At 71.4% G+C, this 111,651-nt stretch carries 110 protein-coding genes and 1 pseudogene (1 of these 111 only partly in view); 69 read left to right on the top strand and 42 right to left on the bottom strand.

The features are described 5' to 3' along the window. The 5 genes from KBX34_RS03860 to KBX34_RS03840 all read left to right on the top strand — a co-directional run. Positions 1-800, top strand: partial view of an urease subunit alpha gene (locus tag KBX34_RS03860; protein WP_210923279.1) — the 3' portion only. 904 nt of this gene lie to the left of the window's left edge; 800 of the gene's 1,704 nt are visible here — the last part of the coding sequence; its start codon lies off the left edge, out of view; its stop codon occupies positions 798-800. Continuing rightward, positions 800-1,516 (top strand): urease accessory protein UreF, encoded by a 717-nt coding sequence (locus tag KBX34_RS03855; protein WP_210923277.1) that lies wholly within the window; start codon positions 800-802, stop codon positions 1,514-1,516. Before KBX34_RS03860 ends, KBX34_RS03855 begins: the two co-directional genes overlap by 1 nt. Next, on the top strand, positions 1,506-2,288 hold the full coding sequence (gene ureG, locus KBX34_RS03850; RefSeq protein WP_374223651.1) for an urease accessory protein UreG: 783 nt from the start codon (positions 1,506-1,508) through the stop codon (positions 2,286-2,288). Before KBX34_RS03855 ends, ureG begins: the two co-directional genes overlap by 11 nt. Beyond that, a complete protein-coding gene (locus tag KBX34_RS03845; RefSeq protein ID WP_210790003.1) occupies positions 2,288-3,004 on the top strand; it encodes an urease accessory protein UreD in 717 nt (238 codons plus the stop codon). Before ureG ends, KBX34_RS03845 begins: the two co-directional genes overlap by 1 nt. Positions 3,005-3,146: 142 nt before the next feature. Further along, positions 3,147-3,521 carry a cupin domain-containing protein gene (locus tag KBX34_RS03840; RefSeq protein WP_210790000.1) on the top strand — a complete coding sequence of 125 codons (375 nt, stop codon included), beginning with the start codon at positions 3,147-3,149 and terminating at the stop codon, positions 3,519-3,521. Positions 3,522-3,527: 6 nt separating this feature from the next. On the opposite strand, the gene KBX34_RS03835 is transcribed toward KBX34_RS03840, so the two are convergent. Continuing rightward, positions 3,528-3,986 (bottom strand): MarR family winged helix-turn-helix transcriptional regulator, encoded by a 459-nt coding sequence (locus KBX34_RS03835; protein ID WP_210789997.1) that lies wholly within the window; start codon positions 3,984-3,986, stop codon positions 3,528-3,530. 95 nt (positions 3,987-4,081) lie between these two features. Here KBX34_RS03835 and KBX34_RS03830 point away from each other — a divergent pair, with 95 nt between their 5' ends. The 6 genes from KBX34_RS03830 (at position 4,082) to urtE (ending at position 10,446) form a co-directional block, all read left to right on the top strand. Continuing rightward, on the top strand, positions 4,082-5,164 hold the full coding sequence (locus KBX34_RS03830) for a substrate-binding domain-containing protein (RefSeq protein WP_088948574.1): 1,083 nt from the start codon (positions 4,082-4,084) through the stop codon (positions 5,162-5,164). Positions 5,165-5,586: 422 nt separating this feature from the next. Next, on the top strand, positions 5,587-6,831 hold the full coding sequence (urtA, locus tag KBX34_RS03825) for an urea ABC transporter substrate-binding protein (protein WP_088948573.1): 1,245 nt from the start codon (positions 5,587-5,589) through the stop codon (positions 6,829-6,831). 75 nt (positions 6,832-6,906) lie between these two features. Next, positions 6,907-7,794, top strand: a complete 888-nt coding sequence (gene urtB, locus KBX34_RS03820) for an urea ABC transporter permease subunit UrtB (RefSeq protein WP_088948572.1) — start codon at positions 6,907-6,909, stop codon at positions 7,792-7,794. Next, entirely contained in the window at positions 7,791-8,981 is a 1,191-nt protein-coding gene (gene urtC / locus KBX34_RS03815; RefSeq protein WP_210923276.1) for an urea ABC transporter permease subunit UrtC, read from the top strand. Before urtB ends, urtC begins: the two co-directional genes overlap by 4 nt. Beyond that, entirely contained in the window at positions 8,978-9,754 is a 777-nt protein-coding gene (gene urtD, locus KBX34_RS03810) for an urea ABC transporter ATP-binding protein UrtD (protein WP_210923274.1), read from the top strand. The genes urtC and urtD overlap by 4 nt, the downstream gene beginning before the upstream one ends. Beyond that, complete coding sequence (gene urtE, locus KBX34_RS03805) at positions 9,754-10,446, top strand: urea ABC transporter ATP-binding subunit UrtE (RefSeq protein ID WP_210923272.1); 693 nt, start codon at positions 9,754-9,756, stop codon at positions 10,444-10,446. The genes urtD and urtE overlap by 1 nt, the downstream gene beginning before the upstream one ends. 40 nt (positions 10,447-10,486) lie before the next feature. On the opposite strand, the gene KBX34_RS03800 is transcribed toward urtE, so the two are convergent. Beyond that, positions 10,487-11,545: a LacI family DNA-binding transcriptional regulator gene (locus tag KBX34_RS03800; protein WP_247671419.1), complete on the bottom strand. Its 1,059-nt coding sequence runs from the start codon at positions 11,543-11,545 to the stop codon at positions 10,487-10,489. 109 nt (positions 11,546-11,654) lie between these two features. Between KBX34_RS03800 and KBX34_RS03795 the strand changes: the two genes are divergently transcribed. The 4 genes from KBX34_RS03795 to KBX34_RS03780 all read left to right on the top strand — a co-directional run bounded on the left by KBX34_RS03795 (position 11,655) and on the right by KBX34_RS03780 (position 16,035). Further along, positions 11,655-12,602 carry a LamG-like jellyroll fold domain-containing protein gene (locus KBX34_RS03795; RefSeq protein WP_210923270.1) on the top strand — a complete coding sequence of 316 codons (948 nt, stop codon included), beginning with the start codon at positions 11,655-11,657 and terminating at the stop codon, positions 12,600-12,602. Between the two features lie 37 nt (positions 12,603-12,639). Continuing rightward, positions 12,640-14,742, top strand: a complete 2,103-nt coding sequence (locus KBX34_RS03790) for a PQQ-dependent sugar dehydrogenase (protein ID WP_307871321.1) — start codon at positions 12,640-12,642, stop codon at positions 14,740-14,742. A gap of 101 nt (positions 14,743-14,843) precedes the next feature. Beyond that, positions 14,844-15,314, top strand: coding sequence for a molybdenum cofactor biosysynthesis protein (locus KBX34_RS03785; RefSeq protein ID WP_210789989.1), 471 nt, complete (start codon positions 14,844-14,846; stop codon positions 15,312-15,314). A 193-nt stretch (positions 15,315-15,507) separates the two neighbouring features. Next, positions 15,508-16,035, top strand: a complete 528-nt coding sequence (locus tag KBX34_RS03780) for an SUKH-4 family immunity protein (RefSeq protein ID WP_099854262.1) — start codon at positions 15,508-15,510, stop codon at positions 16,033-16,035. Between the two features lies 1 nt (position 16,036). Here the strand turns inward: KBX34_RS03780 and KBX34_RS03775 are convergent, their stop codons facing one another. The 3 genes from KBX34_RS03775 to KBX34_RS03765 all read right to left on the bottom strand — a co-directional run bounded on the left by KBX34_RS03775 (position 16,037) and on the right by KBX34_RS03765 (position 17,527). Next, on the bottom strand, positions 16,037-16,414 hold the full coding sequence (locus KBX34_RS03775; protein WP_088948564.1) for a nuclear transport factor 2 family protein: 378 nt from the start codon (positions 16,412-16,414) through the stop codon (positions 16,037-16,039). A gap of 104 nt (positions 16,415-16,518) precedes the next feature. Further along, complete coding sequence (locus tag KBX34_RS03770) at positions 16,519-16,938, bottom strand: ATP-binding protein (RefSeq protein ID WP_088948563.1); 420 nt, start codon at positions 16,936-16,938, stop codon at positions 16,519-16,521. Positions 16,939-17,194: 256 nt separating this feature from the next. Next, complete coding sequence (locus tag KBX34_RS03765) at positions 17,195-17,527, bottom strand: nuclear transport factor 2 family protein (protein ID WP_141909737.1); 333 nt, start codon at positions 17,525-17,527, stop codon at positions 17,195-17,197. Between the two features lie 179 nt (positions 17,528-17,706). Between KBX34_RS03765 and KBX34_RS03760 the strand changes: the two genes are divergently transcribed. After that, the gene (locus tag KBX34_RS03760; RefSeq protein ID WP_210923268.1) at positions 17,707-18,093 is read left to right on the top strand and encodes a DUF2267 domain-containing protein; all 387 of its coding nucleotides are present in this window, start codon (positions 17,707-17,709) and stop codon (positions 18,091-18,093) included. 114 nt (positions 18,094-18,207) lie between these two features. Here the strand turns inward: KBX34_RS03760 and KBX34_RS03755 are convergent, their stop codons facing one another. Further along, the gene (locus KBX34_RS03755; RefSeq protein ID WP_210923266.1) at positions 18,208-20,613 is read right to left on the bottom strand and encodes a ricin-type beta-trefoil lectin domain protein; all 2,406 of its coding nucleotides are present in this window, start codon (positions 20,611-20,613) and stop codon (positions 18,208-18,210) included. Between the two features lie 245 nt (positions 20,614-20,858). After that, the gene (locus KBX34_RS03750) at positions 20,859-21,701 is read right to left on the bottom strand and encodes a copper resistance protein CopC (RefSeq protein ID WP_210923265.1); all 843 of its coding nucleotides are present in this window, start codon (positions 21,699-21,701) and stop codon (positions 20,859-20,861) included. Between the two features lie 123 nt (positions 21,702-21,824). Here KBX34_RS03750 and KBX34_RS33970 point away from each other — a divergent pair, with 123 nt between their 5' ends. Genes KBX34_RS33970 through KBX34_RS03735 form a run of 3 tightly spaced genes read left to right on the top strand, consistent with a single transcriptional unit; the run spans position 21,825 to position 24,445 of the window. After that, positions 21,825-22,295 carry a hypothetical protein gene (locus tag KBX34_RS33970; RefSeq protein ID WP_210923264.1) on the top strand — a complete coding sequence of 157 codons (471 nt, stop codon included), beginning with the start codon at positions 21,825-21,827 and terminating at the stop codon, positions 22,293-22,295. A gap of 5 nt (positions 22,296-22,300) precedes the next feature. Next, on the top strand, positions 22,301-23,641 hold the full coding sequence (locus tag KBX34_RS03740; protein WP_210923262.1) for a hypothetical protein: 1,341 nt from the start codon (positions 22,301-22,303) through the stop codon (positions 23,639-23,641). 36 nt (positions 23,642-23,677) lie between these two features. Further along, positions 23,678-24,445 (top strand): nucleotidyltransferase domain-containing protein, encoded by a 768-nt coding sequence (locus tag KBX34_RS03735; RefSeq protein ID WP_210923261.1) that lies wholly within the window; start codon positions 23,678-23,680, stop codon positions 24,443-24,445. Positions 24,446-24,472: 27 nt separating this feature from the next. Here the strand turns inward: KBX34_RS03735 and KBX34_RS03730 are convergent, their stop codons facing one another. The 3 genes from KBX34_RS03730 to KBX34_RS03720 form a co-directional block, all read right to left on the bottom strand. After that, entirely contained in the window at positions 24,473-25,867 is a 1,395-nt protein-coding gene (locus KBX34_RS03730; RefSeq protein ID WP_210923260.1) for an NAD(P)/FAD-dependent oxidoreductase, read from the bottom strand. A gap of 183 nt (positions 25,868-26,050) precedes the next feature. After that, the gene (locus KBX34_RS03725; protein ID WP_210923259.1) at positions 26,051-27,634 is read right to left on the bottom strand and encodes a DivIVA domain-containing protein; all 1,584 of its coding nucleotides are present in this window, start codon (positions 27,632-27,634) and stop codon (positions 26,051-26,053) included. 280 nt (positions 27,635-27,914) lie between these two features. After that, on the bottom strand, positions 27,915-29,495 hold the full coding sequence (locus KBX34_RS03720; protein WP_374223652.1) for an FAD-dependent oxidoreductase: 1,581 nt from the start codon (positions 29,493-29,495) through the stop codon (positions 27,915-27,917). Positions 29,496-29,565: 70 nt separating this feature from the next. Between KBX34_RS03720 and KBX34_RS03715 the strand changes: the two genes are divergently transcribed. Further along, entirely contained in the window at positions 29,566-30,150 is a 585-nt protein-coding gene (locus KBX34_RS03715; protein WP_088948553.1) for a helix-turn-helix domain-containing protein, read from the top strand. Between the two features lie 72 nt (positions 30,151-30,222). On the opposite strand, the gene KBX34_RS03710 is transcribed toward KBX34_RS03715, so the two are convergent. Then, entirely contained in the window at positions 30,223-30,885 is a 663-nt protein-coding gene (locus tag KBX34_RS03710; protein ID WP_210923257.1) for a response regulator transcription factor, read from the bottom strand. Then, on the bottom strand, positions 30,882-32,012 hold the full coding sequence (locus tag KBX34_RS03705; protein WP_210923255.1) for a sensor histidine kinase: 1,131 nt from the start codon (positions 32,010-32,012) through the stop codon (positions 30,882-30,884). The genes KBX34_RS03710 and KBX34_RS03705 overlap by 4 nt, the downstream gene beginning before the upstream one ends. Before the next feature lie 143 nt (positions 32,013-32,155). Between KBX34_RS03705 and KBX34_RS03700 the strand changes: the two genes are divergently transcribed. From KBX34_RS03700 to KBX34_RS03690, 3 genes are read left to right on the top strand one after another with little or no spacing between them, the layout of a single operon-like run. Further along, a complete protein-coding gene (locus tag KBX34_RS03700; protein WP_210923253.1) occupies positions 32,156-33,145 on the top strand; it encodes a carboxymuconolactone decarboxylase family protein in 990 nt (329 codons plus the stop codon). A 9-nt stretch (positions 33,146-33,154) separates the two neighbouring features. Then, on the top strand, positions 33,155-33,607 hold the full coding sequence (locus KBX34_RS03695) for a DUF6220 domain-containing protein (RefSeq protein WP_210923252.1): 453 nt from the start codon (positions 33,155-33,157) through the stop codon (positions 33,605-33,607). Next, a complete protein-coding gene (locus tag KBX34_RS03690) occupies positions 33,604-35,343 on the top strand; it encodes a multicopper oxidase family protein (RefSeq protein WP_210789947.1) in 1,740 nt (579 codons plus the stop codon). Before KBX34_RS03695 ends, KBX34_RS03690 begins: the two co-directional genes overlap by 4 nt. Positions 35,344-35,390: 47 nt before the next feature. Here the strand turns inward: KBX34_RS03690 and KBX34_RS03685 are convergent, their stop codons facing one another. From KBX34_RS03685 to KBX34_RS03660, 6 genes are all read right to left on the bottom strand, one after another. Beyond that, positions 35,391-37,358 carry a discoidin domain-containing protein gene (locus KBX34_RS03685; protein ID WP_210923249.1) on the bottom strand — a complete coding sequence of 656 codons (1,968 nt, stop codon included), beginning with the start codon at positions 37,356-37,358 and terminating at the stop codon, positions 35,391-35,393. Between the two features lie 153 nt (positions 37,359-37,511). Further along, entirely contained in the window at positions 37,512-37,691 is a 180-nt protein-coding gene (locus KBX34_RS03680) for a hypothetical protein (protein ID WP_099854229.1), read from the bottom strand. A 19-nt stretch (positions 37,692-37,710) separates the two neighbouring features. Beyond that, positions 37,711-38,589: a carbohydrate ABC transporter permease gene (locus KBX34_RS03675; protein ID WP_088948546.1), complete on the bottom strand. Its 879-nt coding sequence runs from the start codon at positions 38,587-38,589 to the stop codon at positions 37,711-37,713. An 11-nt stretch (positions 38,590-38,600) separates the two neighbouring features. Continuing rightward, entirely contained in the window at positions 38,601-39,575 is a 975-nt protein-coding gene (locus tag KBX34_RS03670; protein WP_307871320.1) for a sugar ABC transporter permease, read from the bottom strand. 70 nt (positions 39,576-39,645) lie between these two features. Next, positions 39,646-40,968: a carbohydrate ABC transporter substrate-binding protein gene (locus KBX34_RS03665; protein WP_088948545.1), complete on the bottom strand. Its 1,323-nt coding sequence runs from the start codon at positions 40,966-40,968 to the stop codon at positions 39,646-39,648. 153 nt (positions 40,969-41,121) lie between these two features. Continuing rightward, the gene (locus KBX34_RS03660; protein WP_231927417.1) at positions 41,122-42,099 is read right to left on the bottom strand and encodes a LacI family DNA-binding transcriptional regulator; all 978 of its coding nucleotides are present in this window, start codon (positions 42,097-42,099) and stop codon (positions 41,122-41,124) included. Positions 42,100-42,217: 118 nt separating this feature from the next. On the opposite strand from KBX34_RS03660, the gene KBX34_RS03655 reads away from it, so the two are divergent. Next, the gene (locus KBX34_RS03655; protein ID WP_210923247.1) at positions 42,218-44,041 is read left to right on the top strand and encodes a beta-galactosidase; all 1,824 of its coding nucleotides are present in this window, start codon (positions 42,218-42,220) and stop codon (positions 44,039-44,041) included. A gap of 61 nt (positions 44,042-44,102) precedes the next feature. On the opposite strand, the gene KBX34_RS03650 is transcribed toward KBX34_RS03655, so the two are convergent. Beyond that, the gene (locus KBX34_RS03650) at positions 44,103-45,410 is read right to left on the bottom strand and encodes a hypothetical protein (protein WP_210923245.1); all 1,308 of its coding nucleotides are present in this window, start codon (positions 45,408-45,410) and stop codon (positions 44,103-44,105) included. Positions 45,411-45,940: 530 nt separating this feature from the next. Then, positions 45,941-46,540, bottom strand: a complete 600-nt coding sequence (locus KBX34_RS03645) for a TetR/AcrR family transcriptional regulator (protein ID WP_210789937.1) — start codon at positions 46,538-46,540, stop codon at positions 45,941-45,943. A 91-nt stretch (positions 46,541-46,631) separates the two neighbouring features. Here KBX34_RS03645 and KBX34_RS03640 point away from each other — a divergent pair, with 91 nt between their 5' ends. From KBX34_RS03640 to KBX34_RS03585, 12 genes are all read left to right on the top strand, one after another. Next, on the top strand, positions 46,632-47,600 hold the full coding sequence (locus KBX34_RS03640) for an NADP-dependent oxidoreductase (RefSeq protein WP_210789934.1): 969 nt from the start codon (positions 46,632-46,634) through the stop codon (positions 47,598-47,600). A 234-nt stretch (positions 47,601-47,834) separates the two neighbouring features. Next, positions 47,835-48,815 carry a DUF2804 domain-containing protein gene (locus tag KBX34_RS03635; RefSeq protein WP_210923243.1) on the top strand — a complete coding sequence of 327 codons (981 nt, stop codon included), beginning with the start codon at positions 47,835-47,837 and terminating at the stop codon, positions 48,813-48,815. A 137-nt stretch (positions 48,816-48,952) separates the two neighbouring features. Further along, entirely contained in the window at positions 48,953-49,936 is a 984-nt protein-coding gene (locus tag KBX34_RS03630) for a zinc-binding alcohol dehydrogenase (protein WP_210923242.1), read from the top strand. Between the two features lie 2 nt (positions 49,937-49,938). Next, the gene (locus KBX34_RS03625) at positions 49,939-50,337 is read left to right on the top strand and encodes a 6-carboxytetrahydropterin synthase (protein WP_088948537.1); all 399 of its coding nucleotides are present in this window, start codon (positions 49,939-49,941) and stop codon (positions 50,335-50,337) included. Next, positions 50,337-51,416, top strand: a complete 1,080-nt coding sequence (locus KBX34_RS03620; RefSeq protein ID WP_307871324.1) for a glycosyltransferase family 4 protein — start codon at positions 50,337-50,339, stop codon at positions 51,414-51,416. The genes KBX34_RS03625 and KBX34_RS03620 overlap by 1 nt, the downstream gene beginning before the upstream one ends. Beyond that, positions 51,413-52,231, top strand: a complete 819-nt coding sequence (locus tag KBX34_RS03615; protein WP_210789929.1) for a class I SAM-dependent methyltransferase — start codon at positions 51,413-51,415, stop codon at positions 52,229-52,231. The genes KBX34_RS03620 and KBX34_RS03615 overlap by 4 nt, the downstream gene beginning before the upstream one ends. A 66-nt stretch (positions 52,232-52,297) precedes the next feature. After that, a complete protein-coding gene (locus KBX34_RS03610; protein ID WP_141909709.1) occupies positions 52,298-53,236 on the top strand; it encodes a lysylphosphatidylglycerol synthase transmembrane domain-containing protein in 939 nt (312 codons plus the stop codon). Between the two features lie 57 nt (positions 53,237-53,293). Further along, positions 53,294-53,977: a GTP cyclohydrolase II gene (gene ribA / locus KBX34_RS03605; protein ID WP_088948534.1), complete on the top strand. Its 684-nt coding sequence runs from the start codon at positions 53,294-53,296 to the stop codon at positions 53,975-53,977. After that, positions 53,974-54,684 (top strand): dihydrofolate reductase family protein, encoded by a 711-nt coding sequence (locus KBX34_RS03600; protein WP_210923241.1) that lies wholly within the window; start codon positions 53,974-53,976, stop codon positions 54,682-54,684. The genes ribA and KBX34_RS03600 overlap by 4 nt, the downstream gene beginning before the upstream one ends. Before the next feature lie 146 nt (positions 54,685-54,830). Further along, entirely contained in the window at positions 54,831-55,382 is a 552-nt protein-coding gene (locus KBX34_RS03595) for a DinB family protein (protein ID WP_210923239.1), read from the top strand. A 10-nt stretch (positions 55,383-55,392) separates the two neighbouring features. Further along, the gene (locus tag KBX34_RS03590; RefSeq protein WP_210789922.1) at positions 55,393-55,851 is read left to right on the top strand and encodes a GNAT family N-acetyltransferase; all 459 of its coding nucleotides are present in this window, start codon (positions 55,393-55,395) and stop codon (positions 55,849-55,851) included. 104 nt (positions 55,852-55,955) lie between these two features. Next, positions 55,956-58,685, top strand: a complete 2,730-nt coding sequence (locus tag KBX34_RS03585) for an Hsp70 family protein (RefSeq protein ID WP_210923237.1) — start codon at positions 55,956-55,958, stop codon at positions 58,683-58,685. A gap of 7 nt (positions 58,686-58,692) precedes the next feature. Here the strand turns inward: KBX34_RS03585 and KBX34_RS03580 are convergent, their stop codons facing one another. Beyond that, positions 58,693-59,127, bottom strand: a complete 435-nt coding sequence (locus KBX34_RS03580; RefSeq protein WP_307871319.1) for a Rieske (2Fe-2S) protein — start codon at positions 59,125-59,127, stop codon at positions 58,693-58,695. A gap of 151 nt (positions 59,128-59,278) precedes the next feature. Between KBX34_RS03580 and KBX34_RS03575 the strand changes: the two genes are divergently transcribed. Beyond that, positions 59,279-59,851 carry a nucleosidase gene (locus tag KBX34_RS03575; RefSeq protein WP_210923235.1) on the top strand — a complete coding sequence of 191 codons (573 nt, stop codon included), beginning with the start codon at positions 59,279-59,281 and terminating at the stop codon, positions 59,849-59,851. Positions 59,852-59,862: 11 nt separating this feature from the next. Here KBX34_RS03575 and KBX34_RS03570 read toward each other — a convergent pair whose 3' ends face one another. Continuing rightward, a complete protein-coding gene (locus KBX34_RS03570) occupies positions 59,863-61,047 on the bottom strand; it encodes a low temperature requirement protein A (protein ID WP_210923234.1) in 1,185 nt (394 codons plus the stop codon). 169 nt (positions 61,048-61,216) lie between these two features. Between KBX34_RS03570 and KBX34_RS03565 the strand changes: the two genes are divergently transcribed. The 3 genes from KBX34_RS03565 (at position 61,217) to KBX34_RS03555 (ending at position 63,872) form a co-directional block, all read left to right on the top strand. Then, positions 61,217-62,080, top strand: a complete 864-nt coding sequence (locus KBX34_RS03565) for a S1 family peptidase (protein ID WP_210923232.1) — start codon at positions 61,217-61,219, stop codon at positions 62,078-62,080. A gap of 109 nt (positions 62,081-62,189) precedes the next feature. Continuing rightward, a complete protein-coding gene (locus KBX34_RS03560; protein ID WP_307871318.1) occupies positions 62,190-63,191 on the top strand; it encodes a sugar kinase in 1,002 nt (333 codons plus the stop codon). 63 nt (positions 63,192-63,254) lie between these two features. Then, on the top strand, positions 63,255-63,872 hold the full coding sequence (locus KBX34_RS03555; protein WP_210923228.1) for a bifunctional 4-hydroxy-2-oxoglutarate aldolase/2-dehydro-3-deoxy-phosphogluconate aldolase: 618 nt from the start codon (positions 63,255-63,257) through the stop codon (positions 63,870-63,872). A 33-nt stretch (positions 63,873-63,905) separates the two neighbouring features. Here KBX34_RS03555 and KBX34_RS03550 read toward each other — a convergent pair whose 3' ends face one another. The 4 genes from KBX34_RS03550 to KBX34_RS03535 all read right to left on the bottom strand — a co-directional run bounded on the left by KBX34_RS03550 (position 63,906) and on the right by KBX34_RS03535 (position 69,007). Further along, positions 63,906-66,101, bottom strand: coding sequence for a penicillin acylase family protein (locus KBX34_RS03550; protein ID WP_210923225.1), 2,196 nt, complete (start codon positions 66,099-66,101; stop codon positions 63,906-63,908). Next, entirely contained in the window at positions 66,098-66,922 is an 825-nt protein-coding gene (locus KBX34_RS03545) for an ABC transporter ATP-binding protein (RefSeq protein ID WP_141909701.1), read from the bottom strand. The genes KBX34_RS03550 and KBX34_RS03545 overlap by 4 nt, the downstream gene beginning before the upstream one ends. Before the next feature lie 29 nt (positions 66,923-66,951). Then, positions 66,952-67,980: an iron chelate uptake ABC transporter family permease subunit gene (locus tag KBX34_RS03540; protein WP_099854189.1), complete on the bottom strand. Its 1,029-nt coding sequence runs from the start codon at positions 67,978-67,980 to the stop codon at positions 66,952-66,954. A 76-nt stretch (positions 67,981-68,056) separates the two neighbouring features. Continuing rightward, positions 68,057-69,007, bottom strand: coding sequence for an iron chelate uptake ABC transporter family permease subunit (locus KBX34_RS03535; protein ID WP_141912721.1), 951 nt, complete (start codon positions 69,005-69,007; stop codon positions 68,057-68,059). 236 nt (positions 69,008-69,243) lie between these two features. Between KBX34_RS03535 and KBX34_RS03530 the strand changes: the two genes are divergently transcribed. From KBX34_RS03530 to KBX34_RS03505, 6 genes are all read left to right on the top strand, one after another. Next, on the top strand, positions 69,244-70,275 hold the full coding sequence (locus KBX34_RS03530) for an ABC transporter substrate-binding protein (RefSeq protein ID WP_099854187.1): 1,032 nt from the start codon (positions 69,244-69,246) through the stop codon (positions 70,273-70,275). Between the two features lie 4 nt (positions 70,276-70,279). Beyond that, positions 70,280-70,432 carry a hypothetical protein gene (locus tag KBX34_RS03525; RefSeq protein WP_210923223.1) on the top strand — a complete coding sequence of 51 codons (153 nt, stop codon included), beginning with the start codon at positions 70,280-70,282 and terminating at the stop codon, positions 70,430-70,432. Between the two features lie 174 nt (positions 70,433-70,606). Next, positions 70,607-72,145 carry an aspartate aminotransferase family protein gene (locus tag KBX34_RS03520; protein ID WP_210923222.1) on the top strand — a complete coding sequence of 513 codons (1,539 nt, stop codon included), beginning with the start codon at positions 70,607-70,609 and terminating at the stop codon, positions 72,143-72,145. Between the two features lie 62 nt (positions 72,146-72,207). After that, complete coding sequence (locus KBX34_RS03515; protein ID WP_210923376.1) at positions 72,208-73,485, top strand: lysine N(6)-hydroxylase/L-ornithine N(5)-oxygenase family protein; 1,278 nt, start codon at positions 72,208-72,210, stop codon at positions 73,483-73,485. Further along, a complete protein-coding gene (locus KBX34_RS03510; RefSeq protein ID WP_210923220.1) occupies positions 73,482-74,072 on the top strand; it encodes a GNAT family N-acetyltransferase in 591 nt (196 codons plus the stop codon). The genes KBX34_RS03515 and KBX34_RS03510 overlap by 4 nt, the downstream gene beginning before the upstream one ends. Continuing rightward, a complete protein-coding gene (locus KBX34_RS03505; RefSeq protein ID WP_210923218.1) occupies positions 74,069-75,913 on the top strand; it encodes an IucA/IucC family siderophore biosynthesis protein in 1,845 nt (614 codons plus the stop codon). Before KBX34_RS03510 ends, KBX34_RS03505 begins: the two co-directional genes overlap by 4 nt. 10 nt (positions 75,914-75,923) lie before the next feature. Here KBX34_RS03505 and KBX34_RS03500 read toward each other — a convergent pair whose 3' ends face one another. Then, a complete protein-coding gene (locus tag KBX34_RS03500) occupies positions 75,924-76,397 on the bottom strand; it encodes a MarR family winged helix-turn-helix transcriptional regulator (RefSeq protein WP_088948518.1) in 474 nt (157 codons plus the stop codon). A 138-nt stretch (positions 76,398-76,535) separates the two neighbouring features. On the opposite strand from KBX34_RS03500, the gene KBX34_RS03495 reads away from it, so the two are divergent. Both KBX34_RS03495 and KBX34_RS03490 read left to right on the top strand, forming a co-directional pair. Continuing rightward, positions 76,536-77,096 (top strand): NADPH-dependent FMN reductase, encoded by a 561-nt coding sequence (locus tag KBX34_RS03495; protein ID WP_210923216.1) that lies wholly within the window; start codon positions 76,536-76,538, stop codon positions 77,094-77,096. Positions 77,097-77,201: 105 nt separating this feature from the next. Further along, a complete protein-coding gene (locus KBX34_RS03490; protein ID WP_210923214.1) occupies positions 77,202-78,506 on the top strand; it encodes an MFS transporter in 1,305 nt (434 codons plus the stop codon). Between the two features lie 263 nt (positions 78,507-78,769). Here KBX34_RS03490 and KBX34_RS03485 read toward each other — a convergent pair whose 3' ends face one another. Further along, complete coding sequence (locus tag KBX34_RS03485) at positions 78,770-79,255, bottom strand: GNAT family N-acetyltransferase (protein WP_210923212.1); 486 nt, start codon at positions 79,253-79,255, stop codon at positions 78,770-78,772. Positions 79,256-79,387: 132 nt separating this feature from the next. Between KBX34_RS03485 and KBX34_RS03480 the strand changes: the two genes are divergently transcribed. Beyond that, entirely contained in the window at positions 79,388-80,050 is a 663-nt protein-coding gene (locus tag KBX34_RS03480) for a fasciclin domain-containing protein (protein WP_099854172.1), read from the top strand. Between the two features lie 51 nt (positions 80,051-80,101). On the opposite strand, the gene KBX34_RS03475 is transcribed toward KBX34_RS03480, so the two are convergent. Further along, positions 80,102-81,115 (bottom strand): phosphotransferase family protein, encoded by a 1,014-nt coding sequence (locus KBX34_RS03475; RefSeq protein WP_210923210.1) that lies wholly within the window; start codon positions 81,113-81,115, stop codon positions 80,102-80,104. Further along, a complete protein-coding gene (locus KBX34_RS03470) occupies positions 81,112-82,185 on the bottom strand; it encodes a LacI family DNA-binding transcriptional regulator (protein WP_210923209.1) in 1,074 nt (357 codons plus the stop codon). Before KBX34_RS03470 ends, KBX34_RS03475 begins: the two co-directional genes overlap by 4 nt. Before the next feature lie 124 nt (positions 82,186-82,309). Between KBX34_RS03470 and KBX34_RS03465 the strand changes: the two genes are divergently transcribed. The 8 genes from KBX34_RS03465 to KBX34_RS03430 all read left to right on the top strand — a co-directional run bounded on the left by KBX34_RS03465 (position 82,310) and on the right by KBX34_RS03430 (position 90,362). Then, entirely contained in the window at positions 82,310-83,026 is a 717-nt protein-coding gene (locus KBX34_RS03465; RefSeq protein WP_210923207.1) for a cupin domain-containing protein, read from the top strand. A 165-nt stretch (positions 83,027-83,191) separates the two neighbouring features. Continuing rightward, entirely contained in the window at positions 83,192-84,163 is a 972-nt protein-coding gene (locus KBX34_RS03460; RefSeq protein ID WP_210923205.1) for an ABC transporter permease, read from the top strand. Between the two features lie 23 nt (positions 84,164-84,186). Then, complete coding sequence (locus KBX34_RS03455; RefSeq protein ID WP_088948509.1) at positions 84,187-85,191, top strand: ABC transporter substrate-binding protein; 1,005 nt, start codon at positions 84,187-84,189, stop codon at positions 85,189-85,191. A 43-nt stretch (positions 85,192-85,234) separates the two neighbouring features. Beyond that, positions 85,235-85,990, top strand: coding sequence for an ABC transporter ATP-binding protein (locus KBX34_RS03450; RefSeq protein ID WP_247666864.1), 756 nt, complete (start codon positions 85,235-85,237; stop codon positions 85,988-85,990). A gap of 38 nt (positions 85,991-86,028) precedes the next feature. Beyond that, entirely contained in the window at positions 86,029-87,180 is a 1,152-nt protein-coding gene (locus tag KBX34_RS03445; protein WP_210923203.1) for a Gfo/Idh/MocA family protein, read from the top strand. Beyond that, positions 87,177-88,328 (top strand): dihydrodipicolinate synthase family protein, encoded by a 1,152-nt coding sequence (locus KBX34_RS03440; RefSeq protein WP_210923202.1) that lies wholly within the window; start codon positions 87,177-87,179, stop codon positions 88,326-88,328. The genes KBX34_RS03445 and KBX34_RS03440 overlap by 4 nt, the downstream gene beginning before the upstream one ends. 20 nt (positions 88,329-88,348) lie before the next feature. Continuing rightward, on the top strand, positions 88,349-89,185 hold the full coding sequence (locus tag KBX34_RS03435; RefSeq protein WP_088951792.1) for a sugar phosphate isomerase/epimerase: 837 nt from the start codon (positions 88,349-88,351) through the stop codon (positions 89,183-89,185). Beyond that, positions 89,178-90,362 (top strand): hypothetical protein, encoded by a 1,185-nt coding sequence (locus tag KBX34_RS03430; RefSeq protein ID WP_210923200.1) that lies wholly within the window; start codon positions 89,178-89,180, stop codon positions 90,360-90,362. The genes KBX34_RS03435 and KBX34_RS03430 overlap by 8 nt, the downstream gene beginning before the upstream one ends. Here KBX34_RS03430 and KBX34_RS03425 read toward each other — a convergent pair. After that, positions 90,359-90,880 (bottom strand): hypothetical protein, encoded by a 522-nt coding sequence (locus KBX34_RS03425; RefSeq protein ID WP_210923197.1) that lies wholly within the window; start codon positions 90,878-90,880, stop codon positions 90,359-90,361. The two genes, KBX34_RS03430 and KBX34_RS03425, sit on opposite strands and share 4 nt — an antisense overlap. Continuing rightward, positions 90,867-91,304 carry a MarR family winged helix-turn-helix transcriptional regulator gene (locus tag KBX34_RS03420; RefSeq protein WP_210923195.1) on the bottom strand — a complete coding sequence of 146 codons (438 nt, stop codon included), beginning with the start codon at positions 91,302-91,304 and terminating at the stop codon, positions 90,867-90,869. The genes KBX34_RS03425 and KBX34_RS03420 overlap by 14 nt, the downstream gene beginning before the upstream one ends. 99 nt (positions 91,305-91,403) lie before the next feature. Between KBX34_RS03420 and KBX34_RS03415 the strand changes: the two are divergent. Further along, positions 91,404-91,556 (top strand): annotated as a pseudogene (locus tag KBX34_RS03415) (GNAT family N-acetyltransferase); the annotation flags it as partial. Between the two features lie 121 nt (positions 91,557-91,677). On the opposite strand, the gene KBX34_RS03410 reads toward KBX34_RS03415, so the two are convergent. The 4 genes from KBX34_RS03410 to KBX34_RS03395 form a co-directional block, all read right to left on the bottom strand. Further along, positions 91,678-92,022, bottom strand: a complete 345-nt coding sequence (locus tag KBX34_RS03410; RefSeq protein WP_099854149.1) for a cupin domain-containing protein — start codon at positions 92,020-92,022, stop codon at positions 91,678-91,680. Positions 92,023-92,089: 67 nt separating this feature from the next. Further along, positions 92,090-92,596 carry a GNAT family N-acetyltransferase gene (locus KBX34_RS03405; protein ID WP_210923193.1) on the bottom strand — a complete coding sequence of 169 codons (507 nt, stop codon included), beginning with the start codon at positions 92,594-92,596 and terminating at the stop codon, positions 92,090-92,092. A gap of 97 nt (positions 92,597-92,693) precedes the next feature. Beyond that, on the bottom strand, positions 92,694-93,371 hold the full coding sequence (locus KBX34_RS33355; protein WP_247671416.1) for a HEAT repeat domain-containing protein: 678 nt from the start codon (positions 93,369-93,371) through the stop codon (positions 92,694-92,696). A 69-nt stretch (positions 93,372-93,440) separates the two neighbouring features. Then, on the bottom strand, positions 93,441-96,905 hold the full coding sequence (locus KBX34_RS03395; RefSeq protein WP_210923191.1) for a ThuA domain-containing protein: 3,465 nt from the start codon (positions 96,903-96,905) through the stop codon (positions 93,441-93,443). Positions 96,906-97,142: 237 nt separating this feature from the next. On the opposite strand from KBX34_RS03395, the gene KBX34_RS03390 reads away from it, so the two are divergent. Then, positions 97,143-97,988: an SAM-dependent methyltransferase gene (locus KBX34_RS03390; protein WP_307871317.1), complete on the top strand. Its 846-nt coding sequence runs from the start codon at positions 97,143-97,145 to the stop codon at positions 97,986-97,988. A gap of 76 nt (positions 97,989-98,064) precedes the next feature. Beyond that, the gene (locus KBX34_RS03385; protein ID WP_247671415.1) at positions 98,065-99,579 is read left to right on the top strand and encodes a hypothetical protein; all 1,515 of its coding nucleotides are present in this window, start codon (positions 98,065-98,067) and stop codon (positions 99,577-99,579) included. 5 nt (positions 99,580-99,584) lie between these two features. Here the strand turns inward: KBX34_RS03385 and KBX34_RS03380 are convergent, their stop codons facing one another. Continuing rightward, a complete protein-coding gene (locus KBX34_RS03380; protein ID WP_247666781.1) occupies positions 99,585-99,968 on the bottom strand; it encodes a hypothetical protein in 384 nt (127 codons plus the stop codon). A gap of 122 nt (positions 99,969-100,090) precedes the next feature. Here KBX34_RS03380 and KBX34_RS03375 point away from each other — a divergent pair, with 122 nt between their 5' ends. From KBX34_RS03375 to KBX34_RS03365, 4 genes are all read left to right on the top strand, one after another. Continuing rightward, complete coding sequence (locus KBX34_RS03375) at positions 100,091-100,699, top strand: hypothetical protein (RefSeq protein WP_210923189.1); 609 nt, start codon at positions 100,091-100,093, stop codon at positions 100,697-100,699. Positions 100,700-100,786: 87 nt separating this feature from the next. Continuing rightward, on the top strand, positions 100,787-102,625 hold the full coding sequence (locus KBX34_RS03370; RefSeq protein WP_210923187.1) for a HEAT repeat domain-containing protein: 1,839 nt from the start codon (positions 100,787-100,789) through the stop codon (positions 102,623-102,625). A gap of 114 nt (positions 102,626-102,739) precedes the next feature. Beyond that, complete coding sequence (locus KBX34_RS33350; RefSeq protein ID WP_307871316.1) at positions 102,740-102,964, top strand: TetR/AcrR family transcriptional regulator C-terminal domain-containing protein; 225 nt, start codon at positions 102,740-102,742, stop codon at positions 102,962-102,964. Between the two features lie 97 nt (positions 102,965-103,061). Then, a complete protein-coding gene (locus KBX34_RS03365; protein WP_210923185.1) occupies positions 103,062-103,877 on the top strand; it encodes a hypothetical protein in 816 nt (271 codons plus the stop codon). A 28-nt stretch (positions 103,878-103,905) separates the two neighbouring features. On the opposite strand, the gene KBX34_RS03360 is transcribed toward KBX34_RS03365, so the two are convergent. Together KBX34_RS03360 and KBX34_RS03355 are read right to left on the bottom strand one after the other, a co-directional pair. Further along, positions 103,906-104,274, bottom strand: a complete 369-nt coding sequence (locus KBX34_RS03360) for a pantetheine-phosphate adenylyltransferase (RefSeq protein WP_374223650.1) — start codon at positions 104,272-104,274, stop codon at positions 103,906-103,908. Between the two features lie 83 nt (positions 104,275-104,357). Next, on the bottom strand, positions 104,358-104,891 hold the full coding sequence (locus KBX34_RS03355; protein ID WP_210789837.1) for a DUF6817 domain-containing protein: 534 nt from the start codon (positions 104,889-104,891) through the stop codon (positions 104,358-104,360). Between the two features lie 131 nt (positions 104,892-105,022). Here KBX34_RS03355 and KBX34_RS03350 point away from each other — a divergent pair, with 131 nt between their 5' ends. Beyond that, on the top strand, positions 105,023-105,520 hold the full coding sequence (locus tag KBX34_RS03350) for a YcxB family protein (protein WP_210923181.1): 498 nt from the start codon (positions 105,023-105,025) through the stop codon (positions 105,518-105,520). Between the two features lie 49 nt (positions 105,521-105,569). Here KBX34_RS03350 and KBX34_RS03345 read toward each other — a convergent pair whose 3' ends face one another. After that, positions 105,570-107,129, bottom strand: coding sequence for an NAD(P)/FAD-dependent oxidoreductase (locus KBX34_RS03345; RefSeq protein WP_210923179.1), 1,560 nt, complete (start codon positions 107,127-107,129; stop codon positions 105,570-105,572). Positions 107,130-107,224: 95 nt separating this feature from the next. On the opposite strand from KBX34_RS03345, the gene KBX34_RS03340 reads away from it, so the two are divergent. The 4 genes from KBX34_RS03340 (at position 107,225) to KBX34_RS03325 (ending at position 110,115) form a co-directional block, all read left to right on the top strand. Then, a complete protein-coding gene (locus KBX34_RS03340; RefSeq protein ID WP_307871315.1) occupies positions 107,225-108,535 on the top strand; it encodes a hypothetical protein in 1,311 nt (436 codons plus the stop codon). A 33-nt stretch (positions 108,536-108,568) separates the two neighbouring features. Beyond that, positions 108,569-109,009, top strand: coding sequence for a hypothetical protein (locus KBX34_RS03335; protein ID WP_210923177.1), 441 nt, complete (start codon positions 108,569-108,571; stop codon positions 109,007-109,009). Between the two features lie 80 nt (positions 109,010-109,089). After that, complete coding sequence (locus tag KBX34_RS03330) at positions 109,090-109,662, top strand: GNAT family N-acetyltransferase (RefSeq protein WP_210923169.1); 573 nt, start codon at positions 109,090-109,092, stop codon at positions 109,660-109,662. Positions 109,663-109,701: 39 nt separating this feature from the next. Then, positions 109,702-110,115, top strand: a complete 414-nt coding sequence (locus tag KBX34_RS03325; protein ID WP_099854129.1) for a type II toxin-antitoxin system Phd/YefM family antitoxin — start codon at positions 109,702-109,704, stop codon at positions 110,113-110,115. Positions 110,116-110,183: 68 nt separating this feature from the next. Here the strand turns inward: KBX34_RS03325 and KBX34_RS03320 are convergent, their stop codons facing one another. Together KBX34_RS03320 and KBX34_RS03315 are read right to left on the bottom strand one after the other, a co-directional pair. Beyond that, entirely contained in the window at positions 110,184-110,858 is a 675-nt protein-coding gene (locus tag KBX34_RS03320; RefSeq protein ID WP_210923168.1) for a cytidylate kinase family protein, read from the bottom strand. 77 nt (positions 110,859-110,935) lie between these two features. Continuing rightward, the gene (locus tag KBX34_RS03315; RefSeq protein WP_088948490.1) at positions 110,936-111,514 is read right to left on the bottom strand and encodes a dihydrofolate reductase family protein; all 579 of its coding nucleotides are present in this window, start codon (positions 111,512-111,514) and stop codon (positions 110,936-110,938) included. Positions 111,515-111,651: the final 137 nt, after the last annotated feature.

Here is a 111,651-nt window from a genome sequence, read left to right as displayed (position 1 = left end):
ACCCGACCCGCCCGTACACCGCCAACACCCTCGCCGAACACCTGGACATGTTGATGGTCTGCCACCACCTCAACCCGTCCGTGCCGGAGGACCTGGCCTTCGCCGAAAGCCGGATCCGACCGTCCACGATGGCCGCCGAGGACCTGCTGCACGACCTCGGCGCGATCTCCATCATCGGCTCCGACGCGCAGGCGATGGGCCGGGTCGGCGAGGTGATCCTGCGGACCTGGCAGAGCGCGCACGTGATGAAGGAGCGGGTCGGCGCGCTGCCGGGCGACGGGGCCGCCGACAACCACCGAGCCCGACGGTACGTCGCGAAGTACACCATCTGCGCGGCGATGGCCAACGGGCTGGAGCACGAGGTCGGCTCGGTCGAACCCGGCAAGCTCGCCGACCTGGTGCTCTGGGACCCGGCGTTCTTCGGCGTACGACCGCACCTGGTGCTCAAGGGCGGCATGATCGCGTACGCCCAGATGGGTGACGCGAACGCCTCGATCCCGACGCCGCAGCCGATGCTGCCGCGGCCGATGTTCGGGGCGTACGGTGCCGCGGCGGCCGCCACCAGTCTGGCGTTCGTGGCCCCGGCGGCACTGGACGCCGGACTTCGGCTGGACGTGCGACGCCGGGTGGTGCCGGTGAGCGACGTGCGGTCGCGGGGCAAGGCCGACCTGCCGGAGAACAACGCGATGCCGCGCATCGAGGTGGACCCGGACACCTTCACGGTGCGGATCGACGGTGTGGTGGTCGAGCCGGACCCGGTGCCCCGGCTGCCGATGGCCCAGCGCTACTTCCTGTTCTGATGGCCACGCCGAGCCTGCTGTTGCTGTTGGCCGACGGACGCTTTCCGGCCGGGGCGCACGCGCACTCCGGCGGTCTGGAGGCGGCCGTCGCCGCCGGCCGGGTCACCGACCTGGCCTCGTTGGCGGCGTTCCTGGCCGGACGGTTGGCGACCGCCGGGCTGGTCGGTGCGGCGTTCGCGGCGGCCGCACACCGGGCCGCGGTGCCCGGGACCGTCGGCGCGGGCGAATCCGCCGGGACCGCCACGCTGGCAACCACGCTGGCCCAGCTCGACGCGGAGCTGGACGCGCGTACCGCGGCGCCGACGTTGCGAACCGTCTCCCGCCGCCAGGGCCGAGCGCTGCTGCGCGCCGGGCGGGCCATCTGGCCGGACGCTCCGTTCGGCGATCTGCCCACGACGCCCGCCGGCGCACACCAGCCGCTGGTGCTCGGGCTGCTCTGCGCCGCGGCGGGGTTGTCCCGTCTCGACACCGCCACTGTCGCCGCCTACGGGACGGTGACCGGGGCGGCCAGTGCCGGCGTACGCCTGCTCGGCCTCGACCCGTACCAGGTCCAGGCCCTGCTGGTCGGCCTGGCCGACGCCTGCGACGGCACGGCTGCCGACGCGGCCCGCGCCGCCGACGACCCACCGGAGCGGCTGCCGGCCGCCGCCGCTCCACTCGCCGACATCCATGCCGAAATCCATGCCACCTGGGAGGTGCGTCTCTTTGCGTCCTGAGACTGTTGTGCCGAGCGCTGCGCCCGTCGACCCGACCACGCCACCACCGACCGCCCCGTTGCACGACGAGACCGTCCCGCACACCCATCCCGAGCCGGGGGTCGACCCGCACCCTCCACTGGCCCGCGCCGGTCGTGCTCTGCGGGTCGGCATCGGCGGCCCGGTCGGTTCCGGCAAGACGGCCCTGGTGGCCGCGCTCTGCCGGGCCTTCGCCGACGAGTTGCGGCTCGGCGTGGTGACCAACGACATCTACACCACCGAGGACGCCGACTTCCTGCGGCGGGCCGGGGTGCTGGACCCGGCCCGGATCCGCGCGGTGGAGACCGGCTGCTGCCCGCACACCGCGATCCGCGACGACATCGGCGCCAATCTGGACGCCGTCGACGAACTGGCCGAGGCGGTCGGCCCGTTGGACCTGGTCCTCGTGGAGAGCGGAGGAGACAACCTGACCGCGACCTTCAGCCGGGGCCTGGTCGACCGGCAGATCTTCGTGGTCGACGTGGCGGGCGGGGACAAGGTGCCCCGCAAGGGCGGCCCGGGGGTCACCGCCGCCGACCTCCTCGTGATCAACAAGACCGACCTGGCTCCGATGGTGGGCGCGGACCTCGCCGTGATGGACCGTGACGCGCGGGCTCGACGCGGCGACCTTCCGACCCTCTTCCTGTCCATCGTGGGAGACCCGACGGCGAGCCGGGTCGCCGACTGGATCCGGCACGAGCTGGCCCACCACGCGGCCCTGCACCCGCTCGCCGTACCGGCCGGGCCGGTCTGATGCGGGCGCTCGCCCGGCTGGTCGCCCGGGCCGACGGCCGGGGTGGCACGGTCCTGGTCGAGCTGCACGGCGAGACGCCGCTCCTGCTGCGCCAGACCCCGGCCGACGGTGGTGTCGCCACTGTGCACCTCGTCGGCGGGGCGGCCGGCCCGCTGGCCGGCGACGACCTGCGGTTGGAGATCGAAGTGGGACCGGGCGCCGCGGTGCGGGTGCACACAGTGGCGGCGTCGATCGCCCTGCCGGGACGGCCAGGCGCGGTGTCCCGGATGGCGGTGTCCGCGGTGGTGCACGCCGGTGCCACGCTGCACTGGCTCCCCGAACAACTGGTCGCGGCGGCCGGCTGCGCGCACCTCGCCGAGTCCCGCGTCGCGGTGGCCGCCGGGGCGAGCCTGCGCTGGCGCGACGAGCTGATCTGTGGCCGGTACGGCGAGGCGCCGGGCGGTGCCGTCGTGCACACGCAGGTCGACTACGCGGGCCGGCCGCTGCTGCGCCAGTCCCTGGCGGTGGGGCCGCGCGCACCCGGCTGGGCCGGCCCCGCGGTGCTCGGCGGCGCACCGGCCACCGGCTCGCTGCTGGTGGTCGACCCGTCGCGGCCCGCCGAACCGGCCGCGGTCGACGGGACTGTCGCCCGACTGCCGTTGGCCGGGGGCCCGGCGACACTGTGGACCGCCACCGCTCCCGACGCGCACACCCTGCGCGCCCGCCTCACCGTGTGACGCGAGCGCCCACTCGACCCCGGCACGTCGTCGGCTTTCGTGTTCGCCCATCCCGGCCCGGGACGGGTCTGCGGCCCATATCCTCGGAAGGCCATGCCAACCGGGGCGACTGCCGTTCCGCGACGGCTCACAGGAGGCCGTGATGAGTGGGAAAGATCGGCCCGAGGGCATCAGTCCGACGGCGGTGGAGGCGGCGCCGGGGCTGTGGCGTGTCGATCTCCAGAAGCACGACCTCAGCATCCCGGGACGTGAGGTCGTCCAGAGTCGGGTGGAGTTCACACCGGACTCGCCGCCGTTCAAGCACTTCCACCCGGGCGAAGAAATCATCTGCGTACTCCAGGGGTCTCTGGAGTACACGCTCGAAGGTCAGCCGCCGATGGTGTGCAACGTCGGTGACGCGCTGACCGTGCCGTACGGCGTCCACCACCAGGCCCGCAACGTCGGCGACGGCGTCGCCGTCGAACTGGCCACGTACGTCGTGGAGAAGGGCAAGCCGCTTCTCACCAGGGTCGACTGAGCCTCGTCAGCGGTGTGGGCCGACCGCGTCGACGCGGCGGCGGGCCGGGTCGAGACGACCGATCAGGTCGGCGAGCTGAACGGTCAGATCGTCGACCTGTGGCATGCCCAGCTCGGCGAGGTTGGCCCGCACCCGCTCATCGAGGCGATCGTGCTCGCGACGGCCGCGGGCCGTGAGGTAGGCGCGGATCCGCCGACGGTCCATCGGGTCTATCCGGCGGAAGACGAGGTTACGGTCGACGAGCTGGTCGACCAGTTTGGTGAGGGTGCCGGGAGGCAGCGACGCCTCGGCGGACACCTCGCTCATCGGGTGGCCCTGGCCGTCGGCGAGCAGGCAGAGCACCCGCCATGCCTCGATGCTCAGCGCGTCCTCGGCCAGGACAGCGCCCAGCCGGCGAGAGAGCAGCCGTTCGGCGCGGGTGAGCGAGCGCAGCAGGTCGGCTGGCGCCCCGGGCACGTCTGACATGGAACTCCCTGGTCCGGTGGCCCTGTCATGGTAGCGAGTGTCCCGGTCCGTGGTGAGTCCTGGCCTTCGGTCGTGGGCCGGGCAATCATGTGCTCATGTCCGCGCCGGCACCGCCGTGGCTGACCGTCGACCGTGCCGTGGTCAGCATCGCGTTGGTCTACCCGATGCGCGGGCCGGCCGGCATGTTCGGCCCCACCTGCGAGCTGTGCGCGCAGCTCGCGGTCGAGGAGATCAACCGATGCGGTGGTGTGCTGGGCCGGGAGGTGCGGCTGGTGCCGGTCGACGGCGGCGCACCGCCGGCCGAGGTGGCCGCCGAGGTCGAGGCGTTGGTGTCGGTGGGGGCGGTGCAGGGGGTGACGGGGTGGCACATCTCGTCGGTGCGCCAGGCGCTGGCGCCACGCGTCGCGCACCGGGTGCCGTACGTCTACACCGCACTCTACGAGGGCGGTGAACGCACCGAGGGGGTCTTCCTGACCAGCGAGACGCCGGATGCCCAACTGTGGCCCGCGATGCGGCTGCTCGCGGAAGAGCAGGGGGTGCGTCGCTGGTTCGTGGTCGGCAACGACTACGTGTGGCCACGTCGTACCGCGCGGGCGGCCCAGCGGTACGCGTTGCGCGGCGGTGGGCAGGTGGTGGGCCTGCACTTCCTGCCGTTGGACGCGCACGACTTCACCGAGGTGCTGCGCCGCATCGAGCACAGTGACGCCGACGGGGTGCTGATGCTGCTTGTCGGTGCGGACGCGGTGCGGTTCAACCGGGCGTTCGCCCGATCCGGCCTCGATCAGCGGTGCCTGCGGCTGAGCACGCTGATGGACGAGAACATGCTGCTCGCCAGCGGTGCCGGTGCGACCCGGCGGCTGTACAGCACGGCGGGCTTCTTCGCCGGGCTGGTCACCCAGGAGAACCTCGACTTCCACGGCGAGTTCGTCCGTCGCTTCGGGGTGGAGGCGCCGCCGTTGGGCAGCCTCGGGGAGTCCTGCTACGAGGGCGTGATGCTGCTCGCCGCGCTGATCGGCCAGGCCCGCACCCTCGACGTGCGGGCCATCGAGACGGCCGCTGACACGGTGGCCTACCAGGGGCCACGCGGGCGGTTGCTGCTACGCCAGCGGCACGTCCGTCAGCGCATCTACCTGGCCGAGGCCGACGGGCTCGACTTCACAGTGCTCGCCCAGCTCTGAGACCAGGGGCCGCCAGCCGGCCCGCCCGGACCCTTGACAGCGCCACCCGATCCCGTCCTAAGATGCTTCCTGCGTGAAGTATCTGGCCTCGGGTCAGATGTCACCACTGTGTCCCCACCATCGACGGAATTGCCGTCGACCATTGTGGTGACACCAAATCTGCGTCTTTCCGAACGGCCGGCACCGTTTCCTCCCCAACGGTGCCGGCCGTTTTTTCGTGCGCGTCGGATCGACCGCGCGGAAACAGCCAATTAAGGGCCGGGAAACATGAGCGCAATCATGTCGGTCGACGCTTTCGTTGCCCATATCCGAACCGGTGCCCTGAGCGGCGTCCACCCGTCGACCTCGGCATCGCCCACGTCAGCTCCACCGGACCGCACCGACCGTCCTTTCGCCACTTGAGTGCACCGCAGGGAGAGTAGATGTCACTATTCCGGGGCCGCCGCATCCTGGCGGGCGCCATGACCCTGGTCGCCGCGGCCGCGATGACCGCGTGCGGCAGCAAGACCACCGACGAGGGTGGCGCGACAGGCGTCACCGCCGACATCTCCGGCGACACCGTCAAGGTGGGGCTGCTCAACTCGCTCTCCGGCACCATGGCGATCAGCGAGGTCACCGTCCGCGACTCCATCATGCTCGCCGTCGAGGAGATCAACGCGGCCGGCGGCGTCCTCGGCAAGAAGATCCAGCCGGTCGGCGAGGACGGCGCCTCGGACTGGCCGACCTTCGCGGAGAAGGCCGAGAAGCTCATCTCCGAGGATCGGGTCGCCGCGGTCTTCGGCTGTTGGACGTCGGCCAGTCGCAAAGCGGTCAAGCCGGTGTTCGAGAAGAACAAGGCGTTGCTGTTCTACCCGGTGCAGTACGAAGGCCTCGAACAGTCGCCCTACATCTTCTACACGGGTGCGACCACCAACCAGCAGATCGTTCCCGGGCTCGACTACCTCAAGGCGCAGGGGGCGAAGTCGGTCTATCTGGTCGGCAGCGACTACGTCTTTCCCCGCACCGCCAACAAAATCATCAAGGCGTACGCGACCGCGAACGGGATGACCGTGCTCGGTGAGGATTACGCCCCACTCGGATCCACCGAGTTCGGCACCATCGTCAACAAGGTCAAGTCGTCCGGCGCCGATGCCGTCTTCAACACACTCAACGGCGACAGCAACGTGGCCTTCTTCAAGGAATACAAGTCGGCCGGTCTGACCGCTGCCGCGATGCCGGTGGTGTCCGTCTCGATCGCCGAGGAGGAGGTCAAGGGCATCGGCACCCAGTACCTGGAGGGTCAGCTGACCGCCTGGAACTACTACCAGACCACCCCTGGGGCGGCGAACTCGAAGTTCGTCGCCGCGTACAAGGCGAAGTTCGGTGCGGACAAGCCCACCAGCGACCCGATGGAGGCCGCGTACGTCGGCGTGTACCTCTGGAAGGCCATGGTCGAGAAGGCCGGCGCCTTCGACGTGGAGAAGGTCCGCGCCGCCTCGGACGGGATCACCTTCGACGCGCCGGAGGGCCTGGTCACGGTGGACGGGAAGACCCAGCACATCGCCAAGACCGCCCGGATCGGCAAGATCGGCGCGGACGGTCTGATCACCGAGGTGTGGAACTCCGGCAAGCCGGTGCAGCCGGACCCGTACCTCAAGACCTATCCGTGGGCGAGCGGCCTGAGCTGACGACGCCGGCCCGGGCGGGCTGCGCGACGACGCGCCCCGCCCGGGCCACCCGACCAGCAGTTCGGAGTACCCACCGTGACAGTCCTCTTCGGTCAACTCTTCACCGGCATCAGCATCGGCGCGGTGCTGCTGCTCATCGCGCTCGGCCTCGCGCTGACCTTCGGCCAGATGAACGTGATCAACATGGCGCACGGTGAGTTCATCATGGCCGGGGCGTACACCACCTACGTCCTGCAGCAGAGCATCACCGGGGCCGGCTGGTCGCTGGTCGTCGCGCTGCCGGTCGCGTTCGTGGTCGCCGGCACGATGGGCGCGCTGCTGGAGATGCTGCTCATCCGCCGGCTGTACGCCCGACCACTGGACACCCTGCTGGTCACCTGGGGTGTGTCGCTGATGCTGCAACAACTGGCCCGCGACGTCTTCGGCAGCCCGAACGTGCAGACCCGCGCGCCGGAGCTGCTGACCGGCAACGTGGCGCTCCCCGGCGGATTGACCATCGCCAACAACCGGCTGTTCATCCTGGCCCTGGCGCTGGCCGCCGTCGCGGCGCTCACCCTGGCGCTGCGCCTCACCCCACTCGGGCGTCGCATCCGCGCGGTCGTGCAGAACCGCGACCTCGCGGCGGTGTCCGGCATCGCCACCTCCCGGGTCGACCGGACCACCTTCTTCGTCGGCTCCGGCCTGGCCGGGCTCGCCGGGGTGGCGCTCACCCTGCTCGGCCCGATCGGCCCGACCATGGGCACCAACCTGATCATCGACGCCTTCCTGGTCGTCGTGGTCGGCGGGATCGGCCAGCTCAAGGGCAGCGTGATCGTCGCCTTCGCCCTCGGCGTGCTCCAGGCCACCGGGGAATACCTCACCACCCTCAGCGTCGCCAAGGTGATCGTGTTCGTGGCGATCGTCGCGTTCCTCCAGTGGCGGCCACAGGGTCTGTTCACGCTGCGGACCAGGAGCCTCGCATGACAGCCGTCACCCCCGCGCCGCCCGACACCGCCCTCGACCCGGCACCCGTCAGCGCCGTACCGCCGAGCCGGCCCGCGGGCCGCTCGCGACTGCGGACGGCGGCCGGCTTCGCACTCGGCGCGGCGCTGCTGTTCGCCGTCGCGCCGCTGGTCTTGTCGGACTTCCGGCTGTCCCTGCTCGCCAAGTACCTCTGCGTCGCCATGGTCGCGGTCGGCATCGGGATCGCCTGGGGCCGGGGCGGCATGCTCACCCTCGGCCAGGGCGTCTTCTTCGGCCTCGGCGGCTACGCGATGGCCATGCACCTCAAGCTCGCCGACGCGGGCCCGGCCGGGATGCCGGACTTCATGCAGCTGTACGGGCAGCTCGACGAACTGCCGCTGTGGTGGAGGCCCTTCGCCAGCCCGTGGTTCGCGCTGCCCGCGACGGTGCTGCTGCCGATGGCAGTCGCCTTCGGGCTCGGCTCGCTGGTGTTCCGCCGCCGTGTGCGCGGCGCGTACTTCGCCATCCTCAGCCAGGCCCTCGCCGCCGCGATGGTGATCCTGCTGATCGGCCAGCAGGGCACCACGGGAGGCACCAACGGGCTCACCGACATCAAGGGCTTCTTCGGCTACGACCTGGACGACCCGGTCAACCAGCGGATGGTCTACTTCATCATCGCCGGCACACTGCTGGCCCTGCTCGCGCTGACCCGTCAACTCATCCACAGCCGCTACGGCGAGCTGCTGGTGGCGGTCCGCGACGGCGAGGAACGCGTCCGGTTCCTCGGCTACGATCCGGCCTCGGTCAAGCTGGTCGCGTACGTGGTCGCGGCCGGGATGGCCGGCCTGGCCGGGGCGCTGTTCGTGCCCGCGGTGGGCATCATCTCGCCCGCGCTGATCGGCATCGTCCCGTCGATCGAGTTTGTCATCGGCGTCGCGGTGGGTGGTCGGGCCACAGTGCTCGGGCCGGTGCTCGGCGCGGTGGCGGTGGCCTGGGCGCGTACCGCCCTCTCGGAGCGGTTCCCGGGCACCTGGACGTACCTCCAGGGGTTGCTCTTCGTGGTCGTGGTGGCGTTCCTTCCCGGCGGCCTGGCGTCGCTGTGGGCGCTGGCCCGCCGCCGCGACGGAAGCACGGCACCGGCCCGGCGCGGGTGGTTGTCACTGGCCCGACGACGCGCCACGCGGGGGACGGAGGTGCCGGCGGCATGAGCGGCAACCGACTGGACGGGTTGTCCGTCCGTGACGTGCGGGTCAGCTTCGACGGTTTCACCGCCGTCGACGGCGTCTCGCTGGAGGTGCCCGCCGGTGACATCCGGTTCCTGATCGGGCCCAACGGCGCCGGCAAGACCACACTTGTCGACGCGATCACCGGCCTGGTGCGGGCCACCGGCTCGGTCCGGTTCGGTGACGAGGAACTGCTCGGTCGGCCGGTGCACCGGATCAGTCGGTTGGGCGTCGGGCGTACGTTCCAGACGTCCTCGGTCTTCGAGGAGCTGTCGGTGCTGCAGAACCTCGACATCGCGGCCGGCGCCCGGCGTGGCTGGGCGACCCTGGCCCGCCGCCGTCGCGGCGTTCCCGACGAGGTGGCCGCGGCGCTGGAGACCATTGGTCTGGCCGAACGGGCCGAGCACCTCGCCGGGACGCTCGCGCACGGGCAGAAGCAGTGGCTGGAGATCGGGATGCTGCTGGTGCAGGACGCGCGGTTGCTGCTTCTCGACGAGCCGGTCGCCGGCATGAGCCACGAGGAACGCGACGCCACCGGGGTCCTGCTGGAGACGGTGAGCCGTGATCGCACAGTCGTCGTGATCGAGCACGACATGGACTTCCTGCGCCGGTTCGCGCGCAGCGTCACAGTGCTGCACGCCGGCCGGGTGCTCAGCGAGGGCACGGTGGCGCAGGTCCAGGCGGACCCGCGTGTGCAGGAGGTCTACCTTGGCCACCCGGTCGACGCCGGGTCGGCCCGCACCGGTCTGGAGGCATGATGCTGACGCTGCGCGGGGTGCACGCCGGGTACGGGCGCAGCCGCGTGCTGCACGGGGTCGACCTCACGGTCCCGCCCGACGGGGTCGCCGCGGTCCTCGGGCACAACGGCGCTGGCAAGAGCACAGTGCTGCGCGTCGCGGCCGGTCTGCTGCGCCCGAGCGCCGGCACCGTCGAGCTGGACGGCGAGAACGTCACCCGCCTCGGGCCGCACGAGCGGGTGGCGCGGGGGATGGCGTACGTCCCGCAGGGTCAACAGTGCTTCCCGCACCTGACCGCCGCGGAGAACCTGCGGCTGGTCGCCGACGGTCGGCGCGACGGCTCGGTGGCGACCGCGGAGGTGCTGGACCTCTTTCCGGCGTTGCGCCCGCTGCTGCGACGCCGGGCCGGGCTCCTCTCCGGCGGTCAGCGCCAGCAACTGGCCATCGCCCGTGCGCTGATCACCCGGCCGAGGTTGCTGATGCTCGACGAGCCGACCGAGGGCATCCAGCCGTCGGTGGTCGCGGAGATCCAGGAACGGATCGTCGAGCTGACCCGGCAGTCCGGGTTCAGCGTGCTGCTCGTCGAGCAGCATCTGGGCTTCGCGCTGCGGGTGGCGAGCCGCTACCAGGTGCTGGAATCCGGCCGGGTCACCTCGCAGGGGGACGGTGGTGTCACTGCGGAACGGGACGTCCGGGCGGCCTTGGCAGTCTGACCCGCCGAGCCGTCTGACCCTCGGGCAGCGTGGTCGCCGGTCAGGTCGTCGGCGCGGGCCCGGTCGAGTCGCGGACGACCAGCAGGTGCCCGGTGGGACGGCGGCGGGGGCGGGTCGAGCGGGGCTTGAGGGCGAGGGTGAGCGCCGTGCGGCCCATCTCGGTCATCGGCAGGCGGATGGTGGTGAGGCTGGGCGCGAGGTCGGCCGCCACGGAGACATCGTCGAAGCCGACGACGGACATCCGCGCGGGCACCGGCACCCGGCGGGAGCGCAACGTCGACAGCACACCCATGGCCATCGCGTCGTTGAGCGCGATGATCGCCGTCGTTGCCGGGTGCTCGTTGAGGATCTGCTCGGCTGCGGCCCGCCCGCCACCGCGGGTGAAGTCGCTGTGCACGACGACGAGGTCGGCCGGGGACCGCCCGCGCTGCCGCAGGGCCGACGACACGCCGGCCAGTCGGTCCGCGACAGTGGTGAGCCCGGCGCTGCCCGCGGCGACCGCGATCCGTTGATGGCCGAGGTCCATCAGGTGTTGGGCGAGCGCGTGACCGCCGGCCTCGTTGTCCGGCAGGACGGCGTCGATGCCGAGCGCGTGCCGTCCGATGGCGGCGGCCCGTCCGCCGTGGTCCTGGAACGCGGCCAGCTCGGCGCGGGCCGCGGCCTCCATGCGGGGGTCGTCGTAGCCGGAACCGCTGATCAGGACGATGCCGACCCGCTGGGCGATCAGGTGCCGCAGCTGTTGCAGCTCGTAGCCGGGGTCGCGGCCGGACTGGCACATCTGCACCAGCAGCCCCTGCTCGGCGGCGAGCTGGATGACTCCGGCGGCGATCTCGGCGAAGTACGGGTCGTCGACCTGGTGGACGATCAGCCCCACGGTTGAGCTGGCCCCGCCGGCAAGGGTGCGGGCGTACGGGTTGGCGACGTAGCCCAGCTCACGGGCGATCTGCCGGATCCGGTCGGCCACCTCGGTGCTGACCCCCTCACGGCCGGCGAGGGCGCGGGAGGCGGTCGCCAGCGAGACGGCGGCGTGTTCGGCGACGTCCACGAGGCGCGGCCGCTGGTTGGCCCTGGGCATCCGCAACCCTCCGGAAACATCCATGTCACCCGATCTATTGCGAGCGCCATTCATCTGAGCCTAGGGTACGTAAGCGCTTACGTAAGCGCTTACGTGACCGGCATCAGTCATGCCGCGAAACGAGGTGACAGCCATGTCCAGGGCCCGCCAAGCGGCCGTTTCCCTCCTGGCGATCGGCGCACTGACCGGCGCCGCCGCGCCGCCCGCGCAGGCGGATCGGAGCATCTCGCACGACGTCCACCCCGCCCTGCGCGCACACCTGGTCGCCGCGTACGACTTCGACCACCCGGTGCCCGGCGATCCGGCGCTGGAACGCGACCAGGGCCGCTCCGGCACCGAGATCGAGCTGATCAACGGCGGTGCCGCGATGCGGGTGCCGGACCGCGCCTACCGGGGCAGCCGCAACGCGGTGCAGACCCGGCAGGTCGACCCGGCGGTTGCTGGCAACGACGACTGGAAGGCCGGCACCTGGTCGGCCAGCGGGGTGCGGACGCTGCGCGCCTTCAGCGCCACCGCGGGCACCACAGTGATGGGCTGGTTCAAGCTCAACATGGACAGCCCGCTGCCCAACTCCACCACCGCCGACCCCGCCGACCGCTACAACGCGATCGGGCTGGCCGGGGTGCTGACCGGCGACTCCGACGGCCACGGCGTGCGGGCCCTGCTGGAGCTGATCGACGTCGACGGGGAGCTGCGCCTGGTCGCGCTCGGGCGGCGACTCGACGGCGGCAACTCGCAGACCTTCGCCGCCAACCAGGACTGGCGCGAGCTGTTGCCCGTGGGGGAGTGGGTGCACCTCGCCGCCACCTTCGACTTCGACACCGGCGCCCTCGCCCTCTACCGCAACGGCGAGCCGGTCGATGGCTTCTACACCCGCACCGACGACCCGTGGCTGGTGTCCGGGCCGGGCCCACACGTCACCACCGCCTCCGACCCGCGCGGCATCAAGATCGGCGGGAGCTTCCCCCAGGGCACCCTGGAGCGCAACCCGTGCGACTGCCGCATCGACGGCCTGATGTTCCTCGACAACGTGGTCTCCGCGAGCGACGTGCGGAGGCAGTACCACCACCTGGCCCGCTGACCACCCTCGGCACCGTCCCACCGAGAAGGAGACACGCGTGCTCGTCCTCCACCGCCGCGCCCGAGGTGTCCGCCGACCCGCGCTGACGGCCGGCCTCACCGCCCTCGTGCTGGTCCTGTCCACAGTGCTCGCGTCGCCCGCCCGGGCCGCCGACGCCGTCGACGACCCGATCCCCGAGATGCCGGTCCAGTCCCGGATCGGGCTGGTCCTCAGTGAGTACGCCAGCTTCCCGCAGTCGTACCCCACGCCCGCCCCGACCGATGCGCGGCTCATGCGGACCGCGCGGATCAACACGGTGATGGAGTTGCCCGACGGCTCCGGCCGGCGGGCGGTGCCCGACCTCAACGGCAACCTCTACCTGGTCGAGGGCGGCGTGCCGCACGTCTACCTGGACGTGGCGGCGACGTTCGCGCCGCAGTTCTTCTCCGGTCGTGGGCTGGGCCAGGGCTTCGGCTACGTCGCCTTCCACCCGGAGTTCGGCGTCAACGGACGGTTCTACACCATCCACACCGAGCTGGCCTCCACGACGACCGCCACACCCGACCACGCCCAGCCCAACACGCTCTTCCACGGGGTCATCACCGAGTGGACGGCGACCGATCCGACCGCCGCCACCTTCGCCGGTACGCACCGCGAGGTGCTGCGCATCGGCTTCGGCGGCCAGGTGCACGGCATCCAGGAGATCAACTTCAACCCCACGGCCAAGCGTCACGACAGCGACTACGGCCTGCTGTACCTCGCCGTCGGCGACGGCGGCCAGGGCGCCCGCAACACCGACCCGCAGAACCTGGGGCTGCCGCACGGCAAGCTGTTGCGGATCGACCCCCGGGGCACCAACTCCGCCAACGGGCGCTACGGCATCCCACAGCGGAACCCGTTCGTCGGCCAGACCGGCGCGCTCGGCGAGATCTACGCCGTGGGTTTCCGTGATCCGCACCGGTTCAGCTGGGACCGGGCGACCGGCCGGATGTACCTCGGACACATCGGTGAGCACGCCGTCGAGGCGATCTACGAGGTCCGCGCCGGCGACAACTTCGGCTGGAGTGAGCGCGAGGGCTCCTTCGTCTTCGACAAGGCCGCCACCAGCCCCTGCGACCGGCTGCTCCCGCTGCCCGCCGACGACGACCGGTACGGCTACACCTACCCCGTCGCCGCGTACGACCATGACCCCGCGCCGGGCTGGAACTGCACCGACGACGTCGGTGTCGCGGTGGCCGGCGGGTTCGTCTACCGGGGGCGCACGCTGCCCGCGCTGCGCGGCAAGTACGTCTTCGGTGACCTGGTCGACGGCCGGGTGCTCTACACCGAGGCGAACGAGATGCGCCGCGGCCACGGCCTGGCACCGATCCACCAACTCGCGCTCTTCGACGCGGCGGGCGGTCCGGTCCGGATGCGGGACCTCTCCGGACCCGGAGCGCCCGGCGACCCCAACCGGGTGGACCTGCGCTTCGGCACCGACGCCGCCGGTGAGCTCTACCTCGTCGCGAAGGCCAACGGGAAGATCTGGAAGGTGACCGGCACGAGGGAGTTCGCCAGCGGCGACGTCGGCGACACCACAGTGCGCCGCACCGCCGGGGCGTCGAACTGGGCGCCGGTGACCCCGGCGAAGTGGCAGTTCACCCGCGACCAGGTCATCCTCGCCGAGGCCGGGGAGAGCCGGCCGGGCCCGCGCCGGCCGTTCGAGTACGCCGTGCTGACCGCCGGCCCGGCGTGGTCGTCGGTGCAGGTCGACGCCCGGGTACGCCTCGACACGCCGGTGGACGTCAGCAACCGCGACGTGATCATCGTCTTCGGCTGGCGCTCGGACACCGAGTTCTACTACGCCCACCTCTCCACCGACAACACCATCTACCCGCACAACGGCATCTTCAAGGTCGACAACGCCGACCGGGAGCGCATCGACCACCAGTGGAACGGCCGCTCCCGGGGTGCCAACCCGGCGATCACCGATGCCGACTGGCACCGCGTCCGGGTGGTGCACCTGCCATCCACGGGTGAGATCGCCGTCTACGTCGACGGAAACCGGGACCCGCTGATGACCGCGAAGGACACCACGTTCGGCTCGGGGCGGGTGGGCTTCGGCTCGTTCGACAACGTCGGCCGGGTACGGAACCTGACAGTGACCGGCACGCCGGCCTGAGCCGTGTCGCGGTGGGGACGGCGGCGAACGTGCCGCCGTCCCCACCGGGTCATCCGTCGACCTGCCCCGGACGACCCGGTCCGCTTCGTAGACTTCCAGCCATGCCGGAGATCGTCGAGTTGCTGGCCTCGCCCGTGCACCGCTTCCTGGGCCGGCCCGCCGACGGCCCGGCCCCGGCTCCGCCCGGTGAGCTGGTCGACGTGGTCCGGATCCGGGCCGGCCTCGGCATCGTCGGCGACCGGTACTTCGGCCAGCAGGCACACCGCGACGCCAGCGTCACGGTCATCGCCCAGGAGTCGCTGCCGGTCGGCATCGGCCTGGCGGAGGTCCGGCGCAACATCCTCACCACCGGGATCGCCGTGGACGAGCTGATCGGCAGGGTGCTGGTGCTGGACTCCGGCAACGGCCCGGTCAGCCTGCGGGTCAACCGGGCGGCCCGGCCCTGCGCGTGGATGGACGTCACCGTCGGCCCGGGAGCATGGAAGGCGCTGCGCACCACCGGTGGCATCCGCTGCACGCCCCTCAACGACGGCACCCTGCGCGTCGGCCCGGTCGACGCGGTCGTCAGCTGAGGCTCGACGCCGGCGGCCCGGACGCCCTCACCACCAGATCTTGGACAGATGGTGTCGGCCAGGTTGGCGGATTCGGCGAGGTGACGCCCCGGCGAGCTGCCGCGTGGTAGAACCAATCCGCACATCGGCTCGCAGGCCTCCGGGCAGCCGGGAGCTTTGCCGGACAGGACCTCATCCGAACAGAGGTGGTGCAGTGAACCCCGAGCTGCGGCAGCTCATCGAGGAGCTGCGAGCCGACCTGGCTGACCAGCCGGCGAGCCTGGCGTACGCCGAGTTCGGCGAGGGCGCCGCCATCGATGTCGTGCCGGCGAGCCTCCCGGCCGACCTGCGCGATCTCCTGCTGGTGGCCGACGGCCTGCGGGCGGGTCGGCTTGAGCTGGCGTCCACGTCGACCCTCGCCGGAATCCAGTACCACCTCGACTACGTGCCGGACTTCTCCACCATCCCCGAGGACCGGGCGGGCTGGCTGGTGGTGGGCACCCGCAGCGACGAGCCGATCTTCATGGACCGTGGCACGGGAGCGATCTGGTACTTCCCGCCCAACGGCACCGAGTGGTTCATGTCCGACGCGTTCGAGGAGCTGGCCCCCGACCTCGGATCCTTCGTGGACTACTACCTGCTCGGCCCGGGCTACGCCGACCTGACTCCGGCGGACGACAGGTGGTTCGCGTTCCTCGACGAGCAGGGCCTGCTCGACGACGAGGACGAGGACCTGAGCTGAGTCAGACCGGGCTGATGTGCGCGGCGAGGACCCGCCAGCCGTGCGGGTCGTCGTGGACCCAGGTCCGGGTGTAACGCAGGCGAGCGGCGAACGGTGCCCCCTCGAACACACCGGACACCCGGCCCAGGAAGAACGTCACACCGGTCTTCCCCACGACGAGCAGGTCCAGCTCCTCCTCGACCAGCTCCTGCACCACCGAACGGCGGTCCCGGTGCGCGGCCAGGTCGTCCTGCTTGGTGTGCGGACGGCCGTCCGGGCCGATGGCGATCAGCTGGTCGACCAGCAGCTGATCGAGAGCGTCGACGTCGCCGGCCCTCTGGGCGGCCTGCAGGGTGCGCTCGGCATCGAGCAGCTCTGCCTCGCGTGCGCTGTCCGGCATCGTGCCGTCCTCCCGGTCGGGTCCGGCCCGGGGTCACCGTCGGCCCGGGCTGTCCGCATTGTGGCAGGCAACGCGACCCGAGCGGGCGTGGATCGCCGCCCGGCTCACAGGCTCAGGCGAATCCGTACGACGGTCTCCCCGGGTCCGGTGAGCACGGCGACCTCGTCGCAGACCTGCTCCACGATCGCCAGCCCCCGGCCGCGGATCGAGTCGGCGGACGGCATTCCCTGGCCGAACTCCCGCGCCGGCCCCCGGTCGACGACGTCGCAGAACAACTGGCCGGACTCGGCCCAGAGCAGGACCCGGCCGCCGCCGGTGGTGTGCTGCAGGGTGTTGGTGGCCAGCTCGCTGACCGCCAGTGTCAGCAGCTCCACCCGATGCGGTGGCAGGCCCCGGGCCAGTGCCCCGGCGCTGACGAACGCGCGCAGCGCTCGCACGTCGGTCGCCACCTGGTACGCCATGGTGTCCGTGACATGGGCGGGGACGCTCTGCTCGACCACGGTGTCGCGCCGCTCGGCCGGCATCAGCCCTCCGGCCGCGGGTCGCCGGTCAGCGTCACCACGATCCGCCCGGGTGCCGTGGACGTGTTCGCCTCGACGTGCGCCATCGGACACCAGCAACCCTTTTCCGTAGCCACAGCCGTTGTCGCAACATCATGTCATCCGCCGACCCATGGGCCGTCTCGTCCGTTCGGCGGTTGATCACGTCGCGCGTCGGACCGGCCAGGCATCCGGCGCCGGGCGGTCAGAGGGCCGCGTCGGCGCCGAGCAGCGACCGCTGCTACGGGCGGATGTCCAGGGCGCCGATCAGGTTGTCGCGCAGCGTGAACCGATACCGCAGCTCGACCGGGCTGCCGGGGAAGTCGCCGGAGACCCGGGTGAGAGCCAGGTACGAGTCGCCCGCCTGTGGTGTGACACGTACCGGCTCGGCCGTGTAGGAGTGGGCATCCATCGTCTTCTGCCGCCACGCGCGGATGGAGGCCCGTCCGTCGTACAGCCGGTCCTCGTCGGCGACGCTCGCGGTGTCCGCGAAGCAGGCGACGAAGGCGTCCAGGTCCCGGTCGTTGACGGCCCGGAAGTACCGGTCGATCACGTCGGGTAGGTCGACGGCCATCTGCTCCTCCTGCGGCACGGGCCGCCGTCGGGCAGCCGTCGGGTTCCCGGTCCGACCTCACCGTACGAGACTCCGACTGCGCCGCGCGGAGCAACCATCAGACCCGTCCGGCTGCGCCCGCCGGGTTTGCCGTCGACGGGCCCGGGTAGCCACGCATCTCCGAGACGAAGGGCGGGGGAATGGCCGAGCTGGGGTTCGTCGACAAGGTCGCGGCACGGGCGGGCGTCCCGCCGGAGCAGGCGCGCCCACTGACCGAGGCCGTTCTGCGGACCCTCACCGAGCGGCTCAGCGGCGGTGAGGCGGGCGCGTTGGCCCCTCACCTGGCCGCCGAGTTGAGCCCGTTGCTGGTCAAGGCCGCCGAGCCGCCGGAGGCGTTCGGCTACGACGAGTTCCTCCGCCGGGTCGCCGACCGCGCCGGAATCGACCGTCCAACCGCAGAGCGGGGCACTCGGGCGGTTCTTCAGACGATGCACCGGGTGGTCGGGCACCGGGAGTTCGAGGACGCCCTGGCCCAGCTTCCCTCGGATCTCCGCGCGCTGGCGCAGCCGCTGCCGCACGGTCCCTGACCGACGGCAGCCTCACCGCCGCGCTGGCGCCGTACGGCCGGCGCGCCGGTGACCCTGCGCCACACGGTTCGGGCGCGGCCCGACCGGAGGTCGGACCACGCCCCTCGCCCGACGTCAGCCGGTTACCCCGGCACTGACCACCCACTTCTGGTGGGCGCCGCCCGCGTACGTGCCGAGCTGGATCTGGGTGCGGTCGGCGCTGCTACCGCCGGCGGCCTCCAGGACCTTGCCGGACTGCGGGTTGCGGATCGACCCGTCGGACTGCGGCTGCCAGACCTGCGCGGCGGTGCCGTTGCAGGTCCAGAGCTGCACCTTCGTGCCGTTGGCGGTGCCGCCGTTGTCCACGTCCAGGCACTTGCCCAGCACCCGGTACGTGTCGCCGACCTTCGTCCACGACTGCGCGGTGGTGCCGTTGCAGGTCCAGAGCTGGATCTTCGTGCCGTCGGCGGTGCCCGCGTTGTCGACGTCCAGGCACTTGCCACCGACGCCGGTGATGGTCCCACCGGTCGGCGGCGGGGGACTGCCGGGGATCGAGTTGAGCGTGTACCACGCCTCGGTGCTCCACAGTGACTGCCCGCTGGTGGAGGTGAACGGGCGCGGTGACCGCAGGTGCACCACCCTGCCGGCCTTGCGTCCGGGCACCGTGAGGCTGACCTTCTTGCCGTCCGACGAGAGGGTGGCCGAGGTGACGGTCAGCGTCTCCTCGTCGATCTTCGGACCGCCGTAGTTCGAGGTCGCCACGTACCTCCACTGCTTGAGCTTGTACCGCGCGGCCAGGTCGGTGGCGGTCGCCGTCGACACGGGCTGGGTGTACTCGACCTCGAAGCCGGTCGTGGTGGCGCGCATGGCGAGCATCTCGAACGTGGTGGCGGTGTTCGGGGTGAGCTTCTGCAGGCCGTACGACAGCTTCCCGGTCTGGCCCCAGTTGCCGCCCGCGCCGAGCCCGCCGACGTAGATCGCGCCGTCCGGGCCGACGTTCACCTCGGAGACGCCCGCCTCCAGGCCCTGGGTGAGCCGGAAGAGGGCGCCCTGGTATTCGCCGTTGACCTTCTCCACATTCGCCCGTTGCAGGCCGCCGTACGTCACGTCGCCGATGACGAACTGGCCGGCGTAGCGGCCGGTGGTCAGGTACAGCGGGGTGCTGGGCGAGTTGGCGATCTCGTTCTGTGGCATCCAGAGCACCGGCGGGGTGACCGGGTTGGTGTCGAACGGGCCAGCCGGGTTCGTGTAGTGGTTGAAGAACCGCCCCTGCTTGACGTGCACCAGCTTCGACGAGGGCAGCCAGCCGCCCTGGTTGTCGGTGACGAAGATGCCGCCCTCCGGGCCCCAGCCGATGCCGTGCGGGGTACGCAGGCCGCCGGCGACGTAGCTGACCGCGCCGGTGTCCTTGTTGATTTTGAGGGTGCTGCCCCGGTTGGCGGCGGGCTGCGGGTTGGTGGTGGCGCCGCCGGAGTTGATCGACACCGACAGGTTCAGGTAGAAGAACCCGTCCTGGTAGAGCAGGCCGAACGCGAACTCGTGGAAGTTGCCCCCGTACGGCCAGGTGGCGACGGTCTCCAGGCGCTCGGCCACCTCGTCGCCGCCGGTGTTGACCAGCCGGGTCAGCCGCTGCTTCTCCGAGACGTAGACCACCCCGTCGACGATCTTCAGCCCCATCGGCTCCTTCAGCCCGCCGGCGATCTTCTTGGTGGTCACGGCGCCCGGAGTGGTCGCGCCGCCGGTGTTGCCGAGGATCCAGACCTCACCGTCCTGGGACGTGCCGGACTGGTCGCTGCCGCCCCAGGTGGAGACGACCAGCCGCCCGTCGGCCAACCAGTCCATCCCGGTGACCTTCGGCTGGAAGCCGCTGGGCCGCAGGTTGGTTAGCGTGTAGCCCGGGTGCACCCCGGTCAGCGGCAGGCCGTCGCCGGGAGTGTCGGCGATGCCCTCGCACTCCTTGCGGCCCGGTGCGGTCACCCGGACGACGCCGGCGTCGGTGCTCAGCGCCGAGTTCGGTACGACCACGAAGGACGACGAGCCGGGCGTCTTCCACTCCAGGGTGATCTGCTGCCCGCCGTCACGCTCGAAGTGGTCGATGCGCAGCGGGTGCAGCCCGGCGGTGAGGGTGACGGTGCCCTCCTTGGGTGGGGTCGCTCCGTGCAACCCGTCGTGGTCGATCACCACGGTGTTGTCGATCGCCAGTTTGGACCCGTCGTCGCTGCTGAGCCGGAACGTGTAGCTGCCGGCCTGGGTGGTGGTGATGTTGCCGAGCACCTGCGAGACGAAGTTGTCCTCGAAGCCGAAGTCGGCCGCCGAGGTCCAGTTGATTGTGGACATCAGCTTGTCCACGTTCGGGGTCTGCGCGGGCTTGAGTGTGCAGAGCGTGGAGAGCGGCACCTGCACGTCGAAGACGCGCAGCGTGACACCCGGTTCCTGCGCGGGGGCGGCGGTGGCCGGAGCGGCCCAGAGGCCGGCGGTGAGGACGAGTGCCAGCGCACCCAGTGCGGGTTTGTGGAGTCGGCGTAGCAGGCGTGTGCCCATCGTTCCTCCAGGAGGCGGTGGAGTGTCCGACGGCCGGCGCAAAGCAGCGGTGAGGATGGCCGTCGGCCCGGGTCCGTAACGTCCTCGACGCCGACGAGTGACGTTGCGGAAACACCGGGTGGATGGATCGAGACATTAAGGCGTTTCGATTGGAGTGTCCATGGCTTCGCCTCGATACATCAAAAGTTCCTCGTGTCCGTGCGAAAGTTCGCGGTGGTACGCGCAGGTATGCGGGTTTTGGCGGCCTATCGCCGTCCGCCTCGGGCCCGGCCACCAGCCCGGTTGCCGGGCTTGCGAGGCGTGTTCGCCGCCTTCCCCGCGTTGGCCGTCTTGCCCGCCCTGCCAACCGGTCGGCGGGTCGCGGTGGCGCCTCCCCGTGCGGCGGGTCGACGGCGGGCCGCCACCAGCACGATCGCGGACACCACGACGACGATCAGGGCCGGGACCAACCAGGGCGGGAACCCGCCGTCCCGCCGCTCTTCCGTGGCGCCAGCCGGATCGCTCGCCGGGACGCCGGTGGCGTCCGACGGGCCGCCGGTCGCCCCCGGGCTCGCCGACCCCTCGCCCTCGGCCTGGGCAAGCAGTGTCGCGTCCGGCCCCGCCGTGGGCACCACCCAACCGGCCGGCGCCGGCGTACTCGGCCCCTGGTAGTCGAAGGTGACGTTGCCCCGCACCGCCTCACCGTCCGAGGCGACGGAGAGATAGCTGGCGGTGTAGCGACCCTTCGCCGGCCAGTGGGCGACGGTCACCATGGCCGGGAAGCCGGTGTGGTAGAGCCGCGGCTCGAACACACCGTTGACCATGAAGTACTCCTGGACCGGCTTGTCCAGGCGCTTCGGCTCGCCGAACGACCAACCATTGTCCACTCGCGACCCGTCCGGCCCGGTGACGGTGAAGTGGGCGTTCGAGGCCGGTTTCTCGGTGAAGTACAACCCCAACTGTGTCAGCGGCTCGCGCACGACGGTGCCGGTCAGCGGGGTGCTGGTCGCCAACTGGCCGTGCGCGGACGCCGGTGCGACCGGCAGCAACAGCGACACCACCACCGTCGCGGCCAGGGCCGCCAGGGTGCGGCTCAGGATGTGACGCATAGTGACGAGCCTCGATCGCATTGGTTCATCATGGTCATATCCCCGCCGCCGAACAAGACGTACAGTTCTCATCCCCGACGATCAACCCGACACCCGTCCCCTCGCGTCGTTCGGAGCCCGCCCGTGTCCGTCCGTACCCCCGCCGGCCGCACTACCGCCGCCCTCGCCGCCGCCCTCACCGCCCTGCTCCTCGTCGGGTGCGGCCAGGACGACGATCCCTCCGTCGCCACCCCCTCGGCGGCACCGACGTCCGCCGCGCCGCCGAGCGCCACCACCGCGCCGACCCCGACGGCCAGCGCCACCCCGAGCGCCGCCGCCAGCACCCCGGCCGTGGACCGGGAGATCACCGTGACGATCGCGAAGCGGCGGGTCGATCCGCCCACCGGACGAATCACCGTGGGTAAGGGCGAGCTGGTTCGGATCACTGTCACCTCCGACGCGTCCGACGAACTGCACGTGCACGGCTACGACCTGGGCGCTCGACTGCCGGCCGGCACCCCCGGGTTGGTGGAGTTCCGGGCCGACAAGACCGGGCTGTTCGAGGTGGAGACGCACGAGACCGAGCTGGTGCTGTTCCAGCTCGTCGTCCGCTGAGCGACATGACCGCCGCTCCCACGCTGCTGGCACACGGCGTCGGGGGTCGCCAGGACCTGCCGATCACGCTGCCGCAGCTCGTCGTCGCCGCCGCGCTGACCCTCGTCGTCACGTTCCTCGCCCTGGGCCTGCTCTGGCGTGAGCCGCGACTCGACCGGGACGCGACCGGGGGCCGACCGGTGCCGGGATGGCTCGCCCGACTCGTCGACGCGCCCACCTTCCGGTGGGTGCTGCGGGTGCTCGGCCTGCTCGCAGCCGCCTGGTTCTGCCTGGGTCTGCTGGGCGGGCCGGACACGGCGGACAACCCGACGGCCGGCGCGCTCTACGTGCTGCTCTGGGTCGGGCTGGCGCCGCTGTCGCTGCTGCTCGGCCCAGTCTGGCGAACGGTCAACCCGCTGCGCACCGTTCACCTGCTGGCGGCGCTGGCCGTGCGGCGCGACCCGCGCCGAGGGCTCCGTCAGCTGCCGGCCGGCGTGGGATGGTGGCCGGCAGCCGCCACCCTGTTCGGCTTCGTCTGGCTGGAACTGGTCGCACCCGACCGCGCCACCCTGCCGGTCATCACCGCCTGGCTCGCCGCGTACGCGGTGGTCATGCTGGCCGGCGCTGCGGTGTTCGGCGCCGGCTGGTTCGACCACGCCGACCCGTTCGAGACGTACAGCGCCCTGATCGGTCAGCTCGCCCCGGTCGGCCGGGCAGCCGACGGCGTGCTGGTGTGGCGCAACCCGCTCGACGGGATCGCCGGGCTGCGGCCCCGCCCCGGCCTCGTCGCCGTGGTGATCGTGCTGCTCGGCTCCACCATGTACGACAGTCTCTCCAACGCGCCCGGCTGGCTGCGGTTCAGCCAGGAGAACGGCCTGCACCCGGCGGTCACCGGCAGCGCCGGGCTGACCCTGGTCGTCGCCGCCGTGGCGGTGGCGTACCTCGCCGCCACCGGAGCCGCCGCGCGCATCGGCCGCTCCGACCCGGCCGCCGCCCGGGGCGTGCCGGGCGAGATCGCTCACTCGATCGTGCCGATCGCGGTGGGCTACGTGGTGGCGCACTACTACTCGCTGCTGATCCTGGAGGGCCAGCGCACCGTCGCGCTGCTCTCCGACCCGTTGGGCACCGGCGCCAACTGGCTCGGCACCGCCGGCTGGGAGCCGCACACCGGGCTGGTCACGCCGTCCGGGGTGGCCACCCTCCAGATCACCGTGATCATCCTCGGGCACCTGCTCGGCACGCTGCTCGCCCACGACCGCGCCCTGTACCTGTTCCCCCGGGCCCGGGCGGTGGCCGGTCAGCTGCCGCTGCTGGCGCTCATGGTCGCGTACACCGTCGCCGGTCTGCTGCTGCTCTACGCGGGGTAGCCCCGCCTGGTTGCGACCCGTGCGTCATGATGGCCCGTGGACTCCGATCTTCAGCGCTACCTCGATGACCTGGTCGCCGCCGCCCGCGACGTCCTCGGGGCCGACCTGGTCGGCGCGTACGCGGCCGGCTCGGTGGGGCTCGGCGCGTACCAGGCCGGCCGCAGTGACGTGGACGTGGCGCTGGTCAGCGCCGGTCCGCTCACCGACACCGCCAAACGGGCGCTGGTGGCGCGGCTGCGGCACGAGGCGCTGCCCTGCCCGGCGCGAGGGCTTGAGCTGGTCGCCTACGACCGGGCAGTGGCCGCCTCGGGCACCCCGGAACCCGGTTTCGAGCTCGAAATCAACACCGGGGCCGGCATGCCGTTCCGGTGCACCCTCGACCCGGCCGACCGGCCCGCCGCCGACGGCCGCTTCTGGTACGGGCTGGACCGCAGCATTCTGCACCAGAGTGGGCTGCCGCTGCTCGGGCCGCCAGCGGGGGAGGTCTTCGCCGACCTCACCCCGGCCGACCTGCGTCGACTGCTCATCGAGGCGCTGTCCTGGTGGCTGGCCCTGCCGACACCACCGGGGGACCAACCCGCGCCCGGCACGGAGGATGCGGTGCTCGGCGCGTGCCGCTCGCTGGTGCGGCACCGCGACGGAGTCTGGCTCGCGAAGGTGGCGGCCGGCCAACGACTGGTCGACGCCGGTGACCGGGCCGAGGTGATCGGCCAGGCGATCGCCGCGCGGCACGGCGGGCCGCCGCCCACCGGGGCGCGGGCCCGAGCCTTCCAACAACGGGTACGCGACGAGATCGCCGCGTAGCCGGCCCGGCCGCCACCGTGAAGACGGTCAGCGGACCGGGCTGGGCTGCAACGATGCGAAGAGCAGGTTGAGACCCTCGGTCATGGTCGGGTGCGTGATGACCGCGTCGCGCAGGGCGGTCCACGGCATCCCGGCGAGCATGGCCAACTGCACCGAGGTGATCACCTCACCGGCCTCGGCGCCGAGCAGTGCCGCGCCGAGGATCCGGTCGGTGCTGGCGTCGATGACCGCCTTCCACATGCCCTTGGTCTGGCGCAGGGTGCGCGCCCGGGGGATCGCGGCGACCGGCAGGTGGACAACCTGGACGTCGTACCCGGCGCGGCGCGCCTCGGTCTCGGTGAGCCCGACCCGGGCCAGCTCCGGGGTGGTGAAGACGGTGTACGGGATCAACCGGTCGGCGGTGCTGCGCTGTCCACCAGCGAGGTTCGCGCGGATGATCCGGTAGTCGTCCAGCGAGACGTGGGTGAACTGCGGGCTGCCGGCGACGTCTCCGGCCGCCCAGGTCCGCTCTGCGCTGGTGCGCAGGTGCTCGTCGACCTCCACGAACCCCCGTTCGCTGAGGCGTACGCCGGCGGCGTCCAGGCCGAGCCCGTCGGTGACCGGTGCCCGGCCGGCCGCCACCAGCACGTCGTCCCCGGTCACCAGGCTGCCGTCGTCCAGCGTCACCCGGACCGTGCCGTCGACGTCGCGGTCGACCCGGGCGACCGCGACGCCCACCCGTACGTCGATGCCGTCGTCGACGAAGACGCGCATCACCGCGTCACTCACGTCGGGGTCCTCGCGGGTGAGCAGTCGCGGGCCGCCCTCGATCAGCGTCACCGCGCTGCCGAACGAGGCGAACATCTGCGCGAACTCCACCCCGACGGTGCCGCCGCCGAGCACCACCAGCCGGCCCGGCAGCCGGTCCAGGTGCAGCAGGCTGTCGCTGGTCAGCACCCCGGCCTCGGCCATCCCGGGCACCGAGGGCAGATGCGGACGCGTACCCGTGTTGATCACCACGTCGTCGCCGCGCAACAGCCGCTCACCGCCGTCGGCGAGCGACACCCGTACGGTCCGGGGGCCGACGAACCGGGCCTCACCGATCACCAGGTGCAGACCGGAGTCGAGGAACTGCTGCCGGTTGGCGGCGACCATCCCCTCGACGACGTCCTGCTTGTGCGCGCGCAACAGGTCCACGTCGACCCGGCCGCCGTCCACCACCAGGCCGAGCGCGGACGCGTCACGCAGCAGGCGCGCCGCCCGTGCGCTGGTCACCAGCGCCTTCGTCGGGATGCACGCGACGTTGATGCAGCTGCCGCCGATCATGCCGCGTTCGACCATGGCGACCCGCTGCCCGGACCGGGCGACGTCCATGCTCAACGTCTTCCCGGCCTTGCCGCCGCCCACGACGAGCAGGTCGAACTCCTCCGGTCGGTCGGTCACCGGGCGCTCCTCTCGGTCGCCGGCGGGCCGGCGGCCACCGCTGGTGCGCGGCGGTCAGCCCAGCCTGCCAGCTGCACGGAAGACGCCGGCCCGGTTCGGCCCAGAATCCCCCCGGGTCGACCGCAGGCGAGACCGTCCCGGGCCGTGCGGGATCGCAGGGGCCCGGGACAACCGTCACCGTCATCAGTGCCGGGCGGCGCCGTTCTCGCTGACCGGCTGCCCGAAGGCCAGGAACGGCACGGGGGTCGGGGCGTCGGGCCGAGTGAAGATCCGCTCGGCCTCGTCCGTGGGCGCGTCCGCCGGCCGGTCGGTGGGCGTGTTCACCGACTCGTCGAGGTTGGTCGGCCGGTGCGAGCGCTCGGCATCGGACTGCTCACTCCCGGACTGGTCGGCGGCGGACTCGTCGTCACCAGGCCGGTCACTCTCGTTGCGCACCTCAGCGACCCGATCGGCGGGGGAGCGGTCGGCGCTGGGGCGATCGAAACCGGAACGGGAACCCACCATCGGGTACTCGGCGGTCTCCGTACCCCCGGCGGCCGCGGCCATCACCGCGGCGGCGGCGAGGTCGGCCACCCGCTTCGCCTCCCGCTGCACCCGGGCGCGGACCTCCTTGGCGTGCCGCTCGGCGGAGTCGCCGGCCCGTCGGGCCTCCTCCAGCCGGGCGCTCTCGGCGGTGAGGTCCCGGCGGACCTCACTGAGCCGCTGCTGCATCCTCGACAGCTCGTTCTCCAGCGTCTCGCCCTCCTCGCGGATCTCGGCGAGCTGCTGACTGCCGGTCTCCAGCTCGGTGTGCAGCGCGGCGGCCTCCTGCTGACGCTCCTCGATCTCCTGCTGGAGGGCGGTGAGCTGCTGCTGGTGGCTGGCGGCCTGCTCGTCGGCGCGGTTGCGCAGCTCGGTCACGTGCTGCTGCGCTTCGGCCAGCAGCGCGGCGATCTGCTGCTCGGTCGCGTTGCTCTGCTCAGCGAGCTCCTGCTCAGCGGCGGCCTGCTGCTCGGCGATGTCCCGCTCCGCGGCGGTCCGACGCTCGTTGACCTCGCGCTCCACGTTGGCCTGCCACTGGGCCATCTCCTGCTGGTTCTTCGCGCGGGCCGACTGGAGTTCCTGCTGGATCTGGGTGCGCGCCGACTTCATCAACGCGTCGGCGGCGACCCGCGTCTGGTTGAGCTGCTGCGCGCTCTGTTCGGTGATCCGCTTCGCCTCGTGCTGGGCGCGCTCGTGGGCGGCCTCACCGTCGGCGCGCAGCTGCTCCGCGTGCTCGCGGATCGCGGTCAGCTCGGCCTCGGCCAGGGTGCGCCGCTCCTCGTGCGCCTGCTCCTGCTCGGTACGCCGGGTCGCCAACTCCTCGGCCAGGTCCTGGCGTGCCTGCGCGGCCCGCTCACGGGTGTCGGCGAGGATGCGCTCCGACTCGCTGCGCAGCTCGTTCGCCCGGTCGGTCGCCGACTCGATGATCATGGCGGCCTGCTTGTCGGCGAGCGTCATGATCTCGGCGACCATCGGCCCCAGATCGTGGATCGTCGCGCGGTCCACCTGCACCGGTTGCTCCTGAAGGTCGGCCAGTTCGGTACGCAGTCGCTGCACCTCGGCGGTCAGTTCACGGACCCGAACGGCGGAACGCCCATGCTCCCCACTGAGCATCGCGATCTGACCGTCGAGCTGCTCCAGGTGTCGGTCCACCTGGCGTTTGTCGTAGCCGCGCAGGGTGAGCTCGAAGTGTGGCCGCGAGGCCGCATCGTCGCGTCCTGCGCGCGGCTCAGCGCCAATGGACATGCACCATCCTCCGTACGATCGGGGGGCGTGAGGGTCGGCGGTCGCCTGCCCCGCGGGCCGTCAGTGTGGCGCAACGCTACCGCCGAGCCGACCTCATGCGAAGTCCCGCCCCACCCCCTCTCACGTCTCAGTGCCCGCCGGCCCCCCGCCCGCGCCCCGCCCACCTCCCGCCTGCGTCGATCATGGAGTTGTGGTGGGTGACAAAGGTCGTGGACCATCACCATTCCGGCACCACAACTCCATGATCGACGGAGTGGGCTTCGCGCGCGTCGACGGCGGTCTAGCGGCGGCGCGCCACGAGCACCGCGTCGTGGATTGTTATCTGCTGGCCGTTCTCGTCGGTGGCTGCGCGGGGGCGGGCCTCGGCCGTCAGCACCTCCCAGTCAGACGGGTCCAGGGTGGCGGCCACGTCCTCGGCGGTGAACATCATGTCCGGCATGTGCATCCGGCGTGCCGTCGTCCACAGATCCGACGGGTGGTGCCCGACGATCAGCAGAACTCCGCCCGGCGCCACCGCCGCGGCCAACCGGGCGAACAGCTCCTGTCGCTGCACCGGCGGCAGGTGCATGAACTGCGCCGACACCAGGTCGTACGCCTCCTCGGCGGGGGGCTTGTCGCGCAGGTCTGCGTGCGTGAAGTCGATCCGAGCACCGACGCCGGCGGTGTCGGCGTGCGCGGCGGCCCGGTCCAGTGCGGTGGTGGAGATGTCCACCGCCGTGACCTGCCAGCCGCGCTCGGCCAGCCACACCGCGTCGGCGCCCTCCCCGCTGCCCACGTCCAGCGCGCGCCCCGGGGGCAGGTCCGCGACCTCGGCGACCAACTGCGGGTTCGGCCGACCACTCCAGACCGACGGCCGGGACTGGTAGCGCTCCTCCCACGCCGGTTCCTCGAACGCGGTGGCCACCACCTGGCGGTACGCGGTGACCGCAGCCCGGGTCTCCTCGGCGATCAGGTCGGCGTTGATCGCCGCGCCGGCGGTGAGGCCGGCCGCGGCGGACGTGATCACCTGGCCACGGATGTCGGCCACGTTGCCCGCCACCCAGACGCCCGGGACGCTCGTCGCGCCGGTGGGATCGGCCGGAATCTGGGCGCCGATGACGTGCTCGCCCATCGTCACCTCCTCCGGGGCCAGGCCCAGCCCTACCAGCAGGCCGGAGCGGGGGGTCAGCCGCGTCGCGACCACCACCGCGTCGAGCGCCACCACCCGCCCGTCGGCCAGCCGTACGCCGGTCAGCGCGTCCCCGGTCACCTCGATCTCGGCGATCGGGCCCGGGACAACCGCGATGCCCCGGGCGGCGAGCCGCTCGGCGGCCTCCGCGTCCGGTGCGGGGGCGTCGTGCAGCAGGAGCAGCACGTCGGCACTCCACTGTCGCCACATCTCGGCCTGGTGCACGGCGAACGGTCCGGTCGCCAGGATGCCGATCCGCCGGTCGCGAACCTCCCAGCCGTGGCAGTACGGGCAGTGCAGCACGTCGCGTCCCCACCGCTGGGCCAGACCGGGCACGTCGGGCAGTTCGTCGGTCAGCCCGGTGGTCACCAACAGCCGACGGGCGCGCACCGAACCCCCGCCGTCGAGGCCGAGCCGGAACCCGTCGTCGTCGCGGGTCACCTCCTTCACCCGCCCGGTGTGGAACTGCCCGCCGTACCCGGCGACCTCGGCCCGCCCGACCTCGAGCAACTCGCCCGGCGGCGTCCCCTCCCGGCCCAGGTAGTTGTGCACCCGGTCGGCCGGCGCGTTGCGCGGCTCACCGGAGTCGATCACCAGCACCGACCGGCGGGCCCGGCTCAGCGCCAGGGCTCCGCTGAGCCCAGCGGCGCCGCCGCCCACCACCACCACGTCGTATGTCTCTTCCACCGGTATCTCCCTCTGACTCTGTCGGCTGAGCCCACCATGCGTCGCCCCCGGCCAGGTGGCAACTATCCTTGCCGTTATGGCAAATGAGGACTCCGCCGCGCTGGCGGCCGTCGGCCCCCGGCTGCGTGCCCTGCGCAATCAACGCGCGATCACGCTGACCCAGCTCGCCGACCTCACCGGCATCTCGGTGAGCACCCTGTCCCGGCTGGAATCCGGCAGCCGCCGACCCACCCTGGAGCTGCTGCTCCCGCTGGCCCGCGCCTACCAGGTGGCGCTGGACGAGCTGGTCGACGCCCCGGCCACCGGCGACCCTCGCGTACGCCCCAAACCGATCGTCATCCACGGCATCACGTTCCTGCCGTTGACCCGCCGACCGGGCGGCCTGCAGGCGTTCAAACAGATCTTCCCGCCGGATCCGTCCGCCGGGGAGCGAACCCCGCAGACCCACGAGGGGTACGAGTGGCTGTACGTGCTGTCCGGCCGACTGCGCCTGCTGCTCGGCGACCGTGACCTGATGCTGACCCCGGGCGAGGTGGCCGAGTTCGACACCCGGGTCCCGCACCTCGTCCTCAACCCCGGCCCCGGCACGGCGGAGGCCCTCAGTCTCTTCGGCCCGCAGGGGGAGCGGTTGCACGTTCGCGCCCGACCCGCCGCGGGCTGAGGCGCTGGCCCCGCTGGTGGCAGGCCGGGCGGGAGGGACTTCCGACCATGGTCTGCGCCACCGGACCGGTGATCACCGGCGACGCGGTGTGATCAGCCCCGACTCGTACGCCCACACGACCAGTTGGGCGCGGTCGCGGCAGTGCAGCTTCGCCATCGCACGGTTGACGTGCGTCTTCGCGGTCAACGGACTGATCACCATTCGCAGGGCGATCTCGTCGTTACCCAGCCCTCGGGCGACGAGTTCGACGATCTCCTGTTCGCGCGCGGTCAGCACCTCGCGTCCGGCCGCTGACTCGGCCGGCGGTGGGCTGGCCACGAACTCGCTGATGAGCGTGCGTGTGACGGCCGGGGCGAGTAGCGCGTCGCCGCGAGCCACGACGGCAACGGCCTGCAGCAGGTCGGCGGGGTCGGCGTCCTTCAGGAGGAAACCGCTGGCGCCGGCGCGGAGTGCGGCGAACACGTAGGAGTCGAGCCCGTAGTTGGTGAGGATGAGGACGCGGACCGCGGCGAGGTCGGGATCAGCGGCGATGCGCCGGGTGGCCTCGATACCGTCGAGCCCCGGCATCTGCACGTCCATGAGCACGACGTCCGGTCGTAGGCGTCGCGACAGCTGGACGGCCGATCTGCCGTCGGTGGCCTCGCCGACCACCTCCAGGTCGTCCTCGGCGTCGAGTAGCGCCCGGAATCCGGCCCGCATCAGAGCCTGGTCATCGACGAGCAGGACCCGAATCATGGTGTGCCGTCCAGGGGGAACGTCGCCCGTACCGTGAATCCGTGGTCGTCGCGGGCGGCGGCCCGCAGGGTGCCGCCCAGCCCGGTCACCCGTTCCCGCATGCCGCGCAGGCCCACGCCGGGTGTCGTCGTCCGGTCCGGCGACGCTTGGCCGTCGTCGGCGACCGAGACGGTCAGCTGCGCCGGGGCGTACTCGACGTGGATCTGCGCGGTGGCGGGACCGGCGTGGCGGGCCACGTTGGTCAGGGCCTCCTGGACGACGCGGTACCCGGCCTGGTCGACCTCGGCGGGTAAGTCCCGGGGCCGACCGGTGACGGTCACCTGCACCGGTACGCCGGCCGCCCGGGTCCGCTCGGCAAGCTCGTCCACCCGGGCCAGTCCGACGGGGTCTCCGTCGGTGGGGGAGCGGAGAACGTCGAGCGTCGTGCGCAGTTCCCGCATCGCGGCGCCGCTGGCCTCCTGGATCGCCAGCAACGTGGCCGAAGGTTCCTCGCCGTGCTTGCGGGCCAGGTGCACGGCGATCCCGGCCTGGACCTTGATCACGGAGATGCTGTGGGTCAGCGAGTCGTGCAGATCCCGGGCGATGCGCAGGCGCTCCTCCCCGGCACGACGCAACGCCATCTCCTCGCGGGTGCGTTCAGCCTCGATCGCCCGTTGTTCGACCTGTTCCAGGTACGCCCGACGCTGCCGGGCGACGAGCCCGGCGACGTTGGCCGCCACAAACCAGCCCAGCAGGAGGGCGGTCCAGTCGACGATCAGCTGGCCGGGCCGGTCGGCGGGCGCGGCCGAGATGTCGCGGGCCAGGAAGCCGCCGAGGAAGACCAGACTGGCCGAAACGGTGGCCGATCGGTGCCCCCGCCAGGCGGCGACGTACGCCGCGCCGAGGACGGGGAACGCCACGGACAATCCGGGGTGCACCCGGACGTGCAGGGCCAGCATGGCGGCGGTCACCACGCCCAACGCCACCACCGGGTAACGCCGGCATACCGCCATGGCCGCCGCCATGGCCAGGACCAGGAAGACGTCGACCACCCGCACCGGAGCGGCGTCCGGCGCGAGCGCGGCGTTGCCGAGCAGGAGGCCACCGAGTGCGAGGCCGCTGAGGGCGTACGGCAGGTCGCGACGCATGGTCGCACTGTAGAACGGGCCGCCACCCGCGAGCATCCACCGCCTGCGGTAGGTGGGCGTACTGCGGACGCGGTATCGGCGGCCAGCCAAGTGCCTGCGGTGGCACGACGCTTTTCCGACCCCTCAGGTCAAGCATCGAACCCATGACATACCGCTTCTTCACCCCGGCTCCAGCGAGTGCGGCAACCGGTCTGACCGGCGAGGTCTACCGGCAGCTGAGAGACGAGTTCCTCGGCCCGGCACCCACCTTCCAGGCGCTCGCGGCCGTGCCGGAGGTGCTGGCCGCGACCTGGTCGCTGATGCGTGAGGCCCTGCTCGCCGGGGACGTGTCCCGGGTCGACCGCGAGATCGTCGCGTCGGCGGTGTCCCGGGCCAACCGCTGCCGGTTCTGCGTCGACGCCCACGTGATGCTGCTGCACGCGCTGGGCGAGCACGAGGTGGCCGAGGTCATCGCCCGTGGCGGGACGCCGTCCGAGCCGAGGCACGCCGAGCTGGCCGCCTGGGCGGAGGCGAGCCGCAGCCCGATGGCCGCCGGCTGGACCAGTCGGTACGGCCCCGAGGTCACCGGCACCCTGCTCGTCTTCCACTTCATCAACCGGGTCGTCTCGGCGCTGCTCGACCCCGATCTGCTGCCCGGTGGCCTGCAACGCTCCTCAGTGGTGCGGTCGGTCGGGGGCCGGCTCTACGCCAGGACGGCCCGGGAACCGAGGCAACCCGGCCGCAGCCTCCCGCTGCTCGACGTCGGTACGACGGAACCACCGGCCTGGGCGGGGGAGAGCCCGGTCGGCGTCGCGTACGCGGCCCTGAGGAACGCCGCCATGCAGGCCGGGGACCTGCTGGGCGACGTGGCGCGCCAGACCGTCACGGCAGCCGTGCGCTGGGAGGACGGCCGCTACCCCGCCCGGCCCTCGGACTGGGCCGTCGACCTGGTCCGGGACGTACCCGGAACGGACCGCGTCGGGACCCGGATCGCGTTGCTGGCGGCGTTCGCACCCAGCGCGATCAGCGTGGGCGACGTGGCCCTCTGGCGGCTCTCCCATCCCGCCGACGCCGACCTCGTGCGGCTCGTCGCGTACGGGGCGATCACGGCCACCGATCACGTCGCCCGGGCCCTGACCTCGGCACACCTCTAGGAGCTCACCATGCGCAAGGCATTCGTCATCGTCAGCATCCTGTTGCTCGTCTCGTTCGCCCTGCAGTTCGTCTTCGCCGCCGTGGGCGGGTTCACGAAGCCCGCCGGCGACGGCGCGTACGCCCTGCACAGCGTCAACGGCATGGCGGTCATCCCCGTTCTCACAATGCTCACCGCCCTGTTCGCCGCGCTGGCGAAGGCGCCGGGCCGGATCATCGGACTGGCGGTCCTGCCTGTCGGGCTCGTCGTCGTGCAGGCGCTCATCGCCATGCTCGCGAACGCGTCCACCGACGACGCCGGCGCCAGCACGCCGCTCGGCCTGACCATCGCCGGGCTGCACGCGGTCAACGGAATCATCGCTGTGCACGTCGTGGTCGGCGTGTTGAGGGCAGCGCGACAGCTGGACCGACCGGAACCTGTCGACGCCGCACCCGTGACGGTTCTCGAGGGGGAGCCGGCATGACCACCGGCTCGCTGCTCGCGGCCGACCTCGTGATCGCGGTCCTGGCGGCCGGCGGATGGCTGGGCGGTGGTGCGGCGTCCGCCGCTCGGCGTCGCCCGCTCGCGCTGGGGCTGGCGGCCTTCGCGCTGCTCGCCACGCTCGCCCGCGCGGTCACGATCACCGCGCTCGCCCGCACCGGCTGGTGGTTCGCGGCCGAGAAGGTCCTCATCGCCGCCCCACTGTCGCTCGCGGCGGTCGCCGTCGCCGGGCCGCGGCTGCTGCGGGCCGCGGGTGACATCCGGTCCGTCGCGGTCCCGCTCCTCTTCGCCGGGTACGCGCAGAGCAGCGCCCTGCTCGTGACGCTGCTGCACGGCTATCCGGCGTCGGCGGGTGTGGGACTGCTGGCGGTCGCCGGGGTGCTGGCGGCAACGGCGGTCTCGTGGCTCGCCCTCGGCGCGCGCCCGTCCCGGACGGTGTCCCGGGCGGCCCTCGGGGTGGCGATCGCGGCGCTGGTCACCGGAACCGGGCTGGTCGTCGCCCCGACCGCAGCGCCCGGCGTACCCCACGATCATGAATACGGGGATGCGCGGACCGTCGGCGAACCGACCAGGCGGTTCACCCTGACGGCCGCGACCGCCACGGTGCGGGCGGGCGGCCGGGACGTCGCGGCGTGGGCGTTCAACGCGCAGGTCCCCGGGCCGGAGCTGACGGCCACCGTCGGCGACGTCATCGAGGTGACCTTGCGCAACCGGGACATCGCCAAGGGCGTCACCCTGCACTGGCACGGGTACGACGTGCCGAACAGCCAGGACGGGGTGCCCGGAGTGACCCAGGCGGCGGTCCGGCCCGGGCAGGAGTTCGTCTACCGGTTCCGTGCCGACCAGGTCGGCACGTACTGGTACCACACGCATTCGGTCTCCGACGTCGGCGTGCGGATGGGCCTCTACGGTGTCCTGGTGGTGCGCCCGACGGCGGTGACCGGCGTCGACGTCACAGTGCCGGTGCACACCCTGGCCGGTGTCGCGCTGCCCGAGCCGAGAACCGAGCCGGTGGAGGCGGGGGTGCCCGTGCGGCTGAGGCTGATCAACACCGACAGCACGACGCACCGGTACGCGTTGGCCGGCACCCCGTTCCGGGTCGCCGCGATCGACGGATCCGACCTGCACGGCCCGACCCCGCTCGTGGACACCGCCGTGTCGATCCCGGCCGGGGGACGCTACGACCTGGTGTTCACCGCGCCCGCCACGCCGGTCGCCCTGTTCGTCGATGGCCGGGCCGTCTACTCGACCGGACCGGTCTCGGCGGCCACCACCGCCTGGCCGGTGTTGGATCCGCTCACCTACGGCGGCGCTTCCGCGGTGCCGTGGTCCCGGTTCGACAGGGAGTTCACCCTCGTTCTCGACCGCGGCCTGGACCTGCGGGGACTGCTCCCGCGATACGCCCACACCGTCAACGGCGCGGCCGACCCGGACATCCCACCGCAGGTCGTACGCCTCGGTGACGCCGTGAAGTTCACGATCGTCAACCGGTCCCAGATCGTGCACCCGTGGCATCTGCACGGCCATCACGTCCTGGTGCTGTCCCGCAACGACCGGCGGGCGACGGGCAGCCCGTTGTGGTTGGACTCCTTCGACGTACGCCCCGGCGACGTGTGGGAGGTGGCGTTCCGGGCCGACAACCCCGGCACGTGGGCCAACCACTGCCACAACCTGGCGCACGCCGAAGCCGGGATGACGCTGCACCTGATGTACTCGTGAGGGAGCCTCCGGCGCGATGCCGGAGGCTCCCTGGTGTTTGTGCCCGGTCAGTTGAGGGCGTAGATCTCCGCGGCGGTGGTCCACGGGTTGCCGTTGACCTCGCTCAGGGCGCGCAGCCGCAGGTACTGCCCGGTCTTGGCGGTGAACCGGACCTCCTTCTGGCTGGCGTTGTTGGCGAAGGTGCCGGTGGCCACGGCCGTTCCCCAGTTGACGCCGTCAGTGCTGACGTAGACCTCGTACTGGCCGATGCGCCCGTTGGCGGCGCCGCCACCGCTGTCCTGCCGGGGCAGGTAGCGGATTCCGGAGACGGAGTAGCTCGCACCGAGATTGATCTGGATCTCGTGGGGCATCGGGGCGTTGCCGCCGGTGTACCTGGTGTGCCAGATCGTGCTGAGGTTGCCGTCGAAGGCGTTGGTGGCCGCCCCGTTCTCGGCGGCGGTCTCCTGGCTGTCCGTGTACTTCAGCGACCAGCCGGTGCGGGGGATGACGCCGGCGCTGGGCACGCAGACCGTGCTCAGCTGGTGCGCGCCCCGGTCGGGACGGCATCCCTGGGTGACGGCGCCACCGAAGTAGTCGCGGCTGCCCGGGGCGGTCATGACCTGGCCACTCGCCAGTGCCGGTGAGCCCGTGCGCAGCCGGTAGCCACCGGCGTCACTGATCGAGGTGGCGGTGCCCGGCGCGACGAACAGCGGATCCGCGGTGATCTTGTTCGAGTCGGCGGGCTCGCCGGCCGGGTGCTGGCCGTAGAACACGTTGGAGTCGAACAGCAGAGCGCCGGCGTTGTAGCTGGCCTGGGTCGTGGTCACGTAGAAGATGTTGTTGTAGAACTCGACATTGGCGCCGCCCGAGCCGTTGCCGTTGTTGATGATCTGGGCGGCCTCGCCCACGTAGAAGACGTTGTTGTAGATCTTCGTGTTGGTGAGCTTGCCGCAGACCAGGTCGAAGATCTGGCCGCGGTCGTTCTGGCTGATGTTGTAGCGCACGATGTTGTCCTTGGTGGTGGAACCCCCGCCGTTGCACAGCAGGATGAAGCCGCCCTCGTTGTCGTGGCTGTAGTTGTACTGGTAGATGGTGCGGATGTTGCCCTCGTCCAGGTCGAGGCCCTGGCCGTCACAGGTGCTCCGGCCACCGCTGACCTCGTTGAACTGGAACAGGGCGTCGTTGATGTTCCAGCCCCAGATGCCGGCGGCGCACTGCGCTGGCTCGCGGACCCGGAAGCCGTCCACCCGGTTGTTCTCGACCAGGGCGCTCTGGGTGTGGTGCACGTCGATGGCGTCGCCGCCGATGTCGGTGACCGTGTTGCCGCGTACGACGACCCGGGTCTGCGGAAGCCAGTTTCCGCAGGTGGAGCCGCAGTTCGGGTTGGCCAGCTCGGGTCGGACCATCCAGCGGGTCCAGAAGTGGATGCCGTAGCGGTCGACGGTGGCGATCGTGTTGTTGTTGATCAACACGTCGTCGAACTTCGTCTGCGTTGTGTAACCGAGGACCTCGAAGAAGATGCCGGCGCTGGCGTCGTCGTCCTTCTTGGTCTGGTTGCCGTTGACGTCGTGGACGCTGAGCCCGGTCACCCGGTAGTAGGTGCCGGTGCCGGAGTTCTCGCGGATGATGTGCACGCCACGGCGGGTGGCGATCGCCGACCCCTTGTTGGAGATGTCCAGGTTGCGGATCTCCCAGTACTGCTGGTTGTAGAGCTTGACCACGTCGATGACGGCGCCGTTGCCGGCCAGCACCGGCTTGGCGCCGCTGCCGTACGCGTCAATGATGATCGGTGCGCCGGCCGCGCCGGAACCCTTGGGGAAGAGTTGCTGGTTGGCGCAGGTCGTGCCTCGCCGGATCAGGATCTGATCTCCGGCGGCGAACGTCCTGGCGTTCACCGGCGTGAAGCTGTTCCAGGGACTGGCCTGGGTGCCGCTGCCCGAAGTGCTCGCGGAGCAGTCGACGTAGTAGTTCGTTGCGGCTGCCGCGGCGGGGGGCGCGGCGACGAGTATCGCGGTGGCTAGCGTGGTCAAAGCCACCAACGAGGACCTGAACAAACGCATCGGAAGTCCTAACCATGGGGGTGGTGGGGAGCAGTTCACTTCCTTGGAGCTGTCCTGCGCGTACGACCGGGGGTGAGGCCAGCGACGGGCCCGGGGGACCGCGGGCTCGTCGGCCGGCGCCGGTCCGGGTCACCGGAACTTTCGGTTGTAGTCCGCGAGAAGACCGATCAGCACGGCGAGCGCCACGAGCATGATCGCGAGGTTGCCCCATCCGACCGTGGGTCGAACGACCACCACGGTGACGACGCAGACGAGCGCGATCAGCAGCCGGGCGACGATGAGCAGAGTGGCACGCGTGGATTCCTTCATGACATCCCTTTCTCGGGCCTCAGCCCTTGACGCCGCCGGCAGCCATGCCCTGGATCAGGCGACGCTGGATCAGCGCGTACAGAAGCAGCACCGGCACGATGACGATGACCATGCCGGCGTAGAGCCGCCCGGGGTCCGCGGCCGCCTTCTGCGCGGCCATCAGGTTGAGCAGGCCGACCTGCAACGTCTTGCCCTCGCCGGGCAGCAGGGTCAGCGCGATGACGAAGTCGTTCCAGTACGCCAGGAAGTTGAACAGGATCACCGTGGTGACCGCCGGCCGGGCCATCGGCAGCATCACCCGCGTCATGATCCGGAACCGGGACGCGCCGTCCAACAGCGCCGCCTCCTCGAACTCCGCTGGAATCGAGCGAAAGTACGCGGTCAGCAGATAGATCGTGAACGGGATCGAGGTCGCCGCGTAGACCAGCGAGAGCATCGCCGGGTTGTCGAGGAAGAACCCGTCCGGAAACACGTCGACCAGCGCGCGGTCCCAGTCGACCAGCATCAGGAAGATCGGCACGACGATGTAGTTGACGTTGACGAACAGCCCAGCCAGCAGTGCCACCTCGACGATGCCCTTGCCGCGGAACTCGTACCGGGCGACGACGTACGCCGCCGGCACCGAGACAGCCAGCACGAAGACCAGGCCGAGGAGCGTGACCAGGACCGACGTGGCGAAGTAGCGGCCCATCTGCGCACCGCCGAACGCGTCGACGTAGTTCTGCAGGTGCAGGCCCTCGGGCAGGGTCCAGGGGCTGCCGAAGAACTCGCTCTTGCGTTTGAGTGAGGCCACCAGCACCCAGGCGACCGGGATCACGATGAGCAGCGTGATCCCGCCGACGAGCAGGTGGGTGAGGCCACGGCCGGGCCGTGGACCGGATTTGTTGATCGTGGTCATGGGACTGTCCTCTAGAACTGGAGGGGCTCACGCCGGGTCGCGCGGCTCACCAGGAGCGACACGAGGAACGAGAAAGCGAAGATCACCACGCCGATGGCCATGCCGTAGCCGTAGGCCGAGTTCGTGTACGCCTGCTTGTACATGTAGCTGAGCAGCACCTCGGAGGCGCCGTCCGGGCCGCCGCCGGTCATCGCGCGAACCAGCACGAAGCTGAGGTTGACCGCGCTGAGGATGAAGAAGGTCAACGTCGTGCGCAGGTTCTGCCAGATCAGCGGCAGCGTGACGGCGAAGAACTGCCGGCTGGCCGAGGCGCCGTCGAGCGCGGAGGCCTCGTACAACTCCTCCGGGATGCTCGCCATGCTCGACATGTAGATGACCATGTAGTAGCCCAGCGACTGCCACAGCATCGCGGTCGCGACCGAATAGAGCACCACCTTCTGGTCGCCCAGCCAGACCTGTTGCAGTCCGTCCAGCGAGAGCAGCCGGAGTGTGCCGTTGAGCAGGCCGTTCTCCTGGTCGTATACGGCCGAGAAGATGGCCGCGATGACCACGACCGAGAGCACGTTCGGGATGTAGAGCACGAACCGGTAGAAGGTGTGGCCGCGCAGCTTCTGCCGGGTCATGACGGCCGCGAGGAACAGGCCCATCCCCATCGTCACCACGGTCACGACCACGAGCAGCGCGACAGTGTTCTGGAACGCGCGCAGGAACTGCTCGTCGTCGACGAGCTTGGCGAAGTTGTCCAGGCCGACGAACCGCATCTGCGCCGAGAAGCCGCTCCAGCTGTAGAGCGACATCCGGAACACGCTGACGGTCGGCCAGATCATGAACAGCGCGAACAGTGCCAGCGCCGGCAGCAGGCAGGCGGCGACGAACCGACCGTCGCCGCGCCGGCCGCGTGCGGCGGAGCCACGCGCTGACGCCGGGGACCTGCTGGGCGTACGCCTGCTGGTGCCCGTGGGTGGTGGAGTGAGGGTCGTCGTCACCGTGACCAGTCCTTGGTTCTCGCGGGGGAGGGGATCGGCGGCAGCCCGGTCCCGGGCTGCCGCCGGGGCGTCACTTGCCCGCTTGCCGCAGCTTCTCGCTGGCGTCGTTCAGCGCGGTCTGCCACTGGTCGACGGTCTTGTCGCCGCTGATGATGCTGTTCGCGGTGTCGAAGAGCGTGCCCTTGATGTTCACGCCCTCGACCGGCGCGGTGCTGGCGAAGCCACCAACCAGAGCGGTGACGGTCGGGTCCTCGTAGAGCTGGTAGAACGGGGCGATCTCGGCGGGCAGCGTCGAGGCGATGCCCTTGACCGGCTGGATCGCGTTGGACTTGGCGAAGATGCCGGCGGCCTCGTCGGAGTAGAGGTACGCGACGAAGTCCTTCGCGGCGTCCTTGTTCTGGGCTCCGCTCGGAACCCAGGCCGACTCGACGATCGTGGTCAGATAGCGCTTGCCACCTGCGGTGACCGCCGGCAGCGGAGCCATCGCCCACTCGAACCCGTTGGCGCGCGGCGCGTCCTTCATCTCACCGACGACCCACGTGCCGTTCGGCATGAACAGCGTCTTGTTGTCGAGGAGCGACTGCTGGTTCTTGGTGAAGTCCTGCTCGTTCGCGTACCCCACAGTGGTCTTCGCCGCGTAGCTCAGCAGCTTGGCGGTGATGTCCAGGGCCTGGCGGGCCTGGGCGGTCTTCCAGACGCCGTCGGAGTAGGTCATTGCGTCCTTGTAGAACTGGTCACCGCCCACGTCGGCGAGCAGCGCGAAGAAGAACGAGTCGAGGTAGCCCGCGGTCGGGTAGGTGAACAGCGCGATGCCCTCGGCCTTGGCGGTGTCGCCGAGCTTGAACATGTCGTCCCAGCTGGTGGGGACCTGCCACCCCTTCTGCGCGAAGAGACCCTTGTTGTAGACCAGGCCGGTCGGCGCGTAGTACATCGGCATCAGGTAGGTCTTGTCGTCGTTGTACGGGTTCGTGCTGAGGTTGCCGACGATCCCGTCGGCGAGCTTGGCCCGCACCGTGGTCTGCTCGCCCGGCACGGTCATGTCCAGGACGCCGGTGAGGTCCTCCAGCGCCTTGTCCTTGACCAGCGTCTCGGCGAGCGCGGCCTTGCGGCCCTGGGGCAGCACCACGACGTCCGGGAACTTGCCGGCCTTCATGTTCGGGCTGATCTCGTCCTCAAGCGTCTTCGAGAGCTGCAGCTGCACGTCCACATCGGGGTGCTTGGCCTTGTACGCCTCGACGACCTGGACGTACATGTCCCGGCCGTAGCCGCCCTCGAAGGCCGCGACCTTCAGGGTCTTCTTGCCGTCGGCGTTGTCGTCGCCTCCGGAACAGCCCGCGATCAGGCTGAGCGCTGTCGTCGCGACGACAGCAAGGACGATGGGTTTTCTCAACATGGGGGTGGTCCTCCGGGGCGGGGCGCACATCGGTGCGGGAGTGATCGGCGTGCACGGGGGCGCGGGCCGCTAGATCACTGGGGCGGGCCGCGCGTTGTTACTGTGGCACCCGTAACATGAGCCGTCAAGAACGATGTGTCGACGGCGTGACGATCAGCGGGCCCGCGGCGCCGCAGTCGACTCCCGGACTATCAGGGTCGCCGGCGTCAGCGTTTCGCCGTCCTCATCGGTGCCGAGCAGGAGTGCGACAGCGGCCGCCCCGGAGCGGTAGAAGTCCTGCCGAACGGTGGTGAGCGGCGGGTGGCAGTACGCGGCCAGCTCGATGTCGTCCACGCTCACGATCGACACGTCCTGCGGCACCGACCGCCCGCGCTCCCGCAGCGCCTTGATCACGCCGAAGGCCATCTCGTCACTGGCGACGAAGACGGCGGTGACCTCGGGAATCATCGCGAGGATCTGCCCCTGGCGGTAGCCCGACTCGGGCGACCAGTCGCCCTCCAGCGCTGGTGGCGCGTCGATCCCGGCGGCCGCCAGGCACTCCTGCCAGCCCTGCCGACGCTGCCGTGCCTCGATCCACTCGTCCGGCCCGGCCACGTGCCACACCTGGCGGTGCCCCGCGTCCAGCAGGTGCTGGGTGGCCGTGCGCCCCGCCTCGTGCTGGTCGATGCCCAGCACCCGCGCCCCGGTGGTGCGCGAGCCGTCCACCGTGACGGTGGGAATGTCCCGCGTGATGTCCTCCATCCGCTGGGTCACGGAGATCAGGGGGACCGCGATGATGATGCCGTCGACGCCCTGGTCGGAGAGCTTGAGCAGGGATTTCTCCATCAACGCGGTGTCCAGCTCGGCGAGGGTCGCGATGCTCACCGAGTAACCCGCCTGACCTGCCGCCGCCTCCACCCCGGCGGTCACCGCCGAGCGCGAGTAGTAGCCGCCGGCCTGCAGCAGGACCAGGCCCAGCGTGAAGCTCCGACCCGAGGACAGCAGTCGGGGAGCGCCGTTGTACCGGTATTTGAGCTGCTCGACCGCGTTGAGCACGCGACGCCGGGTCTCCGCGTTGACGTTCGGCGAGTCGCGCAGCGTGCGCGAGACCGTCTGCGCCGACACACCGGCGGCGCGTGCCACGTCAGCCATGCTCGGCTGCCTGCCACGCATTGTCGCCTCGGTCATCCGCCCCGCCCTCCTGAGAACCCGGTACGGCGGCATCCTAGCGCCATTGTTACGGATGGCACGGGTAACATAGGCTTCCGCCATGATCGAGACGACCCGGCCGGGCAACACACTGACACCGTTGAACAGGCCATCGCCCGCGCTCGGATGGAGCGACCGTCAGCTCCACCGACACGGCGTCCCCCACCGCATCCTCTCCGGCGCCCTGCACTACTTCCGGGTCCACCCGGAGCTGTGGCGCGACCGGATCCGGCGGCTGGCCGACCTCGGTCTCAACACCCTCGACACGTACGTGCCGTGGAACTTCCACCAGCCGCTCGCCGACCGCGCGCCCCGCTTCGACGGCTGGCACGACCTTGAGGCGTTCGTCGCGCTCGCCGGTGAAGAGGGTCTCGACGTCGTCCTGCGGCCCGGCCCGTACATCTGCGCGGAGTGGTCCAACGGTGGCCTGCCAGCCTGGCTAACCGCCCGCGACGTGGTCCTGCGCAGCTCCGACCCGGCGTTCACCGGGCCGGTCGAGCGTTGGTTCGACGAGCTGATTCCCCGCATCGCACGGCAGCAGACGCAGGCCGGCGGGCCGGTCGTGGCGGTGCAGGTCGAGAACGAGTACGGCAGCTACGGCGACGACGAGGCGTACCTGCGCTGGATTCGCTCGGCCCTGCTCGACCGCGGCATCACCGAGCTGCTGTTCACCGCCGACGGCCCCACCGAACTGATGCACGACGCCGGGACGGTGCCCGGAACGCTGGCTGCGGCCACTCTCGGCTCGAAGCCCGAAGCCGCCCGTAGCCTCTTCGCCCGGCGCCGGCCCGACGAACCGTTCGTGGTCGCCGAGTACTGGAACGGCTGGTTCGACCACTGGGGCGAGCGACACCATGTCCGCGCGGTGGATAGCGCGGTCAAGACTCTCGACGCCATCATCGACGAGGGCGGAAGCGTCAGCCTCTACATGGCACACGGAGGCACCAACTTCGGCCTGTGGGCCGGCGCCAACGCGGACCGAGGCCGGCTGCAGCCCACCATCACCAGCTACGACTCCGACGCGCCGATCGCCGAGGACGGCACGCTGACCGCCAAGTTCCACGCCATGCGCGCGGCACTCGGCGCGACCGGGCAGCTGCGAGTTTCCGAGCGGATGCCGGTGCTCCCGCCGGCACAGGTGCCGCTGACCCACCGCGCCGACCTGATCGCCGGCCTGCGTGCCGTGCCCACCCCGGAGTCGACCGGTGCACGACCGGCCACCTTCGAGCAGCTCGGCCTGGACGCCGGGATGGTGCTGCTCACCGCCCACCCGAGGATCCCCACGGGTGACCACGTCGTCATCCTGACCGACGTACGCGACCGGGCGATCGTCCTCGTCGACGGTGTGCCGATCGGTGTCGCCGACTCCGAGCATCCGGAGCTGCCGATTCGCGGCACCGGTGCGGCAGTGCGCCTGGAGATCCTGGTGGAGAACCTGGGCCGGATCAACTACGGCCCGCTGGTCGGTCAGCACAAGGGCCTGCTCGGGCCGGTGCTCGTCGACCGCCGGATCGTGCACGGCTGGACCAGCTCGCCGATCGCCCTGTCCGAGTGGACACCGGACGACCTGCGCCGCGCCACCTCTGCCGGACCCGCCAGCACCGGTGCCGGCTTCGCGGTGGCGACGGTGCCCATCGAGAAGCCGGCCGACACCTTCCTCGCCCTGCCCGGGTCGGTGCACGGCCTGGTCTGGGTCAACGGATTCCTGCTCGGCCGCTACTGGGACATCGGCCCGCAGGTGACGCTCTACTGCCCCGCGCCACTGCTGCGCGCCGGCGAGAACACGGTTGTCGTACTGGAGACCGACCGGCTCGGCCCGGTCCTGGAGCTGCGCGACCATCCTGAGCTGGGCCCCACCGAGGAGTACGTGGAGGAGTTCGACTGACCGTCTGACCGGGCCCCGGCCGCCCGCCGCGCGAGCGGTCGTCCGGGGCCCGACAGGCCGGTCAGGCGCGATTGCGACGACGCTTCACCAGCAGGAATCCCAGGCCGACCGCGAGCACTGCGGCACCGCCGCCGGCGGCGAGCGGCAAGACGGTCGAGCGACCGCCACCGGCGGTGAGCTCCTCGGAGCCGAGCTCGGTGACCGGCTCGGAGCCGTCGGTCACGGCTTCCGTGCCAGTGCTCGCGCTTGCGCTCGCACTGGGGGTGGGGGTCGGGGACGCGGACTTCGAGGGGGTCGCGTCGATGGCCGCGAGCGAATCGCCGTTGAGCGCGACCTTGACCTTCGCCTGGCCGCCGCCGGAGGAGACGACGGCGACGGACAGCTTGCTCGCCTTGTCCGTCAGTTTGGTGATGGCGTCCGCGTTCGGCGGTGCGTTGTTGGTGGCCGTCTTGTCCGCCGTCGTGGTGTCGATGAGTGACGAGGCACCGTAGGAGCCCTTGGGGACACGGTAGGCGTGGACGCCCTCGAGCTTCGCGTCGAAGTTGCCGGCCGCGTGGCGGTACTCGATGACGAGCCGGTCGCCGCCCAGGGCGATGTCCAGGGCCCGGACTCCGCTGCCCTTGCCGTGCAGGGAGCGCAGCGTGTAGACCCCCGACTTGGTGACCTTGAGAGACGCCCCGCCGTTGAGCCATCCGGCACGGATCATCTCCGGTGCGGAGAAGCCGGCCGGCCGGTACCCGCCGGCCATGATGGTCGTGTGGCTGGCGCCCCCTGACTTGCACGCGCCCAGGTTGCCGCCGGTGCACTTGACGCGACCCTGGTGCCCGAAGCCCAGGTTGTGTCCGAGTTCGTGGCCGACCACGTCGATGCCGCTGGCGGTGCCGTACAGGTTGATCCAGGTGGTCGGGCCGGGGAGGGTGGCGAGGCCGGCCCAGGGGCAGTTCGTCTTCTGTGCCGGGAAGACGATCGACAGGCTCTCGTAGTCCTTGCCCGCGACCAGGCCGCGCTTGGTGAGCTCCTCCCGGGTCAACTGGTTGATCTTGCCCTGCGGGCAGCCGGCGGCGCTGAGGTCCAGCTTGATCGGGCCGAGGAACTGCTCCGGTACGGCGGGCACCAGCGTGTACTGCCCACGCGACAACTCCGACAGGTACGACGCGGCCGAGTCGCTCTTCGCGCCGAAGTAGGTGTCCGGCGTGGACGCCTTCACCTTGTCCGGGAACTGGAAGGAGGCGTCGCTGAACTCGACCAGAACGGGGAGCATCTTCCTCTTCACCGGGGCGGCGGCCGCGGGGGTGCCGGGGAGCACGGCGGTGGTCAGCACGGCGATGCCTGTGGCCAGAGCGATGCGGCCGAGGGCAGACAGCTTCATGGGGTCCTGTTCCTTCAAGGGGGGATGCCTGGGCGCCAAGGACGCCGGTGTCCGTGGCTGTACGACTGGTTTCGGCAGCGTCGGGCCGCGCCAGCCCGGCGGAGCTGAAGCGGCTGATGACGAGGGAGTCCTGCCGGTCTCGTGCAGGGTTCGCGATGGAGCCGTGGCCGCAGGTGGAGCCGGGCCGGCCGCCCGCGCTGGACCAGTGAGCTAGGGGCGAGCAGCGAAGGGGACGATCGGGAGGAAAGAAGTCAGGAGCAGCCGAAGCTGCCGCATGCACCACATCCTATGACATCCTATGTCTGATGTCGTATGAACCTAGGGTGCATCGATGTGTCCGTCAAGTGTTCGCTCCTGGGTCGACAGACTGAACATCGCCGGGGTGGGTCGCGACCCAGGCCCAGCGCCGTCACCGCACCGCCTCGGCGCAGCGCAGGCAGCCTCGACCGAAGTCGATCGGTGAGATGCAACAGTGCGCCCGCCCCGTGGAGGGCGAGCCCGCACTGTTCGTCAGACGCTGTTTGACGGCGTCAAAGAGCGTGCGGCGGCGGGTGGGGCAGCGGGTGGGCGCCTTCTGGGCGTAGGCCGTCGAAGATGATGGCAAGGTATCGCTGCCACAGATCCGGCGAGGCGTCCGGCACGTAGCTGGTGACGTGGTTGGGCGCACACATCAGCAGGATGACGTCGGCGCCGGTGACGTCGGCCCGCACGGAGCCGTGTTCACGAGCCCGATCGACAAGCTTGTGTACGGAGCGGAACATCTGCTCGCGGGCCCTGGTGACGTCCGCGTTCAGTTCGCCGGCTTCCTGTAGGAACGTCAGGTCGCGTTGCCGTTGTTGGTCCGCAGCGACGGTGAGGAACTCCAGCAGCGCGGCACCCGGGTCCGCCGCGTCGAGCAACCGTTCGCCCACGGCGTTGAGCGCGTCAATCCGATCGAGGACGATCGCGGCGAGCAGGTCATCCTTCGTGGCGAAGTGACGGAACAAAGTGCCCTTGCCGAGACCGGCCCGCCGGGCGATGTCGGCGACCGAGACGTCAAGGCCACGCGCCGCGAACTCATCGGCGGCGGCTGCCAGTAGCAGCCGTCGGTTGCGGGCGGCGTCGGCACGCAACGGGCGGGTCGGGGTCACGTTGCCACCCTAACAAGTTGACCGCGCGGTCCGTTTATTGCTAGCTTCGCGACCGACAACATGACCGCCCGGTCCGTTTATGGAGGAACGCATGAAGGCAGTTGTCGTGACCGGCTACGGGCCGCCCGAGCAATACACCGTGGGGGAGGTGCCGGTGCCCCAGCCTGGGCCGGGGCAGATCCAGGTCCGGATCGCCGCCGCCTCGATCAACCCGGCGGACGTCCGGCTGCCCAGCGGGGACTTCCGCGACGTCGTGGCGCTGGGGTTTCCGCACGTACCCGGGAACGACTTCGCCGGCACGGTCAGCGAAGTTGGCGCTGGCGTGACGGCCTATCAGGTGGGCGACGAGATCTTCGGTCAGGCTGTGCCGCGGGCGCTGCGGGCGATGGTCGGTGCGACCCGGCCGTCGCTGAGCACCGGCTCGCTGGCCGAGTACGCGGTCTTCGAGGCCGATACCCCGTTCCTGGCGCATCGCCCAGCTGGCCTCGACATCGAGCAGGCGGCCGCGCTGCCCACCGTCGGCCTGACCGCACGGGCACTTATGGCCGTCGCCAGAGTGCAGCCCGGCGAAACCGTCCTGGTCGTCGGCGCTACCGGCGGCGTCGGAACCGCCGTGATCCCGCTGCTGGCCGCCGCGAAGGCGCGGGTGATCGCCACGGCGACCGCCACGGACGCCGCCATTCTGCGAGCTCTCGGCGCCGATGAGACCACCGGTTACGCGGAATCCGGGTACCCCTCCGACGTCGACGTCGCCTTCAACCTGACCCTGCCGAGTGACCACCTTGCCGGAGTGGCCGACGCCATCCGCCCGGGCGGACGGCTCCTCACGATCACCTACCCGGTACCGCAGCAGGAGTGGATCGGCCGCGACGACGTCGGTCTGCACTTCGTGCTGGACATGGACGGCGCGTTGGGTGGGATGCGGGAAGTCGGTGAACTGGCAATCCGCGGAGAACTACCGGCCACGATCGGCCGCCGCTACACCCTCGACCAGGGCGCTCAGGCCTGCGTCGACTTCGTCCGCCGGCACACGACCGGCAAGCTCGTCGTCACCATGTGAATCACACCGCCATTCGGAGGTTGGAGCCGCAGTTCGCCGAGAGCGTCAGGTTCACGGTGGCGTTGTTCCAGTTCAGTTCGCTCGACCCAGCCTGAACGCCTCATCCGTCAGGCTGGCTGTACAGCCAGGCCCGGCTCGCCTTTGCCACCGCGGCGATCCCCGGGCGGGCGCGCGGCGCGCAGTGTCGGCCCGTGGTCGAGGGCCTGGGAGGGTGGCGGGGCTATCGTGCACCTCGTGACCCACGAACGCGAACTGTCCTCACCTGTCGATCTGTGCCAACCGGGCGGGCGGCTCAATCCCGCGGCGGTCGGCTGGACACGCCGCCCGCTGCACACCGCGAACCTGCGCGGCTGGGGCCGGACCAAGCGGTGGGAGTACTGGGGCATCGTGACGCCACGGCACATCGTCGGGCTGGTCGCCTCGTCGCTGGACTACGCCGGCGTGCACAGCGTCTATGTGCTCGACCGGGCAAGCGGCACCGAGACGAAGGCCGACGTGGTGGTGCCGCTGGCTCGCGGGACGGTACTACCGCCGCACAGCGGCGCGGGCGAGGTTCGTGCACAGGGCGGTGGCCTGGCGATCCGGATCGCTCAGCGCCCGGACGGCACCGCCATCTCGGCGAGCGCCCCCGGAGTACGCCTGGAGGTGGACGTGCCGTTGCCGGCCGGCCACGAGTCGCTCGGCGTCGTCGTGCCGTGGAGCCCCACGCGATTCCAGTACACGGTCAAGGACGTCGGCCGCCCTGTCCTCGGCACACTGGAACTGCACGGCCAGACGTACGAGATCGGTGGGCCGGACGCGTTCGCCGTGCTGGACCACGGTCGCGGCAGATGGCCGTACGCGATCACGTGGAACTGGGCCGCCGGTGCGGCACCGGGACGGGCGATCCAGCTCGGCGGTCAGTGGACTGACGGCACAGGGGTCACCGAGAACGGCCTGTTCGTCGACGGCCGGTTGCACAAGATCGGCGAGGAACTGCGTTGGACCTACGACCGGTCGGACTGGCTTCGCCCGTGGCGGATCAGCGGGGAACGGGTCGAGGCCGAGTTCCAGCCGTTCCACGAGAAGGTTGCCCGCACCAACCTGGGTGTCGTCGCGAACGAGACCCACCAGTGTTTCGGGCACTTCTCCGGCTGGGCGAAGACGGACGACGGGACGAAGGTGAGCCTCGACGGGCTCGTCGGCTGGGCCGAGGAGGCGCGCAACCGCTGGTAGCAGTCGCGTGGTCAGCCGTCATCGGACCACTTCGAACTGTGGACACCTCCGCTCCGTGTTTATGATCGACAACCCGGGAGGGGCACGGAAGCCTGGCGGCTCGGTGCGGCCTCGAGTAAGAGGTGAGGTGCGCGACGGTGAACCGCGAGGCGTACGCCTGCTGGGTGCGTGAGCCCGGCGCGGCGGAGATCCGGCCTGTGACGCTGCCCGCTCCGGGGCCCGACGAGGTGCTGGTCCGAGCCCGGTACTCGGGGGTCAGCCGGGGCACCGAGACGCTGGTCTTCGCCGGCCGGGTGCCCGCCGACCAGCACGCCGCCATGCGCGCGCCCTTTCAGGAGGGTGACTTCCCCGGCCCGGTGAAGTACGGCTATCTCAGTGTCGGCGTGGTCGAGCAGGGCCCGCCGGACCTGCTCGGGCGCACGGTCTTCTGCCTGCACCCGCACCAGAGTGCGTACGTCGTGCCGGTCACCGCCGTGGTGCCCGTGCCGGACGGGGTGCCTCCGGCCCGGGCGGTGCTCGCCGGCACGGTGGAGACCGCCGTCAACGCGCTGTGGGACGCGGCACCACTGGTCGGCGACCGGGTCACCGTCGTGGGTGCGGGCATGGTGGGCTGCTGTGTCGCCGCGCTGCTCGCCCGTTTTCCCGGCGTGCACGTCGAGCTGGTCGACACCGACGCCCGGCGGGCCGGGGTGGCCGGCGCGCTCGGTGTCGAGTTCGCCCAACCGGACGACGCGACCGGCGACCGGGACCTGGTGGTGCACGCCAGCGCCACCAGTGCCGGCCTGCAACGCTCGCTGGACCTGCTCGCGCCGGAGGGCACTGTCATCGAGCTGAGCTGGTACGGCGACCGCCAGGTGCAGGTGTCGCTGGGTGGGGCGTTCCACTCCGGCCGGTTGAGCGTACGCAGCAGCCAGGTCGGCATGGTCGCGCCCGCCCGGCGTGGGCGGCGCAGCTACGCCGACCGGCTGGCGCTCGCCCTCGACCTGCTCGACGACCCGGCCTTCGACGCCCTGATCACCGGTGCGTCCCGGTTCGCGGAGCTGCCCGACGTGCTTGCCAGACTGAGCACGGGCGACCTGCCCGCGCTCTGCCACCTCATCACCTACGACGACGGGGAGTGACAGTGTTCAGCGTGACCGTTCGGGATCACATGATGATCGCCCACAGTTTCCGGGGCGACGTGTTCGGCCCGGCCCAGCGTCTGCACGGAGCCACCTTCGTGGTGGACGCGACGTTCCGCAGGCCCGACCTGGACGCCGACGGAATCGTGGTCGACATCGGCCTGGCCACCGAGCAGCTGCGGGCCGTGCTGGGCGAGCTGACCTACCGCAACCTCGACGACGAGCCGGCCTTCGCCGGGGTGAACACGACCACCGAGGTGCTGGCCCGCACCATCGCGGACCGGCTGGTCGAGCGGGTCCACGCCGGTGACCTGGGCGCGGGGGCGCGTGACCTCACCGGCATCACCGTCACCCTGCACGAGTCGCACATCGCCTGGGCGAGCTACGAGCGTTCGCTGTGATCGATGCCGGTCGGACGGCGTCCACCGGCGGGTCGGACACGACCTTCCGCACGGTGCACGTCGTCCTGCCCGGTGACATCGACGACGTGGCCACTCCCAGCGGTGGCAACACGTACGACCGGCGGGTCTGCGCGGGGCTCGGTGAGCGCGGCTGGTCGGTGCGCGAGCACCCGGTGCCCGGCGCGTGGCCGGCCCCCGACCCGGTCGACCGGGCGAAGCTGACCGAGCTGCTCGACGCCACGCCCGACGACGCCGTGGTGCTGCTCGACGGCCTGATCGCCTCGACAGTGCCGGACCTGCTCGTGCCGCATGCCCGCCGGCTGCGCCTGGTCGTCCTCGTGCACCTGCCGTTCGACGACGAGGCGGAGGCCCGGGCGCTGACCACCGCCCGGGCCGTCGTCACCACCAGCGAGTGGACCCACCGTCACCTGGTGGCGCGCCATCCAGCGCTCGCCGACCGGATCCGGGCGGCCCCTCCCGGTGTGCGGCCGGCACCGCCGGCACCCGGCTCGGTCACCGGCGACCGGCTGCTCTGCGTCGCGGCCGTCACCCACCACAAGGGGCACGACGTGCTGGTCGACGCGTTGTCCACGCTGGTCGGGCTGCGCTGGACGATGGTGTGCGCGGGCACCCTGAACCGGGAGCCGGACCTCGTGCGGCGGCTGCGGGAACGGCTCACGGGCGCCGGCCTCACCGAGCGGGTGCGCCTCGTCGGTCCGCTGACCGCAGCGGCGCTGGACGCCGCGTACGCCGACGCCGACCTGCTGGTCCTGCCGTCGCGGGGCGAGACGTACGGCATGGTCGTCACCGAGGCGCTGGCGCGCGGCCTGCCGGTGCTCGCCACCGAGGTCGGCGGGTTGCCGGAGGCGCTCGGTCACACGCCCGGCGGTGACCGGCCGGGCCTGCTCGTCGCCCCGGACGACCCCGCCGCGCTGGCCAACGCGTTGACCCGCTGGCTGACCGACGACCCGCTGCGGGCCCGACTGCGGCGTGCCGCACTGGCCCGGCGCGACACCCTGACCGACTGGCCGGTGACCACCGCGTTGCTGGCCGCCGCGCTGGAGGAGGTGGCGGGATGACCGTCGAGGAGACCCTGCCGTTCGCCGACTGGCTGCGACTGCGGGAGCCGGCCGACGCGGCGGCGCGTGCCGAGGACCTGCTGGACGCCGTTCGCCCTCGACTGGCCGGTGACGCCCCGACGGTGATCCACGACCTGGGCAGCGGCACCGGCTCGATGAGCCGCTGGGTGGCACCCCGCCTGCCCGGCCCGCAGCACTGGGTGCTGCACGACCGCGACGCAGACCTGCTGGCCCGCGCCGCCAAGGGCATGACCGGGGTGACCGCCTCCGACGGCGCCCCGGTCACCGTGAGCACCCGCTGCGGTGACCTCACCCGGCTGAGCGCCGCCGACCTGGCCGATGCTTCGCTGTTCACCGCGTCCGCGCTGCTGGACATGCTCAGCGTCGAGGAGATCGAGCGGGTGGTGGCCGCCTGTGTGGGCCGGCCGACCCTCTTCGCCCTCTCGGTGACCGGGCGGGTCCGGTTCACCCCGGCCGATCCACTGGACGCGGTGGTCGAGGCCGCGTTCAACGACCACCAACGGCGTACGGTCGACGGCCGGCGGCTGCTCGGCCCGGACGCCGTCACCGCCACCGTCGCCGCGTTCGCCCGGCGGGGCGTGCACGTGCGGGAACGGCCCAGCCCGTGGCGGCTGGGCCCGGAGCACGCCGACCTGGCCGCCGAGTGGTTCCGGGGCTGGCTGGGCGCGGCCTGCGAAGAGCGTCCCGACCTGGCCGGCCCGGCCGAGGCGTACGCCCAGCGTCGGCTGGCCGACGCGGCGGCCGGGCGGCTCACCGTCCTGGTCGAACACACTGACCTCCTCGCCGACGGATGAACCGTTCTCACCCTGGGTACGTGGACTAGGGCAAGTGGACGATCTTCAAGGGGAGGGCCGACGCCGATGTTCTGGGCCTGGGCACGAGTGGTCGGTGGGGTGGGTCTGCTCGCCGTCCTGTTGTGGCAGGTGGGCACCGGCCCGTTCCTCGCCGGGGTGCGACTGATCGACGCGCCGGCGCTGGCTGCGGCGCTGGTCATCGGGGTGCTCACCACTGTCTGCGCGGCGTGGCGGTGGAGCCTGGTCGCCGGTGGCCTGGGCGTGCGGCTGCCGCTGGCCACCGCCGTGGCGCACTGCTACCGGGCCGTGTTCCTCAACGCCACCCTTCCCGGCGGTGTGCTCGGCGACGTGCACCGGGCGGTCCGCCACGGCCGGGACGCCGGTGACGTCAGCCGGGGCATCCGCGCGGTGGTCTGGGAACGCACCGCCGGGCAGGTGGTGCTGGTCGGCGTCGCGCTGGTGGTGCTCGCGGCCTTCCCGTCCCCGGTGCGGCCGTACCTGCCGGTCGCCGCCGGGCTGCTGCTCGCGGGCGGGCTGGTCACCGTGCTGCTGGCCCGGGCCGTGCCGAACGCCGGCCCCTCGCGCTGGGCGCGGGCGATGCGCACCGCCGTGGCGGACGTGCGGTCCGGGTTGCTGGCCCGGCGCACCTGGCTCGGCGTGCTGATCGCCTCCGCGGTGATGGTCGCCGGTCACCTGGCCACCTTCCTGGTGGCGGCACGTACCGCCGGATCGGACGCCCCGCTGTCGCGACTGCTGCCGTTGACGCTGCTCGCCCTGCTCGCCATGGGCCTGCCGTTGAACGTCGCCGGCTTCGGCCCGCGCGAGGGGGTGGCCGCGTGGGTGTTCGGCGCGGCCGGCCTGAGCGCGGCCGAGGGCGTCGCCACCGCCACCGTCTACGGTGCACTGATCCTGGTCGCCAGCCTGCCCGGAGCGGCCGTGCTGCTGGCCCGGCGCAATCGAGTTCCGGCCGCCGCCCGGGAAGCCGCCCCCGTCGGCGGCTGTTGAGTCGGTTGTGAGACGTACGCGTCGCCGCGCGTCGGCGGCGCCGGACAAAGGAGTCCCATGCCCGAAGCATTGCCGGTCGCCACGATCCGTACGCAGGTCACGGTGCCATTGACGTTTCCCGACGGCTACTCCACGACGGTCCGGGTGTTCTCGTTCAAGGGGCTGGTGGACGGCCGGGAGCACCTCGCACTCGGTCTCGGCGACTGGGCGGGCGCTCTGGACCGGCTCGCCGCCGGGGGAGAGCCCCCGTTGGTCCGCCCGCACAGCGAGTGCCTGACCGGCGACGTGTTCGGCAGCCAACGCTGCGACTGCGGGCCGCAGTTGCGCGAGGCGGTGCAGCGGATCACCGAAGCCGGCGGTTTCCTGCTCTACCTGCGCCAGGAGGGTCGCGGCATCGGCCTGTACGCCAAACTCGACGCGTACGCGTTGCAGGACGCCGGGCTGGACACCTACCAGGCCAACGTGGCGCTGGGCCGGGGCGAGGACGAGCGGGACTACACCGCCGCCGCGCAGATGCTGGCCACGCTGGACGTGCCGCGGATCCGACTGCTCAGCAGCAACCCGGACAAGGCCGAGCAGCTGACGAAGCTGGGCGTGGACGTCGCCGAGCGGGTGCCCACCAGCGTGTTCCTCTCCCCGGCCAACGCCGACTACCTGGCGGCGAAGGCGGCCAAGGCGGCGGAGGCCGAGGCGGCGGAAGCGCTCACGAGTGGCACCTCCGACCGGGCTGGCCCCCGATGAGCTGCCAGCCGGAGCCCCCGCGACCGTACGTGCTGCTCAGCTGCGCGGCCTCGATCGACGGCTACATCGACGACGCCTCCGAGCAACGCCTGCTGCTGTCCAACGACGACGACCTGGACCGGGTCGACGCGGTCCGGGCCAGTTGCGACGCGATCCTGGTCGGTGCCGGCACCGTCCGCCGCGACGACCCGCGGCTGCTGGTGCGCTCGCCGAGTCGGCGGGCGGAGCGGGCCGCGTCCGGCCGACCCGAATCACCCACCAAGGTCACGCTGACCGCCCAGGGTGATCTCGACCCGACCGCCCGCTTCTTCACCGCCGGTGATTCGACCCGGCTCGTCTACTGCGCCACCGACGCGGTCGAGAAGACCCGGGAGCGCCTCGGTCGCCTCGCCACCGTCATCGACGCGGGCGAGCCGGTCGACCCTGGATGGCTGTTGACCGACCTGGCCGCGCGGGGTGTGCAGCGGCTGATGGTGGAGGGCGGCGGGACGGTGCACGCCCAGTTCCTCGCCGCCGGTCTCGCCGACGAGCTGCACCTGGTGGTCGCCCCGTTCTTCGTCGGCGACGGGCGGGCGCCCCGGTTCGTCGGCGAGGGTCGCTTCCCCTGGCACCCGGGCCGCCGCGCCCGGCTGGCCGAGGCCCGCCAGATCGGCGACGTGGTCCTGCTCCGCTACGCCCTCTCCGCGCGCTGCGCCGCCGACTCCTGATCGTCGCGTTGGGCCCGCGCCGGCGGGGTACTCGCTGCGAGCGTGATGACTGTGCGGCATCTTGATGCCGCACAGTCATCACCCGCACGGGCCGGTGGGTGCTTAATCTGTCGACGGCGACGTCGGTGCCCCGACAGAATCCTCGGATGTCCGTAACGTCCATTGCCCTCCTGCGCTGGCAGTTCGACCTGACGTGGGCGCTGTTCGAGTACCACCTCGAACGACTCGAAGCCGACGACTTCCTCTGGGAGCCGGCCCTGCACTGCTGGGCGGTCCGGCGCAGCGCCGACGGCACCTGGACGCCGGACTGGGCCGACACCGAACCCGACCCGGTCCCGGTGCCGACGATCGGCTGGCTCACCTGGCACATCGGCTGGTGGTGGACGGTGACGATGGATCATCTCCGGGGTGCGCCACCGCGCCAGCGCACGGCCGTGGTCTGGCCCGGCGCGGGCGAGCCGAGCGTCACGTGGCTGCGGGGCCTGCGCACCGAATGGCGGGGCCTGCTCGACCACCTCACCGACGCCGACCTCGACGGCAACGCGACGTTCCCCTGGCCGGGCGGGACCGACCACACGGTCACGCACACGATCGGCTGGGTCAACGCCGAGCTGATGAAGAACGTCGCGGAGATCGGTCAACTCCGGCTCCTGCGAGCGGCCGACGTGCAAACGACCAACGAGAGGGTCGGTGGATAGGGTGGCCGGCGTGCCGCGACTCGTGCAGATCACCCCGGACAACGTCGAAGCCGCATGCCGGGTGAGTGTGCGGCCGGACCAGGAGAAGTTCTCGTCCCCGGTCGCCTGGTCCCTCGCCGAGGCGTACGCGCAGCCCGAGGTCGCGTGGCCACGTCTGATCGTCGAGGGTGACGAGATCGTCGGCTTCTTGATGGGCTTCTTCGACATCGTGTGGGACCCGGCCCGACCGGACGACCTGCGCTCGGGCCTGTGGCGCCTGAACATCGCCGCCGAGCACCAGGGCCGCGGGTACGGCCGCTTCGCGGTGGACGCCGTGCGTGCGGAGGCTCGCCGACGAGGGCACGACCGCGTCTTCACGACGTGGCATCCGGGGGCGGACGGCCCGGAGCAGTTCTACCTGAAGCTCGGCTTTCGCCCCACCGGGGAGAGCAGCGACGGGGAGGTCGTCGGCGAACGTTCCACGCACTGAGCGGACGATCCCGACCGTCCCCTGACCGACTGATCAGCGCGGCGGCGCGGCCTGCGTACGATGCGGGGTCGAGTTCCCCTCGTCGCGGCGGAGGTATCGGGCAGATGGCAGGCCAGCACGAGGGTTTCGCCCTCGGCGTCGACCTTGGTACGTCCAACACCGTCGCAGTGCTGCGCTGGCCCGACGGGCGCACCCGTCCGCTGTTGATGGACGGTCAACCGCTCAGCCCCTCCGCCGTGTACGCCGACCCGGACGGCACCCTGCACACCGGGTGGGACGCCCGGCGGTTGGCGCAGGCGGACCCGGCCCGGTTCGAGGCGAACCCGAAGCGCCGGGTGGACGAGCCGACCATTGTGCTCGGCGACCGCTCGTACCCGCCGGCCGACCTGCTCGCCGCGGTGCTGGCGTCGGTCGCGCGGGCCGCGGTGGGCACCGTCGGTTTCCTGCCCCCGGCCGTTCTCACCTGCCCGGCCGCCTGGGACGCGACGCGACGGCAGGTGCTCGCCGACGCCCTGCTGCTGGCGGGGTGGCCGCAGGTGGCCGAGCACACCCTGGCCGGGCCGACGCCGCCGGGCACCCGGCTGCTGCGGGAGCCGGTGGCCGCCGCCCGCTACTACACGCAGGTGCTGCATCGTCCGGTGCCGGTCGGCGGCGCGATCGCGGTGTTCGACTTCGGTGGCGGCACGCTCGACGTCGCGGTGCTGCGCAACGAGGGCGCCGACCCGTGGGGTGACTCCGGCTTCAGCGTGGTCGCCGACGGTGGTCTGCCCGACCTGGGCGGTCTGGACCTCGACGCGGCCCTGGTGCGGCGGGTCGGTGAGCTGGTCGGTGAACGGCACGCCGCGCAGTGGGCCCGGCTGGCCCGGCCGGCGGACCCGGCGCAGCGCCGCGACCAGGTGCGGTTCTGGGACGAGGTACGGGGTGCGAAGGAGACGTTGTCCCGCTCCACTGTCGCGCCGGTCGCCGTGCCGGGGGTGGCCGATACGGTCCAGCTGACCCGGGCGGACGTCGAGCGGGCGGCCACGCCGTTGCTGCGTCGGGCGGTGGAGCGGGCCCGGGAGGTGATCGCCGCGGCCGGTCTCAGCCCCGACCAGCTCGCCGGGCTGTTCCTCGTCGGCGGCTCGTCACGGATCCCGCTGGTGGCCCGGATGCTGCACGCCGAGCTGGGGGTCGCCCCGACCGTGCTGGACCAGCCGGAGCTGCCGGTGGCCGAGGGCGCACTGACCGACCTGCCGCTGCGTAAGCCGCTGCCCGCCCCGGCGTACGCGGGACCACCGCCCGCGCCGGGCCCTGTGAGCCCGCCCGCGCCGGGCCCTGTGAGCCCGCCCGCGCCGGGCCCCGTTAGCCCGCCCGCACCGGCCGGAGCCGCCGCGCCGGTCGTACCGTCGCAGCCCTGGCCGGGGTCGACCCCGCCGGCGGGCCCGCCTCCCGGGCCGGGTTGGGCCGCAGCGGCCCCGACCCTGCTGGCGGGTGGGCCGCGCTGGCGGCGGGCGCGCTGGGTGGTGCTCGGCGCGGTGCTGGCCCTGGTCGGGGTGGGCGCCGCGGCGACGATCTACCTGACCCGTGACCGCTACCCGGATCTGGAGTTCGGGTCGTTGCGTGAACTGTCCCGGCCCAAGGCCGGGACCGAGCGGCCGGCCGGCATGTGGACGGCGATGCTCGGCGACCGGGCCTACCTCGGGTTCCCGCTGCCGGACGACCGGCTGGAGGTGGTGGCCGTCGACACCGCAACCGGCGACGAGCTGTGGCGCGAGCAGACCGACGCGCGGGCCGACGACTGGGAGGCGATCATCGCCGTCCCGGGGGCGGTCGCGGTTCTCGCCGACGCGTCGGGCGACAGCACCCCGCGCCCGCTGGCCGTGCTCGACGCGCGTACGGGCGAACAGCGCTGGCAGCGGTCGGTCCGTGGTGACGACAACGTCTACTTCGCCGACGACACGGCGGTTCTCGTGGACCGGACCGCCGCCCAACTGGTCGGCCTGCGCCTGAGCAACGGCACTCAGAAGTGGGCCCAGCCCACCCCCCGCGACCAGTTCGACGGCAGCCGCACAGTGGTCCGGCCGGTGGGCACCGCGAAGGCGGCGGGCGGGCCGGCCTTCCTCGACGGCACGCCCCGTAACTCGTGGACGGGCAAGGGGCGGCAGCTCATCCAGGTCGGCGCGGACCGGTCGGTGCGGCTGCTCGACATGACGTCCGGCAAGGTGCTGCGCCGCTGGGGCAGTGTCGCCGACCTGGACGACCTGGTGGTCGCGCACGAGGACCGCCTGTACGTGGCCGGCAACGACGGCGGATACCAGCTGCTGTCGTACGACCTGGGTTCCGACGCGGCGCCGGTGGTGCTGCACCGGGCGGGCAACGACGACTACCGCCCGAAGGGACTGGTGGCCTGCGGCGAGCGGCGGGCCTGCCTGTTGCAGGTGCCGAACAACGACACCGCGCGCACCGAGGTGGTGGCGGCGACCGAGGGTAAGCCCGCGATCCGCTGGTCGGCACCTGGCGTGACCGACCTGGTCCCGTTGGGTGAGCGGCTGCTCGCCCAACGGGAGTACCCGGACCCGACCGTCACCCTCTTCGACGCCTCCGGCAAGCCGGTGCTGTCCGACCGGGGCGGTGTGGCGGTCCGGCTGGACGAGGGCAACCTGCTGGTCTTCGCCAAGGCACCCAGTGTGGTCGCGGACAACCGCGTACTGGCCGGTGTGTGGGCCGAGTCCGGTGAGGTGGACGAGTTGGGCGAGCTGAAGGACGTCCGCAGCGCGTCCTGTTCGTGGAACACCCACGTGATCGCCTGCGGCGCGGAGAAGGACTTCGTGCTCTACCGCTTCGCCGAAGACTGACCGAACGTCAGGCGCGCACGATGGTCGTGCCGTCGACGCGGACCGGGATCTCCGTCAGGCCCTTCGTGGCTGGCCCGCCCAGTCGGGCACCGTCGCCGGCGGAGAAGGTCGAGTTGTGCGCGGGGCAGGTGATCACCCCGTCGCGGGGTGCGCCGACGCGGACGCCCTGGTGCGGGCAGGTCGCGTCGTAGGCCTTGAAGGTGCCGGCCTCCGGCTGGACGACCAGGACGCCCTCGGCGACCGTGCCGCCACCGACCGGAACGTCCCCGGTGCGGGCCAGCACGGTGCCGGGCGCAGTGGACGCCGGACCGCCCGTCGGGCTGTCACCGGCGCCGCAGGCGCTCAGCAGCCCGGCGGCACCGAGGGCGCCCGCCCCGGTCAGCAGACCGCGCCGGCTCAGGCACCAGCGGTTGTCGCGCAGGAACTCCTGTCCGTCGTACACCGTCGTCACCTCTCCGTCGGCGGACCGGACCGCCGTCGCCCGGTTGCTCGCCGGTTCAGCCTGCCGCACCCGGCTGAACGCGCGATGCGTCCCCGCTGAGCGGTGGCTGGGTGCGGTTGGTGGTCGAGGAGCCGGCTCGTACGATGCTCCGGTGAATCTTCGGGGTACGGTCCGCGCCGATCGTCCGCTGGTGGTGCTCGCCGTCGGGGAGGAGGCCCGCTACCTGCCGCCCGACCTGCCGGTGCTGCTCACCGGCATGGGCAAGGTGAACGCCGCCAGCGCGGTGGCGGCGGTGCTGGCCGCCGAGCCACGACCGCGCCTGCTGCTCAACCTGGGCACGGCCGGGGCGTTGCGCCCCGGGTGGGCCGGCATCCACGAGGTCGCCACAGTGCTCCAGCACGACCTGGACACCGACCTGCTGCGGACGCTCACCGGCGAGACCTACGGGGCGCCACTGTCGCTGGCCACCGAGGGCGCGGTGCTGGCCACCGGTGACACGTTCGTGGCCGACGACGCCGCCCGGGACCGGTTGGCGCAGCGCGCCGACCTGGTCGACATGGAGGGGTACGCGGTGGCGTGGGCCGCCGCGCAGGCCGGTGTGCCGTGCCGAGTGGTCAAGCAGGTCAGCGACGAGGCGGGGGAGGGCGCGGCCCGGACCTGGAAGGAGTCGGTGGACGCGTGTGCCCGGGACCTCGCCGAGTGGGCCGGCCGACACATCGCCTGACCCGGCGGAGGTCAGTCGTCGGATCGCCGCATCCGCAGGCCCGGTGTGGTCTCCCGGACCGCTCCGGGAGTCAGGACGTGACCGGCGAGCCCGAGCGCCACGGCCGCGGTGACCAGCAGCGGTGGCCAACTCCCGGCCCATGGCAGCGCCAGCAGCGGGAGGGGCAGCCAGAACATTCGCCGCCACGGCACGACCATTGATATCAGCAGGGTGAACAGGATGCGCCCGATCACGAACAGCGCCGGGCCACCCATGATCAGTAAGAGCCACCCCACCGGCGTCGTGCCGGTCGGCCGGGTGACGACCAGGTCGAACGAGGCCGCCGTGCCGACCACGCCGACCAGCATCACCAGATGGGTGTACGGAGCCACCCGGGCTGGCCGGCCCGACTTCGGCCCGGCCCCGGCCTCCAACAACTCGCCGGCCCGGAAGACGTAGACCTGCCAGAGCAGCAGCATCATGGCGAATGCGCCGAACAGTGCGGTGACGCGCAGACCGGCCAGCTCGCCCTTGCTGACCTGCAGCGTGGGCACCAGGATGATGTCGCCGAGGGCCAGGATGACGAACTGCTGGTACCGCTCGCCCAGGTGCCCGGTGGTGCGCTCGTACTGGTCGAGAGGCACCCGACCGACCCGGGGAGTCGGGTAGCGGGCCGCTGCGGAGACCAGGTCGATCGTGATGGCGATGGCCCAGAGGCCCCAGTTGACCGTGCCGGACACCGCGCCGGTGATCCAGAAGACGCCGGACACCACGAACCAGAACAGGAACCGGGTGGCCCGGATCATGGCCGACCGGTGTCGTTGCCGGTGCAACGACGTGACCAGGACGATGCCGCGAATCACGTGCGTGCCGACGTACGAGATCGCGAAGACCATCGCGTGCCCGTCGGAGACCATCGGCAGCGACGCCGCCATCCCCACCGACCCGACCATGGCGACCATCAGGATGAGCTGGATCGGCCGCTGCTGCGGGTCGTAGAACTCGGTCGTGGTCGAGGTGACCGACCAGGTCCACCAGATCGCCGTCAACATCAGCAGCACCATCGCCGCGCGCGACCAGGAGTGGTGTCCCGCCAGCAGCGTCGAGGTCAGCGCGAGCGAGGCCACGAAGACCACGTCGAAGAGCAACTCCAGCAGCGTGGCCCGGGTCGACCCGTCCGGCCGGCGTACCAGTGCCGCGGTGCCTCCGGTGGTCATGCCCGGCCTCCCGCCGTCTCCCGAGGATTATCGGCGGCGTCGGCGCGACCCGTCCCCGGATCGGCGATTCTCGCGGGTCGGGGAAGGGGACGGCCGAAGGTTGCCACCGCGTCGGACGCCGGGCGATGCTGAACGGCATCCATCTATCTCGATCTCTGCGGAGGCCTGGATGCGCCGCTCCCCGCTCGTCGCCCTCGTCCTGACCGTCCTCCTGCTCGTCGCACCCGGCGCGGCGCAGGCCGCCGTCCCCGACCGGGCCGCCGCGCCCGCCGCCGATCCGGCGGCCGTGTTGGCCGGGGTACGCACCGCCGGCACCGCCTGGGGCCTCGACCCCGCCACCGGCCGGATGACCCTCACCGTCGACGACACCGTGACCCCCGCCGAGCTGAGGGCGCTGCGGGCGACAGCCGACCGGGCCGGCGCGCTGCTGCGCCGCGAACCCGGAACCCTGCGCACGCTGATCGCCGCCGGGCAGGGCATCTACGGCGGTGGTGGCGGTCGCTGCTCGCTCGGCGCGAACGTGCGCAGCGGCAGCACCTACTACGTCATCACCGCCGGGCACTGCACCACCACCGCCAGCACCTGGTATGCCGACAGCGCCCAGACCACAGTGCTGGGCACCCGCACCGCCACCAGTTTCCCCGGCAACGACTACGGGCTGATCCGCTACACCGGCCGGATCGCGCATCCGAGCGCGGTCTACACCTACCCCGGACTGCTGCCCATCAACGGTCCCGCCAACGCGTACGTCGGTCAGGCGGTGTGTCGCAGCGGTGTGACCACCGGGGTGCGGTGCGGCACCGTCACCGGTCTGAACCAGACCGTCAACTACTCCAACGGGGTGATCTACGGCCTGATCCGTACCAACATCTGCGCCGAGCCGGGGGACAGCGGCGGACCGCTCTACGTGGCCTCCACCGGCGCCATCCTCGGCATCCTCTCCGGCGGCAGCGGCAACTGCACCTCCGGCGGCACCACCTACTACCAGCCGATCGCGGAGGTGCTGGCCGCGTACGGGCTGACGTTGCCCTGACCCTCGGCACCGGGTTGCCCGGCTCACGCGGGACACCATAGGCTCGGCGGCGCCCAGGACTCTCGCCGCGAGGACGTGTGCGCTCATGCCGACCGACCACCGACCTGACGTGGCGTCCGTCCCGGGTGGCCTTGCGCCGGTCGAGGTGGTCGCGGTCGGCGAGACGATGGTGGTGCTCTGCCCCGCGCCGGGTGAGCCGCTGGAGCACGCCGAACGGGTCGCCGTCTCGGTGGGTGGCGCGGAGTCCAACGTGGCCGGTTACCTGGCCCGGCTGGGGCACCGGGCGACCTGGGTGAGCCGGGTCGGCGACGACCCCTTCGGTCGGGCCGTCGTCCGGCACGTCGCCGCCGCCGGCGTCCGGGTCGACCAGGTCGTCGTGGACCCGGCCGCCCCCACCGGTCTGTACGTCAAGGACCCGGGCCCGGAGGGCACCGCCGTGCACTACTACCGGGCCGGGTCGGCGGCCTCCCGGATGGCCCCGGAGACACTGGCCGACCCGAGGCTGGCCGGCGCCCGTGTGCTGCACCTGTCCGGCATCACCCCGGCGCTCTCCGCGTCCTGCCGGGCGTTGGTCGAGCACGCGGTGACCGCCCGCCCGCTGGCGGGGTCGCTGGTCAGCTTCGACGTCAACCACCGGTCCCGGCTGTGGCCCGCCGAGCAGGCCGCGCCGGTGCTGCGTGACCTCGCCAACCGCTGCGACCTGGTCTTCGTGGGCCAGGACGAAGCGGAAACGCTGTGGGGCACCACCGACCCGCTGGCCGTACGCCGGTTGTTGCCCGACCCGGAGACGCTGGTGGTCAAGGACGGCGCGGTCGGTGCCACAGCGATGTGCCGTGACGCCGAGCCGGTCTTCGTGCCCGCTCCCCGGGTGGCCGTGGTGGAGCCGGTCGGCGCCGGCGACGCCTTCGCCGCCGGCTACCTGGCCGGGCTGCTGCGCGACCTGGATCCCGTGCGGCGGTTGCGCCTCGGCCACCTGGTCGCGGCGCAGGCGTTGACCAGCAGCGGCGACAACGCCCCGGTCCCGCCGTGGGCCTGGTTCGAGAGACTGCTCGCCGCCCCCGACGAGGCCTGGTCGCCGCTCGATCTGACCGGCGCGCCAGCTCGGGTCTGAGTGGTCGGTTTCCGATCGGGCCAGCAGCCAACAGACTCACCGCGATCTCGGATGGAGTGGACCATGACCACAGCGGATTTCGACCACATCTTCGGCGGTGCCCGGGTGATGGCCATCCTGCGCGGCCTGCCGGTCGCCGAGACGGTCCGGCTCGCTGAGCGGGCCTGGGACCTCGGCATCGACGTGGTGGAGGTTCCGGTGGCCACCCCCGAGGCGGTGCCGGCCCTGCGCGCCGCCGTCCAGGCGGGCACCGAGCGCGGGCGGATCGTCGGCGCGGGCACCGTGCTCGACGTCGAGCAGGTCGCCGCCTCGGCCGACGTGGGTGCCGCGTTCACCGTCGCGCCCGGCCTGGACCTCGCGGTCGCCGACGCCGCCGCCGCGCGTGGCCTGCCGCACCTGCCCGGTGTGGCCACCCCCACCGAGGCCCAGCAGGCGCTGCGGCACGGCCTCACCTGGCTCAAGGCGTTTCCCGCGATCTCTCTCGGGCCCGCCTGGTTCAAGGCCGTCGCCGGTCCGCTGCCGCAGCTGCGGTTCGTGGCGACCGGCGGCCTGGACGCGGGCAACGCCGGCGCGTTCCTGCAAGCCGGCGTACGGGTGGTGGCGGTCGGTTCCGCCCTGTCCGACCCGGAGCAGCTGGACCGGTTGGCCGAGCTGACCACCCTCGGCGTGCCCGCGAGGTGAGCCGGCGATGGCGGGTTTGCGCCATGGCAGCGTTCAGCCGGGCGTTCGGCCTGCGCTGACGCCACCGAAATCGGCCGCTTCCTGGCGCATCCCGGGCGGCGGCCGGTCCGCGTTCCGGTCGTGGGCGTCCCGCTCCTCGACGAGCTGATCCCAGTCGGTGATCACCGGCAGCAGCTCCCCGGACAGCCAGGCGGGGCTCTGGTCGTCGTGGTGCGCGTCGCCAGGCACGCCACAGGTGCCCAGCGGGACCACCCAACGGCTGTCCTCGCGTCGGGCCAGGTCCCAGACGAAGCGCGCCGTCGGCCCCCGGAAGCACCAGTGGGTGACCCCGGGCACGCTGGAGGTGGCCAGCACACAGTCGTGATCGCCGTCGAGTCGAGGGCCCGGCCCGGGGTCCGGGTCGGGCAACGCCCGCCACGTCGCCAGCCGGTGCAGATCGCCCCAGCGCACCGGGTCTTCCGCCGCGCCGGCGACCTCGTCGGCCGCCGCACGCACCAGCGCCGCCACGTCCACGCCGGGCAGCGGTGCCGCGCCGAGCAGGTGCTCCAGCGCGTAACCGACGCGCGGCGTCAGCGCCAACCAGGGCGCGAACACCTCCGGGTACGCGGGCGGCTCGGCCAACGCGGCCAGCGCCGGATGGGCGGCGATCCGACGTACGACAGCGGCACGCAGGACGGCGAACCGCGCCGCGTCGGTGCTGTCGGCGGCCATCCGCCGGTCCCAGCGTCGCAGCCGTTCACGCAGCGTCGCGGTGGCCGGGTCGAGCCCGGTCAGCCCTTCCAGCACCGCCAGCAGGGGCTCGGCCGAGCCCAGGTACGTGTCGGTGTGCACCTCGGCCAGCCCGTCGGCCGTCCAGTCGTGACCGGCGTCGAGCAACTCGGCGATCCGATGCGCCCGGTGCGGCGGGGCGAACTCGACCCCGAGCGGTGCCGCCAACCCTCGCTCGTTGGCCATCACCGCCCGGCCGACCACCGTGGCCCGGGGCATCGGCGCGTACCAGCCCTGCCAGGCGTGCTCGGCGTCCCACCCGGGGACCACCCGTTGCCCGTTGTCCGGATGCCGCACCGGCACCGCCCCGGCGACCCGGTGCAACAGCCCGCCGCCGGTGTCCGCGGCCTGCACCACGTTGACCGGCTCCACCCAGTGCCGCAGCGCGTGGTCCACATCGGTCACGGTGCGGGCGCGCAGCAACTCCGGCAGCGTCGCGAAGCCCAGCTCCGCGCGGACCCGGGGCGGATAGCGCAGGCTGATGGCCGTCTGGTCGTCCGGCCCGCCGACGATCACCGGACCTCGGTCGGTCTCCACCACCTCGACCTCGACCGGATCCGCCCCGGCCACCTCGATCGTCTCCAGGTGGGAGTGCGCGGGCCGCCAACCGTCCGGGCCGAGGGCCTGGACCTGTCCGCCGTCCCGGCGCAGCCGCTCGGCGTACAGGTCCTGGTAGTCGGCCATCGCGTTGGTGATCGCCCAGGCCACCGCCCCGGTGTGCCCGAAGTGCGCGATGCCCGGCACACCGGGCACCGCCAGCCCGACCACGTCGTACTCCGGGCAGGCCAGCCGGATCTGCTGGTAGACGCCCGGATCCTCGAAGAACCGGTGCGGATCCCCGGCGAGCAGCGCGGCGCCGGTGCCGGTGCGTTCGGCGGCGAGCAGCCAACCGTTGCTGCCGGCGACGGACGGCCCGTCGGTGGCGAACACGTCAACCGCCTCCGGGCCGAGCTGTCGCGCCACGTGCTCCCGCCAGAGCTTGCCGGGGAAGCCCGCGAACAGGATGTGGTGGCCCAACCAGACCCCGAGCGGCGTCCACGGCTCCCACCGGCCCGGTGCCAGCCCGGTGGCGGCGAACTCCGGCGCGCGGGCCGCCCCGGCGGCGAGACCGTCGTTGACCCCGGCCACATACGCGCCCACCCACTCGGCGGTCGCCGGGTCGAGCGCCGCATGGCAGCGGCGTGCGGTGTCGTCGAGCCGGACCTGCCGGGCGAACCGGTCCCAGTCGAGCGCGTCGACGCCGAGGAATGCGGCGCTGGTGCCCTGGGCGCGGTGCCGTTCCACCTCGATCTGCCAGGCCCGGTCGTACGCGGTCACCCGGCCCTGCGCCGCCGCCAACGCGAGCGGGTCGCCGGCCCGCAGGTGCGGCACGCCCCAGGGGTCACGGAAACGCCGGGCGCCGCCGCGCCTGCCGGTCTGCTCGCTGCTGTGCTTGCTGGTTGGCTCGCTGCGCTCGCTCACGCCGGCTCCGGGGCGAGGGTGGTGGCGCGCCGCCGGGCCGCCGGCACGACCAGCGGGGTGCCGGTCTCCGGGTCGTCGATGACCCGGCAGGGCAGCCCGAACACCTCCGCCACCAGGTCGGCGGTGACCACCGACGACGGTTCCCCGGCGGCCACCACGCGCCCGTCGCGCATGGCGATCAGGTGCGTGGCGTAGCGGGCCGCGTGGTTCAGGTCGTGCAGCACCGCGACCAGCGTGCGCCCCTGCTCCTCGTGTAACCGGGCGCAGAGGTCCAGGATCTCGATCTGGTGGGCGATGTCGAGGTACGTGGTCGGCTCGTCGAGCAGCAGCAGCGGGGTCTGCTGGGCCAGCGCCATGGCGATCCACACCCGCTGCCGTTGCCCGCCGGACAGCTCGTCCACCGACCGGTCGGCGAGGTCGTCGACACCGGTCGCGGCCATCGACTCCTCGACCACCCGTTCGTCCTCGCGCGACCACTGCCGCAGCAGCCCCTGGTGGGGGTAGCGACCCCGGGCGACCAGCTCGGCGGCGGTGATCCCGTCCGGCGCGATCGACGACTGGGGGAGCAGGCCGAGAGTGCGGGCCACCTTGCGGGCCGGCAGGTCGTGGATGTCCCGCCCGTCGAGCAGCACGGTGCCGGCGCTCGGGCGCAGCATCCGGGACAGCGCGCGCAGCAGCGTCGACTTGCCGCACGCGTTCGGCCCGATGATCACCGTGAACGAGTTGTCGGGTACCGCGACGGTCAGGTTCTCGGTGATGGTGCGCTGGTCGTAGGCGAGGGTCAGCGCGGTGCCGCCGAGCCGGGAACTGCCGGGGTGCATGGGTGCTCCTTCGAGGGCGTCGCGGGTGTTCACAGCCGGCCCGCCCGGCGTTCCATCGCCAGCAGCCAGACCAGATAGCCGCCGCCGATCACTCCGGTCACCACACCGACCGGAAGCTGGTGCCCGGGAAACGCGCGCTGGGCCACCAGGTCGGCGCCGACCAGCAGCGCCGCACCGACGGCCATCGACGGCAGCAGGTTCGGGCCGGGCGCCCGGGTCAGCCGCTTCGTCACGTGCGGCGCGACCAGCGCGACGAACGACACCGGCCCGGCGGCGGCCGCCGCGAACGAGACCAGCAGCACCGCCGCCGCGAGCAGCACCAGGCGCAGCCGGCGTACCGGCACGCCCAGGGCACTGGCCGTGTCGTCACCCAACTCCATCATCCGCAGCGCCGTGCCGCATCCGATGAGCACCACGGGCGCCAGCACGACCAGGACGACGAGCAGCGGCCCGGCGTTGGCCCAGCCCCGCCCGTCCAGGCTGCCGGTGAGCCAGAGCACCGCGCGGGCGGCATCCATCAGCGGTGCCCGGGTCAGCAGGTAGCCGTTGACGCCGGTCAGGATCGCGGAAATGCCGATGCCGACCAGGATGAGCCGGAACCCGTGCACCCCGCGTCGCCAGGCGAGCGCGTAGATCACCAGGCCGGTGGCGAGGCCACCGACGACCGCGGCGCCGGCCAGCGCCAGGCTGCTGCCACCGAGCACGATTACGACCAGCGCGCCGGCCGATGCGCCCTGGGTGAAGCCGAGGATGTCCGGGCTGCCCAGCGGGTTACGGACCAGCGACTGGAACACCGTGCCGGCCAGCGACAGCGCCGCCCCGACCAGCAGGGCGGTGACCAGTCGGGGCAGTCGCAGCTCGTGCACGATGAACTGCTCCGCCGGCGTGCCGCCGCCCACGAGGGTGCGCAGCACGTCGGTCGGGCCCATCGGATAGTCACCACTGCCCAGGGCGACCAGGCCCAACCCGGCCGCGAGCACTGCCGCACCGAGACCGATGGCCATCGCGCGGGGACGGAACCGCACCGACAACCCACCGGGCGTACGCAGAACTGTCACGCCATCACTCCGCTTCGCTGCGCGATGGCGCGACGCGCCACAGTGCTGAGCCTGCTGGTTCGCTCGCTGCGCTCGCTCACGGGTGGGCCACCTTCGCGCGGGTGACCAGCCACAGGAAGAGCGGGCCGCCCAGCACGGCGGTCACCATGCCGACCTGGAGTTCTCCGGGTCGGCCCAGCACCCGGCCGAGCACGTCCGCGCCGAGCAGCAGGGCGGGCGCGAGCACCGCGCAGTACGGCAGCAGCCAGCGCAGGTCCGGGCCGGTCAGGGCGCGTACCAGGTGTGGCACCAGCAGCCCGACGAAGACGATCGGGCCGCAGGCGGCGGTCGCGGCGCCGCAGAGCAGCGTGACCGCCACGATCACGGCGGCGCGGATCAGCCCCGGTCGGGCACCCAGGGCCCGTGCGGCGTCGTCGCCGAGCGCGAGGGCGTTCAGCGGTCGGGCGGCGCCGAGCGCGACCAGGAGGCCGACCAGGATGAACGGCAGCACCCGGGTCACCGTCGCGGAGTCCGCGCTGGCCAGCGAACCGACCGTCCAGAACCGCAGGCGGTCCAGCGAGGCCGTGTCCAGCAGCATCACCGCGCTCACGTACGAGTAGAGGGTGGCGTTGAGGGCTGCGCCGGCCAGCGCGAGGCGGGCCGGGGTGGCGCCACGCCCGCCGCCGACGGCGTAGACGAGTGCGGTCACCACGGCCGCGCCGAACAGCGCGAACCAGACGTACCCGCCGATGGCGGTGACGCCCAGGAACGCGGCGGCGGTGGCGACGGCCGCGGACGCGCCGGCGTTGATGCCGAGCAGCCCGGGGTCGGCGAGGGGGTTGCGGGTGAGGGCCTGCATGACCGCGCCGGCCACGCCGAGCGCGGCGCCGGCAAGCAGTCCGAGCAGGGTACGCGGCAGGCGCATCCGGTGCACCACGGCGTACTCGGTGGCGTCGCGGTGCAGCAACCCGGACCAGACGTCGGCGAGCGGTAGGGCTTTCGCTCCGACCGCGATGCTGAGCACCACGATCACCCCGAGCAGCGCCACGGCGGCGACCAGGCCGGCGGCGCGGGCCGTCCGCGCGCCGCGCCGAGCCGGGGGTCCGGCCGATTTCCTGTCCGTCACCGACGGTGTCGCCTCGGTGACGGTAGCTGTGGCGTCCAGTGTGGGCTCCGGAGTTGTGGTGGCACGGCGGACCGCTGTTGACAATGACCGAGGTTAGGCTAACCTAACCCCGCTGCCCTGGTCGAGCCCGGCCAGACCCTTGATCGAAAGACAACACCATGACCGATGCCCTGTCCGCACGTCGCCTCTCCCGCCGTGGCCTGCTGGCCGCCGGTGGTGCCGCCACGCTGGCCACCCTGCTCGCCGCCTGCGGCAAGGACGACACCGCGAAGCCCGCCGCCGGCAACGGAAGTGGTCCCTGGTCGTTCACCGACGACCGCGGTACGAAGGTCGATGCCGCAGCCCGCCCGACCCGCGTCGTGGCCTTCACCGGCGTGGCGGCGGCACTGATCGATTTCGGTCTCGACAAGCAGCTCGTCGGAGTGTTCGGTGAAACCAAGCGAGCCGACGGCAGTGCCGATCCCCAAGCCGGCGACCTGAACGTCGAGAGCGTCGAGATCCTCGGCAACGTGTGGGGCGAGTTCAGCCTGGAGAAGTACGCGGCGCTGCGCCCCGAGCTGCTGGTCACCCACATGTACGACCCGGACGCCCTCTGGTACGTGCCGGACGAGAGCAAGAGCAAGATCCTCCCGCTCGCGCCCAGTGTGGCGATCACCACCGCCCGGGTGCCGATGACCAAGCCGATCGAGCGCTACGCCGCGCTGGCCGAGTCGCTCGGCGCGGACCTGTCCGCGAAGAAGGTCACCGACGCGAAGACCCGCTTCGACGCCGCCGCCGAGGCGGTCCGGCAGGCGGTCAAGGCCAACCCCGGCATCAAGGTGATGGCCTGCTCCGGCAGCCCCGACCTGTTCTACGTCTCCAACCCGAAGGTCAGCACCGACCTGATGTACTTCGCCGAGCTGGGCGTCGACATCGTGGTGCCCAACAAGCTCGAATCCGGCGACTACTTCGAGGCGCTGAGCTGGGAGAACACCGGCAAGTTCCCGGCCGACCTGATCCTGCTGGACAACCGCAGCACCGCCCTCCAGCCCAAGGACCTCGCCGCCAAGCCGACCTGGCAGCAACTGCCGGCGGTCAAGGCCAACCAGGTCACCGCCTGGGACGCGGTGCCCCGCTTCTCGTACGCCGGCTCCGCGCCGCTGCTGGAAAACCTCGCCACCGCCATCCGGAACGCGAAGAAGGTCAGCTGACGCCATGAGTACGAGCACCGTCGAACCGATCGCCCTCCAGTACCGCTTCTTCGCCGCGCACGTCGTACGGGCCCGTCGGGTCGGCGCCTCGCTGGTGCGGGTGACCTTCGGCGGTGCGGACCTGACGGCGAGCGCGGCTTCGACCGTCGGCGGGTGACCTTCGCCGGCTACTGGCGCTGTGGGCTCTCCGAGGAGGACCTGCGCGCCGAGGCGCTGGTCGGCGCCACGGCCTGAGTGGCGAACCCATCAGAAAGGCAGCACCACCCCGAGGCGCACCGCCGCGCCGGGGGTGGTTCCGGCTGCCCTCGTCCAGAACGTGGAAGGACTTCGAGTGACCGTGCCGACGTACCCCGTCGAGAACACCGCGCCGTCACCGGCGCCCGCCGCCGCGCGGGCCCAACTGTTGCACGACGGCTCGGTCGAGCAGTACCGGCGGGCGATCGCCGACGGCGTCGACCGCGTCGCCCGCCGGGTGGCCACCGTGGACCGTCCCGTCACCGGGATCACGCCTGCCGAGCTGGCCCCCCTGGTCGACCGGGTGGACCTGGACCGGCCGTTGGGCGACGCCGGAGCCGCACTGGACGAGCTGGAGGACGTCTACCTGCGCGACGCCGTCTGGTTCCACCACCCCCGCTATCTCGCCCACCTCAATTGCCCGGTGGCCATCCCGGCGCTGCTCGGCGAGGCGGTGCTCACCGCCGTGAACTCGTCCCTGGACACCTGGGACCAGAGCGCCGGGGCGACCCTCATCGAGCGGCGGCTGATCGACTGGACCGCCGAGCGGATCGGCCTCGGCCCCAGCGCGGACGGCGTCTTCACCAGCGGTGGCAGCCAGTCCAACCTCCAGGCGCTGCTGCTGGCCCGCGAGGAGGCGTGCGTCGACGCGGTCGGCCCGGCGGCCCGCGCGGAGCTGCTGCCCCGACTGCGGGTGCTCACCTCCGCGGCCGGTCACTTCAGCGTGCAGAAGTCGGCCAAACTGCTCGGCCTCGCCCCGGACGCCGTGATCGCGGTGCCCACCGACGCCCGGCGACGGATCCGGGCGTCCGCCGTCCGCGAGGAGATCGAGCGCTGCCGGCAGGCCGGGCTGGTGGTGATGGCGGTCGTCGCCACGGCCGGCACCACCGACTTCGGCTCCATCGACCCGTTGACGGAGCTCGCCGGGATCTGCGCGGCGACCGGTGTCTGGCTGCACGTGGACGCCGCGTACGGGTGCGGTCTGCTGATCTCGCCGACGCGCCGGCACCTGCTCGGCGGCATCGAACGGGCCGACTCGGTGACCGTCGACTTCCACAAGTCGTTCTTCCAGCCGGTCAGCTCCAGCGCGCTGCTGGTCCGCGACCGGGGGGTGCTGCGGCACGCCACCTACCACGCCGACTACCTCAACCCGGCCCGGATGGTGGAGCAGCGCATCCCCAACCAGGTCGACAAGAGCCTGCAGACCACCCGCCGCTTCGACGCGCTGAAGCTCTGGCTGACGCTGCGGGTGATGGGCCCGCACGCGCTCGGCGCGCTCTTCGACGAGGTGGTCGACCGGGCCGCCGACGCCTGGCAGTTGGTCAGCGAGGACCCCCGCTTCGAAGTGGTGACCCGCTCCGAGCTGAGCACTGTGGTCTTCCGCTACCTGCCCACCGGCCCCGGACGGGACCTGGCCGACGCGGCCAACCTGCACGCCCGGGAGGCCCTCGCGGCGTCCGGCCTCGCCGTGGTCGCCGGGACCCGGGTCGACGGCCGGCACTTCTTGAAGTTCACCCTGCTCAACCCGGCGACCACAGTCGAAGACGTCGGCTACGTCCTCGACCTGATCGCCACCCACGCCGGCCGCTACGTGCACGACCACGTCACCGCCGACCTGACCTGCCACGTCAGCTGATGCCGATCGACCTGCCCAGTCGGCTGATGCCGATGAACTCCAACCTGGGCCTGGAGGGCCGGATGTCCACCCACGACTTCATCGCCATCGGGCTGGGCCCGTACAACCTGGGCCTGGCCTGCCTCACGGCGCCGATCGACGAGCTGGACGGGGTGTTCCTGGAGGCCCGCCCGAGCCTCGCCTGGCACCCCGGCATGCTGCTGGAGTCGGCGCGCCTGCAGACCCCGTTCATCGCCGACCTGGTCAGCCTCGCCGACCCGACGTCGCCGTACTCCTTCCTCAACTACCTCAAGGAGATCGGCCGGCTCTACCCGTTCTACATCCGGGAGAGCTTCTACCCGCTGCGCAGCGAGTACGACGCGTACTGCCGGTGGGCGGCGGCGAAGCTGCCGAACGTGCGTTTCGGTCAGACAGTGACCACTGTGGAGTACGACGCCGCCGACGACCGGTACGTGGTGCGGGCCAGCACTGGCACCGGAGAGGCCGTCGAGTACGCGGCCCGGCACCTGGTGCTCGGCACCGGCACCCCGCCGTACCTGCCCGACGCCGTCGCCGCGCTGCCCGGGGACGCCGTGCACAACTCCCGTTACCTGGAGCACCGGGCGGCGCTGCGCACCAAGCGCAGCATCACAGTGGTGGGCAGTGGGCAGAGCGCCGCCGAGATCTACCACGACCTGCTCGGTGACATCGGCCGGTACGGCTACCAGCTCAACTGGGTGACCCGTTCGCCGCGGTTCTTCCCGCTCGAATACACCAAGCTGACGCTGGAGATGACCTCACCGGACTACGTGGACTACTTCCACGCGCTGCCCGAGGCGACCCGCTACCGGCTGGAGACCGAGCAGAAGGGCCTGTTCAAGGGGATCAACGCGGATCTGATCAACGAGATCTTCGACCTGCTGTACGCGCACACCGTCGACGGACCGGTGAACACCCGCCTGCTCACCAACACCGAGCTGGTCGGGGCCGACCACCAGGACGGGGTGTACACGCTCGGGCTGCGTCAGGTGGAGCAGGAGCGGGACTTCACAGTGCGTACCGAGGGGTTGGTGCTGGCGACCGGCTACCACTACCGGGTGCCGGAGTTCCTCACGCCGGTGCGTGACCGGATCCGCTGGGACGGGCACGGCCGGTTCGACGTGGCCCGCAACTACAGCATCGACCACAGCGGGCGGGGCATCTTCCTGCAGAACGCGGGCACCCACACGCACAGCATCACCTCGCCGGACCTGGGCATGGGCCCCTACCGCAACTCCTGGATCATCCGTGAGCTGCTCGGCCGGGAGTACTACCCGATCGAGAAGAGCATCACCTTCCAGGAGTTCGGGGTGACATCGTGAGCGTCGTCTTCGCCCGCTCCGACGATCGGCTCGGCGAGTTCGCCCTGCGTACGCTCGACCTGGACACCGACGCCGCGCTGCTGCACACCTGGGTGACCCACCCGAAGGCGGCGTTCTGGCTGATGCAGGACGCCGACCTGGCCCGGGTGACCGACGAGTACCAGCGGATCGCCGAACACCCGCACCACGACGCGTACCTCGGGCTGTGGCGGGGGAGTCCCGCCTTCCTCGCCGAGCGCTACGACCCGGCCCACGTCGAGCTGGCCGGCCTCTACGACCACCAACCCGGTGACGTGGGCATGCACTTCCTCTGCGCGCCCGTCGGCACTCCGGTGCACGGCTTCACCCGGGCGGTCCTCGGCACCGTCATGGCGTGGCTCTTCGACGACCCCGCGACCAGACGGGTGGTGGTCGAGCCGGACGTCCGCAACACGGCCGTGCACGCGCTGAACGCCGCCGTCGGCTTCGAGGTCGTCGGCCCGATCGCCAAGCCCGAGAAAGACGCGCTGCTCAGCGTCTGCACCCGAGCCCAGTTCCAGGCCGCCGACCTCGCCGCCGCAGCCCGAACCGAAGGAGCCCCGGCGTGACCGCCACCGCCGTTCCCACCCAGACGCCCGCCGCCGGGCACGCCGCTTCCGGAGACCCGGTCGGGCACCTCACCCCGCAGCGCTGGGCCCGGGCCAACCGGCTGCTGGTCCGCAAGGCGCTCGCCGAGTTCACCCACGAACGACTGCTCGCACCGGAGCCCGTGCCAGGCCCCGACGACCGACAGTCCTACGAGGTCCGCAGCGACGACGGCACTGTCACCTACCGCTTCGCCGCGCGGGTGCTCGCCCTGGCGCACTGGCAGATCGACGCCGACAGCATCACCCGGCACCGCGACGGCACACCCCTGCCACCCGACGCGGTGGATTTCATCGTCGAGCTGCGCGGCACCCTCGGGCTCTCCGCGCGGGTGCTCCCGGTCTACCTGGAGGAGATCACCTCGACGCTGGCGGGCACCGCGTACAAGCTGGCCAAGGCCACGCCCACCGCCGCCGAGCTGGCCACTGCGGACTTCCAGACCATCGAGACGTCGATGACCGAGGGCCACCCCTGCTTCGTGGCCAACAACGGCCGCCTCGGCTTCGGCGTCGACGAGTACCACCGCTACGCCCCGGAGACCGCCGAGGCGGTACGCCTGGAATGGCTCGCCGCGCACCGGGACCACTCGACGTTCAGCAGCGCCGCCGACCTCGACTACGACGCGCTGATCGAGAGCGAGCTGGACGCGCAGACCCGGGCCCGGTTCGCGGCCACGATGGCCGACCTGGGCCTCGACCTCGCCGACTACCACCTGATCCCCGCGCACCCGTGGCAGTGGTGGAACAAGCTGGCGGTCACCTTCGCCGGGGAGCTGGCCGAACGTCGGCTGGTGCACCTCGGCCCCGGACCGGACGCGTACCTCGCCCAGCAGTCCATCCGCACCTTCTTCAACGTGAGCGAGCCGAGCCGGCACTACGTGAAGACCGCGCTGTCGGTGCTGAACATGGGCTTCATGCGGGGGTTGTCGGCCGCGTACATGGCGGCCACCCCGGCGATCAACGACTGGCTGGCCGACCTGATCGCGCGCGACGAGGTGCTGACCGGCACCGGCCTGACCGTGATCCGGGAACGGGCCGCTGTGGGTTACCGGCACCGGCAGTACGAGGCGGCGACCGACCGCACCTCCCCGTACCGGAAGATGTTGGCCGCCCTGTGGCGCGAGAGCCCGGTGCCCGACCTGGCGCCGGGGCGGCGACTGTCCACCATGGCCGCGCTGCTGCACGTGGACAACGACGGCGGCTCGCTGGCCGCGGAGCTGATCGCCCGGTCCGGGTTGGCTCCCGAGGTCTGGCTGCGTCGCTACCTGGACGCCTACCTGACCCCGCTGCTGCACAGCTTCTACGCCCACGACCTGGCGTTCATGCCGCACGGCGAGAACGTCATCCTGGTCCTCGACGAGCACGACACGGTCGAGCGGGTGATCTTCAAGGACATCGCCGAGGAGATCGCGGTGATGAGCGCCGACGTCGAGCTGCCCGCCGAGGTGGAGCGGATCCGGGTCGACGTGCCCGACGACACCAAGCTGCTGACCATCTTCACCGACGTGGTGGACTGCTTCCTGCGTCACCTCAACGCGGTCCTGGTCGAGGCCGGCGTGCTCGCCGAGGACGACTTCTGGCGTACGGTCGCGGCCTGCGCGGCCGACTACTTCGACAGGGTGCCGCACCTGGCCGAGCGGGTCCGCCACTACGACCTGTTCGCCCCGGAGTTCACGTTGTCCTGCCTCAACCGGCTCCAGCTACGCAACAACCAGCAGATGGTCGATCTGGCCGACCCGTCGGCGGCTCTCCAGTTCGTCGGCACCCTCGTCAACCCGCTGGCGGCCCACGCGCCGACCCGCTGACCACGAGCTCTCAGCGGGTCGGCTCCGCCGTGCCGGCCCGCTGGAACGCACGGGCCAACTGGGCCAGGTCGAAGCCCTCGAAGTGCTGGAGGAACCGGCGGCGTACGGCGGCCAGGTGACTGGGCCAGGACTCCTGGAGGCGGGCGAAGCCGGCGTCGGTGAGGACGGCGTTCCAGCCGCGGGCGTCCTCCTCGCACCGTTCCCGCTTGACCAGGCCCTGCGTCTCCAACCGGATGATCGTGCGGGTCATGCCGCTGAGCGAGAGATGGCACAGCGCCGCGAGCTCGTGCATGCGCATCCGCCGGTCCGGTGCCTCCGACAGGTTCATCAGGGCGGTGTACTCCGTGAGTGGTAACTGACGGTCACCGACCATGTCTGCGTCGATCGCACGGGGCAACACGTGCATCACCTGGCCCAGGGCGCGGACCAGGGCCTCCTCGTCAGGGTTGAGGGGTTGCGGCGTCGGCGCGGAGGGGTTGGACATCCTCATATCATACTTGTTTGACTGAGCAAATGGTTACCCTCCGTGTGACTACGACCATAACCAGAGTATTTGCTTGACCAATCAAGCACCGGTTAGCGTTCTGGCCGTCAGGCAAGGACCTCTGGAAGGGCACCACACATGACCAGGATCGGGATCATCCTCGGAAGCACCCGTCCGGGGCGTAACGGGGAAGCCGTCGCCCGCTGGGTGCTGGAGATCGCCAAGCAGCGCTCCGACGCGGAGTACGAGCTGATCGACCTGCTCGACTACCAGCTGCCGCACCTCGACGAGGCGTACCCGCCCTCGATGGGTCAGTACTCCCAGCCGCACACGCTGCGCTGGGCCGAGACGATCGCTTCGTACGACGGGTTCATCATCGTCACCCCCGAGTACAACCACTCCACCTCGGGCGCCCTGAAGAACGCGATCGACTTCCTCTACGCCGAGTGGAACAACAAGGCCGTTGGCTTCGTCAGCTACGGCTCGGTCGGCGGGGCGCGTGCCGTGGAGCACCTGCGTCTGATCTCCGGTGAGCTTCAGATGGCCGACGTGCGTTCGCAGGTCGCGCTGTCGCTCTTCACCGACTTCGAGAACTTCAGCATCTTCAAGCCCAACCAGTTCCAGCAGGACGCGCTGACCACCACGCTCGACCAGGTGGTCGCCTGGAGCTCCGCGCTCGCTCCGCTGCGCAAGGGCTGACCGTTTCGGGCTTTCCGGCGGCGGCCGCGGGATCCTTACCGCGGCCGCCGCCGTGCCCGCATGTGCGGGCCAACCGGATCGGCGACGCGTACTACCCTCGGCCGCATGAGCCGACCTGCCGGCGCAGACCGGCCTCCGCTGTGGCGGGACCGCACCTTCGGCACGTACTGGGTCGCGCAGTCGCTCTCGGCGGCCGGCGACTCGTTCGCGTACCTGGCGGTGCCGCTGCTGGTGCTCCAGGCGACCGGGTCGGTGGCGCAGATGGGCCTGCTCACGGCCGTCGCGGGCGCGGCGTCCGTCGCCGCCGGGATCTTCGGCGGGGTTCTGGTCGACCGGTACGACCGCCGCACGCTGATGATCGCGGCGGACCTGACCCGCCTGGTGCTCTACGGCCTGGTGCCGCTGGCGTGGCTGGCGGGCCCGCAGGTGTGGCTGCTCTTCGTCGTGCTGCCGATCTGCGAGGCCGCCGGCATGGTGTTCCAGGTCGCCGCCGTCACCGCGGTCCGCAACCTCGTCGATCGTGATCGGCTCACCGAGGCCAACGGTCGGTTGCAGGCGACGTACGCGGCGGCGGCCGTCCTCGGGCCGCTGCTCGCCGGCGTGGTGTCGGCCCGCTTCGGCCCGTCGACCGCCATCGCCGTCAACGCGGCGAGTTTCGCGCTCTCCGCGGCGGGACTGTGGATGATCCGACTGCGGCCCGCGCCGGCCGACGGCGCCGCGGCGGTGGCCCGGGAGCGGCCGCTGGCCGAGTTCCTGGCCGGGGCGCGGTTCCTGTGGCGACAGCCCGTCCTACGCGCGCTGACCATCCTGCTGTCGGTGTTCATCTTCCTGACCTACGGCTTCGTCGACGTGCTGATCTACCACGTCACCCACGACCTCGGCGGCTCCGAGGGCACCGTCGGCACGGTGCTCGGCCTGGCGGCGCTGGGCACAGTCGCCGGTGCGCTGCTGGTGGCCCCGCTGCGTCGACGGCGCGGATTCGGCGCGACGTGGATCGGCGCCCACGCGATCTGCGGGTTCGCGGTGGCGGGCGTCGGCATCGCGACGAGCGTGCCCGCTGTCACCGCGCTGACCGCCGTGTACCTGTGCTGCCTCAGCGTCGGCGGCATCTGCTCGATGTCGCTGCGCCAGGAGATCACCCCTGACCACCTGCTCGGCCGGGTCACGTCGGCGTTCTGGAGCACGCACTACGCGCTCGGTCCGGCTGGCGCAGTCGTGCTGACCTGGGCCGCCGCCCGGTTCGGCGTCGCGGCCGTCACGCTCGCGGCCGGAGCGGGGTGCCTGCTGGTAGCCGTCGGTGGCCTCTTCAGCCCGGTCCGCCGCGCCGGCTCCGAGCCGCGTCGTCCGCCTGCCGCAGTCGTGCTGGGCGGGGCCGGTCAGCCACCGGCGGACCATCCCTCGACGGCGTGAGTCGGCACTCCGCCTGGGCGGTGGCTCCGGGCGACATGTCCCGCGGTGCCTGTCGAGCTGCCCCGTCAGTGGGGCAGCCACGCCCGTAGCCGCCGCATGGTCAGGCAGGCCGCCTGCCGTCTCCCGGATGCCGCCCCCGCCGGGCGCGGACCGAGGCGACCGCCGACCGGGAGTCCCGCCCCACGAATGGGGCAGCTCGACAGGCACCGAGCAGCACATCCCATCCGCCAGCCGCGTTCGGGGCGTCCGCGCGACTCGGCCGCTCAGAACTCCTGGTACATGACGTGCAGCCCGACCCGGCCGAGAGCGGGATGGCGGAACGCGCCCGGCACCGTGCCGACCACCGCGAAGCCCTCCCGCCGGTACAACTCCACCGCCGACCGGTTGCTCTCCGCCACTGCGTTGAACTGCATGCCGGCGTACCCCTGCTCGCGGGCCCAGGTCAGGGCATCGCGGCACAGCGCGGTGCCCACGCCCCGGCCCCGCGCGTCGGCGGCGACCATGAAGCTCGCGGTCGACACGTGCGCGCCCGGCCCGGGCCGGTTGGTGCCCATCTTCGCGGTGCCGAGCACCCGCTCGCCGTCCACCGCCACGACCGTCCGACCTGGTGTCACCTCGACCCACGTGCCGTACGACTGCTCGGCGGTCATCGCCGGGTCGTAGGTGAAGGTCTCCTGTGCCCCGATCACCCCCTCGATGATCGGCCACACCTGCGACCAGTCCTGGTCGACGAACTCCCGAATCAGCACCGGGGGAGGTTAAGCCCGCGACGAGCCCCGGACAATCGGTTATCCCCGGGTGCATCCGAGCAGCGGTCCCGGTGCGAAGCATGGGTCGTGACGAGACGTCACGGATCCGACGCTTCGACGAAAGGCCCGCTGATGAAGATCGCACGACTCGCCGCCAGGATGGCGGTGGGCGCCATGGCCACCGCGCTGGCCACCACGGCCATCGCTGTGCCGGCCGCTCAGGCGACCGGCAAGGCCAAGCCGCTCGGCACGACCTCACTCGCCGCTGTGCTCACGAAGGACACCAGCGGCTTCGACCGCAACTCGCGGGACTTCGACGTGCTGACCGCGGCCGTGCTGGCCGTGCTGGAGGCCAAGCCGAACTCGCCGGTCAAGGTGCTCACCGACGGCACTGTCGCACTGACCGCGTTCATCCCCACCGATGCGGCCTTCCAGCAGTTGGTACGCGAGATCACGGAGGCGAAGAAGCTGCCGAGCGAGAGCGCGGCCTTCTCCGCCGTCGCCGGGCTGGGCATCGACACCGTCGAATCGGTGCTGCTCTACCACGTGGTGCCGGGCGCCACCATCGATCGCAAGACGGCGGTCCGGGCCGACGGCACGGACCTGAGCACCGCGCTCGGCTCGACCGTCGAGGTCGACGTGCGCACCTACCTGTACTTCTTCCGCCAGGTGCGCCTGATCGACGCTGACACCAACGACCGGGACGCCCGCGTCGTCACCTTCGACGTCAACAAGGGCAACCGGCAGATCGCGCACTCGGTGGACCGGGTGCTGCGCCCGATCGACCTGCCCTGACCGAGGGCGGGTGGCGTCCGACCACGCGTCGGGCGCCACCCGCGCCGGCCGTCAGGCCGAGGCGAGCGCGGCGATCTCCTCGTCGAGCAGACCTGCCACCCGGGCATGCCGCCCCGCGTGGGTGCTAACGGTCATGCCGCGGCTGGGCATTTCCACAGTCATCAGCAGGTACAGGTGCAGCCGGTAGAGACCCAACCGGCGGCGCGCGGAGGCGTCCAGCAGCAGGGGCTCGGCGGCGGTGGCCTGGTAGCCACGCAGCAGGGGATGCTCCGGTTCCTCCTCCACACGCCGGAAGAGCAGTGGCGAGACCAGGTCCAGCAGTGGATCGCCATAGAGGAACCGTTCGCCGTCCACCAGGCCACGCAGCCGCCACCGGCCGTCCGGGTCGGGCGCGGCCAGCACGTTGCCGTCCCAGCAGTCGAAGTGCAGCAATGCCGGCCGGCGCACCTCGTCCAGCACGGCGGCGTGCCGCTGCACCAGCGCGTGCAGGCGTGCCGGGGTGACCGGAAGCCGGACGTTCCAGTCGGTCGCGTCGGCGAGCAGCGCATCGAGCATCGCCGTGAACGCGGCCCGCCAGGTCGACGCGCCGGGACGGTCGTCGTCGTACCCGAACCGGTCGCCGGTGACCTGGTGCAACGCGGCGAGGGCGACCCCGAGGTCGTATCGCGCCGGGCCGTCGTCGACACCACCCTCGACCAGGTCGACCAGCGACCGGCCGGGCAGCATCGCGGTGACCAACCACTCGCCGTACGCGGGGTCGGTGCCGTGGTGCAGCACCTCGGGCACCGGCACCTGCGGCGCACGCTCGGCGACGAGGTGGAAGTAGCGGGCCTCGGCCGCGCAGAGCCCGCGCTCGTAGCGCAGCAGTGGCGTCCCGGTCGGCGGGGCCAGCTTCAGCACCACCCGGCGGTCGTCGTCGAGCAGCGCCCACCAGACGGTCGCGTACCCGCCGCCGTCCAGTGGACTGGAGTCCCTGACCTGGACGTGCGACCCGAGCGACGCGCGGAGCAGGTACGCCACCTCGTCCGGCCGGAGGGCACGCTGGGTGGGGCTGGCGCCGGTCACGACTTCGCGTCACCCCGTCGGGCACGCGGCGCCGACGCGGCGGTGGCGGGGGAGGAATGCGGGGCGGGACCGGCGGTGTCGCGGCGAACCAGCTCGGCGGGGAGCACCTCGACCCGTGGTGCCGGCGCCCCGGCACCCAGCACCAGGGACATCGCGCGCACCCCCATGTCGACCAGCGGCAGGCGCACGGTGGTCAGCGCCGGGGTCACATCCCGGGCGATCGGCATGTCGTCGAAACCCACCACGGAGATCTGCTGCGGTACGGCCAGCCCGCGCGCGCGGAGGGTGGCGAGCCCGCCAATGGCCATCGAGTCGTTGAGCGCCACGATCGCGGTCAGCTCCGGGTCGGCGTCGAGCAGTCGGGCAGTGGCCTCCGCGCCGCCGTCGCGGTCGAACTCCGCGTACCGGATGCGCCGTTCCGGGAGCTCGCGGCCCTGCTCGGTGAGGGCCTGCCGGAGGCCGGCCAGCCGGTCGGTCGTGGTGGTCAGGATCCGCGGGCCGGCGACCACCCCGATCGCCCGGTGCCCCAGCCCGCACAGCTCCCGCCCGGCGAGGTAGCCGCCGGCCCGGTTGTCCGGCATCACCGCGTCGCCGGAGTGCTCGTGCCGGCCGATCACCGCCACCCGCCCGCCGGTGGCCTCGTACGCGGCGAGCTTCTCGTTGAGCTGCCGGGTGAACGCCTCGTCGTGGTAGCCGGAGCCGGCCAGGATCAGTGCCGCCACCTGGTGGCCGCGCAGCAGCTCCACGTACTCCAGCTCGCGGTCCGGGTCCCGGTAGCTGTTGCAGATCATCAGCAGCCGCCCCTGGTCAGTGGCGACGCGTTGCAGCCCACGGGTGATCTCGGCGAAGTACGGGTCGGAGACGTCGTGCACGATCACACCCACGGCGCTGCGGTGCGAGCGGGCCAGCAGCTGGGCATGGGCATTCGGCACGTACTGCAACTCGGCGACGGCGGCGAGCACCCGCTCACGCAGCTCGTCGGTGACCGGCTTGCTGCTGCCGTTGATGACGCGGGAGGCGGTGGCGGGGGAGACGCCCGCGCGACGTGCCACATCGGACAGAGTCGCCATGGCCCGCCCCCTTGGTCTGTTGACGGCATTTCGCCGTGCCGGCTAGCGTCACGGTACCGCAGAGAAAGCCCTTTCCCGCAGGGAGGCCCGGCCATGTCCGATCGCTTCGCCGAGGAGTCCTTCGATGCCTGACGGGCCGGCCCCGCTGCCCGGCGGGGTCGGGGTCTCCCGGCTGCGTGTCTACGACACCGTCGCCCCGGATGGCCTGGTCGGCGGCACGCCGCACGTGCACCTGTGCTGCACCGAGGGGTACGTGGTGACCGACGGCGAGGGCGCGGTGCAGACCCTGACGACCGCCGGCTTCCGGGAGACAGCCCTGCGGCCGGGGGTGGTGGTCTGGTTCGAGCCGGGCACCGTGCACCGTCTGGTCAACACCGGGGGGCTGAGCATCGTGGTGCTCATGCAGAACAGCGGCCTGCCCGAGGCCGGCGACGCGGTGCTGACCTTCCCTCCCGACGTGCTGGCCGATCCGGGCGCGTACGCCGCGGCGGTCGCGCTACCCGATGGGGGAGCGCCGGGCGCGGACGTGCGGGCCGCGTACCGCAGGCGGGATCTGGCGGTGACCGGCTTCCAGGCGCTGCGGTCCGGCGGGCCGGCGGCGCTGGCCGCCTTCCACGCCGCCGCGGTCGCCCTGCGCCAGCCGCTGCTGGCGCGGTGGCGGCAGCGATGGGAGGCCGGCGCGGGCCGGGCCGCCGCCAGCACCGACAGCCAGCTCGACGCCTTGGAGCGAGGCGATCCCCGCTATCTGGCCGAGGCCGGGGTGTACGCGGTGGACGAGCCGGTCGAGCGGGGTCGGCTCGGCATGTGCGGCCTGCTGGACACCTACCCGGCGGCCGTCTGACCGTCCCTTCGGGACAGTTGTTGGGTCACCAGGCATCGGTGGAAACAGATCGAGGAAAGGCCTTGCCCGGCGTGAGGGCGCCGCCTACGCTCCAGGAAAGCGTTTGCCTGATCCGCCGAACGGCCCGTCAAATCGGTGCCGTGCCGGGCCCCGAGGAGGTTCCGCGTGACCGAGAACTCTCTGGACACGGCGGGCCGGCAGGCCGCCGCCGAGGCGGCGGGCGGTGATCCGGCGGCTGCGGCGTCGCTCGCCTCGGCAACGTCGACACCCGCCGAGGATCCGGGCCGGTCCACAGTGGCGGGCCGACCGCCCGGAACCGGCGGCCGACCACCCCGACCGACGCTCGGTCGCCGGGCGGCGGCCTTCGCCGACTCGCTCTGGCGTCCGGCGCTGTTGCTCGCCGTCGTCTTCGCCGCGTGGTGGTTCGTGGCCGCGCAGGAGTACGTCCCGAACTACCTGGTGCCCACACCCGCCCAGGTCTGGGAGACGATGACCGGTCAGTGGTCCGAGCTGGCCCGACACACAGTCGTCACCCTCTACGAGACGGTGCTCGGCTTCGTGCTGGCCGCCGCACTGGGTCTGGCCACCGCGGTGGCCATCGCCTACTCCCGCACCCTCGACAAGGCGCTCTATCCGATCGTCCTGTTCGCACAGGTCATCCCGAAGATCGCCATCGCGCCACTCCTGGTGGTCTGGTTCGGTCTCGGCCTCACCCCGAAGATCATCCTGGCGGTGCTCATCGCGTTCTTCCCGGTGGTCATCTCCGGCGTGGCCGGGCTGCGCTCCACCGACCCGGAACTGCTCGACCTCGCCGCCACGATGGGCGCGGGGCCGTGGCGCACCTTCCGCAAGATCCGCTTCCCGAACGCGTTGCCGCACCTGATGGCCGGCCTGAAGGTGGCCGTCACCCTCGCGGTGGTCGGCGCCGTGGTCGGTGAGTTCGTGGGCGCCAGCGAAGGGCTCGGCTACGTCCTGTTGCTGGCCAACGGCAACCTCGACGCCCCGCTGCTGTTCGCCGACCTGATCCTGATGTCCGCCATCGGCATCGTCCTGTTCGTCCTGGTCGAGATCGCCGAGGCACTGCTCATCCCGTGGCATGCCAGCCGCCGCGCCGGCGTGTCCCTCACCACCTCCTGACCGACCCCATCACGGAGGCACCGATGAAACGCACCGCCACCACCATCCTGGCCACCGCAGCCCTGCTCCTCGCCGCCACCGGCTGCGGCGGGGACGACTCCGCCGGCAAGACCGGCGCCGACGGCAGCAAACAGGTCACCCTCACCCTCAACTGGGTGCCCTACGGCGAGCACGCGCCGTTCTACTACGGCCTGCAGAAGGGCTACTACTCCGCCGAGGGCATCGACCTGAAGATCCTGCCCGGCAACGGCTCGGGCAACACGGTCAAGCAGGTCGCCCAGAAGCAGACCGACTTCGGCTGGGCGGACAGCCCGGTGCTGCTCAAGTCGGTGGCCAGTGGGATGCCGGTGCGCAGCCTCGGCGCGTACCTGGAGAAGGGCCCGTCCTCGGTGGAGTTCTTCACCGAGGAGAACATCAAGACCCCAGCCGACCTCAAGGGCAAGACCGTCGGCGGCACGCCCGGCGACGCCCTCTACGCGACCTTCCCGGCCTGGCTGGAGAAGAACGGCGTCAAGAAGGACGAGGTCAAGGTCGTCAACGTGGACGCCGCCGGCAAGATCGCCGCCCTGGCCGAGGGCAAGGTCGACGCCATCATGGGCTTCTTCCACGACCAGGCGCCGACCATCGAGAGCAAGACCGGCAAGAAGGTCGACGTGCTGCTCTTCGCCGACTACGGCATGAACCTGCTCGGCACCGGGCTGATCGCCAACACCCAGACCCTGCAGAAGGACCCGGAGCTGGCCCGCAAGTTCGTCCGTGCCACCCAGAAGTCCTGGGCCGACGCCGCACGAGACCCGGCCGGAGCGGTCAGCGCGATGGTCGCCCTCGCCGAGAACGAGCCCGCCCCCGAGGTGCTCACCAAGCAGCTCACCCTCAACCTGCCGCTGCTCGGCTCCGAAGGCCCGCCCGGAGTGAACACCGAGGCCCAGTGGACCGAGACCATCGACCTGATGTCCCGTTACGCGGAGCTGAAGGACCCGGGGGCACCCAACGCGTACTGGGACTCCTCGTACGCGGCGCAGGGGTGACGCCGTGACCGCCGCGCCGGCAGCCACCGGCACCGCCATCGGGATGTCCGGGGTGACCGTACGGTTCACCTCCCGACGGTCGCAGACCACCGCGCTGGACGACGTCTCACTGGACATCGAGCCCGGGGAGTTCGTGACGATCGTCGGTCCGTCCGGCTGCGGCAAGTCCACCCTGCTGAAGATCGTCGCGGGGTTGGTCAAGCCGACCAGCGGTGCGGTGTCGCTGTTGCAGCGCCCGGTACGCGGCCCACAGAAGGAGATCGGTTTCGTCTTCCAGAAAGCCGCGCTGCTGGAGTGGCGCGGCGCCCGGGCCAACATCCTGCTCCAAGCCGAGATGCGCGGCATGGACCGGGCCCAGGCGTCCCGTCGGGCCGACGAGCTGATCGAGATGACCGGCCTGACCGGCTTCGAGAAGGCCCTGCCGCACGAGTTGTCCGGCGGCATGCAGCAGCGGGTGGCGCTCTGCCGTGCGTTGCTGCACTCCCCACCGGTGCTGCTGATGGACGAGCCGTTCGGCGCCCTGGACGCGCTGACCCGCGAGCAGATGAATGCCGAACTGCACCGGATCTGGCGGGAGACCGACACCACTGTGGTGCTGGTCACCCACTCCATCGCCGAGGCGGTCTTCCTCGGCACCCGGGTCGTGGTGATGAGCGCCCGGCCCGGCCGGATCATCCGCACCTTTCCGGTCGAGCTGCCGGCGCACCGCGACTACGCGCAGGTGATGTCGGACCCCCGTTTCGACCGCCTCGCCACCGACCTGCGTGGGTTGCTCGGCAGCGCGGCCGCCAACCACTGAGCGCGGATCGGCACGACCAGCACGACGGAAGGAACACCATGACCCGCAGGTCGATCGGCATCATCGTCAACGGAGTGACCGGAAGGATGGGCTACCGCCAGCACCTCGTCCGCTCGCTGCTGGCCATCCGCGAATCCGGCGGCGTGGCGCTGGCCGACGGCACGACCATCTGGCCGGAGCCAGTCCTGGTCGGGCGCAACGAGACGAAACTCCGGGAGCTCGCCGAGCGGCACGGCCTGACCGACTGGACCACCGACCTGACCTCGGCGCTGGCCCGCGACGACGTCGAGATCTACTTCGACGCCCAGGTGACCCAGCAGCGGGAGAAGGCGATCCGGCAGGCCATCGAGGCCGGCAAGCACATCTACACGGAGAAGCCGCTGGCCGAGGACACCGCCGCCGCGCTCGACCTGGCCCGGGCGGCGGACGCGGCCGGCGTACGCACCGGTGTCGTGCAGGACAAGCTCTTCCTGCCCGGCCTGCGCAAGCTCAAGCGCCTCATCGACGGCGGCTTCTTCGGCCGGATCCTCTCGGTGCGCGGTGAGTTCGGCTACTGGGTCTTCGAGGGCGACTGGCAGCCCGCTCAGCGTCCGTCGTGGAACTACCGGACCGAGGACGGCGGCGGCATCACCTCCGACATGTTCCCGCACTGGCACTACGTGCTGGAGGAGCTGTTCGGCCGGGTCACCGCCGTGTCCTGCGTGACCGCCACCCACGTGCCCCAACGGGTCGACGAGACCGGTCAGGTCTACCAGGCGACCGCGGACGACGCCGCGTACGGGATCTTCGAACTCGACGGCGGCATCATCGCGCAGATCAACTCGTCCTGGGCCGTGCGGGTGTACCGCGACGAGCTGGTGGAGTTCCAGGTCGACGGCACCGAGGGCAGCGCCATCGCCGGCCTGCGCAACTGTCGGGTGCAGCACCGGGCGGTCACCCCGAAGCCGGTGTGGAACCCGGACCTGCCGGCCACCGAGGACTTCCGGGCCCAGTGGGTCGAGGTGCCCGACAACGAGGAGTTCGACAACGGTTTCAAGGTGCAGTGGGAGGCGTACCTGCGGCACGTCGTGGCCGGTGAGCCGTTCCGGTGGGACTTCCTGGCCGGCGCACGCGGTGTGCAGCTCGCCGAGCTGGGGCTGCGCTCCGCCCGCGAGGGTGGTCGCATCGAGGTGCCGGAGCTGCGCTCATGACCGCCGAGGTGGTGTTGCCGGGCGGGCGACGGCACCGGCTGGCCGGGGGGAGCGGCTTCGCCCGCCCGGCCGCGCCGGCGACCAGCCGGATCGCGTACGCGGCAGCGCACGTCGTCGCCGACCCGACCGCGGAGAACGTGCCGGGCGCCCCGGCGACGGTGGACTGGGACACCACCCTCGCCTTCCGGCGGCACCTGTGGTCGTACGGGCTGGGGGTCGCCGAGGCGATGGACACCGCCCAGCGGGGGATGGGGCTGGACTACCCGGCGACCCGGGAGCTGATCCGCCGCAGTGCCGCCGAGGCCCGCGCGGCGGGCGGGTTGATCGTCGCGGGGGTCGGCACGGATCAGCTGCCCGCTGGCCCGGCCACCCTGGCGGCGGTCACCGCCGCGTACCTGGAGCAGCTCGACGACGTACGCGCGGCCGGCGCCCAGCCGGTGCTGATGTGCAGCCGACACCTGGCCGCCGCGGCGCGCGGCCCGGAGGACTACCTCCGGGTGTACGACGAGCTGCTGAGCGCCGCCGACGAGCCGGTGGTGCTGCACTGGCTAGGCCCGATGTTCGACCCGGCGTTGACCGGCTACTGGGGTGCGGTCGACCTGGACCTGGCCGCCGACACGGTCGTCGAGCTGATCAAGGCACATCAGTCGAAGGTGGACGGCATCAAGGTGTCGCTGCTCGACGCCGGCCGGGAGGTCGCGTTGCGCCGCAGACTGCCCGCCGGGGTACGCCTCTACACCGGTGACGACTTCCACTACCCGGACCTGATCCGGGGCGACGAGGTGGGGCACTCCGACGCGCTGCTCGGGGTGTTCGCGGCCATCGCACCGGCCGCCGTCGCCGCGCTGGCCGCCCTGGACCGGGGCGACCTGGCGGCGTACGACGAGATCTTCGCGCCGACCGTGCCGCTGGCCCGGCACCTGTTCGCGGCCCCGACCTGGCATTACAAGACAGGGATCGTCTTCCTGGCCTGGCTTGCCGGGCACCAGGACCACTTCACCATGGTCGGCGGCGCGCAGTCCGGCCGGTCCCCGGCACATCTGGCCACGCTGCTCACCCTGGCCGACGCGGCGGGGCTGTTGCCGGACGCCGACCTGGCCGCCTCCCGCGCCCGGGCGCTGTTCACGGTGGCGGGGGTGGAGCAGTGAGCGCGAGGAGTGAGCCGGTCCTGCGAGCCCCGCAGTCGCGAACGACAAGCCCACAGAGCCTCGCGCGCTTCTCGTTCAACCAGGCGACCGCCCAGCGGTGGCCGCTGCCCGACGTGGTGGCCGGCTGCGTGGCCGCCGGGGTGCCCGGCGTCGGGCTGTGGCGGGAGCCGGTCGCCGACCATGGGCTGGCCCGGTCCGCGAAGCTGGTCCGCGACGCCGGTCTCACCGTCACCTCGCTGTGCCGGGGCGGCTTCTTCTCCACCGACGACTGGCGCGCGCAGAACCTGCTGGCCATCGAGGAGGCGGCCACGCTGGGCGCCCCGGAGCTGGTGCTGGTGTCCGGTGGGCTGCCGCCGGGCAGCAGGGACATCGACGGTGCCCGGCAGCGGGTCGCGGACGCGATCGGTGAGCTGGCCCCGCATGCCGAGGCCGCCGGCGTACGCCTGGCGATCGAGCCGCTGCACCCGATGTTCGCCGCCGACCGCTGCGTGATCGCCAGCCTCGGTCAGGCCCTGGACATAGCCGAGCGGTTCGACCCGACGGTGGTCGGCGTGGTCGTGGACGCGTACCACGTCTGGTGGGACGACACGGTGTACGCGCAGATCGCGCGGGCGGGCTCCCGGATCGCCGCGTTCCAGGTCTGCGACTGGGTGACACCGCTGCCCGAGGGGGTGCTGCTCGGGCGAGCGCTGCCCGGCGACGGGTGCATCGAGCTGCGCCGGTTGCGCGAGGCGGTCGACGCGGCCGGCTACGGCGGCCCGATCGAGGTGGAGGTCTTCTCCGCCGAGGTGTGGGCGCGGCCGGGCGCGGAGGTGCTGGACGCGGCGATAGCCGGCTACCTGCGCCACGTTGTCTGAGACTGCCGAGCGGCGTTGGCCGGCGGCGGTCGGCGCGTGGTTGGGCATCGGCACCGCGCCCGCCACGCTGGTGCTCGGCGCGGCGATGGCGGCCCGGCACGGCGGCGCGATGCCGGTCGCCGGGCTGCTGGTCGGCGGGGTGCTGATGACGGCGCTGCTCTGGGGGCAGGGCCGGATCGGCCTGCGCCGGCCGCTCGGCGACGGTGGAACGCTGACCGCGGTGCTGCCCGCCTACCTGGGCAACACGTCACGGCTGCTGCTGGCGGCGGTGCTGGCCGTGTCGATGGTCGGCTGGAACGGGTTCAACGTCGGGCTCGGCGGGGCCTCCCTGGCCGCCCTGACGGACCTGCCGGGCTGGGCCGGGCCGGTGCTGCTGGAGGTGGCGGTGCTGGCCGTCTCCTGGGGGCCGGCCCGGCTCGGCAACCGGGTCGCCGTGCTCACCACGCTCAGCGCGGTGGTCCTGGTCGGCTGGTGCCTGACGGTGCTGCCGCCACCCGGTGCGCCGGTTCGCCTCGCCGCCGGTGGGCTCGCCGACGCCGCCGCGCTGATCGGCTACGCGGCGGTGTTCGCGCTGCGCGCGTCGGACTTCAGCGTCGGCCTCGCCCGGCGGCGGGACCTGGCCTGGTGCGTGGGGCTGCTGATCGGGCCCGCGCTGCTCGGGGTGATCGCCGGCGCCGGGCTGTGGCTGCGGACCGGCTCGGCCGACGTGGTCGCGTTGCTGGCCGCCGGCTCGGGGCTGGCCGCGTACGCGAATCTGTTCGTCGCTGTGGCGGTCTTCGCCGCCGCGTTGACCACCACGTACTCCGGGGCGCTGGCGATCCGTGGCCTGGCCCCCCGCGTGCCGGCTCGTACGGCGATGCTGGTCGTCGCGGTCCTCGGCGGGGTGCTGGCGGTGGCGCGTTTCGACCGCCTCGTGCTGCCTTGGTTGACGCTCCTGGCCGCCGCGCTGCCGGTGCTGGTGGTGCCGATGGCCGTGGAAGCCGCGGCCCGTCGGCGCGGTCGTGTGCCGCGGACCGTGCCCGCCTGGTGTTGGGTGCCGGCCGCGTTGCTGGCGGTGGCCTGCACGCTCGCCGGGGTCGGCGTCGCGCCGCTGCTCGGGCTGGCCCTGGCCGTGGGGTGCACCGTGCTCTGGCGGCGGCGAGGACACGCGGCCCGGGCGGGCGACGGTGTCGCCTAGCGGGTGGCGTGCTCGCCGTGGTCGCTGACCTGTGCGTCGAACCAGTGGTGCAGGGCATCGCGGAGCGCGGCGTCGTCGGTGGTGTAGGTGGCCTGTGCGCCGTCGGGTGTGGTCGCGTACTCGATGGTGATCCGCCCGTCGTGTGCCTGAAGCGCTGCCAGGCCGGGCATTTCGGTGCCGTGGATGCGGGCGGGATCGCCGAAGTCGCCACGCCGGAACCGCTCGACCTCGGCGGTCAGATGCTGCTGGACAAGAGTGATCTGGGTGGTGTCCTGGCGGTCGTCGGCGACCACGGTCTGCACGCCACCGGTGTCGGTCTTGGTGAAGCGGTGCGTGGTGCGATCCAGATCGAACGGCATGACGGACGCGCCTCGCTCGGCGACGTCGGCCTGTCGGCTGGAGCTGGCCGTCGGTGTCGACGGTGCCGGGTCGTCGGCGCAGCCGCCGCTGAGCGCGGTGGCAGCGACGACCGCCAGGAGCAGGGCCCGATGGGCACGAGGGCGGTCAGGACGGTTCATTGGTGGCCTCCGCGAGGGTCTGGAGCGCACGCACCACTGCCGCGCGCTGGTCGTCGGGGACGCGATCGAGCAGGGTGGTGAGCCGGTCCCGGCGGGCGTCGGCCTGCCGGGCGGCGGCGGTGGTGCCCGCGGCCGTCAGCAGGAGCAGAACGCCACGACCGTCGCCCTCGGCTGTCTCCCGGTGCACCCAGCCCCTGTTGACCAGGTTGGTGACCAGCCGGCTGACGGTGCTCTTCTCCAGACGCAGTCGGCGAGCCAGCTCCACCTGCCGGATCTGCGCCTCCCGGGCGATCTCCACCATGGCGTGCGCCTCCGAGACCGGCAGTGGCTGCCCGCAGGGAGTCCGGTCGGGCTGGTGGAGGCCGAAGTTGCGGACGAACCGCATCAGGGCCTCCTGCGCCGCGTCGATCTCGCCAGGCTGCATGGTTCGACGGTACAACCAGATGGTTCGAGCGTGCAACCATTGTGGAGGGCGAACCCGTATCTGAACCCACGGGAGACACGGCACGACAATGGAGGGCGACCGGGTGCCCTGCTCCAACTGGCCCTTGGACACCGCACCCTGCCGGAGGTGCTGGACACCTGGCCGGACTGCGTGTTGCGCGACCGCCGCACGGAACAGTTCCTGACCGTGGCCCTCCCGCACGTGCCGGTCCAGGTCTGGCCCCGCAACTGACCGGGGCGGCTGCCAGGCCCGACGCCTGGACATCTACCTGCTCGCCCTCGGGTGGCCACCTCCCCACTCGTTGGGTCCACTCACGACAGACGTCGACCTCCGGGCTGGCGACCCGTCCGCCCTACTCGGCTCGCGGAGCCGGAGCGCGCGAGCCGTACGCCGGGCCGAACACCACCAGCAGCGCCAGGTCCTCGGTCACCTCGTCGAACCGGTGCTCCTCGCCAGCCGGCACGAAGATCACCGACCCCGGGCCCACCTCGGCGGCACCGTCCGGGGTCACGATCCGGGCCCGCCCCGCGGTGACCACGTAGATCTCGTCCTCGGTGTGCGGGCTCTGGGCGTCGAAACCGCCCGCCGGGATGCAGTACGTCCCCACCGACAGGTCCGGCACTCTCAGCTGTTCGACCCAGTCGTTGGCGGCCCCGGCGGGTGCAGTCCACCGGCCCGCGCCATCGATGATCAGCATGGCGGAAGCCTAGTACGGCAACGACAGTAGGCGAATCGTCTTCGAGTCGGGTTCGTTGGCGTGACTATTACTCGGCTTCGACCTCCGTGCGATAGGCAGTCAAGCCGCGTCGCTGATAGTTGCGTAGTGCATTCGGATGGTCCAACGAGCATGTGTGCAGCCAAACCCTGCGTACAGCCGGAGACTCCACGGCCTCACTGTCCCATGCTTGCCGGATGGTCAGCGTCAGCGCATGGCCACCGAGACCCCTCCCGACATATTCGGGCAACAGCCCAAAGGTGGTGATCTCCACATCTCCGTGAGGCTGGGGTTCCAAATTTGCAACCCCCACGGTCTCGTCCTTCAGAGCGATGAGCCAGTATTGGCGCAGCGGACGACACTGCATCAACTCCTGCCACTCTTCATTCGTGCGAGACGCACTCCGCCACCCGTACGGGCCTCCGACCTGAGCAGTGGTGGCACGCACGAGCGGCAGGCCACCGTCAACGCGCCGTAGGAAAAGGTCCGGCACCACCTTCCCAGGTCGCAGGTCCTTGGCGGTATTCATCTCCAGGTAGGTGACAACCTTCGCCATGCCGGCAGGCTACCCACCGTTGCGAGTAGGCCCAACACGAGCACTTCAGAAGCACGGCCTGGTACTCCAGTGACGCTTCGCGATCTGGCTTCGCGGGTCAGGGGATCAAGCCGGTAGTGCGGGCCTGGTACAGCCCGCGACGTGCTTGTTTGGTGTCGAGCCGTTCGAGGCCTCTGACAGCCCAGAACCGCAGCGATTCGTCGTCGCCGTGGAGCTGGTCGATGAGCACAGGCAGGGCTTGTTCGGCGCGGGCTTCACCGATCAGTTCGAGTAACCAGCAGCGCAGGCCATGGGCAGTCTCGCGGTTGAACTCGATGATCAGCTCGTCGAGGTGCTGCACGACGTGGGGCCGCAGCTGGTGGAACCCGTCCTCCTGGGTCTGTGCGTCGTTGCTGCGCATCAACCGCATAGCTTTCTGGAACTGGTTCGCCACGTCGCCTCCGGTGCGGTGCCTCAATTGAGCACGGCTCCTTGCATGATCATCGATGGTGTGAGGAAGCCGAAGATCATGCAGTGACTGTGAGCCACAGCGTAAACCCTGCCCGGCGGCAGTTGGTGTTCGAGGATGGTCTGGAGCGAACAACGGCTGGCGGCGCGGGCCGTCGTGGCTGGTTTGTTGTCGCAGGCCGAGCGCAGGACCTGCTGGCAGTTGGCGGGGCTGGCCGGATACCGGCAGCCGCCATCGCAACGGTTGCCGCGCACCGCGATCTGGGATGCCGAGCAGGTCGTCGCCGACGTGCAGCGCCGGCTGACCGATAGGCTCGGCGACTCGCAAGCAGACCCCTCTTGGCCTTGGGCCCGGCGGTGGCGGACAGGTCGATCCCTGCCCGCCACCGCTCGATCATCAGTTGACCGTGATGGTCAGGTTGAGCGAGCGGGTCTCCCCGCTGGTGTAGGTGGTCGTGACCCGGGCGGTGAAGGTCCCCTTGCGGGGATAGCTGTGGGCGGTCGATCGCAGCGTCGCCCCGTGCGTGATGGTGCTGTTGTCACCGAAGTCCCACGCGTAGTCGGTGATGCTCTGCCCGGACGGCGCTGTCGCGGTGGCGGTGAGCGTGGTGGTCAGCGGCGCGGTGCCGCTGGCCGGGTTGGCCGTGAGGGAGAGCGTCCCGCCCGGTTCCTGTTTGACCCCGGCGCCGTTGAACCGCAGCCAGTCCAGCGACAGCAGGTCCGGGGTGCCGCCGACCTGGGCGGCGTTGACGAACTTCGCGTAGAGGGTGGTGGTGCCGGCTGGTTTGTTGGTGAGCGTGACGGTGGGCGACACCAGGTTGTCCCACCCGCCGGTCGAGCCGATGGTGGCCGCGCCGACCAGGGTGCCGGTGGGGGAGCCGGTCCGCAGCTCGATGGTGCCGCCGAGCCCGCCGTTGGTCACGCCGAGCGTCACCGAGCCGACGTTGCGCAGGTCCACCGGTCCGTACGCCACCCAGTCGTTGTGGTCGACCTCGCCGAGCCGCTTGCCGGCGCGGGCGGTCGCCCGGTCGTTCACGATGATGCCGGACTGGGCGGTGAAGTGCTCGGCCTCCTTGCTCTTGGGCTGCAACTGGGCCCGGGTCGAGCCGGTCAGTGCCGGTACGCCGCCGGCCGCGCCGCCGTCGGTGTACTGCGCGGTGACCACGGTGTAGAGGTTCTGCCCTGGCCCGTGCCCGTCACCGGCGTCGGCCTCGGTGGCGAGCAGCCCCGAGCAGCCGGTGTAGACGTCCAGCGGATGGGCGTGCGAGTCGTGACCGAGCTGCGTCTGCACGGTGACCTTCGAGCAGTCGATGGTGGTCTCCTCTGGGTCGGTGACGGTCACCGTGTATGGGATCTTGTCGCCGAAGTCGAAGAAGCCCCCGTCCGGCACGGTGATGGTCACCGTGGGCCGGGTGTTGCCGACCACCACCTCGGTGACCGCGGTGGCGGTCAACCCGTTGCCGCTGTTGCGGACGGTCAGCCGGGCGGTGTGCCTGCCGGCGGTCGAGTAGGTGTGGCTCGGGTTGGCCGCTGTGGAGTCGGTGCTGCCGTCGTTGGTGAAGTCCCAGGCGTAGCTGAGCGCCGAACCGTCACCGGCGGATGACCCGGCCGAGGAGAACGTCACGGCGAGTGGGGTGCGCCCGCTGTCCGGGGTGGCGGCGATCTTCACGGCAGGTGGCCGCCCGTTGGCGACGTAGTCGATGCGGTAGATGCCCGCGCCGGCGTTGCTGCCGCCGCGCCCGCTGCCGGTGCCCTCGCCGAAGTCGATGACGTAGAGCGAGCCGTCCGGGCCGAACTCTGCCTCGAAGGGCTGGATCCAGCTCATGTTGCCGAAGATCCCGTTGATCGACTGGAGGTCACCCACGGCGGTGGGGCCGAAGCGCGCGTTGCTGAAGGTCTGCGCCGTCTTGTGGATCGACAGCGTCTTGAACCATTTGCGGGTCAGCTCATAGGTGATCCACTTGCCCTCGAAGTACTCGGGGAACTTCGTGGTGCGGGTGTTGGCCGGGTCGTAGTCGTAGACCGGGCCGCTCATCGGCCCGCCGCCGCCGGTGCCGACCTCGGGGAACTGGGTGGAGGCCGAGTACGCGTACCAGACCAGCGCGGACTTCGACGCCGGCAGGGTGGTCAGGCCCGTGTTGTTGGGCGAGTTGTTGACCGGCGCGGCGCAGTTGAACTTCGCCCCGGAGGTGCTGGTGGCGAAGTTGTAGTCGTTGAACGGGATGTTGTTGCCCACGCAGTACGGCCAGCCGTAGTTGCCGGCACCGGTGATCCGGTTGAACTCGACAGTCCCCTCCGGGCCACGGTTGGGATCGGCGGTGCGGGCGTCCGGGCCGTAGTCGGCCACCAGCACCGCGTTGGTCTGCGGCTCGACGGTGATCCGGAACGGGTTGCGCATGCCCATCGCGTAGATCTCCGGGCGGGTCTTCGCGGTGCCGGCCGGGAAGAGGTTTCCGCTCGGCACTGTGTACGTACCGTCGGCCTGTGGGGTGATCCGCAGGATCTTGCCGCGAAGGTCGTTGGTGTTGCCGGCGGTGCCCTGGGCGTCCCAGGCGGCGCGGCCGGCCCGCTCGTCGACGGGCGTGTAGCCGCTGGAGGCGAACGGGTCGGTGTTGTCGCCGATCGCCGCGTAGAGCCGCCCGGCCGCGTCCATGGCCAGCGAACCGCCCATGTGCGAGTTGGCCCGACCCTCGCCCCGGTAGGTGGGGATGGCCAGCAGGCGTTTCTCCGAGGAGAGCGCGACGCTGTTGTTGGCGACAGTGAACCGGGACAGGTTGAGCTGTTTGAGGGTCTTGTCCGACCAGAGCAGGTAGATCCAGCCGTTGCTCGCGAAGTTGCGGTCGAGGGTCATCCCGAGCAGCCCGTCGGACTGGTCGGTCATCGCCGAGGTGTAGGCGAAGTCCAGCAGTGTGGTGACCTGGAGGGTGTCGGAGTTGACCACCTTCAGCGCGCCGGTGCGCTGGATGTAGTAGACCTTCCGGTCCGGGCCGACGGCCAACTCGAAGGGGTCGGCAAGGTTCTCGGTGACCAGCCCCACCCGCTCGAAGTTGCTGGTCCTGGTGGCCGAGCAGTCGCCGGCGACAGCGCCGGCCGCCCACTCGATGCCGTAGCGCAGGTGCTCCAGGAACGTCGCGCTGCTGAACTGGGAGCTGGCGTGCCCGCCGGCGGTGAACCAGGACCGGCCGCCGTCGTAGCGCTGACACCAGGAGTACGCGTGGTCGACGCCCTCGTCCAGCCCGTTGATCCCGTCGCGCACCTTGATCTGCGCGAGGGTGTGCACGTTGCCGGTCGGGTTGGTCCGCCAGTTGTACCACTCCTCGCTCTGCTCCCAGAGCTCCGGCAGGTTGCGGGTGGAGGGGTGCGCCCGGTCGAGCACCTTCACCCGGCCGGGGAAGGTGCCGCCGGTGGAGGAGAAGTCGGGGTGGTAGTCGAAGATCGTGCCGACCAGGCCCTCGTACCAGGGCCAGTCACGCTCGCTCGCCGAGGCGGCGTGCAGGCCGGCCCAGCCGCCGCCGTTGCGGATGAACGTCTGCAGCGCGGCCCGCTGGCTGGCGTTGAGCAGGTCGCCCGAGGTCGGGAGCGAGTTGGTGTTGTTGAAGACCAGGGCGTCGAACGTGGCGAGGTTGGCGTCGGTGAACGCGGCGGCGTCGGTGGTGGCGACGACCTCGAAGTTGTGGGCGGCGCCGAGCTGCTGGATCGCGGCGATGCCGGCCGGGATCGAGTCGTGGTAGAAGTTGGTGATCTTGGAGAAGACCAGCACCCGGAAGCGTGGGGCGGCTTCGGCGGGCAGGGCGGTGGTGGTGCTCACCACGGCGGCGATGGTGAGCAGGATGAGGCAGAACGCGCGGAGGTGTCGGGGCATGGGGGCGCTCGCTCCCTGTTGGACGGTGAGGGTCGGAAAGCGCTTTCTTGCTGCCCGCATCACGGTACTGACAGCCAGTGATGACCGTCAATAGCGTGCTGGTAAGCGGTTTCCTACGGTGTCGCCGCCGGTCGGCGAGGCCCGGACGGGCCCCTCGCTCGCATGTCCAGCACCTACCATGGTCAGATCGTGCGTCGTGCCACACGGCGATGCAGCCGGGTGACCTGGGGAGGTCTCGTGACGGTGCCATCCACGTCGGAATCATCCGAGGGTCGGGGTGCCGACCGGGTCGACACCACTGTGGTGCATCCGGCTCGCCGCTACAACTACTGGCTCGGCGGCAAGGACAACTTCGCTGTCGACCGGGAGTCCGGGGACCAGATCGCGGCCGTCTACCCGGGAGTACGCACCCTTGCCCGGGAGAACCGGGCCTTCCTCGGCCGGGCCGTCCGGTTCCTCACCGAGGAGGTCGGCATCCGGCAGTTCCTCGACATCGGCACCGGCATACCGAGCGCCGAGAACACCCACGAGGTGGCGCAGTCTGTCGTGCCCGAGTCCCGGGTGGTCTACGTCGACAACGACCCGATGGTGCTGGTCCACGCTCGGGCGCTGTTGACCAGCGACCCGGCCGGCGCCACCGCCTACCTCGACGCCGACCTGCGTGACCCGGAGAAGATCCTCGCCGACCCGCAACTGCACACCACACTTGACCTGTCCCAGCCGGTGGGCCTGGTGCTGATCGCCGTGACGCACTTCCTGACCGACGACGACCGCCCACACGAGCACGTCGCCCGGCTGCTCGACGCGCTGCCGTCAGGCAGTTGGCTGGCGCTGACCCACTTCACCACCGACCACATCCCCAACCAGATCGTCGAGCGCATGTACGCCGAGTTCGCCTCCGGCCGGATGAAGCAGGACGCCGTGCCCCGCGACCGTGCGGAGTTCGCCCGCTTCTTCACCGGCCTGGAGCTGGCCGAGCCGGGCATCGTGCCGGTCACCGAGTGGCGCCCGCAGGTGCCGCCGGAGCAGCGGCCAGCGCTGGCTGACGCCTCGATCTACGGCGCGGTGGCCCGCAAACCCTGACCGGTCGTACAGGCTGGGGTCTTCCGGACCCGGGGCAAGCCCTTAATCCAGTCGGTGTCGGCGTAGGGTGCATTTCATGATCGGCGACGCATGGTTCGATCGGTGTTCGTCTCTGCCGGCCGGGCTGGCGAGGAACCCTGCAGCGCCCACCGACGTGCTGCTCCGACTGGTAGATCTGTGGCCGGAGCAGGTGTGCGAGGGGCTACGGCTCCGCCGCGAGCTGCCGCCGCCGGTGCGGGATGCGATGCTGCACCATCCCTCGCCCCGGGTCCGCGGAGCGCTCGCCACCCACCCACAGGTCGATCCTCTGGCGCGTACCCAACTGCTGGCCGACCCGGTGTGGCGGGTGAGGCTCCGCGCGTTCGGCCGGCCCGGTCAGGCATCGCTGCCTGACGACGTGTTGGTGAGGTTGTTGGCCGAGCTTGACCGTCCACCCTCCGATGTGCCGTTCAGCCGCGAGGAGTTGATCGGCGAGTTGTTCGACGCTATGGGGTACGACCCGCGTCTGCTTCGGCTGGCCGCCGCGCACCCTCGGTCGGGTGTGCGCCGGTTCGCGGCCGGTTCGCTGTACCGGCTGGACGAGCGGTCGCGCCAGGCGCTGCTGGAGGATGAGGTACCCGAGGTGCGGGCGACCGCCTCGGCGTCCGTCGCGCACCGCCAGCAGGTGATGGAGCCTGCGGATCTACCGGACCAGCACTCTCACGGATTCTGGTACGTGCTGCAGCGTCCACTGTCCCGGGCGCTGATCGATCAGGTGCTCGCCACCGGCGACGCGGCTGCGCTGCGGGTGATGGCCACGAATCCGAGTGTCCCGCCGGACGTGGTCGAGACGCTGCTGCGCCATCCCGACCCGTCGGTCCGGCAGGGAGTCACCGGTCGCGTCGACCTGAGCAGCGACCAGCTTGTCAGGCTTGCCACCGACTCAGCGGTCGAGGTCCGAACCGCGGTCTCCACGCATCCGGGCCTCACCGAGCCGCAGCGGGCCAGCATCGACATCGACGTGACCACTACGCCGGGCGACGGACACTTTGGCTCGGCGGACGTGCGCTGCCGGGGGATCCCCTATCCAGACGGCGGCGCGCCGGAGGTAACCGATGCGCTGCGGTGGGCGCGTTCGGTCAATCCGTTGCTGCGCCGCCGGGCGGCCCGCAACGCCGAGTTGCCGGCGGACCTTGTCACCGTCCTGGCCGACGACCCCGACTTGGGTGTCCGGGTCCTGCTCGCCCAGCACCACCCGGCTGCACCGCCAGCACTGCTGCTGCGCTCTTTCCTCGAGTACCACTGCTGCGGCCGGGACCGGTTGAGTGAGCTTCCGCAGTTTCCTACCGATGGGTTGGCCCGCTTCGCCGGCGACCCCGACCCGGCGGTACGACGGCTCGTCGCCCTCGACCCGGACGCCGACCCCGAACTCGTCGACCGGTTGGGCACCGACCCTGACGTCACCGTGCGGCAGGCGATGGCCGGCAGCCCACGCCTCCCGGCTCCGCGAATCGTCGCGCTTCTCAATGATCCTGAACTGGCCGAGGCCGCCGCAGCCAACCCGGCCCTGCCGGTCGATCAGATGCGGCAGATCCTGGACCGGATGACCTGATGCCGCTACCAGATGATGATGCCGCCGTGTATCGCCTTGGCGCGCTCCACCGCGTGCCGCATGTTGGCCAGGTAATGGAGGATGCGGTCTACGTCGTACCCAGTCGCGGCGGATAGTTGCTCGACGGTCTCTGCCAGGAGTACGCACTCCTGCTCGAAGGCGTCGAGCTGGCCGGGCGAGACCTGAAGGTGCCCACGGTTGTCGACCGTGATGTCGGCAAGTTGCGGCAGGAACGTCGCGCCGAGACGCCGAACGGCTGCCGAACCCCACAGCTCATAGCGAAGACCTTCAGCTCCTACCCCAGTGCTGGTGCCCGGCGGATCCACGACAACGTCCCGACCGGCGTAGGCGTCGCCGTCCGGTATCCACACTGAGATATCGAGGCTCATCCCCACGCTCCCGCCATGTCCCGAACCGCAGCTACTGTAACGGTGTCGCGGTGCCCGTCAGTCGTGGGTCGGCGGGCCCAAACCGGTTGGTTGCTCCGTAGCCCGCCGCTTAAGGTGCACGCGTGACGATGGTGGACGCGGATTGGTGGTCGATACTCCGGGCGCTGGACGAGCCGGTCGCGCCGGTGGAGGGCGGCATCGGGCGGGAGTCGGTTCTCCGGGCCATGGTGGAGGGCGTCATGCCGGAGCCGATGCGGGCGGCGTTGCACGAGCGGGTGGCCCGAGGTGACGGTGATGGTCTGGAGGTGCCACGGGACTTCGACCACGCTGCGGCCCAGGGCCGGTTTGAACGGCTCGCAGGGCGGTTGGGCGAGGCCTACGGCTGTACGTGCGACTCGGGGTTGGCCCAGGACTCCGCCTGTTTCGGCAGCATCTGGATTCCCGCCGAGGCCAGCCGCAGTCGTACGAAGCGCACGCGGATTCCGCTGTCCTTGACCGTGAGTGTGAGCAAGTTTGGTGACCTCGCCACCTATGGTGCTTCCAATCCGAGCGAGCACAAACCATTCCTGCACCCCGACGACCGGCAACGGATCGAGCAGGCACTCGCCGGACTCGGTTACCTCATCGTGCCCGAGCACATCCTCGCCGCGCCGTACGACGGGCCTAACGGATGGGTCTTCGGCCCGACGGTCAATGCGACGTGGTCTACTCGGTTCTTCGACCATCTTTGAATACGTCAAGATCCGCCGTTCATCGTGACAACTTGTTGGTGCACACATCTGGATGTGCGGAGAAGCGGATACGCCTTGCGTGCCGCAGTGCTCGTCAGGGACTATCAGGTTCATGACGTACTGGAAGGGCGCCTCGCGCCTCGCAGAGTGAAGGGCCCAGCGCTGGTGCCGCCGTTGGGCGACTGGGGATGGCTGGAAGCGGGCGTCGTCTCGGGTGATGTTCTTGTTCCCGGCAGCGATGTACGGTCACAGATCTGGCATTGGGTCGAGGCCGACCGGGACGGGTCGGTGACCCGCCGTCTGTTGACCTTCACGACCGACCACCGCCTGTCGGCCCGGCGGATCATCTTCGAGTTGCTGTGCGAGCTGTGCTTCCGGAACCCCCACTGGCTCCTGGTAGCAGATGCCGCTGAGTCGGCCCTGAACGACGGGGATCCGCAGGTGCGGCGCACCGCGGCGAGGTTACTGGTGGGCGCCGCTGAACCTGATCGGGCTATGTCGGCGTTGGAGGCCTCGACTGATCCGGTCGTCCGGATCGCCTTCGTGGATGCCATCCCCTGGAACGAGGTCCCGCACCATAGAGCCATCCTGGAACGCTTGCGGTCGGATCTCGTTCCGGCAGTCCGGCTACTGGCCAACGTCGCAGTGTTCAGCAGGGACAACCCGGCGGCTTGGCCGGCGCTGGACGATGCGATCCGTGCCGATCTTGAACCTTGCGCGGGAGTCCTGAACGGGTCAGGGTTCCGCACCGAGCAGACTGGCGGCGAGCGCTGGGCACGGGCGCTGACCCTCCTCGATCGGGAGCAGGACTGCTACGCCTGGGCGGAACGGTTGGCGAGCCGGTCCGAGAGCCCACAGGTCCGGCTCGAAGGCGTACGGGTGGCGCTCGCGGCGATGCGTGAGTGGCGCGCCGCGCCCGGGCGGGTGACGCCGATGCTGATCGACCTCCTGCAGGACGAAATCTCCGATGTACGGTCTGCGGCGCTGCACACGTTGGCGGCTTCATTGACCGCGTCCCGTCTCGCCGCGGACGAGCTCGCGGCAGTGCTGGATGATCCTGAGCTCGGTGCGGTGGCCGCTACCGCGCTGGGCAGCGTCGGCGACCACCGGGCGGTGCCGCATCTGGTACGGCTGATGCTCTCCGGCAGCGACGAGCCGCGCCTGACTGAAGCGTTCAAGGCAGTTGCTCGGGCGGGCGCTGATCCGCAGGCCCCGGTGGCCGCCGCCCGGCAGATCTTGGCCGCGCTGCCGGATTCGTGCGCGCCGGCCCTGCCGATGCGGGTGCTGGCCGCGTTCGGTCCGGCTGCTGCTGCCGCGCTGCCGGAACTTACTGCCAGACTCGAAGAGGCCGAGAACGACACCCCGAACTGTGCGTTCTACGTTCTGGGACGGATCGGGCCAGCGGCCGCAGCCGCGGCAGCGCTGCTGCGGCAGTACCCGACGCAAGGTGCGACACTTGCCCTTCTCAGAGTCACATTGGACCGGGCGGTGGCCGAGCAGTATCTCGCCGGCCGGCCGGAACGACCTGGCCGAGATGGGATTGCGTCGGCGCTGCTGACCTGGCTGGCCGAGCACGGCGGGCTCACCGCCCGCCAGCACAAACAGTTGCGGAGCCTGTTCCGGGCTCCCGGCTTCGGGCAGTTGACGTCGGCCGGCGCACTATGGCTTCAGGAGGGTCCTGCGGTAGCCGCTGAACTGCTGGAGGTTCTACCGGATTACCTGTACGACGATCTGTGGGGGCGCAAGGCGCTGAGGGTCCTCGCCGCGATGGGGTCGCACGCGCGGCCCGTACTCGACCGGTTGGATCGCCTCGTGGCACGCCGGCACCGACTCGGGATCAATAGCGGCGGCGCCGACGCCGAGATGCGCGCGGATGAAGCGCTGTACGCCGCCGTCATCGCCGCCCGGCAGAAGATCGCCGAATAACTGCCCTCGTGAATCCGGGTCCTCGCCGGCCATCGAGCGCCACCTTGCCCGGCAGCGGCTGTCGCGTGCCCTGCGTGATCTGGGTGTCGTAGGTGTGCGGACCGCTGTCAGTCTGTGCGTGCCGGCTCTGTCAGCCGGCGCACCGCCCGCTCCACCGGCACCGATGAAGCCGCCTTACAGGCCAGCCTCGGCCCCTACCTCACCCGTATGTTGAAGACTGGCAGGTACCCCACCGTGGCCCGACTCGTCATCGACGGCGCCCACCTCAATGCCGAGGAGACCTTCCACCACAACCTGACCACCGTCCTGGACGGCATCACCGGCCGACCCCGAACGTGACCCTCCGCCGCTCTGCGGCCGGCGGCTCGCCGACGCGACGTGTGTCGTCGAGCGATATACCTCTGAGTCACTCCCGCCCACAGACAGGAGCGCACGAGTGCAGGTCAGCCTGGCGACGAGCGCCGGTCGGGCCGGTCGGCCGAACGAGGACTTCGTCGGCGCGGTTCCCGGCGCTGTCGTCCTGCTCGACGGTGCCGGCATCCCTGGGGCCGAATCGCTCTGCTTCCATGGGGTCGCCTGGTACACGCAGCGGCTCGGCGGAGCACTGCTCGGCCACCTGTCGCGCGACGACGGGCAGGACCTCACGGCTGTCCTCGCCACGGCCATCGGCGAGACAGCCGCCGCGCACGGCGACACCTGCGACATCGGGGACCCGCGCAGCCCGCAGGCCACCGTCGCGGTGGTGCGCGCGTACCGGGGCCGCCTTGACTATCTGCTGCTCGCGGACTCGTTCCTCATCCTCGACCCGGCCCACGGCGGCCCTCAGGTGATCACCGACGACCGTGAGGTCACCGCCCGGCGTGACTGCTCGGCGCCCCTGGACGGCATTGCACCGGAAACCCTGGAGTACGACCGTGTCCGCGACTCCTGCGCCGAGGCGCTGCGGGCCCGCCGGAACCAGGTCGGCGGCTACTGGATCGCCAAGGACGACCCGCGCGCGGCCCGGGAGGCGGTGACCGGCAGCCGGTCCCTCGCCGACCTGAACGGTGCCGCGCTGCTCAGCAACGGTGCCAGCCGTATCGTCAGCCCGTACGGCCTCACCGACTGGCCGGGCGTCCTGGCACTGCTCGCCGCCGACGGTCCATCCGGTGTCGTCCGCCGCGTCCGGCAGGCCGAAGCCGACGGCCTCGGTGCCGTTGCCGCTCGGGCCCCGGATGACGCCACGGTGGCCCACTGCACGCACCTGCCGTGATGCCTGGAGTCCGCCGATGTCTGGCTGCCTACGGCCGCGTGGACGGGGGCAACGGCCCCAGCGCCCGCACCGCGGTGGAGGACACTGCGGCCAGTTCGGGCCGCGCGGGCAGAAATACCGTGGGGACGCCCAGCGACTGGTTCATCGCGGCGAGCTGACACTCGGCCTGAAGGTCGGTGGTGTTGCGCACGCCGCGGACGATCACCCCCACGTCGTGGCTTCGGCAGTAGGCGGAGGTCAATCCACTCCAGGCCACAACGGTGACGGAGGTCCACTCCACCGGCAGGATGGCCCGAACGGCGGCCGCTCGCTCCTCCTCGTTGATCGTCGGATGCTTGGTGCCGTTGACCGCGACGAGCACGACCACCTCGTCGAACAGGCCGCGTGCCCGGTTCACCACGTTCGTATGCCCGGGAGTGAAGGGATCAAAGCTGCCGGGGTAGACGGCGCGGACAGGTACGCGGGTGTGTGCCGTCGATGTCACGGCCGCAGGACCCGCTGCGCATCGCGGATGACCTCCTCGGAGGCCAGTGGGGCCCAGGAGGCGAACAGGTCGCGGAAGTAGGTACCGTGCCGGTCCGCCACCGCAGGATCCTGCTCAATGACGTCCAACTCGTTGACGATGCTCAGGTCCACGAGCGACCGCAGTTGAGCCGCATCCGGCGTCCGCACCTGATGTACGAAGCGGTCGAACACCTGGCCGGTCTGTGCCAGCTTTCGCCAGCTGCGTTCACGGTCGCAGGCGCCGTACAGGTAGACAAGCTCTTCCGCGTCGGCGCCGACGAGGTCTCGCAGCACCGCACGATCGGCGCGATCGAGCAGGGCGAGGTCGAACCCGTCGGTGCCGTAGACGGCGTGGGTGAGGCCCGCGACCTGCACGTCACTGCCGCAGCCGAGCGCGGCGAGTCGTTCGCTGACCCGACACAGGTGGGCGTACAGGTTGCCACCGGGATGGGCGATCTGCTCCGCTCCGCGCTGGCGGAGCCAGGCCCGCGCGCCTTCGTCGGTGCTCATGGCCCGACTGTAGGTACCGGCTGTCGGCTTCGGTGGCCCTGGCTGTGGGCGATATGTCACAGCATCCCGGCCAGCACCGGCGTTCGGTGTCCGCCAGACCCGGACGTGGTTCGGGGCACTATCGTTCTGACGTGCACATCCGATTCGACGTCCCCGCCGATCCCGCCTACCCGGGCCGGGTGGCCGCTGCGCTCGCCAGTGTTCGGCTGCGCAGGTTCAGCTACATCGGTGCGACGCTGGCGGCGATCGGAGCGATCGGTCTGGCACTGTCGCGGGGGTTCTCGTGGGGCGAGCAGATCTCGCCGCTGTGGGTGACGCTGATCGTGGGTGGCGTGCTGTCGATGCTCTACTGGCCCTGGGTGCGGTTGCGCGCCCGACGCCGTTCCAGTGGCTATGCCGTCGAGGGCGCCTACGACATCACCGATGCCAACATCATGATGCGTAGCGGCTCGGAGTCCGGCGGCATCGCCTGGGACGGGGTCGCCCAGGTCAGGGACACTCCGGACTTCTGGATCGTGTACGTCGGCCGGATGCCGGCCACCGTGATCCCACGCTGGTTGATGTCTGCCGAGGATGCCGAGACATTGCGAGCCCACATGGCCGAGCGAGGCCTGCTTCAACATCGCTGAACTGCCGTCGGGATCGCCGATGTGTGGCGCGGCGCAGGGTCCGGTGGCGTCAGCCCAGCGGCACCTGCCTGGGTCGATCGCCACTCCCCGCGGCGCCGACACCCTCGGGCGCATTGATCGGAGCCGCGATGATCCGGCTGGGCACCACCGGCGCGTCCCGGCCCGTGCCCCGTCGACCGTCGCCGCCGGAGGACTCCTCGTGGTAGTCCTGCTCGACGTTGACCGACCAGACGTCATGCGTACTGCCGGTGGCGATGTTCTCGGCCGTGAGCATCGCGGTCAGCATCGAGTGGTCCTGGTTGTTGTAGCGGTGCATGCCGTTGCGGCCCACCGGGTGCACGTTCGGCACCGCCTCGGCCAGCCAGGCACGGATGACGTCCACGTTGTGCTGGTAGCGCTCGTCGTACACCGGGTAGGCCTTCGGCATGCGCACGACGTAGCCGGCCTCCACCACACCGGGTCGGACCAACCCCAACCGCTCCAGCTCCGCGGTCGCCAACGCCACGAGGTCGGCATCCGGGGTACGCCACATCTCGTCGTCCTCGAACACGAAGTACTCCAGCCCGAGGCAGGTGCGCCCGTCCTTGACGAGGTACGGCGACCAGGAGCCGAAGTTCTGGATCCGGCCCACCCGCACTCCCGGGTCGTGCACGTAGATCCAGTTGTCGGGGAACGAGAACTCCGCCGGCACCACCAGCGCGACCGTCAGGAAGTCGCGGTAGCGCAGGTCGGCGGCGCAGGCCAGCACCTCCGGCGGTGCTGGCGGACGCAGCGCGGCCACCAGCTCCGAGATCGGCATCGACGAGATCACGTCGTCGGCCGGTTGGGTACGCTGCCCGCCCGCGCCGTCGACCGTCACGCTGATCGCCCGCCGTCGCTTCGGGTCGCGGTGCACGGCGGTCACCCAGGTGCCGGTCGAAAGCTGTCCGCCACGCTTGCGGACCTGCTCGGCGCAGCGTTCCCACATCATCCCCGGCCCGTACTTCGGGTACTGGAACTCCTCGATCAGGCTGGTCACGTCCGTGCGTCGGCGGCTGGGCAGCAGCGCGTTGCGGATCGCCGTGGCCAGCGACAGGTTCTTGATCCGCTGCGCGGCCCAGTCGGCCTGCAACCGGTCGGCCGGCATTCCCCACACCTTCTCGGTGTACGTCTTGAAGAAGATCGAGTACAGCCGCCAGCCGAATCGGGCCGACACCCAACCCTCGAAGTGCGACTGATCTTTCGGTGGGCGCAGGCGGGCCCGGGCGTACGAGCCGAGGCAGCGGGCCGCCTCGGGCAGCCCCAGGTTGCGCAGGGCGTTCATGGCGCTGAGCGGGTAGTTGAACAGCGCGCCCCGGTAGAAGATCCGGCTCATCCGGGGTCGGGTCAGGAAGTCCTCGTCGGGCAGGATCTCGTGCCAGAACGACTCCACCCGGGGCACCTTCGTGAAGAACCGGTGCCCGCCGATGTCGAACCGCCACCCGTCGCGCTCCACGGTCCGGCTGATCCCGCCGACGACCTCGTCCGCCTCGAACACCTGCACCGGCAGGCCGTGTCTCAGCAGCTCGTACGCCGCAGTGAGCCCTGCCGGCCCCGCACCGATGATCACCGTGCCGTGCTGCTCGCTCATGCTGCCGCGCTCCCTGCCCACCGTCATGGTTGAGGCGCGGCGCGTACCCGTTCTGCGCGTAATGTCACCCTTGATGGTGGTTCATTTTCGCTCCGGTGCGGCGTGCGGCGGCGTACAACGAGAAGGGCGACACCCCGCGCGGCGGCGGGCGGGCCGACGGAGGTGGGGGAGCGGGGCGGATGCACCGGTGGCGCAGCGGCGCGGCGGCGCTGGCCGCCCGCACGGCCACGGCCGGCCGCGGCGCGGCCCGCCTGGCTCGCCGGGTGCCGGAGCCCTGGGCGTACGTCATCGGTCTGTTCCTCGGCGCGAAGGTGGTGCTGACCCTGCTCGGGCTGCTGGCCCTGCACGCCTGGGACGGCATTCCCGGGGCACCACCGCCGGACGAGGCGCTGATGTGGGCGCAACAGCGGGAGATCTCCGGGCACCGGTGGATCTCCTTCTGGTTCGCCTGGGACGCTCTGCTCTACCTGCGGTTGAGCGAGCTGCCGCTGACCGGGCCGTGGCGGGACTTCGGTTTCCCGCTGCTGTACCCGTTCCTGGCCCGGCCCCTTGGCGCGGTGCTCGGCGGCGACAACGCGCTGGCCCTGCTGGTGATCAGCAACGTGGCGTTCCTGCTGGCGCTCTGGTACGGCTACCGGCTGGCCGAACTCCTGCTCGGCGACGCGGGCGCGGCCCGCCGGTTCACCCGGTACCTGGTGCTGCTGCCGACCGCGTTCCTGTTCCAGGCGGCGCTGACCGAGTCGCTGTTCGTCTGTCTCGCGCTGGCCGCGTTCTACTACGCCGAGCGGCGCCGCTGGTTGCTGGTCGGCGTGCTCGGCTACTTCCTGGCGATGAGCCGTTCCGTCGGCCTGCTCGTGGCGCTGCCGCTGGCCCTGGTGCTGCTCCGCCAGCACGACTGGCGGCTCGGGCCGCGCGCCCTGCTCGGTTATCTGCGGATCGGCTGGCCGTTGCTGCTGCTGCCCGCCGGTTGGTTCACCTTCATGGCGTACTGCCGGTGGCGCGGCGGGGACTGGTTCGCCTACCAGCACGCCCAGGAGACCGGCTGGGGAATCAGGGTGCAGAACCCGGTGCCGGTGCTGTTGCACGGGCTGGCCGGGGAACCACGCGACGCCGCGCGGCTGTGGTTCGCGGTGGCCGTGTTGGCGGTGCTGGTGGCCGGGTTCCGCCGCCGGGAGCTGCCCTACCTGGTGTACGGCGTACTCATGGTGCTGGTGCCCCTGTCGATGGGCCCGGCGGTGTACAAGAGTCTGCTGCGCTACCTGCTCGCCGCCTTCCCGGTGGCTCTGGTGCTGGCGCGCTGGGCCCGCCGCGCCAGCGTCGACGTGTGGCTGACCGCGACGCTCGCCGTCGTGCAGGGCGCCCTGTTCGTGCTCTGGCTCAGCTACTGGACCCACATGATCATCTGATTGGGGTGGCCGTCGGCCGGGCAGGATGAGCGGATGACCGAGCCACGGGTGCGCCTCGACGACTTGGGCGCCTGGCTGATCAAGGGCAACGCCGACCTGGTCGACCTCACCGCCCGGTTCGCCGCCGAGCCACTGGTGACGAGCTGGTGCGTACGCCCCGGCTATCGGGCGCGGCTCATGCTTGCCGGGCAGCCGGTGGTCTTCTGGGCCAGCGGCAGCCGTGCCCGACTGCCGTACGGGGTGTGGGGTGTCGGACGGGTCACCGGGGCGCCCGAGCCAGGCGCTGGGGGCCAGCCCTGGTCGGTGCCACTGGACCTGCCCATCCTCGCCGCCGGCGACCGGGTGCCCCGCACGGTGTTGCGCGCCGATGACCGACTCGCCGATCTGGAGGTGTTCCGTCAACCGCAGGCCGCCAACCCCTCCTACCTGACAGTGGCCCAGTTCGCCGCCCTGCGTACCCATCTGCCGGAGTGAGCGGCCCTGGCCCGCAGCCGGCCTGCGGCCCTGTGCGAGTCTGCTACCCGTCGTTGCCAGCGCACCTTCGGGGAGGCCCGGTGTTCGCCCTGCCACTGACCGATGAGGTCGAGCTGCGCCCGCTGGACCCTTGGCTTGCCGAGGAGTTCCTCGCCAATCTCGACAGGGCCCGGGAGCACATCCAGCCCTGGGTGTCGCCGACCTTCGTGGCCACCGACCTGGCGTCGGCCCGTGGCGTGTTGCAGCGGTACGCCGACCGGTGGGCCAGCGACAGTGGCGGCATCTGGGGGCTGTGGTGGCGCGGCACGCTGGTCGGCGGGGTCATGCTCGTGTCGTTTGACGTGACCCGGGGTGTCTGCGAGGTCGGCTGCTGGGTGGAGCCGGCAGCCGAGGGAAAGGGCATGGTGGCGCCGGCGGTCCGCCGGATCGTCGACTGGGCGGTGCGCGAGCGCGGCATCCAGCGGGTGGAGTGGCGGACCAACGCCGACAACACCCGCAGCAAGGCACTCGCCCGTCGACTCGGCCTGCGCCTGGACGGCACGCTGCGCCAGGTCATCCCCGGCCCGCATGGACGAATCGACCTCGAAGTCTGGTCGGTGCTGGCCGACGAGTGGCTGGCCGGAGCGAGCGGATCGCCGACCACCGTCCACTGACGACGCAAATCTGTCGTACCCGGGCGACACCATGCATCCATGGCCGTCCCCGCGCTCACCCCTCATCCCGACCCGCCGCGTTCCGTGCCGCTGCGTGAGGCGCGCACCCGGTTCAGCCAGCTCGTCGCGCTGGCCGAGCTGACCGACGCGGTCACCGTCGTCACCCGCGACGGCGATCCCCGCCCGGTCGCCGCGATCGTCCCCGCCTCGGCCGCCCGCAGCGCCGCGCAGGCCCGCGCCGACGCCGACCGGCTCGCCACGGTCACCGCCGGCTGGGCCCGGCGCCTCGACGAGCAGCACCGACGCAGCAGCCAGCGGCACGCCGCCGAGCTGAGTGCGGTCCGCGTGGCGCTGGCCGAGGTGTGGGCTGAGCTGGATCGCCGGGTCGTCCCGGGCAGCGACCCGGCGCTGGCCCGGCTGCGCGCCGCACACCACGATCTGCTCGCCGACTGACCGCCTCCGCGCCGCCCGGTTGGCGGCGGGCAGTTCGGCGTCTGTAGGCATCCGGACCCGGAGCACCGTCAGCGTGTCCGGGTCTCCCAGAGCGGCCGTAGGGGCTCGTCGTTGTGCACGATGATGTCGGCGTGATCGGTCGGACGGGCGGCGGCGAAATAGAGCTGCTGGGCGGGGATGTAACGCTCGCGCCAGCGCCGCTCGACGTCGACCTGTGACGACACCCGACCCTCCCGGATCACGGCACGTTCCACTGTCGATTCGAGCGCGGTCGACACGAAGACGCGCAGGTCCCACCGGTCGATCAGTTCCGGGCGCATGAGGAAGACGCCGTCGAAGAGCAGCACCGCGTCGGCTGCGGCAGTCGTGACCGGCGGGGCCAGCACAGCGTCTGTGGTGTGGTCGTAGACCGCGGGTTGGAAGCGTCGATCTCCGCTCGGCCCGAGCGGATCCAGCAGGACCCGGTTCAGCGCGCCGTGGTCGTGCGTGTCGAAGTAGCAGCCTTCGGCCGAGTACTCGCCACGCGGATAGCGCTGTGCCCGGGGAAAGAGGAAATCGTCGATCGTCGCCCGGATGACGTCGCGACCCTGTGCTCGCAGGACGACGGCCAGCTCGTCGGCGAGGGTGGTCTTGCCGGCCGCGGGCGGTCCGTCGACGGCCACCCGCGTCGGGTGTGCGACCGTCACGGACCCGACGGCCTCGGCCAGCCGGCCGAGCACCTCCTCGCGCGTGCCCTGCTCCATCACAGCGCTCCTCCCGTCGATCGCACCGCCCGGCAGCTGCGCGACAGGGCCGGCGGCGCGATCGCCCTCGACCTGGATCACCGCTTGACGTCGTAGACCAGCTTGAGGATCCCGTTCGGGTAGCTCTCCGATTCCCGCAGCGTCAGCATGTGCTTGTCCCGGTCGGCCCGGCCGAACAGGCTCTTGCCGGCACCGAGCAGCACGGGGAAGACGAGCAGGTTGTACTGGTCGATCAGGCCCGCGTCGGACAGCCGCCGAGCCAGCTCCGCGCTCCCGTGGATGAAGATCGCGCCGCCTTCGCCCTCCTTGAGCGCGGCGACGTCCTCCGTCGAGCGCAGGATCGTGGTCGGCCCCCAACCGTCGACGATGGCGTCGTCGGACAGCGAGGTCGACACGACGTACTTGGGCAGTTCCTTGTAGTCGGCGTGGTCCTCGGAGCCGGGCCAGACCGCCGCGAACGCCTCGTAGCTGCGACGGCCGAACATCAACGCCGTCGTGTCCGCGAGCTCCTCGCCCTTCAGCGACCAGGCTTCCGGGACGAACTCGAGGTCCTTGAACACCCACCCACCGCTGCGGTGCTCCTCTGACGGCCCGCCGCCGGGCGAGTCCACGACGCCGTCCAGCGACATGAAACCGGTGTAGACCAGGTTGCGCATTGTGCTGTCTCCTCATGCTCGGGTGAGCTGCCGGGTCCAGGCTAGATGGCGACTGCGGTGGCCGTCCTGGACGAAACGACAGCGGGCCCACCACCGTCGCGGCTGGCTCGTCGTCCGTGTCCTCATGAGCCGGGCGG

This window comes from Micromonospora sp. M61, from assembly GCF_018070245.1.
GTDB lineage: Bacteria > Actinomycetota > Actinomycetes > Mycobacteriales > Micromonosporaceae > Micromonospora > Micromonospora zamorensis.
Note: the sequence above shows the minus strand (reverse complement) of the source record. Positions and strands in the feature narration are given on the sequence as shown.

What these genes read in the sequence shown, in the direction of transcription:
- KBX34_RS03855 (WP_210923277.1), top strand. Translation starts at nt 800, where the DNA reads ATGGCCACGCCGAGCCTGCTGTTGCTGTTGGCCGACGGACGCTTTCCG.
- KBX34_RS03845 (WP_210790003.1), top strand. Translation starts at nt 2,288, where the DNA reads ATGCGGGCGCTCGCCCGGCTGGTCGCCCGGGCCGACGGCCGGGGTGGC.
- KBX34_RS03840 (WP_210790000.1), top strand. Translation starts at nt 3,147, where the DNA reads ATGAGTGGGAAAGATCGGCCCGAGGGCATCAGTCCGACGGCGGTGGAG.
- KBX34_RS03835 (WP_210789997.1), bottom strand. Translation starts at nt 3,986, where the DNA reads ATGTCAGACGTGCCCGGGGCGCCAGCCGACCTGCTGCGCTCGCTCACC.
- KBX34_RS03830 (WP_088948574.1), top strand. Translation starts at nt 4,082, where the DNA reads ATGTCCGCGCCGGCACCGCCGTGGCTGACCGTCGACCGTGCCGTGGTC.
- urtA (WP_088948573.1), top strand. Translation starts at nt 5,587, where the DNA reads ATGTCACTATTCCGGGGCCGCCGCATCCTGGCGGGCGCCATGACCCTG.
- urtC (WP_210923276.1), top strand. Translation starts at nt 7,791, where the DNA reads ATGACAGCCGTCACCCCCGCGCCGCCCGACACCGCCCTCGACCCGGCA.
- urtD (WP_210923274.1), top strand. Translation starts at nt 8,978, where the DNA reads ATGAGCGGCAACCGACTGGACGGGTTGTCCGTCCGTGACGTGCGGGTC.
- urtE (WP_210923272.1), top strand. Translation starts at nt 9,754, where the DNA reads ATGCTGACGCTGCGCGGGGTGCACGCCGGGTACGGGCGCAGCCGCGTG.
- KBX34_RS03800 (WP_247671419.1), bottom strand. Translation starts at nt 11,545, where the DNA reads ATGGATGTTTCCGGAGGGTTGCGGATGCCCAGGGCCAACCAGCGGCCG.
- KBX34_RS03795 (WP_210923270.1), top strand. Translation starts at nt 11,655, where the DNA reads ATGTCCAGGGCCCGCCAAGCGGCCGTTTCCCTCCTGGCGATCGGCGCA.
- KBX34_RS03785 (WP_210789989.1), top strand. Translation starts at nt 14,844, where the DNA reads ATGCCGGAGATCGTCGAGTTGCTGGCCTCGCCCGTGCACCGCTTCCTG.
- KBX34_RS03775 (WP_088948564.1), bottom strand. Translation starts at nt 16,414, where the DNA reads ATGCCGGACAGCGCACGCGAGGCAGAGCTGCTCGATGCCGAGCGCACC.
- KBX34_RS03770 (WP_088948563.1), bottom strand. Translation starts at nt 16,938, where the DNA reads ATGCCGGCCGAGCGGCGCGACACCGTGGTCGAGCAGAGCGTCCCCGCC.
- KBX34_RS03765 (WP_141909737.1), bottom strand. Translation starts at nt 17,527, where the DNA reads ATGGCCGTCGACCTACCCGACGTGATCGACCGGTACTTCCGGGCCGTC.
- KBX34_RS03760 (WP_210923268.1), top strand. Translation starts at nt 17,707, where the DNA reads ATGGCCGAGCTGGGGTTCGTCGACAAGGTCGCGGCACGGGCGGGCGTC.
- KBX34_RS03755 (WP_210923266.1), bottom strand. Translation starts at nt 20,613, where the DNA reads ATGGGCACACGCCTGCTACGCCGACTCCACAAACCCGCACTGGGTGCG.
- KBX34_RS03750 (WP_210923265.1), bottom strand. Translation starts at nt 21,701, where the DNA reads ATGCGTCACATCCTGAGCCGCACCCTGGCGGCCCTGGCCGCGACGGTG.
- KBX34_RS03740 (WP_210923262.1), top strand. Translation starts at nt 22,301, where the DNA reads ATGACCGCCGCTCCCACGCTGCTGGCACACGGCGTCGGGGGTCGCCAG.
- KBX34_RS03725 (WP_210923259.1), bottom strand. Translation starts at nt 27,634, where the DNA reads ATGTCCATTGGCGCTGAGCCGCGCGCAGGACGCGACGATGCGGCCTCG.
- KBX34_RS03715 (WP_088948553.1), top strand. Translation starts at nt 29,566, where the DNA reads ATGGCAAATGAGGACTCCGCCGCGCTGGCGGCCGTCGGCCCCCGGCTG.
- KBX34_RS03710 (WP_210923257.1), bottom strand. Translation starts at nt 30,885, where the DNA reads ATGATTCGGGTCCTGCTCGTCGATGACCAGGCTCTGATGCGGGCCGGA.
- KBX34_RS03705 (WP_210923255.1), bottom strand. Translation starts at nt 32,012, where the DNA reads ATGCGTCGCGACCTGCCGTACGCCCTCAGCGGCCTCGCACTCGGTGGC.
- KBX34_RS03700 (WP_210923253.1), top strand. Translation starts at nt 32,156, where the DNA reads ATGACATACCGCTTCTTCACCCCGGCTCCAGCGAGTGCGGCAACCGGT.
- KBX34_RS03695 (WP_210923252.1), top strand. Translation starts at nt 33,155, where the DNA reads ATGCGCAAGGCATTCGTCATCGTCAGCATCCTGTTGCTCGTCTCGTTC.
- KBX34_RS03690 (WP_210789947.1), top strand. Translation starts at nt 33,604, where the DNA reads ATGACCACCGGCTCGCTGCTCGCGGCCGACCTCGTGATCGCGGTCCTG.
- KBX34_RS03680 (WP_099854229.1), bottom strand. Translation starts at nt 37,691, where the DNA reads ATGAAGGAATCCACGCGTGCCACTCTGCTCATCGTCGCCCGGCTGCTG.
- KBX34_RS03675 (WP_088948546.1), bottom strand. Translation starts at nt 38,589, where the DNA reads ATGACCACGATCAACAAATCCGGTCCACGGCCCGGCCGTGGCCTCACC.
- KBX34_RS03665 (WP_088948545.1), bottom strand. Translation starts at nt 40,968, where the DNA reads ATGTTGAGAAAACCCATCGTCCTTGCTGTCGTCGCGACGACAGCGCTC.
- KBX34_RS03660 (WP_231927417.1), bottom strand. Translation starts at nt 42,099, where the DNA reads ATGGCTGACGTGGCACGCGCCGCCGGTGTGTCGGCGCAGACGGTCTCG.
- KBX34_RS03655 (WP_210923247.1), top strand. Translation starts at nt 42,218, where the DNA reads ATGATCGAGACGACCCGGCCGGGCAACACACTGACACCGTTGAACAGG.
- KBX34_RS03650 (WP_210923245.1), bottom strand. Translation starts at nt 45,410, where the DNA reads ATGAAGCTGTCTGCCCTCGGCCGCATCGCTCTGGCCACAGGCATCGCC.
- KBX34_RS03640 (WP_210789934.1), top strand. Translation starts at nt 46,632, where the DNA reads ATGAAGGCAGTTGTCGTGACCGGCTACGGGCCGCCCGAGCAATACACC.
- KBX34_RS03615 (WP_210789929.1), top strand. Translation starts at nt 51,413, where the DNA reads ATGACCGTCGAGGAGACCCTGCCGTTCGCCGACTGGCTGCGACTGCGG.
- KBX34_RS03610 (WP_141909709.1), top strand. Translation starts at nt 52,298, where the DNA reads ATGTTCTGGGCCTGGGCACGAGTGGTCGGTGGGGTGGGTCTGCTCGCC.
- ribA (WP_088948534.1), top strand. Translation starts at nt 53,294, where the DNA reads ATGCCCGAAGCATTGCCGGTCGCCACGATCCGTACGCAGGTCACGGTG.
- KBX34_RS03600 (WP_210923241.1), top strand. Translation starts at nt 53,974, where the DNA reads ATGAGCTGCCAGCCGGAGCCCCCGCGACCGTACGTGCTGCTCAGCTGC.
- KBX34_RS03595 (WP_210923239.1), top strand. Translation starts at nt 54,831, where the DNA reads ATGTCCGTAACGTCCATTGCCCTCCTGCGCTGGCAGTTCGACCTGACG.
- KBX34_RS03585 (WP_210923237.1), top strand. Translation starts at nt 55,956, where the DNA reads ATGGCAGGCCAGCACGAGGGTTTCGCCCTCGGCGTCGACCTTGGTACG.
- KBX34_RS03570 (WP_210923234.1), bottom strand. Translation starts at nt 61,047, where the DNA reads ATGACCACCGGAGGCACCGCGGCACTGGTACGCCGGCCGGACGGGTCG.
- KBX34_RS03565 (WP_210923232.1), top strand. Translation starts at nt 61,217, where the DNA reads ATGCGCCGCTCCCCGCTCGTCGCCCTCGTCCTGACCGTCCTCCTGCTC.
- KBX34_RS03555 (WP_210923228.1), top strand. Translation starts at nt 63,255, where the DNA reads ATGACCACAGCGGATTTCGACCACATCTTCGGCGGTGCCCGGGTGATG.
- KBX34_RS03545 (WP_141909701.1), bottom strand. Translation starts at nt 66,922, where the DNA reads ATGCACCCCGGCAGTTCCCGGCTCGGCGGCACCGCGCTGACCCTCGCC.
- KBX34_RS03530 (WP_099854187.1), top strand. Translation starts at nt 69,244, where the DNA reads ATGACCGATGCCCTGTCCGCACGTCGCCTCTCCCGCCGTGGCCTGCTG.
- KBX34_RS03525 (WP_210923223.1), top strand. Translation starts at nt 70,280, where the DNA reads ATGAGTACGAGCACCGTCGAACCGATCGCCCTCCAGTACCGCTTCTTC.
- KBX34_RS03515 (WP_210923376.1), top strand. Translation starts at nt 72,208, where the DNA reads ATGTCCACCCACGACTTCATCGCCATCGGGCTGGGCCCGTACAACCTG.
- KBX34_RS03500 (WP_088948518.1), bottom strand. Translation starts at nt 76,397, where the DNA reads ATGTCCAACCCCTCCGCGCCGACGCCGCAACCCCTCAACCCTGACGAG.
- KBX34_RS03495 (WP_210923216.1), top strand. Translation starts at nt 76,536, where the DNA reads ATGACCAGGATCGGGATCATCCTCGGAAGCACCCGTCCGGGGCGTAAC.
- KBX34_RS03490 (WP_210923214.1), top strand. Translation starts at nt 77,202, where the DNA reads ATGAGCCGACCTGCCGGCGCAGACCGGCCTCCGCTGTGGCGGGACCGC.
- KBX34_RS03480 (WP_099854172.1), top strand. Translation starts at nt 79,388, where the DNA reads ATGAAGATCGCACGACTCGCCGCCAGGATGGCGGTGGGCGCCATGGCC.
- KBX34_RS03470 (WP_210923209.1), bottom strand. Translation starts at nt 82,185, where the DNA reads ATGGCGACTCTGTCCGATGTGGCACGTCGCGCGGGCGTCTCCCCCGCC.
- KBX34_RS03465 (WP_210923207.1), top strand. Translation starts at nt 82,310, where the DNA reads ATGCCTGACGGGCCGGCCCCGCTGCCCGGCGGGGTCGGGGTCTCCCGG.
- KBX34_RS03455 (WP_088948509.1), top strand. Translation starts at nt 84,187, where the DNA reads ATGAAACGCACCGCCACCACCATCCTGGCCACCGCAGCCCTGCTCCTC.
- KBX34_RS03450 (WP_247666864.1), top strand. Translation starts at nt 85,235, where the DNA reads ATGTCCGGGGTGACCGTACGGTTCACCTCCCGACGGTCGCAGACCACC.
- KBX34_RS03445 (WP_210923203.1), top strand. Translation starts at nt 86,029, where the DNA reads ATGACCCGCAGGTCGATCGGCATCATCGTCAACGGAGTGACCGGAAGG.
- KBX34_RS03440 (WP_210923202.1), top strand. Translation starts at nt 87,177, where the DNA reads ATGACCGCCGAGGTGGTGTTGCCGGGCGGGCGACGGCACCGGCTGGCC.
- KBX34_RS03425 (WP_210923197.1), bottom strand. Translation starts at nt 90,880, where the DNA reads ATGAACCGTCCTGACCGCCCTCGTGCCCATCGGGCCCTGCTCCTGGCG.
- KBX34_RS03420 (WP_210923195.1), bottom strand. Translation starts at nt 91,304, where the DNA reads ATGCAGCCTGGCGAGATCGACGCGGCGCAGGAGGCCCTGATGCGGTTC.
- KBX34_RS03410 (WP_099854149.1), bottom strand. Translation starts at nt 92,022, where the DNA reads ATGCTGATCATCGATGGCGCGGGCCGGTGGACTGCACCCGCCGGGGCC.
- KBX34_RS03405 (WP_210923193.1), bottom strand. Translation starts at nt 92,596, where the DNA reads ATGGCGAAGGTTGTCACCTACCTGGAGATGAATACCGCCAAGGACCTG.
- KBX34_RS03395 (WP_210923191.1), bottom strand. Translation starts at nt 96,905, where the DNA reads ATGCCCCGACACCTCCGCGCGTTCTGCCTCATCCTGCTCACCATCGCC.
- KBX34_RS03385 (WP_247671415.1), top strand. Translation starts at nt 98,065, where the DNA reads ATGATCGGCGACGCATGGTTCGATCGGTGTTCGTCTCTGCCGGCCGGG.
- KBX34_RS03380 (WP_247666781.1), bottom strand. Translation starts at nt 99,968, where the DNA reads ATGAGCCTCGATATCTCAGTGTGGATACCGGACGGCGACGCCTACGCC.
- KBX34_RS03355 (WP_210789837.1), bottom strand. Translation starts at nt 104,891, where the DNA reads ATGAGCACCGACGAAGGCGCGCGGGCCTGGCTCCGCCAGCGCGGAGCG.
- KBX34_RS03345 (WP_210923179.1), bottom strand. Translation starts at nt 107,129, where the DNA reads ATGAGCGAGCAGCACGGCACGGTGATCATCGGTGCGGGGCCGGCAGGG.
- KBX34_RS03335 (WP_210923177.1), top strand. Translation starts at nt 108,569, where the DNA reads ATGACCGAGCCACGGGTGCGCCTCGACGACTTGGGCGCCTGGCTGATC.
- KBX34_RS03325 (WP_099854129.1), top strand. Translation starts at nt 109,702, where the DNA reads ATGGCCGTCCCCGCGCTCACCCCTCATCCCGACCCGCCGCGTTCCGTG.
- KBX34_RS03320 (WP_210923168.1), bottom strand. Translation starts at nt 110,858, where the DNA reads ATGGAGCAGGGCACGCGCGAGGAGGTGCTCGGCCGGCTGGCCGAGGCC.
- KBX34_RS03315 (WP_088948490.1), bottom strand. Translation starts at nt 111,514, where the DNA reads ATGCGCAACCTGGTCTACACCGGTTTCATGTCGCTGGACGGCGTCGTG.